The organism is Rhizobium sp. P1_C7, assembly GCF_056406295.1.
The window spans coordinates 56,444-155,031 of sequence record NZ_JBFUAL010000017.1 but is presented as its reverse complement, the minus strand read 5'-3'; the positions used below and the strand labels follow the sequence as shown (position 1 = coordinate 155,031).

The window sequence follows — 98,588 nt, the reverse complement described above, 5'->3', positions numbered from 1 at the left end:
GGAGCGCTTCTTGACCGATGGCCACATCGAAATCGACTCCAACATTGTCGAACGCGCGATCCGGCCCCAAACAATTACAAGAAAAAATAGTCTCTTCGCTGGTAGCGAGGGAGGCGGCGAAACCTGGGCGACGATCGCCACGCTGCTGCAGACGGCAAAAATGAACGGTGTCGATCCGCTCGCCTGGCTATCCCAGACCCTGACCCGCATCGCAAATCGCTGGCCAGCCTCAGACATTGAGTCGCTCATGCCGTGGAACTTCACTGCTGACGCTATCGGCTAACCGCTTACTAAGCATTCGCCGAGTAAGCATTCGCCGAGGACCGCAGGTTCAGACTTTCTTGCGTGCTTTGCGTTTCCACTTGGCGGCTAGCGCATCCACGTTTTTGCGAAGGTTGACGACATCGACTGTGGTCGGATCGTAGTCCGCGCTGCCCCACCATTCGAGAAGCTCATCGTGGCGCTCGTGAGTTTTGTCGGCAAGCGCTTCGCGGAACTCCTCATATCCCCAAGGGCCGCCGACGTCCTCTGGAGGACACCGCCCGACAACATCCAGCAAGATAGGATCRTCGAGGCCAGCGATAACCGGAAAGGTCTTTTCGATCTTGACGGTGTGCGTCCAGCCATCGCCGAAGTCWTAGAGGTACTTGAACGATCTCGCGCCGATATCTTCGATGGCAGAAAGAAGTGTCGCTTTGCGAGCGTCGATGGGTTCGTCAAAACCACCGTCGGGAAGGCCGAAGCCGACGTCACGGATGCGGAATTCGTAGAGATGGCTGCTGGTCCACCCGAAAGCCGCCTGAAGAACCTCATGAAGCCGGTTAAAMCGAATGCGGAACGGTACGACGACGCGCCGCATCACCAGAGGTTCAACGTCATCGAGCGTGACTTTCAAACGGACGAGAGAGGCAGCCATCAGGCCGCCTGCGGTAAGGGTGTCGTCACGGTATTTGTCCAATTCCAAGGAAGCAGTTCATCGATTCGGTTTGCCGGATGATCGGCGATCCGGGCAAGGACGTCGGCAAGCCAGGCCTGCGGATCAATACGGTTCATTTTCGCGGTRACGATCAAGCTGTACATGGCTGCCGCCCGTTGACCGCCGCGGTCGGAGCCGGCGAACAGCCAGGCTTTTCTTCCCAAAGCAACACCACGCAGTGAACGCTCCGCACAATTATTCGACAGGCAGATGCGGCCATCGTCGAGGAACCGGGTAAAGGATTCCCAGCGGTTCAGCATATAGTCGAACGCTTTAGCCAGATCGTGGTCGCGAGACAGCTTGGCACGTTGATCGCGTATCCAGATCTCCATTTCGTCGATCAGCGGCTTGCTACGCTGCCCACGGGTTGCCTTCCGCTCATCCGCAGTCTGGCCGTTGATTTGGCGTTCGATCGCAAACAGCGCATCGATCCGCTGGACCATCTTGAGAGCGACCGGCGAGATGACCGCAGGGCGTTTGCCTTGCGCTTTTCGACGTGCATTCGTCTCCAGATCGGCCAGCGCGAAGAACGGCCGCCTTGCATGTGCCCAGCACGCTGCCTCATAAATCGGACCCGGACTTCGATCAGGAAGATAGAGCTGGGTATAGCCGGTATAGGCATCGGCCTGAAGGATGCCGCTATAATTGGCCAGGTGGGCTTGAGGGTGTTCGCCGGCTCGGTCCCGGGAATAATAGAACATGGCTGATGGCGGCGCAGATCCGCCGAACGGAGCATCGTCTCGCACATACGACCAAACGCGGCCCGTGGCAGTCTTGCCGGCGGCCAGAACCGGCACCGTCGTATCGTCGCCATGAACCCGTTCGGCCGCAAAGGTATGAGCTTCGATCCGCCTCAGCAGTGGCTCAAGAACATGGCAGCAGGAACCGATCGCGTCAGCCACGGTCGACAGGCTGATTGGCACACCTTCCAACGCAAAGCGTTCGACCTGACGATTGAGGGGAATGTGCTGGCCGAATTTGTCGCAAAGGATCATCGCCAACAGGCTCGGACCCGCCCACCCCCTCGGGATAACATGGAAAGGTGCAGGCGCCTGACTGATCGTCTCGCAGTCGCGGCACGAGAACTTTTCCCGCACCGTCTGGATAACCTTCCAGGAGCGCGGAACGCTCTCCATCGTCTCGGTGATGTCTTCGCCGAGCTTGCGCAACCGATCACTGCCACAGCAGTGACAGGCAACCGGACCAGGCACAACAACACGTTCACGCGGCAAGTGAGCGGGAAACGGCTTCTTGACGGGCCGTTTGCGGGTGAAGCCGACGACAGCGATTGGAGCCGCCGCGGCGACGGCCATTTCGGCAGCAAGCTCATCCTCAGTGGCGGCAGCCTCGGCGTCCTCCAGCATCAGCTCCATCTGCGCAATCAGCCGTGAGGTTCGTTCCGACTTCCGGCCACGCAACTGCCTTTGAAGCTTTTCGATATGGACTTTCTGCCGAAGAATGATGGCCTGATCATCGGCTTCCTTGGCCTTGGCGACGGCAAGTTCGGCCACCGCAGCGGCTCGTTCCGCCCGTGCGACGATCAGCTCTGCCTCAAGGGCAGCGGCGTAATCGGGGTGCTGTTCCGAGCCGGTTTCCATGCTCGAAGTGGACCACAAAACCCCTGATTTGCATAGCTTTTCTTCGGATTCTGAGCCGCAAATCCCGGCAAAATATGCGCTATCCGGCGCTCGTCGGACGCCAGGTCTGCAGCGGGTTTCGCCAGTCGATCCCCTCAAGCAGATAGGACATCTGACCGGCGGAAAGAGCGATCGCGCCACCCTCGGTCGCGGGCCAAACGAAACGGCCCCGCTCCAGGCGCTTTGCATAAAGCGATAGCCCGATCCCATCGTGCCACAGGGCCTTTATCAGTCGTCCATTTCTCCCGCGGAAGACAAAAACGTCACCTTGGAAGGGGTCACGACCGAGACCTTCCTGCACCAGAAGTGCGAGCCCCTGCATCCCCTTGCGCATGTCGCAGTGACCGCTCGCGATCCACACCCGCACCCCGGAGCYGATCGGGATCATTTGAGTGCTCGCATGACCGCAGCCGCCAGTTCGGCAGGTGCGGTACAGTCAATTCTCACCTTCGCGCCATTCGGGAAGTCCACGAACATAGCCGTTTCGACCCCGCCGTTRCCYGSAAGGCCAACGACCCGCGCTGGCACGAAGGCAGGGCCGACTTCTGCAGCCAAAGCCTGCCGCCGCCAAGTATAAATCAAACCGGTCGAAACATCGAAGCGACGCGCAACTTCGGAAACAATCCCATCCGGCGCAAACGCCGCCGCCAGTATCTCTGCACGCTCATCTCGGGACCATCGCCGACGTCGCTCACGCCCGGTCAATAAAATTGCCTGTGCCATCAGTCCTCAATGCGCTCTTAAGCCCACTCTTAAGAGCGCAAACTCACAACATCACAACAATTCCGCAAGGTGGCCCCCGCCGAAGGCATACGGAAAACCCTCGCTTCCACTAACAGCCGGTTATGTTCCGACGCTGCAAACTAGACAGAGGACGCTCCGCGACGCATCAGGTCCGGTGGTAACCAACCCGCGTATCAGAGCATGATCAACCGTCGTTTTTTGACCGTGCCTCCTGCTTTCCGCAGGATGCATCGACACGAAACGCCCTGACAACAGTGCGACGATTTTTCTATTCCTGCATCTTGTAAGGGCGAACATGAGAGTGGACTAGGGCCAGCCCATCAATATTTGCGATCCTCGATCGGCACGCGGTGATATCAGCGGCAGATGCCGTCAGCCGGCTCTCCACCTGCAGCGGGCCGAAATGTAGCCAAAATCGCAGAGCAGCAAACGAGGCGCGCGATCGAAGTCCAATCGGTGCGCCTAAGTTTTTCTATTGCAGAAATGAAAAGAGGGTCGCGCTAGTGGCGCAACCCTCTCGAATTTGGCTCCCCGGGCCGGATTCGAACCGGCGACCTGTCGATTAACAGTCGAATGCTCTACCGCTGAGCTACCAGGGATCACCGCTCGCCGCGGTGTGAGTGGGCTAATACAAATGCTTGCTCGATTTGCCAAGCGGTTTTTTCAAAAAAATGACATCCGCTTGCATTCAGCCTGTTTATCCCCATCTCCTGTGGATGACTGACACGCATGATACCACCGGGAAACCAGGCGCCAAGCGTTTTGGCATCGATCATTCGACTGGCCACATCGTCATGGGGTCGACGCGCATCCCGTTGCCGCGATCGCGCGTGGCCCGCCTGTCGATTGGCGGGCTGCTTGTGTTCGGCGGCTTGTTGGGTTTTTTGCCGATTCTGGGATTCTGGATGGTTCCGCTCGGCATATTGGTCCTGTCGCACGACCTGCACATCGCGCGCCGCATAAGACGACGATTTTCCGTGTGGTGGCAGAGGAGGCGGAAGCCCGCCTCCTGATCAGGCGAAAAAGCCTGCGACCCAATAGACCGTCGCGGCAATCAGCGCTGCCGCCGGCAGGGTGACCACCCAGGCGACGACGATGTTGCCTGCTAGTCCCCATCGCACCGCCGACACCCGCCGTGCGGCCCCGACGCCAATGATCGCGCCGGTGATGGTGTGAGTGGTCGAGACCGGGATGCCAAGCCAGGTCGCGCCGAAGAGCGTCAGCGCGCCTCCCGTTTCCGCACAAAAGCCCTGCATCGGATTGAGTCGGGTGATCTTCGATCCCATTGTATGGACGATACGCCAGCCGCCGAACAGCGTACCAAGCGCCATCGCCGACTGGCAGGACAAAACGACCCACAGCGGAACATGGAAACTGCCGCCAAGATAGCCCTGCGAATAGAGTAGAATGGCGATGATCCCCATCGTCTTCTGCGCGTCGTTGCCGCCGTGACCGAGCGAATAGAGCGATGCGGACACGAACTGCAGGATGCGGAACGTGCGGTCCACCGCAAACGGCGTCTGCCGAAAGAAGATCCAGGAAACGATGAGCACGAGAAAGAGCGCCAGCAGGAAGCCGATCATCGGTGACATGACGATTGCACCGGCCGTCTTCAACAGGCCGCTCCAGACGATTGAGCTGAAGCCGACCTTTGCAAGTCCCGCGCCGACAAGACCGCCCACAAGCGCATGCGAGGAACTGGACGGAATGCCGAAGAGCCAAGTGACGATATTCCAGACGATTGCGCCCATCAGCGCAGCGAAAATGACAAGGGGCGAAACGATGTCGGGATCGATGATACCCGTGCCGAGTGTCTCGGCCACATGCAGGCCGAAAAACAGAAAGGCAATGAAGTTGAAAAAAGCCGCCCACACGACCGCATATTGCGGGCGAAGGACGCGGGTCGAAACAATCGTCGCGATTGAGTTCGCCGCATCGTGAAGACCGTTCAGGAAGTCGAAGAACAACGCGATCGCGATCAGTCCAGCGAGCAGAGGGAAGGCGAGGGTGGCGTCCATCAAACGTTCTCGATCACGATGCCGCTGATCTCGTTGGCGACGTCCTCGAAGCGGTCGACGACCTTCTCCAGTTCGCCGTAGATTTCGCTGCCAATGAGATAGGCCATCGCATTCGACGCGCCATGGCGAAGGAAGAGCTCCTTCAAACCGCGGTCGTGCAGCTCATCCGAACGCCCTTCGACGCGCGTGACCTCTTCGGCGATCGCCGTAAGCCTGGGAGCGTTGGTGTTGATGCGCTCGAGTAGCGGGATCGCTTCCGCGACCAGATTTGCTGCATGAACGATGGCCACGCCCATTTCCTGCATCAGGGGATCGAATTCCCTCTGCTCGAACAGGCGGATCGTCTTGACCGTCTTGTGCATCATGTCGATGGCGTCATCCATCGACTGGATCAGGTCCTTGATGTCGACGCGGTCGAACGGCGTGATGAAGCTGCGCCGAACGGCCAGCAGGACCTCGCGGGTTATATCGTCCGCCTCGTGCTCAAGTGCGACGATGCGCTCGCAATGACGCTCCGCATCCTTGCCCGCAAGCAGCTCGTTCAGAGCTTCGGCGGCACCGACGATGGTCCTTGAATGCTGCGCGAAGAGGTCGAAGAACCGGTCTTCCCTTGGCAGAAGTTTGCGAAACCAGCTGAGCATGCCATCCATCCATTTAATAATCTTTAATTGCCCCTCATAAAATAGCGGCCCGTGCAATAAAAGTGTCACAATCGGACTTGGCCGATTCTTTTTCTGTTTATTGTCCGTGGTGGTCCCCAATTGGATGGAACATGCGCGTTTGCGCTGCGTTAGATTTATATGTCTATGCGTAACAGATTGGGCTTGCCTCGAAAGGTACGACAATGAAAAGACTGGCAACCATCGTTTTGGCTTGTGCAACTGTTCTCTCGAGTTTCTCGACGTCTTTTGCTGAAAACTCAAGTGATCCGCATTCAGCTCAGGGCCGTGGAAGCTTTGGCGACTCGGGTGCGAACAACAACCGGTACAGCGGATGCAATATCTATCGCTGCGGTGGCGGTCGCTACCGCTACGGTGAGCACAGATACCACAACAACAATCGATACTACCGCGATGGCTACGATGATGGTGGATATTACCGGCACGATGACAACGGAGCAGGTGCTGCAATCGGTGGCCTCGCGATCGGTGCGATCATTGGGGGCATCATCGCCTCGCAGCCACGTGCTCGATCCTACGGCAGCTCTCACGTCGATTGGTGCTACAGCCGTTATCGCTCATACCGCGCATCCGACAACACCTTTCAGCCAAACTACGGCTCGCGCCGCCAGTGCGTTTCTCCGTAATGGAGACGCGGAGTTGATGAGGCGATAGAAGACCGGGTCAAATGATCGATCAATTGATCAATTGCCTCCACCCGCTGTAACGGGTGGTTGATTTTTTCTGCGATATCGCAGACGCTATGGGGACGGGGCGGTAGCCTGGACGGCTGTATCGGCGCGTTTCGGGTTCAGTAGCGGGGTTGCCTTTTCCCTGCGCCATTCTTCGAGTCTTGGATTTCTACATCGACGCGAAAGCAGCCCGCAGGGCATTCGTCGATGCTGCTCACGCCGCAGGGATGCATGTGCTGCCCGATGGTAGGGAAGAATTGTAGACGGCAGGCTAACTGCACCCATGACTCAGGTCCAAGCACGCAAACCACGCGACCCAGCGCAGCCGCATCTCCCATTTGATCGTGAGCGCGACGAACAGCCCACCTTTTCTTTTGTGATTGAGGCCGCGAGATACGCTCCCTCATCGATAGGAGCGAAACGGAATGGTTGGAGAGTTGGAGATCGCGCTTCTCAGGTTCTTTGAACAACTCTACCGGATCGAAAGGCACTTTACGTTGCCGTCGTATTTTTCGTCATTGCGTGAAGCTGGCCGCCTCATCCGTGGTGAGCTAAGGCTTTCCTGCCACAGGGGAATCCCTGTTTCGATAGAAACGATCGGGTCTGAAGTGAAGATTGGACTGCCCGCCGCGACCAATCGCTCTAAAATCATTCGGTCCATCTGAACGTGCAGCCGGGCCAATCCTGAGCTGTTATAAACATGTCCAGATGAATTCGGATTGATGCCGGTGATGATGACCGCTGGGGCGCCGTGAAAAAGGGCGAAAAGAACCGCATTCACTCCATTCGAACACTTCGCCTCGGCGTCCAACTCCAATGAACACAACCCTACCACCTTATCGAGCAGCGCCATTCGTTCGTAGCGATCCACGATATAGAGGTGCTCATACTCATAGTTAAAGGACTTTAACCCTCGCTCCAATCGCGAGAGGTCGTCCTTCCTCCAAAGGAGTACGTACAGCGCCTTGGTGCGTTGTCCGGACAAGACCCTTCTTACTTCCTCTGCGTTTTGCGTTGTGCCTTCAATCTGATTGAACATCATCAGCGTGACGTCAGGAGAGTTGCGTCCCCATTTCGACGTGACTGATTGCGAACCGTTTATGGTGATGAGAGAAAATTGATCATTGAACCCCGCCGGTCGGTGGGACAATGGCGCCGAGCCGACGACAACGACGGGACCACTGAAGTCAAAAGGCACAGGAGGAGGCATTGGCCGAGAAGTTTTATATTTTATCCACCTGTACAGACAAGTTCTAAAGTCTGTAAATGATTTTACCATAAGGTCGCCTTTGGTGAGCTTCGTTGCAGTTGCTCTCTAGACTTCTGGTATTACTTTTGCCGTACGCTACGCCATATATCCGATGTCAGAGCAGACCTCATCAATTCTGTGTGCATCCGCAACCGTGGAGTTGATACGAAGACTCAATAAGCGGCAAGGGAATCGTCAACTTAACCCCAATTGCCACTTTAGCTTTTCCTCATGTGTTGCATAGTTGCAACGTCCGGGCATGCGCGCGCAAACCGATTCCGGCTCTGACGTAATCATTGCCTAGACAAAATTCTGAAAGGGGGCCGCAATTGCGGGTTGCCCTTCGTATGGGCCTTCAAACAAAAGTCGAATGGGCTTTGTGAAATCGCGAGCCTTGTAGCATACTGATAGTTAGTCGATCGTTGATTCACTCGACGGTAAAGGGCAACCGGGCGACCGCGGGCGTATGGGTGGAGGGAAATGGACGAACTGAGCACTAAAACACCATTCTCTCAGAAAAGACGCATCGGCGGGCTTTGGATCGCAACGACGTCGTTTTTTGTACTCGTATTCCTTGCTTGTCCGCTGTATTCAGGAACAGCGTTGCACGAGCTATTTGAGAACATTGGCGTAATTTTCGTCATCGCGGGTGTTTTAGGCCGCCTTTGGTCAACGCTATATATCGGCCAACGCAAGAACCGACACCTGATAACCACTGGCCCGTATTCGATAACCAGAAATCCGCTCTACGTGTCGTCGATGCTGGCGATCCTGGGCGTGAGTTTGATGATCGGTTCCGCATTGATCACAGCCATTTTCGTGCCAATTTTCTTTTTTCTGTTCGCCTACGCAGCACGGCGCGAAAGCGAATATCTGAGGTCCAAATTCGGCTCTGCCTATGACGATTATGCGGCACGAACTCCATTCTTCGTGCCGAATCCGGCATTGATGAAGATCGACACAGAGGTCACCTTCCGCACTTCGACTTTGGCCACCGCGTTCCGTGACTGTCTCTTCTTAGTAGCACTGATCCCGTTGTGTGAGCTGCTGGAGTTCCTGCACAACGAGGGATACCTACTTTTCTATATTCCATGAGGCAGAGCAGCGATTGACAGTTTTCGGCTATCCCGTTTGATCGTTTTCGGAGCCAATAGGCCAAGCCTGTGGAGGAACCTTCGCGCAACGCTTATTCAGAATGGAAAAAGGACATTATTCAGAATGACCCCTCTTGCGATTTTTCTAGGATAGTTCTAAACGACCGCCACGGTTCGATTTTTCGACCGCGTGAGGCCTCGTGGCGGAGTGGTGACGCAGAGGACTGCAAATCCTTGCACCCCGGTTCAATTCCGGGCGAGGCCTCCAATCCTTCTTTTCCTACACTTTAAGTATTTGGTTTTGCTGAACATTATCTCAGGTGTGGCAGTTTGGACTTGATCCGTTCCGCCACCCCAAAAGCTAGGTGTGGCAATGCGTTCCCGTTTTAGCCCTCGGCTCCGTCCTTCAGCGGCAGCAGCTTTGAACCGATTCCATCCCAGTTGATCTTCTCAACTGTCTGTCGAGCGAGGCGCGCTTTCTCCGCGTTGCGCGTGTAGATTTTCGATGTTTTCGAATCCTTCCAGCCAAACATGGCCTCGAGCATGCTGTCGGTCGCCTCGTTGTGAGCGACGTCAGTTGCCAGGCCCTTGCGCACGGAATGAGAGGTGAGGTGGGGCATGCCGGCCTGCTTCCACCAATCCGAAATCCGGTTCCCTAATCCCTTCACGCTGAATGGCTTCCCGAACTCGGTCACCAGGTAGGTCATAGCTGTGACAGTGTGTGTGGCGAGCACCGCCTCGAGGATCGGGTGAATGGTGATGTCTATATCGACCGGTGTCCGGTTTCGGTTCTTGAAGAGGCGGAGCTTGAAGGCGTCCTTGCGGCGATGCTGGGGACCGAGGACTGCAAGGTCGGACACGCGAAATCCGGTATACATCTGGATAGCGACGTAGAGGACCGCCTTGGATCCGGTCCCATGATGCTCGATGAACTTGGCTATGTCGTCGGGTGTTGCCGTCTCATGCCCGTCGGAATGCTCGTTGAAGGGCTGGACCAGCCGAGCGATGTTAGCGGTAATCGGCTTCGCGTCCTTCTTGGTGTCGAACACCTGGCGCAGAACCTTAAGCCGCTCGTCGGCGGCGAATGGCGCTTCCCTCTTGCGGTCGCGAAGAACCTCCAGATGAGATACAGTCAGTTTTGGCAGCGGGATATCTGAAAAGGTTCGCTCGTCCTTTTCGCTCAATGGCTCCGCCCACATGCTCTCCATGATGTTGCGCCGGCGCGTCTGCGTTGACTGGTCGAGCCCGGTGAAGGCATTGCTGCGCATATACTCCATACAGAGCCACCTGAAGCTGTTGGGCTTCACAACGACAGATATCGTCTTTGCCTCGCCAAGGCGCTCCACGGCCGGCCTCGCGGCCTTGCGGGCCTTCCAATAAGCCGATGCGAACTCTTCGCTGTTGATGTCATCAGGCAGCCGGCAGACGCGGGCGCCATCGATGCGCAAGTAATAGCGCGTCGTGCCATGGCGGCTCTTGTTCTTTTCCACATAAGGCAGATCGATATTGGCCACGTCTGTCATGCAGACGCCCGCCAGTCATCACCGTCGTCAGCGTCTTCCCTCTGCTTCCGACTGCCGTCCTCTGGCCACTCTGACATAGCGGCAGCGACCTCAGCGACAAGCCACACCTTTCGGCTATGCCACTTCCGCGGCTTCGGAAGGAAACCCTCCTCCACCATGAGATCGACCGTGTTCACGCTCACGCCAATGGCAAGAGCGACCTCGGACCGGTTCAGTCCAAGGCGGGGCACATTGCGGGTGAGATCAACGGTGGTGCCCATGTTATCCCCGCTTTCCACTGGAATAATACACAGAGGCGGCAACCACCGTCCGTGCAGGGGATGGAACATTTAGGCCAGCCGACGGTTGATCATCGGGCTTGTTGTTCCTGTACTGGCCTAAAGGCTCATCGCCAACCCTGCGATGGGCCTTTGTTGCGTCGGCGGTGGGGCTGGGCGAATTACCAACTTCGGTCTGCCTTTGTCCGCCGATGGTCGGGTCCGTTCGAGTATCTACTACATGTTGGTCGGTCGTTTCGATTGAGTTCTCTGTCCGTTCATAGACTATGTGAGCTATTTCAACGCCGCTTTCGCGAGTGTTGCTCGATTGTTCCGAGCCGGCCGAAGTCGGGGCGAGGGCTGCGCGGCAAAGGTTGGTGATATGTGTCGGACCGCCGCACAACTTGTTGCCATCGAAGGTAGTGTTCATCGGCTCACGATCTCCCCAGTGCGAGTGTCGATTACATCGCCGTTGAGCTTCTTTTTGAAGCGAGATTGGAAACTGCCCGCCTTGGACTTGCCGAGGCCGAAGTGCTTCTTCTTCACCTTGGCAATCTTCGATTTCACAGCCATCTCGACGGCGGTCTTGAGCTTGTGAGGCGCGGCGAGGGCGGGCGCGAGGTTTGTTTCCCGGTTCTGACCGCCCAGGATCAGCGAGACCACATGCTCGATCTCCCATTTGTCGCCCGGGCGGATCTCGCGGCCGGTGAGGTAGCACTTGTTGCCGTAGCGCTCGAGGACGCGGATGCGGACCCGATCCGGCACTCGGGAATCGTCGGACTTGCCTATCCACTCAGCAACGGCTCGGGTCATGCTGCCCTCCCGATCTCGTCTTGATCGCAGCCGACGACACCGGCGACCAGCGCCAAGCCGTCGGCCTTGGTCATGTCCTTGAGAACGACCTGCTTGCAGTAGCCGTAGACCCCGTTTGCCTTGGCGGTGTAGCCCTCGGCTGTGGGTATCTCAAACGATGCCATCGCCGCGATCTTCTGAGCCTTTAGGACATCCAGGTCGCCACCATAGTTCGTGGCAGCCCAGAGCATCTTGGCGACGGCAATCAGCCAGCCGTGCGGGGTAAGGGGAGAGGCTGACGGCGAGGGCGCATCGCCAGCCTCTGTTGCAGACGGCGCGGGGGACTGCTGCTCGTCTGCTTCCGGCTCCGAGGACAGAGAGCCGGATTCGTGATCTTTCGGGTTGTGAAGGACAATTCCGCGGTCGGCGGCTTCCTTGAGGATGAACTCGATGAAATCGGTCATCTCCTGCTTTGACAGATCGGACGACGACATCTCGATCGGCAGGAAGGTCTTACCGTCCAGGCTGGGGAGAAAGCTGATTTCGCGCCCGAAGGCGTGAAGGAAAATAGCCTTCCACTGCGCCGGTTCATACTTCTTCCCGCCGTGTTCGAACTGCTGGGCAAAGTCCGTCAAGAGCGCCCACATCAGATCATTCTGCGGTAGGCTGCGCTTGGACGCCTTGAACTCAACCCGCGTCCCTACGGGTGCCTTGCCGATCCAGTGGCTTGCCTTCTGCCGATCGGCGGGTGTGTCGAGGACGAGGAGAGCGCGACCCATTACGCCGCCTCCTTTTGCCCATACCGGCGCAAGCGCTCCACCCGTGCGGCCAACTCGTCGTTAAAACGGTCGACCTCATCGGACATAGCCTTAATGTACTCCTCGTCACGATAAACCCGGACGGTGAACATCGGCATTTTCGGCCAGTAGGAGACAAAATCCCAGAACTCGCGTTCGGAGATCCAGAGGTTCCCTTGCACCTGAGCTTTGTACTCAGGCGGCAGGCGATCACGCTCGAGTCGGTCGATCTGGATGTGAGGCAGAGCGGTCTTGATCTCCAAGCCGCCATTGGTCCCGATCAGGCTGTCAGGGCTGGCGCCCTTATTGCCGTTCCGAATGAAGCCGACCTGCAATGGTTCGTTGCCGGTGATGAAGGCATATTCCGCGCGAGCGATGCCTTCCATGTCGTGCCCGCGCTCGGTGTGTGCATTAGTGAAGGATTCCGCCGGCTCTTCGGTGAAGATCTCACCTGCGAGCCTGCGCATGTACTCGTCACGCGTCTTACCTTCGCCCTTCGCCATCACTGTGGCGAACCTGCTGGCCGTAGGGATACCAAGGCGAGCAGTGAACCATTCCGGGGAGTTCTGGTCGCAGTCGATGATTTGGAGCGTCATGCTGCGCTCCCTTGGCTACGCTGGTTGGCGATGTAGGCAACGCGCTGGCGAAGGGAGCCAACGACTTCGTTGAACTGCTTCAGGGGGATGTCAGTGACGGCCTCGACCTGCCAGCGCTCGCAGAACACCTTCGTGTCAACTTCGCCCTTCTCGATAAGCTCGCGGATGACAGACGCCTGCGCTTCGGTGATCTTCTTCGCATCGTCGTTCGTCTCGTCAGCCTTGCCGCCGTCATCATCTGCGGCCGCCGCCAGACCGAGAGCAGCCTTGAGCGTGTAGCGCTGCAGATAGGTGACTGTGGAGCCGATCGCCTGAATGCTGTTCTTGTTTCCGCTGTCGTCGCGCCCAGCCATGAGGGTGTTTTCCTCGCTGTGGCCCATACGGTGCGAAATGATGCAGGTGACGGAAATTGGCTGGTTCATCTCGGCCTGCGTGCGGTAGCGTACTGAGAGGCCATTGGCGGAGAGGACAGGGCCGATCTGGTTCATGATCGAGGCGAGGTCCTCGTACTGGTAGTTGGTCCGTCCCTTCGCCGTGGTGAAGTCTACCTTCCGGCTTTTGACGATCGACGGCATATTGGCCTTCGCGGCCGCCATCGCCTCGTCGAACGCCTTACGTGCCTGGTTGGCTTCCCAACGCTCCTGCAGATTCATTAGCTGCGTGAGCGTCTCGACGTTGGCGTTGCTCGAAAGCGCGCGGTCGATCATCTCCATCGGCGTCAGAACGGCGCGGGGCTGGTGCTCGATGATTTCGCCTTGGCGAACCGGAGCCTGTTCAAGTGCATTTGCCATTTTGTTCTCCTGTCGTTTTTCCGCGACCTGCGCGAGGATTCCTGAGGCGAGACCGCCGATTGATTGTTCGTTACCGGGGATGTCGTGAAGCTCGGCCATCAGCGCCTCCTGTCGGTCTGATATTGATGTTCGCCGCTCTGCAGCGCCTGCAACGTCCCGCCAGCGATCAGAGCCATGACCACCCAGAAGGCGACCACCTCGAGCGTGAAGCGCTTGGAAGGCTGGAAGAGCGGGACCGGAGCGGGCTGTACTCGGCATGAGCCGGGGAGGCAGGCGCATTCTCGGGCGTCGCGGAAGCCGCAGGTCATGCCAGATCCTCCCTCGCCATCTCTCGACGGTGGTCAGCGGCATCATCACGGGCGATTTCGTTCTGGCTTTCGGCTTCGGACATCAGCCAAGACGTGAAGTCTTCTGAGCTGGTGAAGCGGTCCTCGATCGACCACGGAAGCTTGATCTTGTCGAGGCCGTCCAAGAACCGAACATCGTCAACCTCGATGCTGGGTTCCTCGCCGGGCTCGGTCAGCGTCTGCTTGCAGCCGGGATGGACGGTGAAATTGACGTGCATCGTCAGGGGAATCTCGGTGCCGCAGTCCGACCCGGTGAAGTAGATGCGCTGGCTTGCGTAAAATTTCTTGCTCATCGCCATCACTCCGCAGCAGTCGAGAAGTGATGCTCAAGACGAGCTGCAGGGGTATGGCCGACGAACCGCAGGCTGGTCTCGATGCTGGCGTTGTACCCTTGGCTTTCGAGGTATTCGTAGTCTGCAGAACACTCGTCGAGGTCGTCGTACTCGAGCGCGTCGTCGCGGTTGTCGGACAGGACGCCGGTGCCGCAGAGGTAGGAGACGGTTCCCCCTTCCAGAATTTCGATGTGCCAAAAGCGCTTCATGTCTGCCGCTCCTCGGTTCCGCTTCTTCGTCCGTAAGGAGATCGGCGGGGTGTTGTTCGATGAGGAGAACATAATCGGGAAAAATCCCAAATGCAAGGGATAAATCCCGAAATTATGTTGAGTATTCGGGAAACGTCCCGTATGAATTGGGGAATGAAGCCAGAAGCCCTCCCGCCAAATCTTTCAGGAAAGCGCAAGCAAATCGCGCCGGTAGAGGCGATTCGATATCTTGATCCATGGCGTGGGAGTCTGCCCGAGAGGGTGAAGCAGTTCAGGGATTGGCGCTATGTCGCAATGCAGGTTTTGCATCCGAACGGAGGCCCGTTCCGGCTCATCAGCATCTTCGACGCGCTGTTGATTTGGGACACTGGCGAGATAGAGGCTACGGACGAGGAATTCTCGATCGAGGCCGGTCATTGCGGAACGAAGACGGTTTCGCGAGAGCTCGCGGCCTTGGAGCGGCTCGGGCTCATCATCCGAGACATCAAGTGGATTACCAAAGGCGAGAAGAAGGTTCGCGGGCGGCGCATACGCCTGGCAGTGCCTTCAGACCTTAATGCCCACATACGGGATTTTTGATAGTCTCAAAAGCAAAATCATCTGGTTGGAACGGTGGCGGATCCAGCATCTGCGACCGCAAAGCGTTCGCGATGGGTCAAGGGACGAAGTTCCTTGCCGGGTTTGGGGTGGAACCCCATGAGATATACGCTGCGCGCGCACGCGTAAGGACGGACCACGGGTGTCCATATGAATCGGTCAAATCATACGGACCACGGGTGTCCATATGATTTTCACCAAATTTCGCGCCGGTAGCTCCCGGTGACGACGCCGCGAATAACAATTTCGCTGCCGGCATCACCTTCGAACTTCATGGGCTTGTGTCGAGGGTTGGAGCTTCGAGGAACAAGCATCAGCAAGCCATCAACAAACTCCATCGCCTTCAAAGTGACTTCGATCAGCGAACCATTGTGACGTTCAACATGAAGGATACGACCTGGCTTGAGCGTTGCACCGCTGTCGATGTAGTCGACGCACGTCACAAACGTACCCTCTGGATAGACCAGATCCATCGAATCCCCAACAACCTCGAGGGCGTATTGCCGGACGCCTGTGAACCTTGGATCAAGCGCCACAGGGATCATTTCGTATTCACCACTATCGTCGATGATGCTGCGATCCACCCAATTGCCCGCCTGGATCTTCCCAAGGACTGGCAATCCGGTGACAGGGACAATGGACGGCTGCGGGGCAGGCAGGCTCTCCCCAGCGGCCATGAACCAATCGGGCGTCGTCTCAAGCGCGGCAGCCAGCTTTCCAAGGTTCTCAGCGTTCGGGCTCCGCGTTTTGCCCCTCAGGATATCTCGCACGAAGCTGTCGCCCAGACCGGCTCTCTTAGCCGTCTGTAGAGCGTTAAGGCCGAGCAAATCCATGCGGATCCGCACGCGTTTCTGAAGGGACGTTTCCATGCCCGATGATCGCATTTCGGGAAATATCACGTCCATCGGGAAATGTCCCTTGACAATTCGGGATGTTTCCCGAATATGGACGACATGACCCAGCACGTAGAAATCACCGAAGACGATATCCGAGCGAGTCTTATCACTCGTGCCCGTGCATATCGCGACACCACAAAAACCAGCTTTTCGGCAATGGGCATTGCAGCCGTTGGCGACAGCAAATTTCTGAGCCGCGTCGAGAACCGAGATATCGGGTTCAACATCAAGACGTACCAGAAGATGGTTGAGTGGTTGGATTCAGCGGAGCGCGAGCTGTCGGCTAAGCGGCAGACCGCCGCATGAGCTGGAACCTCAATCTCTCGGAAGCGCCGCTGGACCGCCGCCTCTGGCTGGCAACCAAATGCGAAACGGTCTCTGTCACCCGCTGGAATGAAAAGCGCGGCGCTTGGGACGGTCTCGCGTCCAGCGAGCATCCGATCGCCTGGCAGGTCTATGTCGTGCCGGTCCATCCAAATTTCCAATCGGACGCCGGCGAAGTCGCTGCAGTGAAGGGCAAGGCCCGACTGGCGAACGCTACTAGCGTTGAACCGTCGGCGTCCGGCCTTGTCTTTCTCGACGACGCTGGATCGGGCGCATGACGAAGCTCTCCAACGGCGAAGACGCCCTCGCACAGAACGCAATCGAGCACCGGACCCGCGACACGCGACCGATGGTGCAGAGACCGGAGAAGACACAATGACGCTTTTTTTCACCGGCTTGTTCTCCGCAATCGTGTCCGGCTGCTTTGTGGCTTGTGTGATGGGAGCGCTGGTCGCGACCTTTCGATCGAGCCGGCAGGAAGAGGAGCAGGGCGCCCCCGAAGGGGCTCTCAATTTTCATTTTCAGCACCCAGACGCTTCCGGTTCCACGCTTGGCGTTCGGGTTCATTCGAAGACTTCGCCAATCGGGCGGGGCTAACTGCATACGTGTCTCCCGCCGCCCTGACGAGATCAATCTAACAGGGCTGGGAAACATGGATCGTCAAACTTCAAACCACTCAGTGACAAATAGAAAAATCAAAAACAGGGCAAAAGTGATGAGTACCTTAGATGCTTTTTCGCCTGCGATAACCGCGACTTACGCGCGGAAAATGGTCGAGCTGGAGAGCCGTGGAAACGGCGATCAGATGAATGCACTGGAGCGAGTTGGACGGCGTTGCGGCCTTACGTCCCGCTCTCTCCGCCGTCTCATTAACGGCGAGACCAAGGACCCAGGGTTGACCGTCTTCGGGAAAGTTCGGGCAGCGTATCTCGACATCTGCGAGCGCCACATTGCGCGTCTCAAGGCGGATATCGAGACAGACAAGAGGATGCACGGGGATGCTGCTTTTGCAGATCTGGATCGCGAAGTTGAAGCACTGGCTGAGAAGGTCAGGCAAGCAAAAGGAAGGTGAGACCAATGGCAGCATTAGTCGGCGATAACACCAAGGCTGAGCGCGAGCGACGCGTTCAGTTCAGCTACTACCACCAGAAGGACAGGGACATCGCGGCGAAGATCCGCGCCCTGAACGAGCAGAAGAAGGAGAACCGGCAGAACGCCAAGGCGGCGGGTTTCACCTCCGCAAAGCTCGACCACTACCTCAAGGCCTTCCTGGCCGAAGACCAGCAGAAGCCGGTCGACAAGCTCAAGACGGAGCGAGAAAACCTGATCTGGCTTGGGCTCATACCCGACACGCTGCAGGGCGACCTGCTCACCTCCGACCGTGTCGACCAAGAGCAGATGATTGCCGCCAAGGGCTTCCACGCCGGTCTGAATGCGCTTGATCGGGTCTCAGGTTTCGACGGCGGCAGCTCCGAGGACAAGCACTGGCTGGAGTCCTACGACCTCGGCCGCAAAGAATACGAGACGACCATTCCCGACATCATGGCTCGCATCCAGGCCGAGGCGGACAAGGAAGCTCCGCCGGCTGACGATGACGACGAGATCCCATTCGACGCTGCCGCCGAATGATGTGCCCGGTGGCTCGCCTTCCTCCCAAGGCCTGAGCCGCCCAACTCGCCGCGCGAATGCGGTTTCTTCTTTCATGAGGTTCCCATGAACGTTGTCGCCAGAGTTCAACAGTTTTCCTGCCCCTGCTGCGGCAGCTTCATCGGAGAGGCATCGACCATCGAGCAGGTGAGGGAATCGCTCACCGCTCCAGCCCAGCGACTGATCTTTGACGCTCTCGCGCGATCGGTCGGCAAGCCAGTCCACCGCGAAACCCTCTTTGACCGTATCTACGGCAACCGAGCCGACGGCGGTCCCGAGCGAGGCGAACAGGTGCTCACGGTTCACGTCAGTCAGTTGCGCCGCAAGATTGAGCCCTTCGGCTGGACGATCACCGCGTCCCGAGGCGGTTCCGGAAACCTGGCGCAGTGGCGCCTTATCCCCACGGAGGTATCGGCATGAGCTTCGTATGGACAGACAAGAACATCTTTATCCTCCGGCAAATGCTGGCCGATGGGCACTCGGCACGCAAGATCGGATCGACGATAGGCACCTCTCGCAACTCGGTCATCGGCAAGGCCACGAGGCTGAAGATCGCTCTGGCCGGCAGCCGGGGCAAACCATCCAGGCAGACTGCGCAGACGAGATCGGCGAAGCGTGTATCGCATCTGGCGCGGGCGACGGGCCATCTGCAGGACATCGATGCTCCGGCTATTTCTGCCGCGCCGGAGGTTCCGCAAGTAGTCGTGCCGGTCGAGTTCGCCCTTCTGGAGGCGCACCACTGCAAGTTCCCGATCGACGACAACATCGGCCCACACATGCTCTGCTGCGGCGGCCGTCGGATTCAAGGTTCGTATTGCGCCGAACACGCTGATCTAGCTCGTGGGCGCGGCACTGAGAGCGAGCGCAAGGCCGCCAGCTTGGGGAGTGCGCGCTGGTGATCATCATGGGCCTCGATCTCGCCACTCGCTCCGGTTGGGCTGTCCGCGACAGCGGTAAACACCGGTCCTCCATCCAGTGCGGTACGTTCTCGGTCAAGGATTATGACTGGGAAGAGAAGTACGCCATCGCGGCGAACCTCTTCTACCGCCTCATTAAAGGCTACAAGCCCGACTTCGTCGCGATCGAGCGACCAGAGCATGGCGTTCGCCAGTTCAAGAAGAAGAACAAGGCGGACCTGGCCGGCAAGGAGGAGATCGTCTCCACGATCAACCCCGCCGCCCTGCAGCTCACGGGTATCGCCGGCGCCATCATTGCAATCTGCCAGATCCGCGGTGTCCCATACGGAACTATCGCTGCCACCTCCTGGCGCCCGGTCTACTTCGGCAAGGGCATCAAGCCGGCCCAGGGCAAGGACTGGAAGGATCTCGCCATCCAGTACGCCGAGCATGAGCACATCAATCTTCCGCCCACGAAAGCCGAGCAACGAGATGCTGCCGAGGCAATCGGCGTCTGCTCTTGCTGGCACAACTGCGCGATCCCCGAGATCAAATGGATGCAGCAGCGGTTCATCGACCTGCGCACGGGTGCCTATGAGCAGAAGAGGAGCGCAGCATGAACCAGCTCGCAGGCGGCATGATCAAGTTTCCCACTACGAACGAAGAGACGTTAAGTTTGCAGGATGCCGGCCTCCTTTGCCGCAGCCTCAAACGCAGCTCGCGCTTCTGCATCCGTAGCAACGCCATTCGCCGCGTCCAGACATATTTTCCGCGCTTTCGCATAGCTCGCGTTTTTGTCTTCGGGCCAGTTGTTCTTCAAAAATGCGACCGCCTCTCTGGCATTCCTAATGACGTGATAACGCTCATCGATCTTCAATTCGACGTTCGCATCCCAGATGGTGATCATGGCGTCCTCCGTGGGGCAGGCTTCCCAAAAACGTACATTAGGAAAATCTGTTCCAAGCGAATGATCCTGCCGAATATTTGGGGGATCGCATGATCGAAACGCACTCCATTCTCGGCGGTCGTTGCACCATCCACGTCGGTGATTGCATCGAGACGATGCGCCAGATGCCTACGGGCTCCGTCGACTGCGTGGGGACATCTCCTCCTTGCCGGGGTCTCGGAGACCTTCAAAGCATCACGATCGAGCTTAATCCCGACTACGCCGACATCGCGCAGCGCCGGATCGAAGGCGCGACGATCCCTCCCAAACAGACAGAACCAGATGAGGAGGCAGCATGAACGCCCATCCGCGCGACATGAGACCGGAAGACAGATTCACAGCCGACGAGTTGGCCGATCATTTCGGCCACGGCGGAGAACAGCAGGAGGTTCCCTGCAATGTTGAGGCAGAACAGGCGTTGTTGGGCGCCATCCTCGTCAACAACGATGCGCTTGACGCTCTCCGCGTGCCGATCGAGGCCAGCCACTTCTACGAGCGGCTGCACCGCGACATCTTCGAAGCAATCAGCGCGCTGCGCAAGGCGGGCCGGGTAGCGAACACTGTCACGGTCAAGAGTTACGTCGACGACGTCCAGGTCGGTGACATGACGATCTCGCAGTATCTGGCCCGCCTCACACGAGAGGCTGTCAACGTCCTGAACGCTCCGGACTACGCACGGGCCATCATCGAAACTGCAGCCCGGCGTGCCTGCATCGCTCTGAGCCAGAAGATGGAGCGAACTGCCTACTCCAAAGAACTCGACATCATGGACGAGTTCGAGGCGCTTAAGGCAAAGTTCGAGGACGTCACCCGCGCGCTTCACGGCGAGGAGAAGACGAAGACACTGGCCGAGGCAGCGCGATCAGCGCTCGACAGCACGGCCAACGCTTACCAGGGCAGGGCGGCCACTGGCATCGACTACGGCGTGAAACCGCTGATGGATATGGTCGGGCCGTTCATGCCGGGGCAGTTGATTGTCATCGGGGGCGCCACAAAGCAGGGCAAGTCCAGCCTGATCGAGCAGATCGTCGCCGGCGCTGCCATCAACGGACACCCTGTCTGGATCAACTCCGGTGAGATGAAAGCTGACGAGCTCGCCCACCGCGCTCTGTCCCGCCTTACGGACATCCAGGCATGGCGCCAGATCCGCGGAAAGGTCTCGGATGCCGAATACGAGCAGCTGGAAAACGCCCGTCGAAATGCCGAGACCTGGCAGGAACGCGTCTTCATCCGCGACGACAGCATGACGCTTCGCCAGTTTGACCGGGACTACGCCGATTTCGCCAAGCGTCATCCGGGCTGCATGGGCGTCGTAGACCACGTCGGCCTCGTCGAGCGCGACAGCAGCTCAAGCCGCATGAGTGACGCCGAGTTCGCGCCGCTCGTCACCCGCCGCCTCAAGCTCAAGGCGGGGGATACCAAGACACCGATCGTAGCTGCCTCCCAGCTCAAGAAAAACACCTTCGAAAACACCGACAAGAACATCTCGAAGAAGACGTACATGTCCGCGATCAGCCGACGGCCGAAATACGGCGATCTCTTCGGCGCATGCGAGAAGGACGCCAACCACGTCATCATTCCATTCCGCGCCGAGCCGATCCTGCAGGAGCTCGAGCCTGCCGATGCCTCCGACCTCCACCCGATCTGGGAAGACGTAATGTCGACGGTGAAGGACAAGGCCGAGCTCGTCCTGGCTCTCTCCCGTCACACCCGCTGGCCGCAGCGCCGGGAAGTCGGCTGGAACGGCGGCAAAACCATGTTCACCGACCTGGCCGAGACCTCGCAGCAGAGGATGTTCTAATGCAGACATCCTTTGCCTTCCCGATCAAGACGCGTAGCTCGACACGATCGCTCCGGGTGCTTGTCGCCTGCGAGTTTACCGGCACGGTTCGCAATGCTTTCCTCAATCGCGGCCACAACGCATGGTCCTGTGACATTCTTCCGGCCGAGAACGGCAGCAATAGGCACATCCGCGGCGACGTGCGTGACTATCTCTCCGATGGCTGGGATCTGCTCATCGTCGCTCACCCGCCATGCACTCGCCTGTGCAGATCCGGGCGGAGGTGGTTGTCGGGCCCGGGGAACATGACTCCACCCAAGAAGCTACCCAAAGGACGCACTTGGGACAGCATGAAGGCTGAGTTCGAAGTCGGTGTTGACCTGTTCGTTTCCTGCTGGCGGGCGCCGATCGATCGAGTGGCGATCGAGAACCCTGAAATGCATGACCTTGCCACCGCTCGGATGCCGAACGACCTCCCTCGGCCCCAGATCGTTCAGCCATTCTGGTTTGGACATCCCGAATACAAGGGCACCGGCTGGTACTTGCGGAACCTTCCGGGACTTCAGGAGACGGAGCGCCTTCAGGAGCCATCAAAGGATACGGCCGAGTGGAAGACGTGGAATCGGGTCTGGCGGATGCCGCCTGGAGAACAGCGCGGGAAGGAGCGCAGCCGGTTCTTTCCCGGCATGGCTGAAGCGATGGCCGATCAATGGGGCGATTACGCAATTCAACAGTTTTATCAGGAGGCAGCATGAACGAGTTCGCAGCATACCCACAAGCTGTTCCCGGTGGCTACCGGGTCATGATGCGCTTTGCCAAGGACGGAAAGCCTAAGCCGCTTCTGACTGGCGGAGAGCGTTCGCACATCTTTTCCACCCGAGAGGACGCGCTCGAAGCCTGCACCAAGCACCTGTTGGCATACATGAACGGCAACTATCGCCGAGATGGTGAGCGAATGGAACGCTATGCCTCGGCCGACGCATTGTTCAAGCCAGTCTTTCGCAAGGGCAGGAAGATCGAGGTAGAGCGCAGGAGGGCAGCTGTGTGAGCAAAGGCAAGCTCGACGCACTGCTCGACGGTCTCGGCATCAAACTGGTGCCGGTCTATCGACGTCGTGCGGCCGCGCAAAGCCATGCCCGAGGCACGATGCACGAGATCCGGAACGAGTACGGGGACGGCCATCTCGTTTTTGTTCTCCGCTGCATCAAGCAGACCAAGAACAACCGCGACGAGCTGTGGTCGGAGACGATAGGGGCAATTTCCGACATCCTTGCACAGCGTCAGGACTGGGCACTGGATAGACCCTCAGAGGTTTTAGATGCCTTCGACACCATTCCACTGGGCATATTGCGTGGAAAGGCCGTAGCTCGCCGCCCTTGGCCGGTGCGGGCAACACTCAGATCCTACATCTACGATCGATTGGAGAGCATCCTTGATGAACCAGAACATCGCCTTGCGATTTGACGACCTATCCGAAGAAGCGGCGGTGGTCGCCGACGCCAGCCTGATCGTAAGAGCAAGGTTCGTAGAGGCTGCCGACACCATGCTTCACCTCGACGTCCGGTCTCTTCGGCCGGCGGCTGTCCGAAGCTTTTGGCCCGACATCCAGCCCGAGCCGATGGACCGTGTAGACATCGTCATCCGGTACCGCCCGAGCGCGGCCGCCATATCCAGGGCTGAGGAGGTCATGTACGGTTGGCTCCTGGACTATGTGAAGGACGAGGAGCGTAGGATCATCCTCGGCAAGTGGGCGATCTGCCTTGCAGCACCTCACGTGGCGGGATCATTCCGCGATTTCTGCCAGAAAACTGGCCGGGTTCGTAGGACGGCAGAGCGCAGGCTTCAAAATGAATTTCAAAGCATTTCTGGCGCGCTGATCAAATTTCATCAATCGTTACAAGAGCCTGACTGGAGTAGGGTGTCGCCAATGATGCCGAATTCAGCTACTGATTTGGATAAGGTTAGAACACCTGCAGCCAAGCACGACATGCACTGGCTTTCGGGTGACGCCAAGCCCTTCCATGACCCCGATAGCCCGGAGCTCGCGGCGCTGATCAAGCGTCTTGAAAAGGGTAGTCGCCGGCGCGATCGTAAAGCAGGAAGTCGAGCGAATCTTCAGATGGAAACAGACTAGGGAAGAGGTTGGCGGGAGCGACCAAAGGGTCAAGCAGAGGTGAAACCCTCCCGCCAATTCCTAATCCCCAAGGGTATTGCAGACTTCTCCGCCGAGGACGGCTACAAGATCAGTTGCCAGCCCAATTGCTTGGAAGTTTTTCAAGCCCAGCACAATACGCAGCGGTTAAGCTAACCGCTTTAAAAGCTTCTTCAATGTTCTGGTTCTTGGACAAGGCATCCTGAAAAGCCTGTGCTTTCGCGCCTGTAGTCAGGTCCGAAGTCCAGACGGGATGCGCAAAGAATTTTTCAACTGCCCCAGACAGTTTTTCTGTCAACGTTTCGTCCAAGGCTTTTTCGACTAACACAAGATTTTTATCGACCATCAACTGACTCGCCACAATCTGAAGCATTATCTCGCACATTTGCTTCAGCGATGCTTGGTAGACGAGTTTTTTTATACGCCGTTGTTCTGCCGCTGCGTCTCTGTCAGGCAGTACAAGAAACCCTTTTGTGTAGCAGAGATTGAGAATTTTAAGAACGTTTCGGCGCTCTCGCTCCCGGGCGTCTTTCATCCCATCCCCTTTAAAGCTTGCCGAAAGGGGTTTCGTGTGCAGCAACGTCTTCAACACATTCGATTGGAAGGCTGCTTCCTTTATCGAAAAATCATTGAGGGTGTTTGCCGTGCCCTTGCTCTCAATTAGTTTTATGAATGCAAGTTCCTCATCTCCAATTACACCATCAATAACAGCGGCCTCGATGCCGCTTTTGGCTCTGCTTCGATCGGCAGTGTCGAGCCATTGTATAAAGCCTTCCTCAGAGACTTCAGTCGAACCAACTTGATCCTCGTAGGCCTCGAGTTTCCTTCTGACTTCATCAGACATTTTAGATGCTAGCTCGAATGGCGTCAGCGGAAGTTTTTTTATTCTTGCCTGGATCGAGTTTACAAGCTGAACAGCTTCATCTTTCGCAATATTGATATAAATCTTAAAGGTACACCTTGTCTTGCCATTCAACATTTGGGCAACTGTTTTGTGTTGCCCGTCAAACATCAGTAAATCTTTCTTTTCGGTCTGGCCGACAAGTCGAACAGCTGGTTGCTCATGAAGAGGATTTTTCTTCAAGTCGGCCGAAATCGCCAGAAGGTGGTTCAGTTTGATTTCGCGTGGCTGGATGTCATCGTCATTTTTTATGCAGGAGATTGGAAGGTCGGCAAAGCAGAACAACTGATCCTTTTGCGAGACTTTCTCGGCAAAGACGGGAACGGTTATGGCTTCGGATTCTGATTCTATAGTGGCTGATTTGCCGTCATGCGCGAGTTTGAAGTAAACGTCGGACGACTCCATCTCAAAGAAGTCACGGGCCCCTCCAAAGCGGACTTGCCCCATCTTACTATCATAGTAACGCTTGAATTTTAGGTGTGGCCGAACGTCAAAACTGGAGTGGTTTCGCTTGTACCGATTGCATTCAATATGAACGAGGTTCAGATTATTGAATTCATCGCTGCCGCCTTCGCTGACAGGGATGTTGTGATCGATCTCAATGTCATCCGATGCCCTATTCAAAAGGGTCCCGCACAGAAAGCATTCGTGCGGTTTGTGATTCCAGACATAGTCTTCAACATCAGCCTTGGAGATGCTTTTTTCATCCTGAATGGACTTCTTCAACCCGGTCGATATTTTCAAAGGCATTTTTCTATCCTGCAGACGAGGGGACGCTTCCGTCTGTGCAATTCTTAGCTGGTGATTGGTGAATACTGCTTCGCCCCTCCCGAACTCGCACCGCCGAGGCCTGCGCCTTGCTGGACGAGAAGAATGGAACGTATTTACATCGCGAGACTAAAGCGTAAACGCCCAAGTTAAGTCAAGCTTGCTACGCTTGGCCAATGCGCTCGCTTCTCGCTCTGGAGGGCATATATGCAATACTGAAAATGTAGTAGCGGCCGCTTCATTTGGAGCCAAAACCTTGGTCAGCCGAGCGCGACATACGGTTGGCTTTGTAGAGGGCTCTGCGGCGGGCGTTGCGAAGCTCGGCTCGTATGACGTTGCCAAAACTCTCGAGGATGCTCTCTCTAAGGCGGTATTGCCGGAATGCTAGCGCGCGCCAATGAGATCTGCCGTCGCCAATCTGGACGCCAATGTAGCATTCAATGCGATGGCCACCATCAGGGCGAAAGAAGATCCGAATAGCTTGGTCTCCGGTGCTATTTCCATCCGAGATGAATACCGAGGTCTTTTTCAATGTTCGCCAAGTCCACATAGGATGAATGTCGTTGTGTATGAGTGGCCGACCGTTCGAGCGCAATGCTAAATCGTTGTGAATCGTACCGATTGGATAATGCTTTGGTCCATCCGATAGCGAGAAAATGAAGAGCGGTACGATAGTGTTCTTTGTGGCCTTCGTGACGCCCTGAGGACTTTCAAATCGAACTTGCAGTTCGAAATTCCACATCACCAATTGCCCGCTACCTGGCGATGGTTGAGGTATTTCCGTGCCCATGAGCCGGTTATAAGGTTTTGGCGAGAAGGTTATCATGGATGCGAGGTTGAGCCATGAGCAAGGCGTGGGTTCTGACGACGCAAACGAAGTGGTCGTCGCATAAGCTGGGCGAGCTCGTCGTGAAGCTGTGGGAAGAGGACAACCGTCCGTCACTGGAAGAAATCCAAGACCAGTTGATCAACTCTGCGGGGTTCATCACCGCGGCCGAGTTTCGCAAGCTCCTCGAAGTAAACGGCGGGGAAGCGGACTTCGACGACGAATTCGGCCATATCACGTTTCGCCTTCGTGATTTTGGCTAGTGTCAGGCGATCCCTGCGGGTGGCCAAGTGCTTTCAATCGCCATCACATGCATCGCAAAGGGGAAAATCTCGGGTGGTGCTGGCTGCGCTCACTGGATGGCCGCAATGCATGCAGGGTACCGTAGATGGGGCATCCTCCCATGTGTCGCCGGACTTGCGTCTAGCCAATTCAGCGTCGATTTCCTTCTGAGTAAAACCGCTCATCTCATCCTCCAAAGGTTGTCATGCCAGTCCTGAAAAACGCCCGGCACGAGAAGTTCGCTCAGTCCATCGCCAAAGGCAAGACGGCGGACGAGGGTTATGTAGAGGCAGGCTTCAATCGACGAGGTGCACGACAGATGGCGATCCCTACGATTACGATCGAGCAGAGCGACGACATCCTGCGGAACTTCGGAAATCAGTTAGGGGCGCTCGGAAAGGGCGACGCGCACAAGGCGCTCGCCCAAGCAGTGAACAGGGTAACGACAACCGTTCAAGGTCGCGTCATCCGCACCATTGCGAAACAGTCCTCGATCAAGTCGGCAACTGTCCGCAGATCAATCCAGCGCGAACTGGTCAAGCCTGGCAGCGGGAAAGCCCTCGAAGGCAAGATCATTGCAACGGGCAGGCCGATCCCGCTCGACGAGTTCAACGCCCGGCAATTGTCATGGGGCGTTCGCGCTAAAGTGTGGGGCAGGGTTCAACGCTTCCCCGGAACCTTCATATTCGCGGGAACATACCGATCCGGCAAAGCTGTCGGGAACGGGCATGTCTTCCATCGCGCCACTCGCGACAGCAACCCTATCGAAGTCCTTTACGGTCCCTCTGTGCCAGAGGAGATGGTCAAGGACGAGAGTGCAAAGGTCTTCCAGTCCACCGTTGCGATGATGCTTCCTGTCCGCGTTGCCCATGAGGTCGGCCGTCTCCTCCCCGGCTGACCCGACGCCGACCCTGCGCTCATCCTTTCCTCCTAGGCGCAGGGTCGGCCCTCCCATCCACGACCGAGTATATCGCATACGTAACACCTCGACCCACACCCCCCCCTGAGTAGGGACCGACTTAGGTGGGGGTAGGGGTGCGGGACCGCCGCCCCCCGGCTTTTGAGCGATTTTTGTTTTTTGAAAACATTGGTTGCGGTTGCGAGCGGGGCGACCCTTGGCGACCCGCCCTTACCCTTTGGATGATCGAAATGGCGCAGGCGAGAACCGCACCGAAGACCGCCCAAAAGGCAGCCCCGAAAGAAGAAGCTCAGACGCTCGGCAGCGACCAGACGGCCCGGCTTTTGGACATTTCCGGCGCCTTCCTGCGCCGGCTGACGCAGGACGGGAAAATCCCGAAGCAGGCGAAGGGCCGGTATGTCCTCGACGACGCGGTCAGGGCTTACATCCGGTTCCTGCGGGACGAGAACGCCAGGACGACGAAGTCGGCGCATCAAAACCGGATGCACGAAGCGAAGGCCGCCGAAATCGAAATGCGCCTAGCCGAACGGCGCCGGGAATTGATCCCGACAGAGGACGTTTATGCGGCGATCGACATCATGATCGCGAAGTTCCGCAACGAGCTTGCAGGGCTGCCGGCCCGCTTTACTCGCGACATGGACCTTCGTCGCAAGTTGGAAGCCGAAACCCATGAAAGTCAAAACCGCATCGCGGAAGCACTCGCCGCAACTGCCAAGTTTATTCGAGAGGGCGGCGAGCTTTCTGCGGGTGGCGAAGGCGACGACGCCTGACGAATGGGGAGCCGCCAACCGAATTTACCCGCCGACGACAGGCGTCCCCGGTCCCCGCAACCCGAGACTGACCCCTTACATGATCCCGATCGGTCGCGCTGTGACCTCGGGCCGGTATGTCAAGGTCGTAGGCGTGACCGCCGCGCAGTCTGGCAAGACCGAAACGATCCTCGATGTCATCGGCGAGCGTCTTGATACGCGGCCGAAACCGATCATCTACGTCGGCCCGTCAAAAGAATTTAATACCGACCAGTTCGAACCGCGCCTTATGGGCTTGTTCGACGAAGCGGCCGGGTTCGCCGCGAAGGTCGTCCGCGGTCGGCGAATGAAGAAGACAAAGAAGATCGTCAACGGCGTTTCGATCCGCCTCGCGCATGCGGGATCGTCGACAGCGATCAAATCCGATCCCGCCGCCCTCGGCATCGTCGACGAGTATGAAGAAATGATCGCCAACATTAAGGGGCAGGGCGATCCGCTCGGGCTGCTCGAAGCGCGCGGCGATACACACGCCGATTTCGTTACCTTCCTTGTTTCGACGGCGTCGCTAGGCTTTGTCGAAACTGAAATCGATCCGGTTTCAGGGATCGAAATGTTCAAGGTCGGGACCGAAGAGGAAATTCCGTCGCCAACCTGGCGGCAATTTCAGCTTGGAACGCGGCACCATTTCGCCTGGCAATGCCCGCATTGCGACGAATACTTCGTCCCGATGCTGAAGCATCTGGTTTACAACCGGAAGGGAACGCCCGCCCAGGCGAGGCGCGAAGCTTATGTTCAATGCCCCTACGGCTGCGTCGAGCCGATCGTCGACAAGCACAAGGAGCGAATGAACGAGACTGGGCTCGCGATCGCGCCCGGCCAGACCATCGAGGACGCGCGGGCGGATCGGAACCTTCCCGACACGAACGTCTATTCGCAATGGACTTCGGGACTTTGCTCTCCTTTTCAGACGTTCGGGCAGCGCGCCGAGCGCATGCTGACGGCAATCCAGTCAGGCGAAATGGACAAGCTGCAGACAGCGACAAACGCTGCAGGCGGGGAACTGTTCACACCGATCGGCGGCGATGTTCCCGAATGGGATGCGATCCAAAAACTCGCGCTGCCTTACAAGGAATTTGATGTTCCGGCCGGCGCGTTGATCCTGACTTGCGGCGTCGACGTTCAGAAGAACCGCCTCGTCTATGTCGTCCGCGCATGGGGCGCCCGCTCTGAAAGCTGGCTGATCACGCGCGGCGAGATTTGGGGGCCGACCGAAGAAGAGGACGTTTGGACCTCGCTTGCTGAACTGATCGGCTCGCGCTTCGGCGCGATGCATGTCGTTCGGACCTTCGTCGACGCCGGCTTCCGCCCGGGCAAGAAGGACGCGGTTCCCGAGCATAAGGTCTATGAATTCGCCCGGCGTCATAGCCGGACGGTTTACGCGACGAAGGGCTTCGAAACTCGCCCGACGCCGCTGTCGGTCAATCGGATCGATGTCAACGCAAAGGGCGGCCGGGCCAAATACGGCTTGGACCTCGTCCGACTGTCGACTGACTTCTTCAAGTCATGGGTTCATGAGCGAGTTCGATGGCCGGAAGATCAGCCGGGCGGCTGGCATTTGTTCGAACGGATCGACGAGAACTTTTGCAAGCAGATCGTTTCGGAAGCCCGAACGAAGAAGGCCGGCGGGGCCGGTTTTACTTGGGTCGTCAAATCCAAGCAGAACCACTTTCTCGACTGCGAGGCCTTGGCATACGCCGCGGCCTACATGATCGGCATTCAACGCCTTCGCGACGATCCCGGCGCGCAGGCAAGGCCCGCGCTCGAGCCGAAGCGGGGCGATCTGAAACCCGAGCCCGAACTCGAAACCGCAGGGGCAGCCACGGCGCCGACGGCACCTGCCAAACGCGACGGGGGCTTCCTCGGCGGCAAGCGCCGCGGCGGCTATCTTTAAGGAAAACAGATGTCAAACATCGACGAACAGATCGCCGGGCTTGAAGAGGCGATCGCGACAGGCGTTCGCAAAGTCGTCACGCAGACGAACGGCGTTCGAAAGGAAGTCGAATATCCGTCTTTCGCCGACATGAAGGCCCGCCTTAACTGGCTTTACAGGAAGAAGAACGGCGGCCGGCCGGGCGTGACGCTGGCAACGTTCGGAAGGGTTCGCCCATGAAGATGAACCTTCTTGACCGGGCGATCGGCTATATCGATCCCGCCAGGGCTGCGAAACGCGTCCGCAGCCGCGCAGCAATCGAAATCATGGCGCGATCATATGACGGCGCGTCCCGCGGTCGCCTCAATGGCGATTGGCATCGAACATCGAACTCGGCCGATAGCGAAATCGAGCGGGCCGCCGCCACGCTGCGCGATGGGATGCGCGAACTCGTTCGCAACAATCCGCACGCCGCGAACGCTGTCGACGTTCTTGTTTCGCACGTCATCGGGACGGGGATCATCCCCAGGGCAAACACCGGCAACGCCGTGAAGGACAAGAAAATCAATGCGCTCTTCGACAAGTTTGCGAAGAAGTGCGACGCCGACGGTCAGCTTGATTTTTACGGCGTTTCGGCCCTTGCCTTTCGCGGCATGATCGAAAGCGGCGACGGGTTTGTCCGCCGCCGCCGTCGTCGACTTGAGGATAAGCTTCCGGTTCCGCTGCAATATCAGGTTGTCGAAACTGACCTGCTCGATAGCACAAAGCAGGGCGTTCTTTCCGACGGTCGCGTCTCGATACAGGGCATCGAGTTCGACGCCCTCGGATCGAGAACGGCGTATTGGATGTTTTCCGAACATCCGGGGAATTCGTATCTCGGCCTTTCCCTTGACCGGTCGTCGAAGGCGATCCCGGCTTCGGAAATCGCCCACGTTTACCCGAAGCATCGGACGCAGGTCCGGGGCGTTCCTTGGGGCTCGGCGGTCATGTCGACCCTGTTTGACCTGGGGACGTATGAGAACGCGGAAATCATTCGCAAGAAACTCGAAGCCTGCATGGTCGGCGTCATTCTCGGCGGCGACGATCAAGACTTCGCGCTCGGCGCAGCCTTGAACCCGGATCAACAGCGATCCTTCGGGGTAAAGGATAGCGACGGGGTTGTCGTCGAGAAGTTTGAACCCGGTCTGTTCGTCCACGCCGAAGGCGGGAAGGATGTCAAGTTCAATCAGCCGGCGGCGACGGGGTCATATGAGGGATACAAGAAGGCGACGCTTCACACGATCGCGGCCGGCTTTCATATCCCTTACATGCTGCTTTCGCATGACCTGTCCGGCGCGAACTATGCGTCCTCGAAGATGGGTTTCGGCCCCTTCATCCGCATGATCGAAACCGTTCAATGGTTGTTCGTCATTCCGATGTTGCTGCAACCGATGTGGGAATGGTTTTGCGAAGCGGCCTTCCTCGCCGGCTTGATCCCGTCGACCGACATCCCGGTTCGTTGGATGACGCCGCGCATGTATTCGGCCGATCCTGAGAAGGACGCCAGGGCGACGGTTCTCGAAGTTCGGAACGGCCTGAAGCCGCTGTCGGCAGCGATCGGGGAACGCGGCTATGACGCCGACGAAGTCCTCGACGAGTACCAGCAAACGAACAAGAAACTCGACGACCGGAAGCTGATTTTCGACAGCGATCCCCGGAAGCAGTCGGCGAACGGGCAAAAACAGGCGCTCGACGACGGCGGCGGTTCAACGCCGCCCGAATAGCGGCTTCATCAAAGACAGGAGTTTCCCAATGAAGGGGAAGATTATCGAACTGCCGCCCGAGCGGCGGAACATACAAGTGCGCGCCGCTTCATTCGAAGAGGCGACGAACTCGATCGAATGCGTTTGGACAACGGGCGCAAAGGTCCGTCGCTACTCTTGGCGGGATGACGGCTATTATGACGAAGAACTTGTCGTCAGTGCTTCGAACATTCGCCTCGATCGACTGAACTCCGGAGCGCCTTTCCTCGATACGCATGACGACTGGCAGTTGTCATCGGTCATAGGGGCTGTCGTCTCGGGCTCGGCGAAGATCGTCGGCGGGGAAGGCATTGCTCGCGTCGCCCTGTCGGTCGCCCCGGAACATGCCGGGATCGTCGCCAACATCAAGGCGAACATCATCCGCAACATCAGCGTCGGCTATCGCATTCATCGGGTCGAAAAGACCGAAAGCGACGACGGTTCGGTTCCCATTTGGCGCGTCGTCGATTGGGAGCCGCTTGAAATTTCCGCCGTTCCTGTTCCGGCCGATGCGGGTTCGATGATCCGGTCGGAAATGGCGAAGCGGGAAGAGGACGAGAAGCGCCTTGCCCCTTGCGAATTCATCGGATTGCGCGACGACAGCGCCGCCGCCTTGGCGCGGATGCGGATGCGGTCGCTGTCGGCCCGTTGATCTGAAACCCCTACCGCCTGCGCCCGCCGGGGCCGTAGGAATTCGGTTGATTGCCCCGGCACAACAACCCTGAAAAGGTATGTAAGATGAAGAAGAGTTCTTCGTTCATGGCGGTAGCCTTCACGCTTGCCGCTGCACTGATCGTTTGCGTCGGTCTGCCGGCGGAAGCCTTCGCCGCAGTTCCTCACGCCGCGACCCATGCGATCGGCAGCCTCGGCGACGTTGTTGTCCACTATGCCCCGCATATGGCGGGCGTTCTCGCCGTCCTTCGCGCCGACCTTTCCGCCCTTGAAAAACGCGCAGCCGACAAGCTCGCCGAAGTCAAAGACGGCATGGAAGCGACCGCGATCCGCAAGATCGAGAACGATCACGCCGCAATCGCTGCGGACATCAAGTCGAAGAAAGACGAGATCGCCGCCGAGGAACGCCGCCTGGCAGACGAAGACGCTACTTCCCGTCGCAATCAGGGCGACAACGAAGCCGCTGTCCGCGCTGCAACGACCGCAGCCGTCGCCGACGCCCTTCGCGCCGAGCGCACCCGCACGGCGACGATCCGCTCGCTCGCCGCATCTGTCGGCGCTGTCGAACTCGGCGAAGAGCATGCCGGCAAGGACACGTCTGTCGACGCGTTCCGCGGTCATCTGCTCGATCACCTTGCCAAGCAGGGCGGCGCACCGACGAACAGCAACGTTCGCGTTGATGCCGGGCCGGGCAACGCCGAGCAGCGCGCAGCCGCGATCACGAACGCCCTGCAGCATCGCGCAAACCCGGCAGGCGTCGAACTGACGACCGACGGCCGCAACTTCCGCGGCCTGACCCTGATTGAAATCGGTCGCGATATTCTCGAAGCGAACGGCGTCAACACTCGCGGTATGCCCCGCAACGAAATCGCACAGCAGGCGCTTGCGGTTCGCTCGGGCGGCATGCTTACGACAAGCGACTTCGGCGGCATCCTCGCCAATGTTGCGAATACCACTCTGCGCGCCGGCTATCAGGCCGCCCCGCAGACCTTCCGCCCGCTCGTTCGCGAAACTACCGTTTCCGACTTCAAGGCGATCACCCGCGCGGCGCTCGGCGAAGCCCCGGCGCTGAATAAGGTCAACGAACACGGCGAGTTCAAGCGCGGTTCGCTCGGCGAAGGGAAGGAAAGCTATAAGATCGCGACCTACGGTAAAATCGTAGCGATCACCCGTCAGGTGATTGTCAACGACGATCTTGACGCTTTCACCCGCATCCCGCAGGCGTTCGGCGTTCAGGCTGCGCAGCTTGAAAGTGATCTTGTCTGGGCGCAAATCCTGGCAAACCCGGTTATGGGCGACGGTAAAACGCTGTTCCATGCCGATCACGGCAACATCATCACGGCCGGCGCGATTGCGGTCGCATCGTTGTCCAATGCCCGGACTGGCTTCGCGAAGCAGACCGGCCTTGATGGCAAGACCGTCCTCGGCCTGATGCCGAGCTATCTGATCGTTCCTGTCGGCCTGCAGACCATAGCCGAGCAGCTTATCGGTCAGATCGTCGCGACGAAAGCGTCGGACGTTGTTCCTGATAGCCTGAAGCTGAAGGTCATCGCCGAAGGCCGCCTCGATGTTGGCATCACCCGACCGGAAGACGACATCGTCGTCGCGGGCAACGCAAACGCCTGGTACGCGGCCGGCAACTTGGCGCAGGCCGACATCGTCGAACTTGCCTATCTCGAAGGCAACCGCGGCGTTTACACCGAAACCCGGACGGGCTTCGACATCGACGGCATCGAGATCAAGGCCCGCCTTGATGTCGGCGCGAAGACGATGGATTGGCGCAACATCGCGAAGAACGTCGGTCAATAATCGGCTGACTGAACACCATCGACGAAGGGGCCGGCTAAACACCGGCCCTTTTGTTTTTCATCCGTTCAACATGCGAGGAAACGCATATGAAAAACTTTGTTCAGCCGGGGCAGGTCGTCACGCTAACCGCCCCTTACGACGTTGCTTCGGGCGGCGGCTTGAAGGTCGGCGGCATCGTCGGCGTTGCAACCTTCACGGCCAAGGCCGGCGAGAAGGTCGAAACCAAACTCGACGGCGTCTTCGACGTTGCGAAGACTTCCGCCCAGGCATGGACGGCCGGCGTCGCGATCTATTGGGATGACACCGCGAAGCTGTTTACGTCGACCGTCGGAACTAACACGAAGGTCGGCGTCGCCTTGCTTGATGCGGCGAACCCGTCCGACATCGGCCGCGTCCGTCTTAACGGGAGCTTCTAAGTCATGGGGTCGATCTGGCAGCGATTGGATGCGCTCGCGGGGCGGGCAGCGAACGCGGTCTTTTCGGAGGCCGTCCGCATCATGCCGCGCCTTGCGAACGAATACATCGCATCGCAGCCGGACGCCTCCCGACAAGAAGCGACGGTTCGGGGGATATTTTCCCTCGAACCTTCAACCGACGATTTGCGCGGTCAGCGCATTTCGGGCGAAAGCCGCGGCGCCCTGCGCATGGTCTTCGCCGAAGCAGTTGTTCAAATCACCGCGGCCGAGGCCGCTTTAATCGGCTTCATGCCGGTCAAGTCTGACCTGGTCAAACTGATCGACCGGCCGGGCTGCCCGACTTACGCCGTCGAGCATGTCGAACCTTTTGATAGCGACGACATCGCGCTTTATCTGACGAAGGAAACAGTCGAATGATCGTCCCGCTCGCCCTGCGCTTGAGCGCAAAGAATGCGCTTGTCAGGGCGACATCAGCCGGCGACCGCGTCTTCGACAGTGCAATTTCATCGATCGAAGACATGATCAAAGAGGGGCCGCAGCCCTTCGTTGTCGTTTCGACCGACGATCAGACGTTCAACATAACCGGTTTCGACATTACCGGGGGAGGTTCCCGGCAGGTCGACATCGTCATCGATGTCGCTGTCGGATCGGCCGTCAAGATGGACGACGGCGACGACCTGGCGGTCATGATCCCGCACACCGACGCGGGAACGGAACTGTCCGTCAATATCATTACGCGGCAGGCGTTGCGGGCGTTATTCGAACCGAACAGCGGCGGCGCTTGGGGCAAGATGTTCCGCAGGATCGCGCAGCAGGCGAGCCGGGTTCTAATCCGGCGCGGGGCCGGCGCGCAGAAGGGCGTCAAGTTCGCTGCGGCGCAGATCGTCATTTCCGTTCAGCCGCTTTTCGAGCCGGCCTTCGGCTTTGCGCCGCAGGGCGTTTGGGATGAATTCATCGCCCAGGTCAAGGCCGACCCTGTCGTCGCGCCGCTTGCCCCGGCGATCGAAGCAGCCATCACCGGTGACGCCGTTCCCGATTGGAAAGTTCTATCCTCGATCATCGGGCTGAACGACGAGGCCGCGACGGCGATCGGCGTCTTGCCGCTCGGCGGCGAGGGCAGCGTTTGGGTTTCCGAACAGGTTGTTTCGCCCGACGGATGGGTCGACAACGCTGCAACGGTCAACGAGAACCTGCCGGGGGCGCCTTAATGTCGAACCCGCTTCTCGATCTGTTCATTCGCGTCGCATCCCTTGAAAAGCGGCTAGCCGGCATGGTTCGGCATGGCCCAGTTGAAGAGGTCAACGCAAAAGAAGGTTGGGTCCGGCTGAACCTTGGCGAAGGCGACGACGGGAAGTTCATTTCCGCAAAGGTTCCCTACGCCCAAATTGCCGGCGACCTGAAAATTCATTCTGCCCCGAGCAAAGGGCAGAACATGACGATCGTCGCGCCCGGCGGCGATGCCCGCCAGGCGGTAGCCCTGCCGATGACTTGGAGCGACAAGAACGCCGCCCCAAACGACAAGGCTGACGAACACACGCTGACTTTGGGCGGCGTTCGGATCGACCTGAAAGGGGACGAAATCAAATTCGCGATCGGCGGCTTCTCGCTGACGATCACGGAAAGCGCCGCCGTCTTCAATGTCGGCGGGGTCGAACACAGGATATCGGGCGGCGGGGTTGAAACGACCGGCGGAACTGTCCGCCACGATGGCAAGAACATCGGCAGCGATCACGAGCATACCGATGTCTTGAAGGGCGGCGACCTGACCGGCCCGCCTGCATAACAGCGGCCCCAAACTTGAAAGGACGAACATGCAAACGCTGCAAGAACTCTTGCGGGCGCGCATCGCTGCGGACGCCCGCGCTCATGTCGGCGCGATCACAGAAAGAAGCGGGGAGGTCCGAATTACTTTCGGCGCCCTCGGCCCTCTCCCCCGGATCGTCATCGCGATCGTCGGCAGTCATGTCCGCGTCGTCGAGCCGGCTGTCGGCGACGGCGCCGAGCTTGTGCTTGACGCGAACCCGACGACCTTCCCCGAGCGGATCGTTCCCCACGATCACCCGCGCGAAGAACTGATTTGGATGGCGCAGGACAAGGTCGTCGAAGTCAAAACCAACGCAACAAAGGCCGAGATTGCCGCCGCCCTGAATAGGGCCGCCGGCTTCTTGGACTAAAGCAGAAGGACATGCGGCATGGCTGTCGATCCCTCAATCGATATAGACGCCGAAACCGGCGGGGATATTTCCGGCTGGCCGCATGTCCTGCAGTCAATTCAGGACTTCTTTATTACGTCGTTCGCCGAACGTGTCATGCGGGAATGGTACGGCAGCGCCGTCCCCCGCTTCCTCGGCGAGAACCTGACCGCTTCGACCGTCGTTCCGTTCTTCGCCGCAATGGCGAGCGCAATCGAGCAATGGGAACCGCGCTATCGGCTGACGAGGGTCGTCCCCGAAAGCGTCGGCCGCGACGGGAAGCTGCGGGTTTACATGGAAGGCGAGTTTCGCCCCCGGGCGCTGCTCGGTGATTTCACGCCGGAAGGCGCCCGTCGAATAACTGTCCTCGGCGGCAGCGGCGGCAGTGTAGAGGTTTCATAAATGGCCGATCCATTTCTTGCGGGTCTGCCCGACCCGACTGTCGTCGACGAGATTTCCTTCGAGGCGATCGTTGCTTCGATGAAGACTGACCTGGTCGCCCGCTTCCCTTCGATCGAGCCGATCCTTGCGCTAGAAAGCAGCGCGGCGGTCAAGGTTATGCAGGTCGCGGGCTATCGCGAAATGCTGCTTCGCTCCCGCATCAATTTCGCGGCTCGGGCGAACCTTCTGGCATACGCGACGGGGAGTGATCTTGATCACGTTGGGGCGAACGCCTCGCCGCCGCTCGTTCGCATGTATCAGGAAAGCGACGAACGCTTCCGAACCCGAATTCTCGACGCGGTCAGCGCCCGCAATACCGGATCGCTTGCCCGCTATCGCTATGTTTCGATGTCCGCAGACATCAGGGTCGCCAACGCGATTGCATATCGCGTCGACCGATCGCCGATCGTTTACGTCGCCATTGTCTCGACGAACAGCGACGGGGCAGCAGATGCGGCCCTGATTGCAACCGTTCAAGCCGCTTTCGACCTGCCCGAAAATCGGATGGTCAACGGCGCCGTTGTTGTCCGATCGGCCGTCACGACGGTCGCCAACATCGCGGCTTCGTTGACGATTGTTCCGGGTTTGCCGACCAATCTTGCAGCGACCGCCGAAAAGGCGCTGCGCGATGCCTGGGCGGCCGAAGGCGGGCTCGGCCGCGATCTTACACGCGATTGGATCAAGGCGCGGCTGCAAATCCCCGGCGTCTATTCGGTCGCCGTATCGCAGCCGGTCGCCGACATAATCAAACCGCCCTATGAAGCCGCAAGCTTCGGGACGGTAACGCTGACCATCGCCGGGGAGAACACCTAACATGGCCGTCCAATCGCTTCACCCGCCGCATTCAAGCTCGACTTTTATGCGCGCGTTCGAACAGGCGATTGCATACGAACCCCGGGTCGGATCGGCCGTCACGGCGATCCGCGATGTCAAGGGTCATCGGCTGCCGACTTGGCTGCAGTTCCTTCTTTATGAATACGGCCTGATTGAACTGACGCCGTATGTCACGAACGCCTACACGCTGCTCGATGAGGGCCGCGTCTGGCAGATCGAGCGCGACACCTTCGCCGCAGTCGTCCGCGGGCTCGGATGGGTTTCGGCCCCGGGGTCGATCGTCGAGGCTTCGCCCCGCCGCAATTGGTGGAACAGCTTTCAGGTCTATCTTGAAAGCCTTCCGCCGGCCGACGTTCCGAACCTTGAGCGGATCGAGAAGATCGTCGATCTTTCGGCGCCTTTTCGGTCGGACTTCCGGCGTGGCGTCAACGGCTATGACGTTCCGGCGCTCGAAGGCGACTATACGAAGCTTGACGCCTCGATCCTCGATCGGGAAAGCGGCGTCCGCCTGAATGGGCGCGGCCCGCTGTGGTCATTCGGGAAGGTCACAGAACTTTCGCACGAACTCGCCGAGGCCGAGGGCCTGGCGCTCGACAACTGGCAGCCGCCGGTCGCCGATTTCGACTATTCGGTCAACTTCTCGACGATGACCGCAATCATCGACGAAAGCCCGATCGACTTCGACGATGCGATCGACTTTTTGCGGCCATCGAAGAAATGGCATTTCGACCTCGCCGGCAATTGGTTTGAATTCGATGTCGACGAAATCGCCGCGACCGATGCCGGCGCGATCATCGAAGAGGCTGGCGATCGCCTTTGCGAGTTCAAGCCGCAGGTCAACCGGCTCGAAGACGCCGACGCCGCAACCGTTACGCTCGTCGGGGTCGATGATCCCTTCGGCGGGGACGAGGCGATCAGGGTCTTATTCGAAGGCAACGCCGGCCGGGTTTTCCTCGTTGCGGCCGAAGGGCTCGAAGAAGGGACGACTTATTCGGTTTCCTTCTTCGCGCGCCTTGTCAGTTCGTCAGGATTGACGGCGGGCGGCGGCGATGCCGGGCTGCAAGACTTCTTCGAGCAGATGGCCGCCGGCCAATGGGTTCGGATCAAGGGGCAGCCGTTCACGGCGGGCGAGGTTGCCGGGCAATGGCTCGACCTGACCCTGACGACGCCAGGCGCGACGCTCGTCGTCGACTTGTTCGGATTTCAGATCGAGGTCGGAACGAAAGTGACCTCACCGATAGGCGGCGATGAACTGACGGGGCATCGAGCCGCGGATGCTCTATCGCTGATCTTGCCGGAAGGTCAGAACAACATCGTTGCGACCTTCGATGACGGTACAAGTCAATCGTATCTTCGCGTTGTCGGTCCCTTCCCGATCATCCCCGAGCAGCTTAATCGCCCGCTACTGACGCAGGTCAGCAATGCGTCGTCGACGACTTGGCAAAGCATGTCCTTCCCTTGGAGCGACGCAACTTTCCCTTGGGCGTCGGACGCCCGGGCGCAGCGGCAGATCGCCCTTGCAAGTTGGTTCGAAGGCCGGGTCGGTTACGTCGCTTTGCGGAACGGCTCCGGCGCGGTCATCGGCTATCGCCGGACGCGCGCCGTCAGGCAGATCGATCCCGACTTTTACGGGCAATACGCTTTCGGCGGTTCGAAATATGTCGCGTCGCCGACCGGGCGATCGATCTTCATCGAGGCGATGACCGACGCCGGTAACGGCAGCGGGATCGAAGCAAAGACGGTCGAGATCGTCTTCGGCGGGCAGTTGGCCCCGGGCGTCAAGCCTGGGCGTCTTTGGCTTGCCCCGGACGAACTGACCGGCGGCGTTCGCATCGCAACGCAAGCAATCAACATCCCGCTTCGCGCGACAGTGCGCGAGCGGCTGAAACTCCTTCTGAGGTTCTAAATGGCTTACGAGCATAAGAGCGGCATTCCTAACGCCTATGACCGGGCCGAGGGACACCCGGAATGGCAAAGCCTCGTCTTCTCGGACAAGTTCATTCAATCGGCTGAACTGACCGAAGTTCAGACGGTCATCCGTGGACGGCATAACCGCCTCGGTCGCCTGATCGCGAAGGATGGCGACCGCGTCGAAGGCGCTGCCGCCGTCGTTACGCCGGAAGAAGCGGAAGAGCCGACGGTCGCGCAGGTCATTTTGACGGCCGGCCGCATCTATGTCGGCGGCGATGTCCTTCCGGTCGCGGCCCTCGTCCTCGATAACGTTCCCTTGACGGGGCTTGTCGAAATCGGCGTCAGGACTGTCACGACCTACATCGACAGCGAAGACGACCCGACACTGCTCGGCCTCGTCGACGGCGAGGTTTCGCAGGGCGAGCCCGGCGCCGCCCGCGAAGTTGTTTCGATATCCTGGGCGCTGCGGACGGACGACGGCGAAGGCGACTTCATTCCGGTCTATGTCATGCAGGACGGGACGATCATCGATCAGACGCCGCCCCCGTCGCTTGACGGGATCAATTCGGTCGTCGCGGCCTATGACCGCGGCGCCCACGGCAGCTACATCGTCAGCGGCTGCAGGGTCACGGCCCTTGGCAAGCTCGACGACAGCCAGGTCTTTTCGATCGAGGAAGGCGAAGCGAATATCAACGGGTTCAAACGGACCCGCCTGAATTCCCTTCGCATCGCCCACGAAGAGGACTTCGATGTTGAGGAAGTCGCCGGCGAGCCTCGTACATGGCCGGGTGGAACGACGGTAACATTCGCCGTTAACCGCAAGCCGATCGCCGCGATTAACTCGGTCCTGGTCACAAAGGAAGTGACGGCGACCGTAACGCGTGGGTCGGTCGCTGGCGGCGCCGATGCGCTGCCGAACAACAGCGTTAGTTCGATCATCGAGGTCAAGCAGGGGGCGACGGTTTACGTTGCGGGGACAAGCTACATTCGGACGGGCGACACTGTCGATTGGTCGCCTGCCGGCGCCGAGCCGGCGACGAGTTCGAGCTATACGGTCAAGTATCAATATTTGGCGCTCGTCACGCCGGATAGTTCGACCGATACCTCGATTACGGTTTCCGGCGGCGTAACCGGGGCGCTTGTCGTCCTGGGCTATGATTTCAAACTGCCGCGGATCGATCAGCTTTGCCTTAACCAAACCGGCTTTGCTGAATACATCCGGGGCATTTCGGCCCGCGACAATCCGCTTCCCCCGATTGTTCCGGCGAACCTTCTGGCTCTCGCCGAAATCAATAATAATTGGATGGATAAGCCGGGCGTTACGAATAGCGGCATCCGGTCAGTCCCCTATGCGGAAATGTGGCGCATCTTCAATCGCGTCTTCGATCATGAGCGGCTTTTGCAGCTTGAGCGGCTGAAAAGCGGGATCGATCAGCGCGAGCCGACCGCAAAGAAGGGGCTGTTCGTCGACCCGTTCACTTCCGATTATTATCGGGATATCGGCGAGGTTCAGACGGCGGCGATCGGCGAGGGCATTATGCAACTTGCCATTACGCCGACGTTCTACACGACGACCCTGACGGCCCCGGTCATGCTTGATTGGGTCGAAGAGGTCATCGTCGGGCAGGAACTTTCGACGGGTTGCATGAAGATCAACCCCTATCAGAACTTTGTTCCGATGCCGGCAGCGATGACGCTGACGCCGTCGGTCGATTTTTGGGTTGAGCAGCAAACGGTTTGGGCTTCGCCGCAGACGCTCGAATTTAACCGCGGGGTTCGATCTGACAACGGCCCGCTCGTCGTGTCATCGACCTCGACCGCCGTCGTCGACAACCGGGAACAGCAAGCGGAATTCCTGCGGCAGATCGCCGTCGCCTTCAAGATCGACGGCCTCGGCGCCGGGGAAATCCTGAAAACGCTGACCTTCGACGGCGTCAACGTAAAGCCTGCCGGAGCGCAGACGGCGAACGCTCAAGGCATTATCACCGGGTCGTTCAACATCCCGGCGAACATTACCGCGGGGACGAAGAAGATCGTCGCCGAGGGGATGGGCGGAACGATGGCTTATGCGGCCTTTACCGGCGCAGGGGTCATCGAGATTTCGGTAGTGCGTCAGTCGACAACAATCGAACGTTGGACGCGTCCGGCGGTCACACAGTCGGTTCGCAACACGTCGAGCGGGAACTCGGGCAACAACAGTAACAACGGCGCGGGCGGGGCATCGAAAAGCGATCCCCTCGCGCAGACGTTCACGCCGCCTGAACCCCGCCAGGTCGTCGGCGTGGACATTCGGCTTTGCGCAGTAGGGTCGGGAGGGAACAGCCTTCTTGTTCATCAGGTGACGGTTGAAACCGGCTTCCCGACTGAGGAAGTCTATGCCGAAGCCTTCGTCCCGATGGCAGGGGCAACGGTCGGATGGAAGTCCGCCCGCTATAGCCTGCCGGTCCTGACCTTGGATGACCGCGCAAGCGCGATCGTTGTCAAGACGGATGATGCAAATCATTCGTTGTCGATAGCCTCGCTCGGCGCCTTCGACGCGGCTCGTCAAAGCTACGTCGGGCAGCAGCCCTACACGACGGGCGTTCTACTCTCGTCGTCCAATGCTCAGACATGGACGCCGCACCAAAACGACGACCTGACTTTCCGCATCATTGCGGCGAAGTTCACTTCGTTGACGAAGATCGTCCCCCTCGGGTCGTTCAACATAGTCAACGCAAGCGATCTGCAGGTCCGGGCGGATGTCGAAATCCCGTCGTCTGACTGCAGCGTCGTCTTTGAAGTCGTCCGGGCAAACGGAAGTGTCATTCAAATGCTTCCCTACCAGGTCGTTCAGCTTGCCGAGTTCGTCACGGAAACTGTTCAGCTTCGGGCGATCCTGAAAGGAACTGAAAAGCTGTCGCCGATCCTCTATGCCCCGGTTCTCTTCCTGACCGGAACGATCGCGACTGCGGGAACATACATTTGCCGGGCTTTCAACCTCGGGACAGCCGTCAAACTGACGAGCTATTTCAAGGCGAAGCTGCCGACCGGTTCGACCGTCAATATGCAATACGACAAGGCCGATGATAGCTGGCAGGCGATGCCCCTTATCACGACTTCGCCATTGTCTGATGCCGCGTGGGTCGAGCAGAAGCGTGAAGCAACGGCGATCACCGCAACGCAAGGCCGCATCAAGATCACGATAACCGGCGGGCCTGCAGCCCGGCCGATGATCGGCGACCTTGGCGCGGCGGTTATGTAAGGGGCCTTGAATGGCGGACACCATCAACCGGGGCTATCCCAAGCCGGTCCCCTCGCACAATGTCAGCGACGACGTTCTGCTCTTGATGCAGGCGCTCGACGCTGTTGACGGCGACATAGGGACGATACTGAACGCGCTAAACGGAAAGGCGCCGACCGTTCATTCGCATGCCATGTCGGACATTTCCGGCCTAATCAATGCGCTCGAAGGGAAGGTTTCCGTCGGGTTCGTCTATCCTTTCGACAGCATCGAGGGCGTCAGCGGAACGGCTGCCGCCCCCGATGGTTATGTTCTTGCAAAGGTCGCGGGAAGTTGGGTTCCTCAAAGCCCGGCGGGTCTTCTCGGCTCGCACTCGCATTCGATAGCGGACATCACCAACCTTGCGGCAGCGTTGAACAGTAAACTCGACGCCGGCAACCTGGGAACGACTGGCCTGAAATCGACGCCTGTCGATGCCGATACTTTTGTCGGCCTCGACAGCGCGGCGCAGAACGCAGTCAAGCGGTTTTCGTGGGCGTCCCTCAAGAATGCCCTGAAAACCTACTTCGACCCGATCTATGCGGCCGCGACCCACGGTCACAGCATGTTAGCGATTTCGGGCCTCGCCGATGCCCTGGCGGCGAAGGCGAACCTTTCGGCGCTGCCGCTGACGAAGTTCGTCGAAAGCGGTCAGCAGACTATCACGTCGGGCGGCTCGCTTGCGATCCCGCACGGCCTGACCGTGAAGCCGAAGTCGGTTCAGCTTGCTCTTGTCTGCGCCACGGCCGAGGCGGGATATTCGGTCGGCGACGAAGTTTCGATCCCGCCCGGCCCGCTAATGGCTTCGGATCGAGGGGCAGCGATCACCCCCGACGAAACGAACATCAATGTCCGCTTCGGATCGAACGCAAGTGCGATGTATGCCCTGCATAAAAGCACCGGGCAGGGGGCGGCGCTGACGAACGCTAACTGGCGGCTCGTCGTCCGCGCCTTCGCCTAAGAACTGACGCCCGGCCTCGATGTCGGTCGTTTGAAAGCCGCCGCCGGAAGGCGGCATTTTTGTTTCTACAACATAGGAGATAGTCGATGTCCGATCCTACATTCGGCATTGCAATCACGCGGCTCGATAACGAGCCGCGCCCGGCGGTCGCATCCGATTTGTCGGTCGTCGGTCTTGTCGGCACGGCCCCGGCGGCAAACGAAACGTTCTTCCCGCTGAACGACCCCATCATGATCTATTCGGACAGCGCCGTCGCAATTCAGGCGCTCGGCGCAACCGGATCGCTCGCGAAACAGATCGAGCTTATCAACGCGCAGCTAGGGGAACTGCAGGCTGCCGCGCAGATCGTCATCGTTCGCGTTGAAGAAGGCGTAAACGAAGACGACACGATCGAGAACCTCGTCGGCAATGCCGCCCTGCAGACTGGCGTTCATGCGCTTCGCATCGCCGGCCCGAAGCTCGGCGTCGTCCCGCGTCTGATCGGCGTTCCTGGCTTCACGCATCAGCGCAAGACCGGCGTCAGTTCGGCGATCGTCAACAACCCGGGCTCTGCCTACACGAGCCCGCCGGTTGTCGCCTTCACTGGCGGGGGCGGCCTTGGCGCTATGGGGACGGCGGTCCTCGGAACCGGCACGGATGCCGGCAAGGTCGTCGGCATCACGATCACAAACCCGGGTTCGGGTTACACGTCGGCCCCGACGATAGGCTTGACGGGCGGCGGCGGTTCCGGCGCCGCAGCGACTACGACTATCGCCGACCTCGCGAACGCGGTCTGCGCTGCCCTGCCGGCAGTCCTGAACGCGACGCTCGCGCACGCCGTTGTTTCCGGCCCGGGGACGACGCTGCTCGACTTTACCGATTGGCGTGAGACGCTGAATTCGGAACGCCTGATCCCGCAGGAAACTTGGGTCAAGGTGGGGACGAACGGCGATGTCGTCGACGGCGTCGGCGCGGTCCTCGGCATTGCCGTCCGCCGCGATCACGAAAAGAACGGCCTGCCGTTCTGGTCCTGGGCAAACCAACCCGTTTACGGGATCGTCGGCCCGAGCCGCTACATCGACTTTTCGCTCACTGACGGGGCAACCGAAGGTCAGCAAATTCTTGCGCAAAACGGGGGCGTCATCCTTCGCGGCGAGGCAGGGGTCGAAACGTCGATCGCTTCGGGCGGCTTCATGTACGTCGGGACGGACAACGCGGGCGATGATGAGAACTGGCGTTTCTACAACGTCACGCGCGGCCGGGATTACATCCACCTGATGTTCCTGAAAACGCTTCGCTCGTTCCTCGGCCGGTTCAACATCACCGCGCAGACGATCGAAAGCATTGTCCAGACGATGAAGACCGGGCTTCGCGACTTGCAGGCTGACGACGCGATCCTCGGCTACACGGCCGGCTTCGAGCGCGATCAGAACAACGCCGAACAGCTTCGGCTCGGCAAGTTCGTCGTCACCTTCAAGGCCGAAGAAGCGCCGGTCCTTCGGCAGCTTGGCATCCGGTCGGCCAAATACCGCCCGGCCCTCGACGCGCTTCTGAACGATCTTCTCGTTCAGCTTGACGCAAACGTCTGACCGTCAGTTAGGAAAGGTCTAAGAGAATGAGCAGCACCTTCTTTCTGATGGAGGCCGTCAACCTGTTTTGCGGGACGGCGGACGCGACGAAGGGCAAGCATTTGACGCTTGCCGAACTGAAGCTTCCCGACCTGCAGGCGATCTATGCGGATCACCATGCCGGCGGCGCTTTGGTAGCGACCGAATTCGAAGTCGGCATCGAGAAGCTTGAACCGACGTTCAAGCTGAACGGCTTTGACCCCGATCTTCTGAGCGAGTTCGGGCTCGGGACGCGCTATCGCAACATCTTCACCGCCTACGGCGTCGTCCGCGATCAGCGATCGGGCAAGGCGATCGAGGCGAAAGCGATCCTCGAAGCGCGCCTCGGCCGCATCGCGCCGGATGCTTTCCAGCGCGGCGAAATGCACGGTCACGAATACGCGATGAATTCGGTCATCCATTATGAACTTTGGTTCGATGGTTCCGAAAAGATCGCCTGGGATCACTTCACTTCGGTTTGGCGCGTCAACGGCGTCGATCAGAATGCCGACGAAAATCGCATCCTGCGAATTTCCGGCTGATCCAGTAACGCCGCCGGTCGCCGAAACTGATCTGATCACATCAGCCCGCCGGGTTCGTCCCCGGCGGACTTTTTTGTCGTGAACAAGGAAACACGAAAATGACTGCCGAAAACAATCCCGTCCCTGTCTGGAAGGAAATCACGTATCCGCTGATTTTCCCGATCGGCGACCTGAAAACCCTGACCTTCCGCGAGCCGAACGGGGAAGTCCTCGAAATCATCGACGAACTCGGTATCGAGGAAGGCAAGGCGCCGAGCGTCCGCCAGACGATCGCGATCATCAGCGCCCTTTCTGGCGAGCCGATCGAAGCGATCCGCAAGCTCAATCAGCGCGACATCGAGGGGGCTGCGAACGCGAGTGTCCCTTTGCTTGGGGGCGAAACCGGGACGAGCGGTTCGGCCTGATCCTCGCCTTCGCCGGCATCTGGCGCAGGGAAGGGGACGAGATCGTCGCGATAACCGCGGCGGTCCTGAACACGTCGTTCATCGAATGCCGCCGGACCCCGTTCGGGCTGCTTTTGCGGATGTATCGCCACGCGGCCCTCATTGCCAAACTTAGGAAGGGCTGAAGATGGCCGCTCTTACATCGCAGTTGGTCGTTCGCCTGATCGACCAAGTCACCGGCCCGGCCCGGACTGCCGGCCGCTCGCTACTCGGGCTGAACCGGGCGGCGGCGGGTGCATCAGGTACGTTCGGCGCTTGCCTGGGCGCTGCGATCGAGCGCAACAATCGCGCGCTTGATCAGACGCGCGGCCGAATGATCGACGCCGTCGCCGGGTTCTATTCGCTCAAAGCTGCGATCGGCGGGCCGGTCAAAGCGGCGATGGAATTCGAAAGCGCCATGTCGGACGTTCGGAAAGTCGTCGACTTCCCGACCCCGCAGGCTTTCAAGGATTTTCAGCAGGCCCTTGTTGACCTGTCGAAGCGCGTCCCGCTGTCGGTCAACGGTCTTGCGCAGATCGCGGCAGCCGCCGGTCAGGCGGGCATTGCCGGCGATGACCTTATCAAGTTCACCGAAGCGGCCGCGAAGGTCGGCGTCGCCTTTGACATCAGCGCAGACGATGCCGGCGATGCGATGGCGAAACTTATGACCGGCCTCGGCTTATCGATCGATCAGGCGGTTTCGCTGACCGATGCGATGAACCATCTGTCGAACGCGCAGGCGTCGTCGGCGGCTGAAGTTCTTGACGTTGTGCGTCGCGTCGGCGCCCAGGCGAAACAGTTCGGCTTTACCGCCGAGCAGGTTGCGGCGTTCGGCTCGGCGATGGTCGCGGCCGGTTCGGAAACCGATGTCGCGGCGACATCCTTCCGCAACATGGGCCTTGCTCTAACGAAGGGCGACAGCGCGACGAAGCGGCAGCGCGAAGCCTATGAACGGCTTGGACTGAGTTCGAAAAGAGTCGCGAAGTCGATGCAGAAGGATGCCGTCGGAACGACGCTGTCCGTCATGGAAGCGATCGCGAAACTGCCGAAGGAAGAGCAAGCGTCGGTTTCGTCCGATTTGTTCGGAAACGAAGCCCGCGCTCTGCCGATCCTTCTGACTAACCTCGGGCTGCTTCGGGAAAGCCTCGGCCTCGTTTCGGATCAGACGAATTATTCCGGCTCTTCGTTCAGGGAATTCGAAACCCGGTCGAAGACGTTCGCGAACGCGGTTCAGATTTTCGACAACCGGATCACGTCCTTGAAGATCGCGATCGGCGCGGCGTTGATCCCGGCATTGAACGATCTGATCAATCGGATGACGCCGCTTATCGAAGCCTGTACCGACTTCACAAACCGGAACCCCGAACTGACCCGGAACGTCCTGGCAGCGGCCGGGGCGCTCGTCGCATTCAAGATCGCAATGACTGGGCTCCGGTTCGTCGGCCTTCTCGGTCGCGGCGGCGCCCTATCGATGATTTCGATCGGGTTCAACACGATCGGACGGTCGGCGATTGGCGCAATGTCGGCCGCCCGGTCGGCGGTCGCATTGCAAAGGGCGCTTGGCGGCATGTCCGGGCAGCAGCTAACGGGGCTTCAGGCGATCGGGACTGCTCTGCGCGGAATGATCTTTGCGGTCCCTGGCGTGTCGATGATTTCCGGCGCGCTTTCCGCCATTGGCGGGGCGCTAGCAGCAATCTCGGCCCCGGCATGGCTTGCCATCGGGGCAGGGGTCGCCGTCGTGGCGGGGGCGGGCGCCTTGCTCTGGAAATATTGGGATCGCGTTTCGTCGATCTTCAGCGGCGTGGCCAGAAGGATCGGTGAGGAACTGCAACCCGCCTTCGACAAGATGAAGCCGCTACTCGATCGGATCACGCCGGCAATCACCGCGATCGGCGATGCGTTCAACGTCGTCAAGACGAAGCTGTCCGAATTTACGTCTTGGATCGGGTCGTTCTTTTCGCAGGAAATCCTTTCGGACGAACAGAAGGCCGGCTTCGACAAGGCCGGTTACGATGTCGCCGACAGGATGATCAATTCGATCAAGTCTGCGTTTCAGGGCTTGCTCGATTGGTTCAAGGGCTTGCCCGGACGGATCGTCGAGGCGATCGGCAACATCGATATTTCGGGGCTGATCAAATGGCCGAGCCTGCCTTCGTGGATGGGAGGAGGCAGCCCGGCGCCCTCGGGTCCGCCGGCCGCTGCCAACACCAACAGCGCAGGGCCGGGGATATCCGGGCATCGCGCGGCAGGCGGCAACGTCTGGTCGGGCGGGTCCTTCCTTGTCGGCGAGAATGAAGCTGAAATCTTCACGCCAAAAGGCGCGGGGACGATCACGCCCGTTAGTAAAGCCGGCGGGGGCGGGGACATCCGTTTCGGCGACATCCACATTCACGGCATGACGAACCCGGAACAAGCCGCGGACGTAGTCGTCAAGCGCATCGAGGACAAACTTGCCGGCCTGCTTCGGGGGTCGCATTCAGACAGCGGGGCTTATGGCTGATGCTTTTTTCATTGGGATCGCTGTCGATCGAAGTCGCGCCCTTCAACGTCCATGAGGTCTACGAAGACGGTTCAACAGAATATGCGTTGAAGCCGGTCGTCGGCGCAGAACCCCTCCTTGAATTCGTCGGCGAGGGACCAAACGAAATCTCGCTATCGGGGAAGCTCTTCCCGATGGCGATAGGCGGGCTCGACGAGCTTGAACTTCTCAAGCAGATGCGCGTCAGCGGGAAGCCTCAATATTTGATGCGCGGCGACGGGACGCCGCAGGGCTGGTTTGCGATCACGCATGTCAGCTCCCGTTCCTCATTTCTCGGGCGGCAAGGCGTGGGCAGGCAGATTGATGTTTCGATCAGCCTGACCCGGTCTCAAAAGCCGTCAGCACAATCGTTCTTCTCGCTTGTCGCGGGGCTCATCTAAACATCGAAAAGGGATCGAAATGCAAAAGTCAGTTGAAGTTCGCAACGCGTATCTTGACGCGCAGGAAGTCGCCTGCGGGGTTTCCCCTGTCATGCGGCTGTTGACCGGCGCCATGCCGACAAACACCGCAGCAGCGCAGACGGGAACCGTCCTTGCAACCTTGGCCCTGCCGTCCGATTGGATGGGCGCGGCTTCCGGCGGCGTTAAGTCGAAGTCGGGAACTTGGGAAGACGTTGCCGCTGATGCGGGCGGGCTCGCCGGTTACTACCGCATCATGTCGAATGATCTTAGCAAGTGCCATTTTCAGGGCCTTGTCAGTCAGCCTTGGGTAGCGTCGGCGGCGTTCGCTGTCGGCCAGCAAGTCAATGCCGACAGCGGCAAGGTTTACAAATGCACGACGGCGGGAACCTCGGCATCGAGCGGCGGGCCTACGGGAACCGGCGCCTCGATCACCGACGGCGGCTGCGTCTGGCAATACATCGGCGTCGCCGAGCTTATCCTCGACAACACCAACTTTGCACTAGGCCAAGCTTTCGCCGTGTCGGCCTACAGTTGGACAGCCGGCAACGCCTAGTGGCGCTCTAAGGACTGGTTGAATGACCGGCGGCGCAAATGACCATCAATGTTCTGACGGCTGGTACTAGCTGAGTAGGGGGACAACCTGAATGACCAGTTACGTTGGATGGGCCGCCGGTAATAACACGGTCACCATGCCGACGCATCAGGCGGGTGACTTGCTCATCGCTTTTGCTTCAAATGAGGTTGTTTCAACCGTTCCGACATTGCCGGCCGGTTGGACTTCTATAACCACGTCAAACGCCAATTCGTTTGGGACAGTCGTCGCCTATCAAGTCGCGACTTCGTCAGGTACGGCGTCGGGAACCTGGACAAGCGCCACCGGGTTGCTAGTCATGGTCTACCGGCCTACCGCTGGTTATAAACTCGCCATTGGTGGCTACGGTTTCCTTGCTAACGCGTCAGGCATTAGCATGGCTTACCCGGCGATCAGCCCGCTACTAACTCCGGTGACAGGGTCTAGTTGGGTCGTGCGCATGGCAGCGCACAAAGACACCACGACGGCGCTTGAAACGCCGCCGACCGGATACACGAACCGCGCAAGTGCTATTGTGTCGGCGCAAGAAATCGCCGGTCATGATAGCAACGGCGTCGTATCCAGTGCCGCGCAATCCAACTTCATTACACTCGGCGGCGTAAATACAGCTTACATTGTCGTATCGCTTGAAGTGATGGAGCTTCCAATTGTCCTGGTCGCGTCGTCATCTAGCACGACATACGCCAGCCGCACCAACACAACTGTTACCGCGCCAACGGGCATTGCGAACGACGATATCCTACTTGCTGCGATTTTCACCGGTCGCACTGACAGCAACGGCGGCTTGCTTACACCCACGCCGCCGTCAGGCTTCACGTTGATTGATAGCACGGCGGTTTCTGACTTAAGCGGCGATAAATTTAACGGCGGGTTTTTCCTCTACTGGAAGCGTGCCGCGTCCGAAAGTGGCAGCTACACTTTCACGCATGCGGCGGCATCCACCCAAGCCGTAATACAACGGATTACCGGCTGCCTTGCGTCCGGTTCGCCTGTCGATGTCTATTCAAAGGCGTCGGCAGGCGCGACCGGCACGAACCCGACAACCGCGACCAGCATCACGACAACCGCCGCCAATGATTTGCTTGTTTGGCTGTCGCACGATTGGGAAGGCAAGGGAACGCTATCTCCGCCAACCGGCTTTACCGAACGGTTTGACAGTCTCATTTATGCGGCGGACGTAATGCAGGCGACCGCAGGCGCGAGCGGTAGCAAAACGCAAACCAACGGTAACGGCACCTCAAATCCGTGGGCGGTGTTTCTCATTGGTTTGAAAGCGGCCGTTAGCGGCGCCGGTCCTTCAGCAATTTCTGGCAGCGCCTCGGTCGTCGATGCGAGCGACGCCGTCGGCGGGTCGGGATTGCTTTCGCTCAAAGCCTCCGCGGCGATCACGGATGCGAACGATACCGTCAGTGCTGCCGGATCGATAAAAATCGGGGGCGTCGGATCGGTCGTCGATGCGAACGACACGGTCACGGGTTCGGGACTGCTCGGGCTTATAGGCTCGGGCGCAATAACGGACGCGGGCGACACGGTCAGCGCGACCGGCTCGGTCAAGTTGATCGGCTCGGCTTCGGTCGTCGATGCGAACGACACGGCGGGCGGGTCGGCGACAATGACGCCATTGCCTTCGATTGTCGGCATCGGGTCGGCCGTCGACATCAACGATACGGTTTCCGGCTCGGGATCATTGAAGACATCCGGCGCCGCCGCTGTCGTCGATGTGAGCGACGAGGCTGTTTCCTCGGGCGGCTTGTCGATCCGGGGAACGGCCGCAGCTTCCGACGCTAACGACATCGCGTCGGGATCGGGATCGCTCCAGACATGGGGAGCCGCATCTGTCGTCGATGCAGGCGACACAGCAACCGGATCAGGCCAGGCGTCAATCGCGGGCGCAGGGTCAGCGACAGATGCTGACGACATCGTCTCGGGATCGTCGGTGCGGTACGGACGATCGGATGGTTCGGCGGACCTGAAAGACATCGATGACCCCGCATCGGGGTCGGGATCGGTCAAAATCACGGCGACCGGCGCGGTCAGCGATGTCGACGACATTGCTGCGGGGGCAGGCGCCGTCAAGGTTGGGGGGCAGGCTGCGATCGTCCTGTCGGACGATATATCGATCGGCTCGGGGTCCGTTCGCTTGCTGGCGACCGGCTTTGTCGGTTTCGACGACGACACGGCTTCGGGGGTGGCGACGCTCAAGAACTCGGGCAGTCATTCGTCGGTCGATGCTGATGACCGGGCGTCGGGCATTGGCTTCGTAATCAAGCCGATAATCGGGATCGCAGCAATCGTCGACGACGACGATAGGGCTTCCGGCTTCGGCAAATCAAGGCAGCCGGTTCGGCACAAGTTCTTAGCGTTTCTTGCCGGGCCGCATCCGATCGAGGCAATCGCGCGAAGCCCGGTCGCAATGATCGGGCGCATCAAACCGCCGACCATCCTGGTCGGCTTCCTGGGCGAAGAAAAACGAAGGGGCTTTGACTTGCAAAAGATTACGCATCTTCAGGGCGATAGCTTCCTCGGGGAAGTGACCGTCAGGGATAAGGATGGGATCGTTTCCCTGTCCGGCGCCATCATCAGTTGGCGGATAGCGGAGAAGGCGACCGACCCGGCCCCGCTGATCGAGAAGACGACCGGCGACGGCGGGGTCGAAATCGTCGATGCGGTCAACGGGCGGATTAACCTTCGCCTGTCCGCCACTGAAGCGACGGCGCTGCAGGCTCGCGACTATTACCATCAAGTGCGGGTCACGTTCCCGAGCGGCGAGGTTGCGACCGTCATTCGGGAATACTTAACGATTGTGGAGACGCTTTAGCAATGGCCGGCGAAACGACTGAAAGCGTAACGATCGGACGGGAGGGGGTCACCGCATCCCTTCTCGTCTGGCAGCGTTTCCGCCGCCCCATGCCGGGGACGGTCGAACGCCTCTATGAATTGAACCCGGGCATCGCCGAGAGCGACGCCTTCCTTCCCGTCGGCACCGTCGTCCTAATCCCGATCCCTGCGGTCGCGAAGAACAACGACGTTACGCCCGTTCGTCTTTGGGGCTGATGATGCAGGCCATCTTTTCTGTGGTCATCGGCGCCCAGGACATCACGGCGGCGCTTGATCCGATCCTGCTCAGTCTGTCCGTATCGGATAAAGCCGGAACGTCGTCCGACAGCGCGACGATCGACATCGACGACACGGGCGGCCGGATCGTCATGCCGAAGGTCGGCGCCTCGATCGCGATTTCGCTCGGATGGAAAGATCAGGGCGTCGGGAAGGTCTTCGTCGGCAAGGTCGACGAGGTCAGCGCAAAGGGCGACCGCGGCGGCCGGACGCTTTCGATCAAGGCAAAAGGGATGGACACCCGGAGCAAGGCGAAGCAGCCGCAGCGGCGCCATTTCGACGACAAGACGGTCAAGGACGCCCTCGACGGGGCGGGGGAGACTGCCGGCATCGAAGTGACTGTCGATCCTGCCTTCGCGTCGATCAATCGGCCTTACATCGCACTCGACGATGAAAGCTTCGTCGCATTCGGCGAGCGGATCGCGCGCGAGCTTGGCGGGACGTTCAAGATTGTCGGCGACAAGGCGATCCTCGCAAAGCGCAACGGCGGGACGAACCCGGCGGGGCAAAGCCTTTCGACGGTAACGGCCCTTTGGGGTTCCAACCTTCACAGTTACGACATCACGCCGCTGCTCGGGCGGCCCGTCGAAAAGGAAACGCTCTCGCGCTACTACGACAGCGACGAGGCCGAATGGAAATCCGAAACGGCCGAAACCGGAACGGAAGGCGGGCAGACAACGAAGGCCGCCAGGTTCAGCGAACCCGATCAGGATCGGGCAAGCGAACAAGCCGGCTCGGACGCAGCTGAAAGCGACCGACGCAGCGGCAACGGGTCAGTGACGATCGAGGGCAACCTTGCGGCACAACCCGAAGGGATTTGCATCGTCGCCGGCTGCCGGGCCGGCGTCGACGGCATGTATCGGATCGACAGCGTCGATCACTCCTATTCGCGCAGCGGATGGACGACGACGCTGCAGTTAAAGCAGCCGAAGGGCGATGCCGGCAAAGACGCCCGGTAATTCTTAGAAAGGTCAAACGATGACGATCGGGTTCGGCGTTGGAGTTCAACGCCTGGGCAGCTTCGGCGTGTCTACGCTCGCGGCTCTTAATGCAATTCCTGCGCCCAAAGCTGGCGTTCTGCCTACGGGTTTCGTCTACTCGGACCCGACGCCGGCAAACAACGGCGTTTACACATGGACGGGCTCGGCCTGGCAGCGCAAGCGAGGGCTCGGCGAGCAGATCGCGACGCTGACAATTACCGGCGGCACGGCGAACGCGATCAACGCGACACCGCAGTCGGGCCTTGATTTGGCCGAGGTCATCGGCGCGATCATCATCCCGAGCGCCCCCAATACAGGCGCCGTTACGATCAATGGAAAGCCCGTCACCGACAGCGAGGGCGTCGCACTTCCTGCCGACGCTTTCGCCGCCGGGAAGGCATATTTCCTTTGGAACCGGGCGACTGAATACCGCGCGGTAATGAACGAATACGGGTCGATAGGCGACATCGTAGGACTGCAGGCGGCTCTTGACGCAAAGGTCGACGACAGTCAGATCGACACCGACACGACCTTAGCTGCGAACAGTGACACGAAGATCGCAAGCCAGAAGGCAACGAAATCCTTCATTGATGCGGCTGTTACGAACAAGCTCGATGCCGATCCGGCGTTGACCGCAAACAGCGACGGGAAGATCGCGACGCAGAAGGCGGTTCGATCCTTCGTCACTTCGGCGCTCAACGCCCTCAAGGGCGGCGTTGACGCTGCTTTTGATACGCTTGTGGAGATCGCCGCGGGGATAGCAACGAAACTGAACAAATCCGGCGACACCATGACCGGCCAGCTGATGATTTCGTACGCTAATCCGCAGTTCAAATTGGACAATCCCGGTCAGCGTCAATGGGGGCTGGATGTCAACGGCACAACCCTTCGCGCCATAGATTGGTCCGCAGGCGCTGCCCGGTTCCAAATCGGCGCAGACGGCTCGCTGTGGAGTTCTCAGCTTGGCGATCTGAACAACCGCATCAACGGTCAGGCGCTCGCTTACGCAAACGACCGCGTTGCGAACTTCCAATACCGACATGTCACACTTGGAACCATCCCCGGCACATCCAACAATTTTACATATGCGCCAGGGGGCGCGCTCATAGTTGGCGGGTATATGACCTCAGCAGGCCAAATCTCAACATTGCGATACGTCTACCCGCAAATCTATGACCCGGTTCGCGGATGGGTCGGGTTCAGTCAGGCATACTAAGGGGGGCGATCATGGAAATCGTAAACTTCGGACATTTTACGCCTTACTCGCAGGGCGACGGCATCCTGTATTTCCAGAACGAAGTCGGTCAAGACTGGTATGGCCTTCGCTTCAGCCTGACGACCTGGGCGGAAAACGGCGCCTTTGTCGACGCGATCTATGGGGCGTGGGCGATGGTCGATCCTTCGACGATGCGCGTCACCAATGTCGAATATGATCCTTCCCGGCTCATGCCGGGGGATCGCATCGTCCTCGGTGTCGACGCCGATCATACGACAATCAAGCTGGGCCTTTTCTATACGGGCGCTGCCCTGATTGATCAGGCGATCCCGCCGACAGAGGCGGACGTTGACGCCGAGCGCGATCGGCGGATCACGGCCGGGTTCAGCTTCGGCGGGTTCAACTACCAGTCTCGGCCCGAGGATCGTGAAAACATCATGGGCGCATCGACGGCGGCCCTTGCTGCCCTCATGAACGGGGCGACCCAGGGCGATTATCGCTGGCACGGCGAAGACAGCGATTTCGAATGGATCGACGCCGAAAACGACAAACATCCAATGGATGCTCCGACGATGTTCGCTTTTGGCAAAACAGCGATGACGCATAAGCAGGCGCATATCTTCGCGGCGCGCGCCATCAAGGACATGGCTCCGATCCCTTCCGACTACGCCAATCCCGGTTACTGGCCGGTTGTTTGAGAATTAGCATGAGCGATCCGACACCGTTCGTCCCGGACTATTCCTACACTGGCTTCGCCGCCGGGATCGCAAGTCAGCCGAAGGCGGTTCAGATTGCCTACGAGTACAGCGGTCCTTTCGTTAAGTCGGAGCCAATGATGCAGGCCGGGTTCACGGCGCTCGGCTTTACCGAAGAACAGCTCGACAACTTCTTGGCGGCTGCTTCCCAAATCTGAGGTTCTTATGTTCTGGAAAGTCTTCAGGCTCGCGCCGTTCTCGGTCGCTCGATAGGCGTGGGCGACCATTAAAAAAAGACCCGGCAACAGTCCTCGTATGGTCCGCCTGCCGGGTCTTCTAGCCGCAGGGGTTCGGCATCCCCTTTGACCGCCTTGCGGTGAGTCGTTCCAACGCAATCAGTCGGTAAGGCCAAGGGGTGGTAAACATCCTCGGTGGCTTTCCCGCTTCAGCACATATCACCCGAAAATTGAGGTCATTTCATGCCGGTCTGACTGCCGGCATCCGAAGGGCCGATCCCGTAAATATGGAGACGTCAATGGCGCGAAACATCAACGCCACCAGCGAAGCTGCGCTCAAGCAGTGGGAGGCCTTCATACCGTTTGTCTACGACGACGCGGACGGCAAGCCTGGCCTGAAGAAGACGCGGTTGCGTCCGGGGATGAGGGTGCGCGGTACGGCAACGCAGGGATACGGTCACACAGGCCCCGACGTCTATCCCGGCGCACCTGACATCTCCGAGGAGAAGGCCGCCGTGTGGCTGCGCAGAGACCTCGATCCTTGCGAGCAGGCAGTTGACACCTCTGTGAAGGTCGATCTGACCGATAACCAGTTCGGCGCCCTCGTCATGTTCGCTTTCAATGCGGGTGTTGGTGCCTTCAAAGGTTCGACGCTGCTGAAGAAGCTGAACCAAGGCAACTATGCCGCGGTTCCGTCCGAGCTGGCGAAGTGGAACAAAACCACGATCGACGGCAAGAAAGTCGTGAGCAACGGCCTGGTGAATCGCCGCGCAGCAGAGGCCGGACTTTGGGCGAGGGGCGGCTTCATCCAGTCGAGCGGCACCCCGGCTCTCAAGCAGAGTGCTCCTTTGATCTCCAAGGACGCCCTTGCTGTCGGCACTGCCGCCTTGTCTGGAGGCAGCCTGCAGTTCGTTCCGACCACGGGCCCGATTGCCTATGCCCTCGGCGCCATCCTCGTCGCCGCTGCGTGCGTCCTCCTGTGGAACTACATTCAGAAGCGGCGGGAAGCCTGAGATGCTGGCAATCCTTTGGGCAAGGATTCCCTTGTGGCTGAAAATCGCCGCGGCGATCATCCTGGCTGTCCCCGCGGTCTATCAGTTCGGCCGGTGGATGGGTGCGAAAGACGCTCGTGTCGCCGCCCAGATGGAAGCCATCAAAGAAGCGTCGTCCCGAATTTCCAACATGGAGAAGAACAATGCGGACTTCCGTAGCAAGTCGGCTCGTGATCGTTGTCTTGTCCTCATGCGCGATAGCGGGCTGCCAGACAGCGGCTGCGACTAACGGCAGTGGGTATCAGCTAACCCGCTTCAGTGACCCTGTTGCGGCACGAGCGGCTGCAGAGGACCCTACAGCGGGACCGGCGATAGCTTCAAACAACAAGCAGTGTCGCGAAGATCGGGCCTGTCGGAAATAGCAAAAAGGGCCCGACCTCCTCGTTAAGGCCGGACCCTCTTGTTGCCACCGCCTCATTAACGAGGACGGCGGCGGGCCGAATAGTCGATCGGGTCGCTCCGGTCAAGCACGGCATATGCATTGAAAGGGCAGAGGGTTGGCAGGGGATATTGATATGAGCAGCGGTAACCAGTTCGACCCAATGGCATCATGGGCTCGATTATCCGAGCGGGTAGAGAATCAAGGGAAAGACATCGTCGACTTGCGTTCCAACATGAACACTGGGTTTCAGACGATCAACTCCGCTATCGGAACCCTATCGAACGAGCTGCGCAACAACAGCAAAACCCAATGGCCGGTCATCTGGTCGGCGGCCGGCGTGTGCTTCGTTGTCCTGTCGGGCCTCGGGGCTTTCTTCTATGGCACTCTTAGCAAGACGCAGGACCGGCTGGACAATGCCATCGCGAGGGTGACGGAATCGGTCGTGACGCAGAAGGAAATGGAATGGCGGACGGCGCGCGGCGCGGAAGACCGTCAGCGTACCGATGCCGCGGTCAAGGATTTGCGCGAGGGAATGGTGTCGCGCGAAGAGCTTGAGCGCATCTTCGCCAGCCAGGAACAATGGCGGCTGGATCTACGCGAAAGGCTCGATCGCCTAGAGCAAAGCCGAACGCAATAGGCCCAGTGGAACTCGATAACCCGGTATCCGTTCTTCCCTTGGAAGGAGGAACGGCGATGCCCTCTCAGCCCGAATCTGAAAAGACGCCAGCAAGCGTCCCACAAGCGCGACAAGCGGCACCCATAGGTCTCCCGGCGTTAACAAACGAGCAGAGAAATCTACTCGAAGCCTACAAACGCGGCCAACTCGACGACGAAAAGTTTCAAAAGTGTCTGGCTGACGACCCTGTCCTGTCAGACTACGTTCGAAAGGTGTATCGCCCGACCGACCCCAGCCGATGGCCGGATTAACGTGGTCGATGAAGCGCTCCTACTGGGCATTGCCGCTCAACGACCCCGATCTAACGGAGTTGTATTCTCCTAAACCTTCGCCCCTGAGGGGTGGATCACGTCGGCACAATGGAGGGTGTATCAAGGTGGTGTTGAGAGACCGCGCGACGCGATCCGTGTTGGAAGGACGATGAGCCGGTTGATGGATTGTGGTGGGGGACCCGGTTCGACCTTAAGACTGGCCCGACTGCCAAAGCCCATCATCTTTTGAATAAGCTCGATCTCCAGCGTTCAACCGAACAGTCGCCCCTTGGTGTTCCGCGCAAACTCGGAAAACCGTAGGTATTTCGAGGTTTTCAGTTGGGTCACTTCGGGCCGGCATATGTGCAATACCAACGCGATCCCAAAGTGGTTGCAATAGTGATATCCACAACAGGGCCTGTGGCATGGGGCTTACTTGCTGCCGCCTCGCACTCATCTAGGTTTTTAAATTTTCCAACAATTTGAGAAGTTACACCGATAGGAATAGCGCCTGAACTGCTAGGTGAGAGTATCCCGATTACTATGATGAGCACGTACATTACTAATCCTCCTATTGTCAGCAGCTAACAAACAATAGGATGGCGAATATACTGGCCCGGATCAATGGGCAAACGAGGACGATCGCGGCGATGAATGGATTGTCGCGCCGACGATGTGCCTTGAGGATGGAAGGTGTCCGCGATCCTGATCAGGCAAGAGCGGCCTTGGTCGCTGCGGCTCAGCCAGCCGGCATGCTCATGGTCAGGGAAGAGTACATCCAGGAGCGGTCGAAGCCAAAGCCACGGGCATTCACCAACGGCGCACTAGTGAACAACAACGGTGGCTTCGAGTGAAGAACTTGAAGAAGGGCTGGCGCCAAGAGCATCACCATTTTTAAGATTCCCGAAAGCGCGCCCCAGCAACAAGCCGCGCCGGCCGCGATCTATCTCCCCGCGTTAACTGAAGAGCAGAGAGTTCTCCTCGAGGCCTACCGACTCGGCCGACTGGACGCGAAGAGGTTTCAGGACTACCTCGCTGACGATCCCATCTTGTTGGACTACGTTCGAAAGATATGTCGCCCGACCGATCCTGCGGCAAAAAACCCACTAAGTGGTGATGACAAAAAGAGCCCCGCGGTTTGCAGCGGGAGCGCGGTCTGGTGTCGACGTGAGTAAACCGATAAGCTTCAAAATAGGACATCGACTTAGCAGGAACTATTCCAGTTTTCACGAGCTCTCACGTCTTCGGGCGCGAGGGCTGGCGTTTTAAAAAAACCGCCGGGGCGTTACCCGGCGGGTTCAGTAAAACGCTTATTTTCTACAAGGTTAAGATTTCCAACTTGATGACGTCCTGCCGGGCGTTTTATTTCAACAGCTCTTGGCTTGGGAATTGATCGTCTCGCAAGCATCCTCGAACGGATCGTGTATTGGGACGAAAGGCGAGGCGCTGAGCAAAAGAAGAGCTTTCAGATGCTGCCAGCCGCCTTCCTCGCCAAGGACCGTCGCATAAGATGTCATCGGCTCGCGTGCCTCACCAGCATATAGGCGTTCGTATTCCGCGAAGTTCGAGAAATTTTCGCGATTGCTTTGCGAGGGATGAAATGTCTCTGCCGCAGCGCCTTCAGCAAAGATTACTTCATGTGTTGCAAGCAGCACGGCGTAATACTCAATTCTCATATCGTCATGCGGTGCGATCGGCGCGATGGTTGTGCCATTTACAAGATCCTTCACTCGGATAAGAACGCCATTCAGGAACAGGGCATGGCCGGGTGATAGGTAGAGATCAGAATGTGGGGAGTGATCGCCCAGCGCGTTGCGAGCCACTCGGATCGGTACGACGCCCTCATACCAGCGCGCGCCGCCTTTCTTGAACACCTGCCGACCGACCCACTTTACCGGGCGAGTTTCTCCACCAGGAAGAACTACTCGATCGCCAACCAAAAGTTCCTCGACAGGCTTTTCACCGCCAAACGTGAGGATCGACGTCCCGCGCAGAAAGCACTGCGGACCGCCGCTGCTCCCGCCGCCGGCGTTGCTATGCCCGCCGGAGTTGCCGTTCCCGCCGTGCCGGTTCCCTTTCCACCATCCCAAATGAAGGCCAGCTGCTTTAGCTGGCGACGATGAAGCCGCCATTGCAATTGCCGCCACGCTCGCTAAACGAACACCGGCCGCCGCCGCCACCCCAAAAAAACGCCGGCGCGCAGTGTTGCGTGGCAGCTGGGGGTCTTTCAAGAAAGTCATCCTGACGCTCCTTTGTAACAGAACGGGAAGCCGGAGTTGTTTTTTTGTATAAATATTCGTATTGCGTGACTTACCGTCGTATTGACCGGATAGACGGTGTACATTGTAGAATTGTAGTTGAAATGTATAGGGACCTAAGTCTTATGCTTACTATCTGTTAACCCTGAAAGTGGTCGCCAAAAAGGCGGAGTTCGCAATATGTTCGCATCACAATGGGTGCTTTCAGAGCTCTTATTAATGAAGGGTAGGTTTGCGCCCCGGGACGGCATCCGAATGCGTCGCAGCCGTGATGAGGAAGTGAACTGCCGTCGTCAGCAAAGCCTTCGCTGCTGGAGCATCGGTTTCGATCAGTTTTGGTAATACGTCGCGCATTTGTGGAACATATCCTCAAGAGCGTCACGAAAGTTGTCGTCGCCATCCAGGAACGCCTGACGGTGCATTGTCCGACGTACGGCGATCAAACGCTCGTAGACCTTCCGTTCCTCACAAAGAGAACGTCCGTGGTATTGTCCTTCGGACGGAAGCGAGCAAGAGCGATCACAGCACCACGCCAGATTCTCCTTCCACCGGAAAACGCAAGCGTTTCGCATCTCGCACGCCCAGTTGGTAGATCTCGATTATGATCGCTCTGATACGGGGCGCCTCGCTCGACCACAATGGGACGTTATGTCGGCGACAATATCCCTCCAGGACCACATGACATCTCGTCAGATCTTCAGACGTCAGAGGCTCGTCATGTCGGTTTGATCGCTGTGTCATCGGTTCAAGCTCCTGCTGGGCATCCCGGTGAGCGAACTCGGTCCAACGAAGTATTCGCAAAGCACCTTGTCCCCTAAGAGGTGGATCGCGTCGGCTCCGGGGGAGGTGCATCGCGGTGGTGTTGGAGAGACCGCGCGACGCGATCCGTGATGGAAACCTTCTTCGAGCGACTTGGTTCCTCGCCTCACGAAGACAAATCTTGAAAATTAGCAAATTCTTAATAGCACCTCTTGACTGACGGTCACCAATCCTCATCTGATTCGTCCTTTGGAGGATTCCAGATGTCCGTGAACTTCAGTATCCGGGAAGTGATCGTCGCCGTGGAGCGACGAAAAGGCATTACCCTGCGTAGGCATGCCACGCTTGAAGACCTGGCGACAAGCCTGCTTTACCGCTGGCCAGAAGATAACCGCGGCAAGGAATGGCTGGTCGCGCAAAAGATGTGTCTCGAGGCCATGGAAGGCGTTCGCGATCCAGAGCAGGCGAGGGAGGCCTTTGTCGCTGCAGCACAGGCCGCAGAAATGCTCATTGGCAGGGAAGAGTACATCCAGGAGCGGTCGAAGCCCGGGCCACGGAAGGCCAAGCGCGGACATTCACCGACGGCGCACTAACTGGCGCCAAGCCTCACCATTTTGATGAATTGCAATTTACGAATATATATTTAGATATTGAACAACCATCTGAGCGGTCGGAAGGCCCATCCGTCTTAATACCCACCCCACGGCTGTTCAGGTGGCCCGGTGCAGAGATGTTTGATAAATAAGATGTCCAAAAAAAGCCCCGCGGTGTTGGCGGGGCAGTGGGACAATGGAAACTCGCGTCGCATGCTGTACAACGCGTCTACCGGTAAAACGGAAAAGTGGCTTTCTAGTTCCGTGCCACCGCGTTCCAGCCGGAAAATCGGACAAAAAATGCCCCGCCAAGAGTGGCGAGGCAAGTGTTCTGGACATCGCGCTAGAGCGCTTCGATGGGCATAAGATAAGGCCCTGTTCTTCTCTTTCATCCTCTGAGGAAGACGTACCTGCGGTGACGCGCGAGCGTCAATAATGACAGCTGGACGGGGCGCGCGGCTTAAACCCGTGGCCACAGATTGGATTCATCGGACGCTTGCGATCCATCATTCGGGGAGTAAGCATTCCATTGGTTGTCGGGGTCGTCGACGCTGTGTGTTCCTTACTTACTGCCGTTCGGCTGGATTGCTGTGTCGATGAAACTGAGGCCGCCTTGACTGGCTCAAAGTTCGAAAGATTGATAAGCGCAGCGACTGCTGAAACTAAGTAGAGTGTACGGTTCACTGGCGTTGTCCTTCAGATGGCGGTGGCAGCAAGAGCGATCACCGCATGCAACACATTTAAACCTCCCTGGGACGTGATAATGCCAGTATATGAACCGTTGATGTCAGTGCCGGAGCGGAGGTCAGAAGCCGCATTCCTCTTCAGTCCTCGGGGGTTTCTAACGATGTCGAAGCGAGGGCCTTCTTCTTCAGCTTGCGGAGCACCGGACTTTTTTCCGTTGGGTCTTCATCATCGTCCGGATCGGACTCTGCGCCGACTTCGTCCATTCGATGCGCAATCGCTAGTGCGTAAATAGTATGGAGGACGTTCCTATCGGTCACGTGCGGGTCGGTCAGTGCAAGCAGGGATGCACGTACGATCTTCTTGCTGGTCGCCTTTGGGCAGCGTTCCATGACGAAATCGTAAAGGGCCTTATCGGAATGACCCTCTGTCGCTCCGTCTAGCAGGGCTTCATAAACCCGCTTCCGTTTCTCGCCCATTGCCGCCTCCATTCGTCGATTTGCGACACCATCTGTCATAAAACCGTCACATGCAACACTTCTCAAAAACAGTGACAAGGGATGAAGCCGGACAAGAAAATGCCCGCGAAATGCGGGCGAGTGGGAGAAACAAGCAACGGCCGGGAGACAACGAGCAAGGGATAAACGCTATCGTGCTCGCCCACAGCGCCCACAGTCGTTTTTTCTGACCTGTTTTGCCAAGGGATAAAAATGCCCGCGAGGGGCGACCTTCTAAAGCCAACTGTGAGTCGTTTAGGCCTCCGCAGAACGGTGTTCTTCCCGAGCCGCTTCCCAGACTTCTTTCGCCGCATCCGCGTTCATCGCAGCAATCGCGAGGCCGACGAGAAGGTCGGGCCACGCTGTTTGCGATAGAAACGCGGTCACCAGACCGGCCGCGATAATGGCAATATTGGCGATGACATCATTGCGGGCGGAGAGGAAGGCGGCCCGTGTCAGGCTGCCGCCGTGGTGACGGTAGCGCACCAACATCGAGGCGCAGGCAAAGTTGACGGCCGCCGCTCCGAGGCCTGTCATCGACAGAGCGAAAGGCTCCGGCGCCACTGGAAGCAAGAACTTCTCATACGCGGTCCAAAGCGTGGCGATCGCGGGAACCATTAGAATGCCCGCGAGCAAGATACCAAGCCGCGCGCGGTTGCGGACGCTCCATCCCAACGCAATGGCAATCAACAAATTAATCGACGCGTCCTCTAAGAAATCAACGCTATCGGCAAACAGTGAAACGGACCCGATACGGAGCGCGACGGCGAATTCAATGCCGAAATAACTCAAATTCAATATCGCGACCCAGAGGACAACACGCCGCAGACCCTCGTTCCTACTCTCCATGTGTCAATCCCTCTGTTCCAACGAGCTTGACCCGCTCCGGGTTTCTTCGTGGGCCTCAAAGACACTTTTGGCGAAAGTGTCGAAAAGATCCTCGCACGCCTTCAGCCGTTCGGCGGCTTCGCCGGCCAAGGGGCAACGGTGATCTCCGGTACGAAGACAACCTCGATACCACACCGGTCAGAAGCGGAGTACGCCGTTGCCTTGGTGCCGCTGTTGCCAACGCCTTACAAGAAGGCACAAACCGAGATGCAGGTGGTAATTTGCTCTTCGGAAAGATTGATTGCAGTCTGAAATACATCAACCACATGCAGCATAGACGGGGACCCATCGACCGTCCCATCATCCTGATTCTCCAGCCGTTCCGTCATCCGGTTATACTGTTTCTGCCAAAAACGTATAACTCGACAGGGGACCCATCAGGACGGGTTCTTGCCAGTTTGGGGCCATCGATTTGCAGGCTGGAAGCTTTCCCACCAAAAATGGCGGCTGAGAACAAAAGATTGGCATTGCGAATCAAACAACGCTTCAGCTCTCATCCTATGTGTGAGGTGGCAGGGAATTGTCCGTGCTGAACAGGGAAGAGAAGACAACATGAAGAAGATGATTTTGGCAGCGGGTCTCTCGTTGCTCGCAACGGCAGCATTCGCTGGCGCAACGCTTGATCCCAGCAAGGGCACGAACTCGCAGGGCTCGGATGTCGGCCAGTCCTCATCGTCCTACAAGGGCAACGGCGACGTTATCGGCGGCAACGGCACGTACGCAGCCAGCCATCCGGGTTCCGACCAGACCACCGGCCCGCACTCGCGTCCCGACGCTGTTGAAGGCAACTTCGCAGGCAGCAACAACGCTGGCGGCAAAGGCAAGTAACGCCTGAACAGCGGTAGTCATAGCTAACTAGCAACGGTGGCGGTTCTGACTGTGAGCCGCCACCTATGCCTTGCCCATACCGAGAGCGCGACACTCATCGATGGCAAGCTGAAGTCGCGCCAACGAGGTCTATACGTTCCCGATAATCTTGCCGCCTTCGAGCTGGGGCTTCGCGCTTTCAGGCTCCTCTACCGCCTTCTTGTCGCCTTCTGGCTGCTGCTCGGCGAGGCGCTTGCGCTCTGCCTCTTGGTCCGCAGCCTTGCGGGTGTCGTTTTCGTCGGTTCTCGGCATAGCGATGTCCTCCTCTTCCGAGTGCGTGGATCGTTTCACTAATCGCTCAGGCTGTCGATTCAGTTTGGTTGATGAGTGGTCTACGGGCGGCTCCAGGTCGTAGACGACGTGTGCCACTTTAGCGGAAGCCAGAAAAGCAACCGTCGCGTCATCGGGGTTTGCCGACCCTTCGGCCACCTCTGCGCAGACCTCCAATGCCGAATAGAAAGCTACACCTCCGACAAGCTGCCAAGCCGGTGTCAGTAGATCAAGCGCGTCCTTTGTGGATGAAATGGCATCCACTCGACCGCTCCGAGGCCAAACAATCACAACTACTGTTTTCCAAGGACGATAGACCAACGCACCCTCCCCGATGCCGTCTAAACCCTAGAGTAAAAAGGGAGAGCAGCGGTCAAGGTGGGTGGCCCTCCACCCCGAATACTGAGACCAAAAAAAGCCCCGCGGTGTTGGCGGGGCAGGTGGCATCCGGCATGCGCTCAAAAAACGCTCATGCCACAACCTTGGTTCCTTGTTTTTGAATGACGTCACGCGCGGCATCCACCAGTATGCGCAGCTGCTTCTCATCTCTGACGCCTCGTTGATAGGCGACGATAATGATCCGCCCGACACCGTTGGCTTCCTCAGACGCCAAGCCAACGTGATTTTTCCGACAATAGGCTTCAAGGACCAACTGACATTTCGCCAAGTCTTCTGATGTCAGCGGCTCGTCGTGCCGATGAAATCGCCCAGTCATTTCTTCTCAAGCTCCTCTAGCGGGTGTGAACACTAGTTTGCGTTTTTTTACAGTGGGAGAACGGGCAGCAGAGCTCTGGGCTGCCAAACGTTCGTTTCGCAGGCGCTCGCTTTTCTCCTTTTTGGCTTTGGCAGCCGCTTCGATCAATTCTTTGGCGACTTTGGTGGTTTCCTCAAATCGTGCCTCACGTAGAGCTCTTGTCATCATTTTCTCTTCATTCCGAAAAGGCCCGGGATCTTCTTGTGCCGGGACAAGTTGGGGACTTTTGGTAGGTTTCGCCGTATGGCCGACGACGTCTGCCTCAAGAACGCAAAAGTGAATTTTTGGGTCCGCGCTATCAAACCCGCTTCCTTCTTCATCCAGCGGAAAACGCAAGCGTTTCGCGTGTTGGTAAATCTCGATTATGATCGCTCTAATGAGAGGTCCCTCGCTCGACCACAATTGGACGTCATTTCGGCGACAATAGCCCTCCCAGATTAACTGACATTTTGTCAGATCTTCCGAAGTCAGATGGCTCGTCATGTCGGTTTGATCGCTGAGTCATTCGGTTCACGCTTCTGCTTGGCATCCCCGCTCAGCGAACCGGTCTTGGTACAGGTGAGGGGTCGTCTTGCGTGGCATCCTCCGCAGACTAGACTCAACGGGATTGCAGGGGATTCGTTCCGATCCGGGAAACCCCTCAAGGCCTCCTTGGGGGAACCGGTGGACTTAGCCGGGAGGCGGGATAGGCTGTCACCTGACCTCCCAGCTAAGCCGTCCAGGAGTAATTTGCGCTACCGTGGACAGAACCAGAATTACCAGTTCAAGGGTCATCGCGCGATGGACGAAAGTCTGATCGTCTCGTACCCCGTAAGTCGGTGCTACCTACTACTCGAGGCTGCTCTTAAGAATGTCTCTCGTATCCAGCGGGGACCCTAGGCTCCCGATAGCGGGTCGGTTAATGCGCCTAGAGGCCTCCTGCCGTACTGCCCGGAGGTGCTGTAGGTGGGGTTCCCCTCTCCGGGCAGTAAGCTTGCGTATAAGTGCCGCTTTGGATTCGTTGGTAGTGGCTCGCTACGAGTGAGTGACACAGGCAGATAGATAATCCTGCAACTCGTCCTCAATTTCCCGACAAATGTGCTCGTATTCGGCTAATTCGTTCTCATGGCCACCCTCGCTGCGGAGCTTGTCGCGGTACCTGACGGCCTCGCCGTATTCTTCGACAAGGTCGGCCCACCAGCGGGCAGCGGGCGCATATGCACGAAGGTGTGGGCGGCGCACCAAAAGCGTCGCTAGTCCGTAGCGATACATGTCGAATTCGACCTGCTGCATTTGGCGAACTCCCTCACCCCCAAAATAAAACTTCTTCGGAAATTTTGGAAGAGATTTTGCGTTGGGAACCGCTCGCGCGATCAGCCAAGTGCACCACACTGACAAGGCGAATGGGAAAACCCAGGTCCAAGCTGGCATGCCAATCACAAACAGGACGAAACAAGCAAACGTTCCGCTGACCGCTCCAATCGCCGCCAAGATGTCTTTAATCAATGGAATCCCACACGCTGCAATCACTCCAAGAAAAAGGCCGGGACGAATCCTCGTACCGACCTTCCTCGACCCGTTTCGACAACGGCTGCCAGTACATCCGTGGTCAGCAGTCAGAGACGAATTCAATAAGGAAAAATGTAACGCAAGTAGCGGAGTGGTCAAGAAGGAGTGGTGCGACGCGAGATTGCCGGTTATCTGCGCGGCATCTCCTTACGGGGGTAATGCTCCCAGCACCACCAGCGCGTTTCGACGGAGGCTGCTGATGAGAAGCCAAAACCTCCCCATTTCAAGCAGCCGGCCACGGAGCATAGATGCTCAACGTGGATATTGGCGCCCGGTGCGTTCGAGTGACCTTCATTCGACATCCTGGCTGCCCTTCATTCCATTGTGGTTCGTCAGTCGATCATAGTAGTCCTCAGCCATACGCGAGGCTTCCCGAGCTGTAGCGCAGTAGCCTTGGTTCGGTGTGAGCCTTTTCTTGATCCCGCGATAGGGACCATGACCGCTCCATTGCCACTTGCCTTTCATCGGCCCGGCATCCTCAAGCCGTATGCGTCCGACCGGCACTTCCCCATCCCATCCTTGGAAAACCTGCAGCAGCTTTGCGTCCGTGCCGGCCTCGCCCGGCCACGAATCTCGCCATTTATATTTAGGTTGATAGTCAATCATGTTCCTTCTTTGTTCCGATCATTTCCAAGAGTCAATCTGGACGAAAACGAATCACTCGCCATCTACTGATCTGCGGTATGTCAAGAAGGTAAAGCGTTATGGATGGCACACGTATTCCCATTGCCCCGCTCCACGTTGAGATCGAAGGAATTGCTAGGTACCGGCAAGCAGAGACAGTAGAGGATTTGGCGGCTATGCTACTGAGTGGTTGGACAGGCACCAAAGGTCCGCCGTTTCATCATGCGCTTGTGAGCTCCTTAGAGGCGCTCGAGTTCTACACCGACGCCAAAACAGCCCGAGCAGCATTCGTCGAGGCGGCACACGCGGCAGGAATGCATGTGCTCCCCGATGACATGGAAGAGATGAAAATGGCAGGCTAGCCCGCACTCATGGCGCCGCGTTCAAAGCCTCTTGTTACTTCTGACAAGCCACTGCGCTCGCGCGCTCGAAAGCCGCGCGATCCAGCGCAACCGCACCTACCTTTTGATCCTATGCCAGAGCGCATCGAACCATGCCTGGCGTTGCTCAAGTCGAAGCCGCCCATTGGTAGGGAATGGACCTACGAAATCAAATGGGACGGCTACCGCGTAGCAGTCCACATCGAGCCGCAGCGCGTCCGCGTGATCACCCGCGGCGGCCACGACTGGACGCATCGCTTTCCCGGTATCGTCGAGGCTGCCAAGCGGCTCGGCGTCGCGACGGCCATCCTCGACGGCGAGGCGGTCGTTCTCGACGAGCAGGGGAGGCCCGACTTCGGCAGACTGCAGAACTTGCTCGGCGGGCGAGGCGGCAAGCTACCGGCCGGCAACGCGATGCTCTACGCCTTTGACCTTCTCTACTTCGACGGCCACGACATCAGGAGCATGGAGTTGTCTGCCCGGCGGTTCTTTTTGGAATCACTCCTGCGTGGGGAGGAGGGCGCCATCCGGATCTCTGAGGAGATCGAGGGGGACGGCGGTGAAATCTTCAGCGCCGCTTGCGCGCACGGCCTCGAAGGGATCATCGCCAAGGATCGGGACAGCTCCTATCGCTCCGGCAGATTTGGCGACTGGGTGAAGGTAAAGTGCATCCAAAGCGACAGCTTCATGATCGTCGGCTACGAGCACTCAATGTCGGCGCGAGGCGGAATCGGCAGTCTCATGCTGGCTGCCCGAAAGGGAAACGACCTGGTGTATGTCGGATCGGTCGGGACGGGCTTCAAAGAGCGCGATGCACTGCAGCTCCGGAAGTTACTCGATCGCCTAAAGCGGAAAACGCCGCCGGTCGCTTATGCCGGCCAGCGTAAGAACCTCGTATGGGCGCAGCCGACCCTGATTGCCGAGATCGAGTACCGCGCCTGGACGCATGACGGCAAGCTGAGGCATGCATCTTACAAGGGGCTACGCGAGGTGCAGGACAATGCCGCGGTTTATGTGGTGGATTGAGCCCTGTGAGGTCGCTTTGACGACCTCACATCAGCGGGAACTACGACATCAGTTGTTATTGTCTGCGCAGGTGTCTTCTGCATTCTCAGTGCCACTGTTGCCGCCTTGGGTCTGCAGAGAACCCTTGCCGGTCACGCTCTTGCACTTTTCTTTGTTAACGTTCTGCGTGCTGTTGGTCACGGTCTTATCAACCTTTTTCATGTTCATTGTGCCGGTGGCAGCCTTCGGGTGGGTCTTGTCCATTGTCGAACCGTCAGGTGTTGGGTTCGATTGGGCAAACGCCGATCCGGCCATGCCAATAGCAAGCAGCGAGGCTGCTAGAACTTTGAAGCGCATCTTATCCTCCTTGGATGCTGCACGAGCAACAAGGAGGTAACATCGCTGACTGGGCATTGTTCCGCTAACAACGTCGCACTGGAAGCGAGTTTACGGCTGCTCACGTCGGATCTAGCGACTGATAGTCGACGCGGTTCATCCCGCTATCAGCCAACGTTGACTGGGCCCATAGAATGCCGACAACAGTCGGCGAGCGCGTGATTCAGCAAGCGCCCTCAAGCTCCCTTCGGCGGTCGACCACTTAGAGCCGACATTGGCCGCTTCGCGCCAATAAGAGACGTTCGCGTCCAATCGAATCAGCGACCGCTTTGAGGCCGTTGTCGGCCACAGTAACGTGTGTTCTGAAGACTAAAAAAGGTCACAGAAGGGGCCTTCCTCATGGATTTTCCGCCGCGGTTAAATTCCCGTCTCAGGTCCGAGCGGTCTGTCCATGAATATGATGTATGGCATGAGGTCGTCCGGGTAGTCGTTGTAGGCAGGACAGTCGCGGAAGCCGACGGACCTGTACAAAGCGATCGCCTCAGTGAGCAAGTTAGCTGTGTCTAGCCGCATGAGCGCGTAGCCGTCACTTCGCGCAGTATCGATCAATGCCGCACAAAGACGCCGTCCTGTGCCGTGCCCCTGACCGCTCTTCCGAACGAAAAGCCGCTTCATTTCGCAGATCGTGTCAGACAGGCCCCGGTAGGCGATGCACCCAACGACCTCGTCCCCCGATAGCGCCAGAAACGCTCGGCCGCTCGGGGGGCCGTACGAGGACGACAACTCTTGCAACTCCTCATCAAGCGACTGATGGCTGAACGCGGCGTCAACGAACCAGCTGTCTCCCTCATACCGTTCACGGCACCATTCGACATACTCGCGGACCATGGTCGCAAACTCGTGATAGTGCTGGCTCGTCGTGGCAGAGATGATTGTGTCGATCGACATTTGCTTAGCTTTGCTCCGATAAACCAACCCATTGCCGCCTACGTCAGCTGACTTCTCCTGTACAGGGAAACAAGGGCGCTTGCCAGCGAGCCAGGCATTCCCGACGCCAAACGCACCGTGTTAGCGGAGCGTTTGGAAGGCCAGGAATAAACGAATGGCCGCTCCGGGGCGCGCGAAGCGGCTGAGGCTTCCGTCGCCCCCCGTGGCCGTTATTGGCCCGTTCCAGCCGAGGCGTTGTCGCCTGTCGGCCGGGAGCGGTCACTGGTAACGGAAGCGTGGAAACTCGCCTAATTGATATGCTCCGAACTTCGCGGCGGCAACCAACCCGCGCGCCTCGACCTCCGCAAGGATGTCTTCCCAAGTAGACCTCGGAATGCCGTCGAACTACTCGCGAGCTTTCGAGCAGAATATCACCGCGGCGATGCACATCGCTCGCAGTACATCGCCATCTGATCGTATCTTGGCGGTGTCCGCATTGCGGTTCTCCCTTCGGAGGGAGGTCAAAGCGCTATGCAATGCCCGGCGATACTCGCAAATGTGCGAGTGCCTGGGCCAAAATAGTGGACAGACGCGCCGAAAAACACCGCAGATCGATAAGGACCTGAATTGCCTCACGCTCGCGCAATCGTTTGATTTTGGTCCCTTGCTGTAGTCCGGCATGGGGCACCATACTCACACAGGAGTGGCAACCAGGTGTGAGTAAAGTTCTGAATAATCGGCTCCCGAATATTCTTCCACCAAAGCCAACGCGGCGGCGCCATCTTGGATGCAACATTCCTTAGCTTTTTTCTTCAGCGAAGGTACTCGTTCATAGTAGCTCGATTGCAGTGCCTTTGCACCCCACGCCCCCCAGATGCCAGCCTGTTGCACGGCAGCTAAAACGCGAAGTGCCTCGTCGTCCGTCAGTATAGACGCCAGCTCGGCCTCGTAGTCTGGAAGGCCCCGAGCAAAACGGTTGGCCGTATCGTATTGCGACGAGCCAGCTTTTGAGAGAAGTGTCTCTAGGATTTTTGCCCGTACGGGAGTTGATTTCTCCATCGACTTCACAATGTCAGGGTTGTGCCAGTAGGTTTCTACGGACGCTTCGGCAAACTCCCAAAACGTCATGAGCTCTGGCTCTCCGAGTTTGGCAGTCATTTGGCGCAACAGATAGAGAGGGTGTCTTAGTGTCGTGACCGGTAAGCTATCCTCCGTGGAGGTAACGGTGTGCACCAAGAGCTTTCCAAGCCTCAGCTTCGTAGCCGCGTCGTTGTTCGCGAGCAATTGCGGGTCAGCTGCGAGCGTGGCGGTCAAAGTCTGCCACAAACTGAGATCGTGCGCTTCCTTGACGATAAAATGTTTATCCAGAACGGTTCGTATATCGGCCTTGCGCTGCGATGCCATGCCCACGATGAAATTCTCGGCGTTTCGCTTCACGTCCGGAACGGCGCTCTTGCATAGAGCTACGACTTTCAGCAGCAAATACGGATAAGCAAGCGAGTGAATCTGCTCTAGTTCATCTGCAACGACCGTTTTAATATTTATCAAAGAGCGATCGGGGAAATAATTCGCACCGACCAATCGTTGCAACAGCAAATCAACCTGCATGTTGGCGGATAGGATAGGCGCGCTCAGGAATTTATCTATCGCTTCAAAAAATACAAACCTCGCCTCTTCAGCTGAGGCATGCAGGCCGGACGGATGTGCGGCCTTGTTTCTGTGATCAATGAGCTGCTTAAGACGTTGCGCCTGCAGTGTGGAAATAATTGACTTAGAGTTGAGCCGGTCTACCAGCGTGCTCTCAAACGGCTTCTGATCGGCTGCTAGGATCTCAATATCGTCTGAGATCTTTTTGGCGTCGGAACTAACGCCCGAAAGAATTCGCACTTTTTGCCGTAGATCTTCGAAAAGCGCATTGCAGGTCAGGACGATGCACGCGCGAAACGCGCCGACGCTGTAGCAAGTGAGAGCCTCTCTAACATAATCTGCAATTCCGGGATCTGCTACCGTCCCCGATAGCTCTTCCATATCAGTAAGGCCTGCCATTCTTCTCCCCAGCTTGTATCGCGGTTGAATACTCCGTCCGGTTGAATCGCGCAATGGCCATTTCGCGCTGGTGGTGCTGCCGAGTGGGGTTGAACCACCGACCCACCCTTACCCGAGGGTGTGCTCTCGCGTTTGGTTTGAGCGATTGTGCAATCATTAGCTCTGGCGACATTGAGGCGCCGCGCCCTATTAGACCGGGGGGATGCCTCAGCAATCTCCAACAGAAATTGCGCAGTTTTCCTTTTAAGTGCTTGATAAAGGCCGATTAAGCCGAGCTTCCCAAGCTTCTGCCAGGGCAAGTTTTATGGCTTTCGCCACAACGTCCTAGCCTCCAAAAGGTCGTTAGGTTCTCCAGCCGCCCAAGGTTCTCCTTGTGGATTTCCAAACTTATCGAAATTCAAAGCAACCCGGACGCACTCCCTGAGCCCCTCTGTCAGCTTTAAAATGGTTTCAGGCCTTACGGTTCCCGGCGCCCTGCTCACCAGATATCTCGTCCGTACATACTCGTTGTCTTTCGCCGCGGCTGCCAAGCCGACTTGTGTTTGATGCGGGAGCTGAAGTCCCCTCGCTTTCGCTTCCTCCATCATGGCGGAAAGGTCATGCTGGAGCCGCCGCAAGCCCTTAATCGAGCTCCCGTGTGATCTCAGGAACGTCTTCAGATAAAGCTCGCATGCGTGGAAGGCGAGCATTCGCGCGGGCCCGTGGGTAGATGCTCGCTGGTTTGAATGGGTTTTCCGCGCAGCGTCAAGGAATTCATCGGCAAGAAGAAATATCCCAAACGGGGTGGCTCCGACGCTTTCAGGTATCACAGGTTCACTCCTTGGAAAGAACCGTTTCACCGTAGCAGGGATGAGTATAGGAATCGTAGCCTCGCTCGAGGGGGCCGAGTATTAAGCCGCGGGATATTATTTTTAATCGTTCAAGCTCGGGGTAACATTCGTACCTTAAGTACGGCGACGAGGGGCGGATTTGATGACTTACGAAGTTATAGACGACAGTGGCGTCGCCATGGACGCCCACTTCGAGTTGGACGGCCCGGACATTGTCTTCCACAGTCGGGGGGGCAGCAAAGCAAATGGGGATGCACTGAACTCCGACTACAATCGTGCTCTGCGCATCCTGCTAAGTCGAATTGCGGCATCACAGCTACAAATTGAGGGAGCTTGGTTGGATAGCAGCAGAGTTCAGAATATCCCACTTGACCAGCGCGTGCTTCTCACTCCTTCCGACCCGAGAACCGGTGCAGAAGAACTAGCCGCACTTCTCGCGAACCGTATGAAAAACATTGGCCGCGATAATGATGCTCGAGGTCCAGGTAATGCAACCAGACGAATCCGAATCCAAGTCACAGACAGCCCGTCTCAGGAGGACTTTCTTAGGATATTGGGTGGACGGCTTGCAAGAAGAGACGTCCGTAGCCGGGACCGCTTACCTGCCGACGAATTGAGGAAGGTGACGCCCGAGCACCTTTGGAAAGCGATTGAAAAGCTTCGGGAGGGCTTCCTGGATCATAAGTTCCATCTCTCGAGAGAGTATGACTTGATTGCAGACGGTGAGAGATTTGATCCAAAGACGGTATTTGGCATTGCCGCCTCGGAAGCGCTTGGCTTTGAAGTGCTGCCGCGACACTTTAGTGGGGGAGTGGGAACAGTTTGCTTTACCATTTTGGAAACCGGTGGCTATGAAATTGTGCCGAAGGATCAGCTTCCGCAGGCTGAGGTAATTCCGCCACTTCCGGAGGACCGCGAATGGGTCGAAGGAAGCCTTAGGCTTTCAAACCATCTCAAGCGGGAGCGGGCCAGTGGTCTTGCGCGAGCAAAAAGAGCTGCGTTTGTTCGAGAACATGGAAGACTGTTCTGCGAACGATGCAAAATGGATCCATCGGACGTCTATGGCGAGTTATACGGAGATGCATGTATCGAAGTTCATCACCGAGCGGTACACGTCGCTGAAATGATTACGTCCCACACGACCCGCCTCGACGATCTACAATGTCTGTGCGCGAATTGTCATCGCGTGGTGCACCGAGAGCTCAAAGGCTGAGAGCCTTAGAGCCTATGGCCGGCGGGCCTATGGCCAGCGAGGGTGTCGTTCCTGGCATTGTCTCGCACCTGCCGCATATGCTGAAAAGGTGTGGCAGGGTGTGGCAGTCGCCATTGAAATTCAATGGAAAATATCTCAGCCCCAGTGTGGCAATCTTGGCCGCAACCGCTTGAAATCGCTTAATTTCGATATTCCGGGCGAGGCCTCCAATACTTCTTCTCTATATATTATAAACATATGATTTTTCTGCATGTTTTTGCAGATCAGTCTGGAAGTGAACCGCTTCGCCACACCAATAGCTAGGTGTGGCAATGCGTTGCCGTTTCAGACCTCGGTTCTGTCCTCCGCGCGGGGCGCATCAAGGACCAATGCATTGGCGCCGTGGGCCGTAGTATGGCTGAAACGTATTGTCGTAAGCCCTATAGGACCGATATCGCGAATAGCACCAGTCGGCGTGCGAGTTGCCGTAATATCGAGGCTGATCATAGTACCTTGGCTGATCATAGTAATACCTTGGCTGGGCGAGCGCACCGCCAATAATCGCTCCAGTCGCCAATCCGCCGAATAGCAGTCCTAAGTCGTTGTAATCGCCGCCATAATAGCCGCCGCCGTAGTAGCCGCCGCCATTGTAGCCGCCATAGTGTCCATAGCGTCCGTAGCGGTAGCCACCATAAGGCCGATAGCCGCCGTAATAGCTGCGACCATAGTTTCTATAGCGGCCCCACGAGCCACCGTAGTTTCCGCCGTAGTGTCCGCGATATTGGATCAGTTGGCCGTCGGTACTTTGTCGCGTCGGCCGGTTGAAGTATGGGAATGCCTCAGCTGGCATCACGCTCGAAAATGCTGCCACCAGAGACAGGCAAAAGACTGCGACCTTCATCATTTTAGTCACCATGTGCTTTCAACAGGCAAACGGCTGAGAGAGGGTTTTGTGCCACATTAAACTACAGTCACGCCAATGTGAATGCGGCGGGCCCGACATCAGCTCCAAAGCGCGTATCTCTCAACGCGCGCAAGGCGGATGACCCATTGCGAACTAGCGACGCGGCTGACTAAGCGATGGCTTGTATGTTTGCAGGTCAGTCTGGAGTGCGCCGTTCCGCCACCCCAAAATGAAGGTTCGGCAATACATTCGCGCCTTCGGTTCCGTCCTTGAGGGGCCGCAGTTTGGCACCGATTCAATCGTAGCTCGAAACTATCAAGGACCAACGCCACGTTGCAGGTTCACCGGGTAGGCCGTTGTCCGCGCAGCCCGCTAAATCTGGACAGCGCGACACCAGCTTTGGTTGCTTTTGGTTGCGCTGACGATCGCCATTCTCTGATCCTTGCGCGACCCGAACACGGGAGGACTCGATGCAGCTTTCTTACGGGAACTCTTTCAAGTGGGTGGCCTTGCCCTGGTTCTTGGTCTGGTGGCCTTGCGTTCTCTCAATCGGAAGGCGCGGGGTTGGCGGCGACACCGGACTCCGTAGAAAGGGCTAACTCCGAATTCGTCGCTCCCGCCAGAAAATACGACGCCAGCCATGACCATGGGCCGCCACGCGCTGATGGCGGTGGTCGATATACTGCTGCAAACCGGCGTTGCTCAAAACGAGCTGATAGAGCTCTGGAAATGTCGCCGCGGTCGTGGAGGGCAGTGTGAATAGCGCAAGGGACCTTCTCCGAAACGCCGATTGGGCGACGGTCCGCGGAATTATCCTCAGGGGGCGGCGCGCGCAGATTTGATCGCTTGAGGATAGGGTACCGGCTATACGGCTCGATGGGAGCAGTAATTGAGCGGCGATTGGCGGCGGGGTTACTTCGATGCCAGCTTTTGCAGCGGTGCCAGCTTCATGACGGGTAATCAAAACGACAGCGAACGGACAGCGTCGCCACAAACGCCCCGATACTTTGCAGGTTTTGCTGTTCGGGCTTGAATGGATAGCCTGCGCCCCACGAAGCGAGGCGCCCACCGAAATCTGCTGTGCTGGGCAGTCAATTGATCCGCTGCAGGGAAGGTATCGGTGAAATGCCGTTTGTGGTGACATTGGGTGCGCCACGGTGAATGAGTGGTATCACGAGCACCAACGTCACCAGAGTACAGACGAAGACCCCGCCGAAAACGATAGATCTGTTCACTATTCCACTCGCCGAGTCTTCAAGGCGTGAATATCAAGTACGAACCTGACAGCAACCTGAACGCTCTCGCGGCGGTTGTCGCCCGGCGAGAAATGGAAGCTTCAGCTTGTTTTGCCGTCGAACAAGCCGCAGCAGAAAATTCCAAGCAGCGCGGCAACAATGAAGAAGTCGAACAGCGAAAAATACTCAACGATCATGGACATGATGCGCCTCCTCCTCAAATTCGTCCGGTTGCAATAATATCACAGGGGTGTCCCCTAATTGTATGGGGGATTGCGTCGGGGGCTGCCATGAGGTCGCTGCCCCTTTAATTCTTGCCTGAGGTCGCGGGGAAGCCTTGAAAGGCTGTTGCCTGAAGACTAAGACACGAGCAGACAGAACCGCTTTTCACTAGGCGAGAGGACAAGATGAATTTCGAAACAGCACGCGCCAATATGGTCGACAACCAGATCCGCACGACGGACGTCACCTCGCATTCCGTGCTGACGGCGTTCCTTGCGGTACCGCGCGAGGCATTCGTCCCGGAAAAGTCGAAGGCGCTCGCCTATCTCGACAACGATGTGGAAATCTGTCCGGCAGGAGCCGGCAACCCGGTTCGTTACCTAATGCAGCCGTCCCCGCTTGCCAAGCTTCTCCAGCTCGCGGAGATCGAGAAGGACGACGTCGTTCTCGAAATCGGTTGCGGCACGGGCTACGTGTCGGCGCTGCTCTCGATCCTGGCGGGCTCGGTGGTCGCGGTGGAAGAGGATGAGGACCTGGCTGCAGCCGCCAAGGCCAATTTGGCGGGTTATCCCAACGTCTCCGTCGTGACGGGACCTCTCGGCATGGGCAGCGCCGCCGGCGCGCCTTATGACCTGATCTTCGTCAACGGTGCCGTCGAGGAGGTTCCGCAGGCGCTTCTTTCCCAGCTTCGCGATGGCGGCCGCCTCGTGACGGTTCAGGGATACGGCGGCTCGGCGCGCGCAAAGGTCTTCGTCTGCGAGCGCGGCGCTGTGTCGGAAAACGTCTTCTTCAATGCCTCCGTGAAGCCGCTTCCGGGCTTTGCCAAGGCCCGAGAATTCGTATTCTGAACCCTTTTTATTGCCGGGTCGTTTTTCGCAGCGGGCGCCTTTGGCGCCCGTTTCTGTTCCGTCGCTTTTGCGCCATGCCGCAGCGTCGGAGAAAACTGTGCATGGCAGCATTCATTTGATTCGCGATGATTTTTTTCCCCATTCGGCTATCCTACAGTCTGGGTGATTCGGATGCCCACTCCACGCAATCCGGTCGTTGTTTCTGAATAACGGGGATAGATATGGCTCAGCCAAGCGTAGCGCGTGAACCGTCCATGGAAGAAATTCTGGCGTCGATCCGCCAGATCATCGAGAGCAATGAACCGGGCGCGGGCAAGGCACTATCCGCATCGCTGCCGCCGGTCTACGGTGCCGATGAGGACGACCGCGACTCTGACATTCATTTGACCGTCGACCAGGCATATGCCGGCGTCGAGTTCCCAGAGACGATCCCTCAGCCTGATCCGCGTTTTGTCGCAGCCAATTCCGCAGGATCCGCGCCAGCACTGGAAGCGCCTGCTCGCGCGATGTCGCTTGCAGATGTTGCCGCTCGCGTTCGTGCTGCCTCCGAGCGAAACACCGTTCAGCTGCAGCGAGAAGTGCCGCCTGGTTTCCGACAGCAGGAAATGCGCCCCGACGCTCCGGCACATATGTTCGAGGCACCGCAGCAGCCGATCGAAATGCCCCGTATCGTTGAAGATTCAGTTGCGCCGGTTGCAACGCCGGCCCCGCAGGCAGCCATCGCGGCAGAGAAGCTGGTAGCACCGCAGTACGACGTGCCGACCCTGCCTGCGGTGCAACCGCAGGCAGGTGTTGTCCCGACCGCGGATGGGCCGGCGGAGGTCGCTTTTGCTGCTCCGTTTTCGGAGCGCATGCTCCCCAGCATCGTGGAAGACACACAGCCGGCGCTCCTTTCGCAGGATGCAGGTTTGCAGATCGCCCGGTCGTTCGAAGAGCTTGCAGCCGCGATCGATGGTGCCGAGCGGCGCTCTCTGGACGAGATCGCCGAGGATATGCTGCGCCCAATGCTGCGCGATTGGCTCGATGACAACCTGCCGACCTTGGTCGAACGGCTAGTACGTGAGGAAATCGAGCGCGTGGCGCGCGGTCCGCGCCGCTGATCGGAACAGCTTTGTCTTCAGAGCCGCTCCGGTCTCCGGGGCGGCTTTTTTATTGACTTGCCAGCAGCCATCCTATTTACCAACCGCATCATAGAACCTCCAGATCTGGTCCCCAAATGCTCGATAAGACCTACGATTCCGCTGCCGTTGAACCGAAAATCGCCGCGAGATGGGATGAGGCGGATGCTTTCCGCGCGGGCGCCAATGCCAAACCGGGCGCCGAGACATTCACGATCGTCATCCCGCCGCCTAACGTGACCGGTTCGCTCCACATGGGCCATGCTCTCAACAATACGCTGCAGGACGTCTTGGTCCGCTTCGAGCGCATGCGCGGCAAGGACGTGTTATGGCAGCCGGGCATGGACCACGCGGGCATCGCCACGCAGATGGTCGTCGAGCGCAAGCTGATGGAGCACCAGCTGCCTGGCCGTCGCGAGATGGGTCGCGAGGCCTTCGTCGAGAAGATTTGGGAATGGAAGGCGGAATCCGGCGGCCTGATCTTCAATCAGCTGAAGCGGCTCGGCGCTTCCTGTGACTGGTCGCGCGAACGCTTCACGATGGACGAGGGGCTTTCGGCCGCGGTTCTCGAAGTCTTCGTAACGCTTTATAAGGAAGGCCTGATCTACAAGGACAAGCGGCTCGTCAATTGGGACCCGAAGCTGCTGACGGCGATCTCGGACATGGAAGTCGAGCAGATCGAGGTCAAGGGCAATCTTTGGCACCTGCGTTATCCGCTGGAAGAGGGCGTTACCTACCGGCACCCTGTCGCCTTTGACGAGGACGGGAACCCGACCGAGTTTGAGACGCGGGACTATTTGACGGTTGCCACGACCCGGCCGGAAACCATGCTCGGCGATACCGGCGTTGCGGTCAATCCGGACGATGATCGCTACAAGGCTATCATCGGCAAACACGTCATCCTGCCGATCGTCGGCCGGAGGATCCCCATTGTTGCCGACGACTATGCCGATCCGACCGCGGGTACCGGCGCCGTCAAGCTGACACCTGCACATGATTTCAACGATTTCGAAGTCGGTAAGCGTAGGGGTCTGCGCGCAATCAACATTATGAATGTCGATGCGACGATTACCATCAAGGAGAACGAGGACTTCCTGGAGGGCCTAGATCACCCTGCTGCCCTCCACGGGGCCTGGGATCGGATTGAAGGCCAAGATCGTATCACGGCGCGCAATATCATCGTTGAGATATTCGAAGAAGCAGGACTTCTCGCCCGGATCGAGCCACACAAGCATATGGTTCCGCACGGCGATCGCGGTGGCGTGCCGATCGAACCGCGCCTGACCGAGCAATGGTGGGTGGATAACAAAACGCTGGCCCAGCCGGCGATTGCTTCGGTTCGCGAAGGCCGCACAAAGTTCGTCCCGAAGAACTGGGAAAACACCTACTTCCAATGGATGGAGAACATTCAGCCCTGGTGCATTTCTCGCCAGCTCTGGTGGGGACATCAGATTCCGGCCTGGTACGGTCCGGATGGCCAGGTTTTCGTTGAGAAGACCGAAGAGGAAGCGCTGCAGGCCGCCATCCAGCACTACCTCTCGCACGAGGGGCCGATGAAGGCCTATGTCGAGGACTTGCTTGAGAACTTCAAGCCGGGCGAAATTCTCACCCGCGACGAAGACGTCCTCGACACTTGGTTCTCGTCCGCCCTCTGGCCGTTCTCGACACTCGGCTGGCCCGAGCAGACGGCGGAACTTGCGCGGTATTATCCGACCAATGTCCTTGTCACCGGTTTCGACATTATCCCGTTCTGGGTCGTCCGCATGATGCAGATGGGCATGCATTTTATGAAGGATGAAGACGGAAATCCCCTCGAACCCTTCCACACGGTCTATATTCATGCGCTGGTTCGCGACAAGAACGGCCAGAAGATGTCGAAGTCGAAGGGCAACGTCATCGACCCGCTCGAGCTTATCGACGAATACGGCGCCGACGCGCTGCGCTTCACGCTGGCGATCATGGCTGCTCAGGGTCGCGACGTGAAGCTCGACCCGGCCCGCATCGCCGGCTACCGCAATTTCGGCACCAAGCTCTGGAACGCAACTCGCTTTGCCGAGATGAACGGCGCCATTAGCGATCCGCACTTCATTCCCGAAGCCGCGGAACTGACGATCAACCGCTGGATCCTGACGGAACTTGCCCGTGCCGAGCGCGATGTCACGGAAGCGATCGAGGCCTATCGCTTCAACGACGCCGCCGGCGCGCTCTATCGCTTCGTTTGGAATCAGGTCTGCGACTGGTATCTCGAACTGCTCAAGCCGGTCTTCGGCGGTGCGGATGAAGGCGCCAAGAAGGAAGCCCAGGCCTGCAGCGCATATATTCTCGAAGAGATCTACAAGCTGCTGCACCCGTTCATGCCCTTCATGACCGAAGAGCTGTGGGCGCATACTGCCGGTGATGGTGTCGAGCGTGACAGCCTGGTCTGCCATGCAGAGTGGCCCGCGCCATCCTACGCCGACGACGCTGCAGCAGACGAGATAAACTGGCTGATCGACGTCGTTTCCGGCATTCGCTCGGTCCGCGCCGAGATGAACGTGCCACCCTCGGCAATTGCGCCGCTCGTCGTTGTCAACGCGAACAGTCTGACCCGCGAACGTCTTGCCCGACACGACGCTGCAATCAAGCGGTTGGCCCGCGTCGATGGAGTTTCGCTGACCTCTGAGGCACCGAAGGGGGCCGCGCAGATCGTCGTGGGCGAAGCGACAGCCTGCCTGCCGCTCGGTGCCCTTATCGATCTCGGCGCTGAGAAGGCACGCCTCGAAAAAGCGATTGCCAAGACGGAAGGCGAGATGGCGCGGATCAACGGCAAGCTGTCGAACGAGAAGTTCGTGGCCAATGCCAACCCGGAAGTCGTGACCGCCGAGCGCGACCGCCTGGAAGAGCTTACGGGACAGATAGCCAGCCTGCGCGTTGCACTCTCGCGTGTAGCCGAAGCGGCGTGAGATCAACGGAAGGTAGTATTTAATTCCCAGGGCGCCCGACAGAGAATCGGGCGCCTTTTTCGTCGTGGACTAGGGATTTTGTGATTTCATTGTGGTGGTTTGAAGCCCAAAGCGCTTTTCACGCCTGATTTCACAGCTTTTCCACATTCTCACGGCGAAAAATAAGAGTGTTGTTTGGGGGTTACATACTGTCGCCTGAGGGGCACGATCACCCTCTTTTTGGGGATAATTACGGAATTGTTGGAATTTTTTTCCATTTAGGCAAAATATTGACGTGCCCGTCAATTTTTTACGTAAATGATCCATTAGCTCACTTTCCAATCGATCCCTTCGCAAAGTTGCCATTTCTCGGGATCGCCTGCACAGTCCCCCTCAATTCTAATTGCCGGAGTGGGGGAGACACATTGGCATCTCGTAAGGCATTGGCAGGCGGCTTATCGCTTGCTCTACTTTCAACGCTGGCGCAGCCTTCCTTCGCGGGCGGGCTAGATCGTGGCGGCTATAACATCGACCAGCTGTTCGATGCATCGCAGTTTTCTATTCAGTCGGGCGTGATTTATGTCATGCCGCAGCGCAAGCTAGATAACGTTCGGGATACGAACACGACTGCATACCCCGGTGGCGGGAACCTGAACAACCGACCAAACACTGCGGATGATACGGAGAACTACGCGGTTCCGTACATTGGCTTCAAGGCTGGTGTGGGCGATGCGGTCGATTGCTTGTTCGATTATTCCGAGCCATTTGGGGCCCATACGAACCCGGGCGCGAATTGGGCCGGCGCCAATAACAACATCGAAACAAAGATTTCGACGCACAACTACGGCGCGACATGTTCTTACAAATTTGACGTGGGGCCAGGACAGCTTCGCCTAATCGGGGGTACTTTCTATCAAGAGGTGGATGGCTTCAAGGAGCGCCTCGTCAGCACGATTCCTGCGGCACTTGGCACAGGGACCGGCATTGGTCGTCTGGATCTTGAGGATAGCGGTTGGGGTTGGCGCGCCGGCTTTGCCTATGAAATTCCTGAATATGCGATGCGTGCAAGCCTAGTTTACAATAGCCGAGTTAAGTATGACAGCCTGAGCGGTACGGTTGACTTAACGCAAGTCTCGGCACCGCTTGTGCCTCTGAATGCAGCACCGTTCGGTGCGATTACCAATGTCTATGGTGAGACCGAAGCCCCAGACTCGCTTGAAATGAGGCTGCAGACGGGTTTTGCCCCGGATTGGTTAGCATTCGGCTCGGTTAAGTGGACAAACTGGAGTGTATTGCAATCGATCGCCCTGTGCCCCACGTCAACACGGGGCACGAGCTGCACGTACAAAAACCAGTTGACGTCCCTCGACCTGCTTTATCAAGACGGTTGGACGGTCACAGGAGGGGTGGGGCATAAGTTCAACGATCAATGGAGCGGCGCTTTAAGCGTTACTTGGGATCGTGGAACCAGTCATGGTTATGGTGCGCAGACCGATAGCTGGACGCTTGGCCTCGGCGCCGCCTATAGCCCGACTGAAAATATTGAATGGCGCCTCGCGGGTGCGGTTGGCGTCCTTACCAGTGGATCATCGGGTGCTTTGATGCAGGATGGCGTCACATATGGCAACGACGTAAGCTATTCCTTCGGCAATGATCTCGTCGCCGCCATATCGACCAGCATCAAGGTCAAGTTCTGACTTCTGAAGATCAGTGCAAATCAAAGCCCGGCAAATTGTCGGGCTTTTCTTTGTCTACAGACCGTTAAGCATGCTCTTCCGCCGTATCATTTTGTGACGATTCAGCAACAGCTTTTTACCAGCATTCACGTAAGATCGGCTTCAGGGCAAAATGTCCATTTCCCGCCACAAACTAGGCGCAGCGCTAAGCTCGGGCGAGGGAATGACAGGCATGGGACGCGCGTAAAGAGTAAGATGGGTCGGTTTTCACCAAGTGCAGTTGAGGCAAGTGATCGGTGCGGCAATGTTGATGCCGTTTCTTTCGTTTCGCTTTGGCTGCAGGACGTTTCAGCCGAAACGCTTGGCTCGGGTCCAGCGCCTTCCAGCCTTCCTTCCCTTCTCTTTTCAGGACGGTGTGGTTGCCGGAATCGGTGTCCGGTAACAACCGCTCAGGTTTTGTCACAATTGTTGACTACCTATGTTCCGGAAGCGAAATGCCGCACCGCGGTTTCGCAAAAACGAAGTTGCTGGCATCGCAGGCGAGCCGCGCCGGGAAGCGGGCGGACAACGTCGATGCGCAGGGAATGGAGCCTCTTGGAGGAGGGCGTAAGGCTGGATGCGACGCGGGCAAAGGGGCCTTTGAGCTCACCGTGGGATCGCTCGCCGAAAGGACTGGGTCGGCAGGTCGTAGAGATGGAACGTCCGCGATGGCTGGCATGGGTGGAAACGAAAGAAATCGAGTGAAATGCTGACGTCCGAGTTCAGACCTTTCAGATTGATGCTTATGGGGCTTTCCGTCGCGTGTTTCGCGGCGCTTGCCTGTCCGGCCGGCGCGTTCGACATAAAGTCGGGCGTCACCAAGGAATCCGGTCCTTTCGATCTCTTCAAGTTCGGCTTCAAGGCCTATAAAAACGGGCAGAAGGAAGAGGCCGTCGAAGCCTACAAGTATGCAGCGGAAAAGGGGCATACCGGTTCGCGCTGGGCCCTGGCCAACATGTATGCCGATGGCGATGGCGTCACGCAGAATGATTTCGAAGCCTTCAAGATCTATAGCGAGATCGCGCAACAGGGCGTCGAGCCGGGCTCCGAGGATACCGGCTTTTTCGTCAATGCACTGCTTTCGCTCGCCAATTACTACAAGCATGGCATCCCGGGCAGCCCGGTGAAGACCGATCTCAGCCAGGCACGCCAGCTCTATTTCCAGGTTGCTTCGACATTCGGCGTGCCCGAAGCGCAGTTCCAGCTCGCTCAGATGATGCTTGCGGGCGAGGGCGGCGGCACCAGCGCCCAGCAGGCCAAGAAATGGCTCAATCAGGCCCGCAAAAGCGGCCATCCGGGTGCCATGGCCGTTTTCGGCAATATTCTCTTCCAGGAAGGCCAGGCCGCGAACGGTCTGGCACTGATGACCGCGGCGCTCGATCGCTGCAAGCCCAAAGATTGCAGCTGGATGGAGTCCTTGCAGGAGCAGGCATTTTCGGTGGCAACCGAAAGCGACCGCCGTACCGCGATCTCGATGTCGCACAAGATCGCGACAAGCAACACGGATTAGATTGCCGCAAACTTAGGGGGCGGATGCCTTCGTCACCTGTGGCTCTGACTAGGCCGCGAAGTCGAAATATGCGACGACAGGTACGTGGTCGGAGGGCTTTTCCCAGGCGCGAACATGCTTCTCGATTGCCGTCGATGTCATGCGGTCGGCCGCCTCCGGCGAGAGCATCAGGTGGTCGATGCGGATGCCGTTGTTCTTCGGCCAGGCACCGGCCTGATAATCCCAGAACGTATAGGCCGGAACTGCATCTGTGGTCGCCCGGACGGCATCGGTGAGCCCGAGGCTCTCCAGCCTGCGGAAAGCCTCTCGGGTTTGCGGCAGGAAGAGCGCATCGTTCTCCCAGACTTTCGGATCGAAGCAATCATGCGGCTCGGGGATGACGTTGTAGTCGCCGGCGAGGATGAGGATCTCTTCGTAGGCCAGTCGCTCCGCGGCGAATTTGCGCAGCCGCTCCATCCAGGCGAGTTTGTAGGTATATTTATCCGTCTCTATTGGATTGCCGTTCGGCAGGTAGAGGCAGCAGACACGGGCGACCCGATTGCCCGGCAGTGAGAACACCGCCTCGAGGAACCGCGACTGTTCGTCCAGCGGATCGCCCGGAAGTCCTCGGCTGACCTCGTCCGGTTTGGACTTGGAAAGGATCGCCACGCCATTGAAACCCTTCTGGCCATGGGCCTCCACATGATAGCCGAGCGCCTCGATCTCGAGCCTGGGAAACCCCTCGTCGATCGTCTTGATCTCCTGCAGGCAGGCGATGTCCGGGTCGGAATCTTTCAGCCATTGCGTGAGATTGTCGATGCGCGCCTTGACGCCGTTTATGTTCCATGTCGCTATCTTCAACTATTTATCCTAACTAATTGTAGATAATACGTTTTCTGCGATGCATGAGCTTGAAAACGGCTGGCAGGGAAAGCCGGCAAGGAGGAGATCATGGGAAGGGATATCCTGCGCCGCGACTTGTGTAATATCGCCAGCAATCTCGTGGTCTGATCCGAAGTTCGCCCGGTAGGTTTCCTGCGAATACTTGTTCATTTCGCACGTAAAAACGCCTCCCCCGTTCGCCTCGAAACCCAGCCGAAGTCCACCAATGCTGCGAAAAGATCAATGAAACGAAAGCCCGTGAAGTCACTCATGCAAACCCCGTCTCATCAACCTCGTGCCGCCAGTTTGGAACCATACGAATGACGATTTTTTCCTGCTTGCCCCTGTGAATCAGGAACTTTCTTGGCATTATTTAACATGTGCTTGTTGCTACCCAATAGGAAAATCGAAGTTCTCCCCAAGGGCATCCCGAGAAAATTGTTTCGCGCAGGGCATATCCTCGTCGTGCCGACGGCTCAAAAGGTGCACCCTGTGACCCACCCCGATACTGTGATTTCCTTACTGGCTCAAAGGTGTTGCTCAAATTTGAGCTATGGCCTATATTATGAGCCATAGGTTTTGAGCTAGTTCTCCGGGGGATTTATGGCTGTCATTGGTTATATAAGGGCAAGGACGGGTGAGCAAAGCGTTGAGGCGCAGCGCCACAGTATCGAGCAAAGTCACAGGATTGAAGTTTGGTTTGCGGATGAGGGAATATCGGGAGCAGTCAAAGCCTTGGAGCGACCCGGGTTCTCTGCGCTAGTCAAGTACGTGCGTAAGGGTGACACGCTCATTGTTCCAGCTGTTGACCGTCTCGGGCGCGATACCATCGATGTGCTGGGCACTGTCGAGGCGCTCCTGGGCAAAGACGTCTCAATCATCAGCCTGCGAGAGGGATTTGACCTGTCCACGTCGATAGGCAAGGCAATGTTCACTATGCTGGCGGCGGTGGCCGAACTGGAGCGATCCAACATCAAAGCCCGCCAGATGACAGGGATTGCCCGCGCAAAGTCAGCAGGTAAGGCGCTGGGGCGTGAGAAGACAATCAATGATGTCGAGGTTGCCGTATGGCGGAAAGATAACAGTGCCAGCATATCGGCTACCGCTCAGCAATTCGGCATATCGGTCGCCAGCGTGAAGCGCGCTTGCCGCGCCGAGTAGCAAGCGCGCAGTTTAAAACCATTCGGCTGGCTTGGAGGCCTATCGCTCAGTCATATCCCAAGACCTTGAGGGTGGCCGTTTTTGCGTTATTGAGGATCTGGTACTGGACGGTAACACCGGTGAGGCGCCCTTTGCGCCCGGGAGCGTTCTTCGCAGCCGTTTGACCTCCCGATTTCAGGACGCCGAGGTCGTTGACAGTGTCATCAGGGCGATTGTCCCAGTGGAGCACAACTTTATCGAGCTTCACATCCGCGCCATCGGCAGCGAGCTTCACCCATTTGACGTCCTTTTTCCATCGATCCCCTTCACTGTTAATGTTGACGCTTGGATTTACGGACTTGATGGTCTGCTGGCCGAGCACGAACCATTCTTCAGCAGCTCTGGAGATCCCTGCTGGACCTAGGAGAGCGACGGACGCGGCCAGGAAAGGACCCATCACAGCGAGGATCTTGATCTTCATTTCTTTTTCCCTTTTGATTGTCAGAAGAAACGCCCCCGCACCCAAGTCAGAGGTATGGCGAAAGGTTCAACTGTCAAGGGTAAGCAATCGTCCAGATCAGGTCGCGATCTTCATGGGAGGTCCTGTTTCCGCTAGTCGCCTTCTTCTACCGCGCTCCTTCAGCACGACGATAAACCGGCCCGAAGGCATTCTTCGGCCGGTTCGATGTGGATAGATCCAAATGGAATTAGATCGAGAAGCTGGTTCCGCAGCCGCAGCTCGCGACGGCGTTGGGATTCTTGATCTGGAAGGATTGGCCAAGGAGGTTGTCGACGAAGTCAATCTCCGATCCCGCCATGTAGACGAGGGAGAGGCTGTCGATCAACACCTTGGCATTGTTCTTCTCGACGATGGTGTCGTCTGCCTGTACGCCATCGGTGAGATCGAATTTATAGGAAAAGCCCGAACAGCCGCCGCCTTCGACAGACACGCGCAATGCGCTTTTGCCGGGCTCGGTACCGACGATTACAGCTATTCGTTTTGCCGCAGCGTCGGAAAGGGTTACACTCGTATCGGTCATATCTGCTCCTGCCGGGGTCAAGATCCGGAGAGAATAGTATTTTAGCCGCCGGTTACAAACGACTGATTTCAAAGGCACTTGCGCCTTATATCACGAAACTGCAATTTGCGGGAAAGTAGCCTAGAAAGGGCCTCTTTGCCGTTTACCGTCTCTATAGGTATGAAGAGCGGAAAGCGGCGTCAATGGGCAGCCGCTGCGAGATGGCAAGTAACGGTGAAGAATGACGATCGACAGGCGTGCATTAGGTTTCGGCAACAGTGACAGGGCGGTCTATGCGGCGGACCCGTGGACGACGCGCGGACGGCTCTATCAGGAGGGCTCAAGCCCCACCCGATCCGACTTTCAGCGCGACCGCGACCGCATCGTGCACACCACGGCCTTCCGCCGCCTGAAGCACAAGACGCAGGTATTCATTGCTCAGGATGGTGATCACTACCGCACGCGCCTGACCCACACAATCGAAGTGGCGCAGATCGCACGCGCGCTCGCAAGGGCGCTGAAGCTGGACGAGGACCTGGCGGAGGGCGTGGCTCTCGTCCACGACTTCGGCCACACGCCCTTTGGGCACACCGGCGAGGACGCTCTGCACGAGGTATTGCTGCCCTATGGCGGTTTCGACCACAACGCCCAATCACTGCGCATCGTCACCAAGCTCGAACGCCGCTACGCCGACTTCGACGGCATCAACCTGACCTGGGAGAGCCTTGAAGGACTCGTAAAGCACAATGGCCCACTTCTGACCCAGGACGGCGTTGGAACGCGGGGTCCGGTGCCGCAGCCGATCCTCGATTACTGCGAGGTTCATGACCTCGAACTCAATACCTTTGCCAGCCTCGAGGCGCAGGCTGCCGCGATAGCCGACGATATAGCCTACAACACGCATGACATCGACGACGGTCTGCGCTCCGGCTACCTGACATTCGACATGCTGGAGGAGATACCCTTTCTTGCTGACCTCATGGCTGAGGTGAGGGAGCGCTATCCGACCCTCGAGCCGAGCCGTTTCACCCACGAGATCATGCGCCGTCAGATCACGCGCATGGTCGAAGACGTTATTTCGGTCGCGCAGGAGCGCCTTGCCGAGGTGAAGCCGCAGAGCGCTGATGACGTCCGCCATGCCAATCGCGTGATTGCAACCTTTTCCCCGGCGATGGCGGAGACGGACAGCCAGATCAAGGCGATGTTGTTCAAGCGCATCTACCGTCATCCCGAGATCATGCGCATTCGCGCTGGCGCCGCACGGATCGTTACGGATTTGTTCGGGGCTTACATGGACAATCCGAAGGAGATGCAGAGCCACTATTGGGTCGATCACATCGCCGGCCTGGCAACTGCGCCGAAGGCGCGGCACGTCGGCGATTATCTTGCCGGCATGACCGACACCTATGCAATCAGTGCCCATAGGCGATTGTTTGACCATACTCCGGATTTGCGATAGGCAGCGGTCGCCCGGCAAAAGTCGGGTAATGCCTTGTGGCTAGCCTATGCGTGGAACAGTGCGATGAACCTTTTTACCGATTTCGAAGCCAGGATTAAAACCGCCCTCGAACAGATTGATCTGGTCAAGGAAAAGCGATCCGAGCTCGATTTCGGCCGCATCACCATCGAGCCGCCGCGCGATCCAAGCCACGGCGATGTGGCAACCAATGCTGCGATGGTGCTGGCGAAGCCGCTGGGGACAAACCCTCGCGCCCTGGCGGAGATCATCACCACCAAGCTGAAGGAGGATGCCGACGTCGCCGACGTCTCGGTTGCCGGTCCCGGGTTTATCAACATCAGGCTCGCGGTCGGCTATTGGCAGCGCCTCCTGGCGTCGATGATCGAGGCAGGCACCGGCTACGGTCGCTCGACGCTTGGCGTCGGCAAGAGCGTCAACGTCGAATACGTCTCCGCCAATCCGACCGGCCCTATGCACGTCGGCCATTGCCGTGGCGCCGTTGTCGGCGACGCGCTAGCCAATCTGCTGTCCTTTGCCGGCTTCGACGTGGTGAAGGAATATTACATCAACGATGCCGGCTCGCAGATCGACGTGCTGGCTCGCTCGGTCTTCCTGCGCTACCGCGAGGCGCTCGGCGAAAGGATCGGCGAGATTCCGTCTGGTCTCTATCCGGGCGATTATCTCGTGCCCGTCGGCGAGTCACTGGCGCGTGACTATGGCGTCCGGTTGCACAGCATGGCGGAAGATCAGTGGATGCCGCTTGTGAAGGATCGCACGATAGACGCAATGATGGTTATGATCCGCGAGGATCTCGCCGCGTTGAACGTGCACCACGACGTCTTCTTTTCCGAGCGCACGCTGCATGCCCACGGCGCGTCCGCAATCCGCACGGCGATCAACGATTTGACTTTCAAGGGCCATGTCTACAAGGGCACGCTGCCGCCACCGAAGGGGCAGTTGCCGGAAGACTGGGAAGATCGCGAACAGACGCTATTCCGCTCGACCGAAGTCGGCGACGACATGGATCGGCCGCTGATCAAGTCGGACGGTGCGTACACCTATTTTGCCGCCGACGTTGCCTATTTCAAGAACAAGTTCGACCGAGGTTTCGACGAGATGATCTATGTGCTCGGCGCCGACCATGGCGGCTACGTCAAGCGCCTGGAAGCGGTTGCGCGCGCCGTCTCCGAGGGCAAGGCAAAGCTCACCGTTCTCCTGTGCCAGTTGGTCAAGCTGTTCCGTGATGGCGAGCCCGTGAAGATGTCGAAGCGCTCGGGTGACTTCGTCACGCTCCGCGATGTGGTCGAGGAAGTCGGCCGCGATTCGGTGCGCTTCATGATGCTTTACCGCAAGAGTTCCGAGCCGCTGGACTTCGATTTCGCCAAAGTAACGGAGCAATCGAAAGACAATCCGGTCTTTTACGTGCAGTATGCCCATGCTCGTTGCATGTCCGTTTTTCGGCAGGCGAAAGAGGCATTTTCTGACCTCGACGTCTCGCCTGCGAACCTTGCCGCAGCGGTGGCCGGAATATCTGATCCTGCGGAATTACAACTGGTTGCGAAGGTTGCGGAGTTCCCGAGGCTTGTCGAGTCGGCAGCCCAGTCACAGGAGCCGCATCGAGTCGTGTTTTACCTCTACGATCTGGCAAGTTCTTTCCATGCGCATTGGAATAAAGGCAAGGATCAGGTAGACTTACGATTTATTAACGATAAGAGCCGAGAATCGAGTATAGCCAGACTAGGGCTGGTGTACGCCGTTGCGTCGGTTTTGAAGTCGGGACTTGCGATTGCAGGGACCGCTGCGCCGGAAGAGATGCGGTAGCGTCACCATTTACCCACAATGCGCTGGCACGAAACCTTTGCATTTGCGAGTGGATGAGTATGGCAGACAAACAGCGGGCGTATGACACGCGTAAGAATACGGACCTCTTTGCCGACGATGATCCTTTGGCGGAACTTGCGCGCATCGTCGGCTTCGAGCCTCGCGTGGCGGCCAATACAGTCGCCGACGCTCCGCGGCAGGAGCCGGCCTTCAATCTCGAAGACGAGTTGCTGCGCGAATTCGAACGCTATGACGCCCCGCATGCGCCGGCGGTTGTCGATCAGCCGGCTGAGCCAGTGTTCGTCGAGCCGGTTGCCTATGTCGAGCCGGAGCCTGCATATGATGACGCGAAGTCTGCCGCGTATGAGGCCTCGCTTGGTTCGGAGCCGGTCCGCGAGGACGAATTTCCTGTTGTCGAGCAGCAACCTGACATGCGTTCCGTTCTTTCGTCCGTCGATTGGGCGGGGTCGGGCGTGTCTCGGCCCGTTGAGCCGGTATCCGGCGGTGCCCGTGACCTGATCGAGGAGCTGGAGCTCTCGATCGGTGCTGCTCCAACACCTGTGCAACCGGCAAAGGCGCCGCAATGGTCGGCCGCCAGCATTCGGTTGCCGATCGCCAACTTCCATCCCGCGCGTCGCGTAGAGCCGATTGCTCCAGCGGACGTGCCGGTTCCTGCGCCCGTTGAGGCTTACGCGCCGGTTGCTGCTTTGCCTGTGACCGAATTCGAAATGCCAACAGCGGCCGGGTTCCCCGCGGAAATCGACCGACACGAGCCGTTGGGAGCAGCGATCGAGGCGCCGGCCCCTGAACAATTCATCGATCACGAGGCATTCGATCTGGCGGCCGCCGCAAAGGACGGTACTGTCCAGGCCGATGCAGGCCTGACTGAAGCAGCGCCTGCTGAAGTCGACGAAGTCGCCTTCGACATAGACGATCTTCTTGCTGATGTTTCACACTATCCGGTGCCTGAGCGGCAGGTCGCGGCGGTTTCCGCGGTGGACGTTACGCCGGTTTTGCCGGCGGTGCCTGCCCCGGTTTATACTCCCCAGCCGGCCGTTGCAGCAGCGCCGGAGCGCAAGCCAGAGCCGCTGCCCGTTGTCGCCAAGGCGCAGCCGGAAGCAGAAGACCCGTTCGCCGGGCATGACTTCGAGCTCGACCTGGAAGGCATTGAGCTCGAGCTGGCCGATCTCGATTTCGTAGAGCCGATCGTCGCCCGCGAGGTGGAGCAGGAGAAGCTTCAGCCGGTCGCACCTGTGGCCAGCTATCAGCCTGATCCAACGCCGCGTCCCGCGCCCATCATTCCGTCCTCGCCGATGTATCATGCACCAGCGGCTGTCTTTGAACAGGCACCCTTCGTGCCTGTTGCCGCTGCCCCAATGGCGGCAGTGCCAGCCGAGTTTGCTGCCGATGCCAGAGACGAATTGCCGTTTGACCCGTCGATGATCTCGGACGCGGAGTATCATCCGGAAGCCGTCGAAGAAATGCATGTTCCGACGCTTCCACCGGTCGAGAAGCCGCAGCCGGTCGTAGCAACCTCCGACTTCGACTTCGATGTCGATGCCGAGATCGCCAATCTGCTCGCGCCTGCCAAGCCAGTCGAAACGGCAGCCAGATCGTCCGCCGAGGATTGGCGGACGCGCGCCCCGATTTCCGCCGCTCCGATTGCACCGGCAGCAGCCGGGCAGACAGCCCAGTCGCAGGGATTCGACGAGTTCGAGCGGGCTCTCGAAGAGGATTTCCGCCGCAGCGTCAACGAGCCCGTGCAGCAGCGTAGGGAGAACATTTCGGAAGTTCAGATCCAGTCGGCGAGCGATGCCGAGGATATGAGCCGCGCCCGTTCGATGAAGCGCATGTTGGCGGCTGCCGCCATCATCGTCGTCTTCGGCGGCGTGGTCTATGCCGGCTATTCGTTCCTGACGCGTGACGGCGGTATCGGTATTGCCTCCGGTGAGCCGCGTGTCATCACCGCCGACAAAGAACCGGTGAAGGTCGTGCCCGAAAATCCGGGCGGCAAGACGGTGCCAAACCAGGACAAGGCCGTATACGACAGCGTCGGCGGCGCCGCAGCAGAAGCGCCGAAACAGAAGGCTCTGGTTTCAAGCGACGAGCAACCGGTCGATGTTGTCCAACGTACGCTGACACCTGAAACGCTGCCGGAGGATAATGACAGCGATACGACAACGCCGGCGATTGCAACGCCGGTCGACGATACCCAGGATCCGCGTCTGCTGCCGACACACGATGCCACGCAGGCTGCGGCTGATGATGCGAGCGATCCCGACAGGGTGCCGTCTGTGTCTGCCCGCAAGGTTCGTACTATGATTGTCAAGCCGGACGGCACGCTGGTGGCTCGTGACGAGCCTGCACCTGAGCCGGAGGCTGCCCAGGCGGCACTTCCAAAGCCGACGACGGTGCAGACGCAAAAGATTACGGCGGGAACCAAGTCCGCCCTCGCACCAGCTACCACAACGCCGGCTGCGGGCCAGATGGCCTCCGCCGACATCCGCTCGACGCCGGTCGAAGCCGCCACGCCCTCGTCTGCGCAGGCTTCCGAGAATGTCCTTGCCAAGGCTGCAGCAGCAACGCCGGAGAATGTCGATCCGCCGGTCCGTTCTGTAACGAGCACGAAGACCGACACCGCGCCTGTTCCGGCGACGCGCCCGGTTGCCGCCGCCGCACCTGCACCCGCCGCAGCACCGGCACCACCAGCACCACCAGCACCGAAGGAAGAGGCGGTCGTATCGCCGGCTGCTGTAACGCAGGCTCATCCGACCGCGGTCGCGCCATCGGGCAGCTACGGTGTGCAGATTGCGTCGCTGCCCTCGGAAGCAGAGGCCAAGAAAACCTATGCCAGCCTATCGAAGAAATTCGCAGGCGTGCTCAGCGGCCGCAACTACGAGATCCGCAAGGCGGAAATCGCAGGCAAGGGGACATTCTACCGCGTGCGCATTCCGGCATCCTCCAAGGATGAAGCAGCGGCAATCTGCGAAAAGTATCGCGCCGCAGGCGGCTCCTGCCTGATCTCGAAGTAACGTTCGACACAATCAGTTGAAAAGCGGCGGGCAATGTCCGCCGTTTTTTTGTGAATGGCGGTTGCCGCCGCTCGTAATTCGGCCGGGCGACACTATGATTCGAGTATGACCGAATCAAAAGCAATGATCCTGGGCTGCGGTGGCCTTTCCCTCACGCCCGAAGAAAAGGTCTTCTACAAGGCCGAACGCCCCTGGGGCTTCATTCTCTTCGGACGCAATATCTCGGAACCGCAACAGATCAGCGATCTCGTCGCTGAAATGCGCGAAAGCGTCGGCTGGCACGCACCGGTTCTGATCGACCAGGAGGGCGGTCGCGTGCAGCGAATCCGTCCGCCGATCTTCCAACACTACCCTTCGGGACAGCAGCTGGGCGACCTCTATCGTCAGGATAAGGAGCGGGGCAAGCGCGCCGCCTGGTTGATGTCACGCCTGCATGCATTCGACCTGTCGAAGCTCGGCATCAATATCGACTGCCTTCCGGTGCTCGACGTCCCGGTCGAAGGCAGCAGCAACGTCATCGGCAACCGCGCATACGGCGGGGATCCCACCACCGTCGCCGACATGGGCATGGCGGCGGCCGAGGGGCTTAAGGCCGGTGGGCTGTTGCCGGTCATGAAGCACATGCCCGGCCATGGCCGCGGGTTCGCCGATTCCCACCACGAATTGCCGGTCGTAGATGTCTCGCGCGAGGAGCTGGAAGCGCATGATTTCCCGCCGTTCATTGCCATGAAGGATGAACTCCTCGCAATGACCTGCCATGTCGTATTCACCGCGATCGATCCGGACAATCCGGCGACGACATCGCGAAAGGTGATCGACGGGCTCGTTCGCGAGCTTATCGGTTTCAATGGCCTGTTGCTCTCCGATGATGCGTCGATGAACGCACTGGCCGGATCGATCGGCGAGCGCGCTGCGAATATCATTGCCGGAGGATGCGATATCGTGCTGCATTGCAACGGGCATATGGATGAGATGCAGCAAGTCGTGGTCAACGTGCCGGTCCTCGATGGCAGGCCACTTGCGCGGGCGAAGGCAGTAGAAAGTGGCTTTCCGACGCCTGACGCGGCGCGAGAGGCTGCAATCCGGGCCGAGTTCGATGGATTGTTCGCGACGGTTTGATCGCAGAAGGAGCAGGGCGGGTGAACACCACAAAGGCCTCGGAACGGCCACGGGCGGGTGCGGCGCCGATGGACAAGCTTTGGCAGGACAACGGCGCCGAACGCGCGTCTAACGATCCCGCGCTGCTGATCGATGTCGCGGGCTTCGAAGGCCCTCTTGACCTGCTACTTTATCTTGCCCGCAACCAGAAAGTTGATTTGTCTCGGATTTCGGTACTGGCCCTTGCCGAACAATACTTGCAGTTCGTCGACAGCGCGCGGCGCATCCGGATTGAGCTTGCGGCCGATTACCTCGTCATGGCGGCGTGGCTTGCCTATTTGAAGTCACGGCTGCTCATACCGCAGCAGGCAAAGGACGACGGCCCATCGGGCGAGGAGATGGCGGCAACGCTTGCCTTCCGCCTGAAGCGCCTGGAGGCGATGCGAGAGGCGGCTGGCGGCCTGATCAACCGAAATCGCCTCGGTCGCGATGTGTTCGCACGTGGTGCTCCCGAGCATATCCCGGATCCGACGCGGTCTGCCTACGATGCCAGCCTCTACGATCTCCTGACGGCTTATGCCTCGCTGCGCCAGCGTCAGGCCGTAAGCCAGGTCACTATTGCCCGTCGCACCGTCTGGTCGCTGACAGACGCCCGCGAGCTGCTGACGCGTTTGATCGGTGAAGTCGTCGACTGGACGGCGCTCGAGCAGCACCTGCATCGCTACGTGGCGTCCCCCGAAGATCGGGTGACGGCCATCGCCAGCGCCTTTGCCGCATCGCTGGAGCTGGTGCGTGAGGGCAAGCTGGAAATCCGCCAGGACGGCGCTTTCCAGCCGATATACCTGCGGCGTGGACCAAGACATGCGACATTGCAGATCGTCGAACAGGAGCAACCGGCTTGACTGATCTCGAAGATGCAGTGGACCGTGAGGACGACGGGGAGGCGACTGAGGACCTCCATGCGGTGGCAGAGGCCGAACGCATCGCCGAAGCCCTGGTTTTCGCGTCCGCGCAGCCCGTGTCGGAAGGCTTCATAGCCGACCGCCTGCCGAGGGCATTCAACGTCCGTGCCATCATGCTGCGGCTGAAGGATCAATATGCGCACCGCGGCGTCAACCTTGTGCAGGTCGACGACGCGTGGGCTTTTCGCACCGCCGCCGACCTGTCCTTCGTCATCCGCGGCGATGAGGACGAAGTAAAGAAGCTCTCGCGCGCGGCCCTGGAGGTCCTTGCGATCATAGCCTATCACCAGCCGGTGACGCGTGCCGAGATCGAGGATATCCGCGGCGTTCAAACCTCTCGCGGCACGCTCGATGTCCTGATGGAAGCAGGTTGGGTTCGCTTTCGTGGCCGGCGCCGCACGCCTGGCAGGCCGGTGACACTCGGGACCACACGCGACTTTCTCGACCATTTCGGTCTGGAGGAGCTGCGCGATCTTCCCGGAATCGAAGAGCTGAAGGGTGCGGGCCTGCTCTCCGGTCGAATCCCGGCAAATTTCAACATCCCATCGCCGCTCATGAGTGACGAACTGACCGAGGACGAAGATCCGATTACTCAGCTGGATCTCGAAGAGCTTGGCCTGCTGGCCCCCGGTGGCGCGGCCGAAGAATAGTCCAAATTGTCTTTGTTTCGCCACTGATGGCGAAAACAATGCGCATCAGAACTTTTCGAAGGCTGGACGACTTGTCACCATGGGCGATCCCGTGACATGAAGCATCAATACGAGACGAATTTAGATGTTGGAATTGATGCTGGAAATTCTTACATCAAGAGACATCGAAACAGGGAGTTAGCGTAATGGGTTCTTTTAGCATGTGGCACTGGCTGATCGTTCTGGTCATCGTGCTGTTGTTGTTCGGTCGCGGCAAGATTCCGGAACTGATGGGTGACGTCGCAAAGGGCATCAAGAGCTTCAAGAAAGGCATCACGGAAGAGGACGCC

General features: G+C 58.5%; 109 protein-coding genes, 2 tRNA genes and 1 pseudogene (1 of these 112 cut by a window edge). 73 read left to right on the top strand and 39 right to left on the bottom strand.

All coding sequences use genetic code 11. The features are described from left to right. The coding region (locus tag AC1D2R_RS23265) for a transposase domain-containing protein (RefSeq protein ID WP_477970913.1) at nucleotides 1-283 on the top strand (283 nt) is incomplete at its 5' end. Nucleotides 284-331: 48 nt separating this feature from the next. Here AC1D2R_RS23265 and AC1D2R_RS23260 read toward each other — a convergent pair. From AC1D2R_RS23260 to AC1D2R_RS23240, 5 genes are all read right to left on the bottom strand, one after another. Continuing rightward, entirely contained in the window at nucleotides 332-916 is a 585-nt protein-coding gene (locus tag AC1D2R_RS23260) for a plasmid pRiA4b ORF-3 family protein (RefSeq protein WP_477970911.1), read from the bottom strand. Beyond that, a complete protein-coding gene (tnpC, locus tag AC1D2R_RS23255; protein WP_477970909.1) occupies nucleotides 916-2,574 on the bottom strand; it encodes an IS66 family transposase in 1,659 nt (552 codons plus the stop codon). The genes AC1D2R_RS23260 and tnpC overlap by 1 nt, the downstream gene beginning before the upstream one ends. Before the next feature lie 79 nt (nucleotides 2,575-2,653). After that, nucleotides 2,654-3,001 carry an IS66 family insertion sequence element accessory protein TnpB gene (gene tnpB, locus AC1D2R_RS23250; protein WP_477970907.1) on the bottom strand — a complete coding sequence of 116 codons (348 nt, stop codon included), beginning with the start codon at nucleotides 2,999-3,001 and terminating at the stop codon, nucleotides 2,654-2,656. Beyond that, nucleotides 2,998-3,336, bottom strand: coding sequence for an IS66-like element accessory protein TnpA (tnpA, locus tag AC1D2R_RS23245; RefSeq protein WP_477970905.1), 339 nt, complete (start codon nucleotides 3,334-3,336; stop codon nucleotides 2,998-3,000). Before tnpA ends, tnpB begins: the two co-directional genes overlap by 4 nt. Before the next feature lie 545 nt (nucleotides 3,337-3,881). Further along, nucleotides 3,882-3,956: transfer RNA gene (locus AC1D2R_RS23240), tRNA-Asn, on the bottom strand. A gap of 117 nt (nucleotides 3,957-4,073) precedes the next feature. Between AC1D2R_RS23240 and AC1D2R_RS23235 the strand changes: the two genes are divergently transcribed. Beyond that, complete coding sequence (locus tag AC1D2R_RS23235; protein WP_477970924.1) at nucleotides 4,074-4,370, top strand: hypothetical protein; 297 nt, start codon at nucleotides 4,074-4,076, stop codon at nucleotides 4,368-4,370. On the opposite strand, the gene AC1D2R_RS23230 is transcribed toward AC1D2R_RS23235, so the two are convergent. Continuing rightward, nucleotides 4,371-5,375 carry an inorganic phosphate transporter gene (locus tag AC1D2R_RS23230; RefSeq protein ID WP_477970903.1) on the bottom strand — a complete coding sequence of 335 codons (1,005 nt, stop codon included), beginning with the start codon at nucleotides 5,373-5,375 and terminating at the stop codon, nucleotides 4,371-4,373. It lies immediately after the preceding gene. After that, the gene (locus AC1D2R_RS23225; RefSeq protein ID WP_477970901.1) at nucleotides 5,375-6,016 is read right to left on the bottom strand and encodes a DUF47 family protein; all 642 of its coding nucleotides are present in this window, start codon (nucleotides 6,014-6,016) and stop codon (nucleotides 5,375-5,377) included. Before AC1D2R_RS23225 ends, AC1D2R_RS23230 begins: the two co-directional genes overlap by 1 nt. 203 nt (nucleotides 6,017-6,219) lie before the next feature. On the opposite strand from AC1D2R_RS23225, the gene AC1D2R_RS23220 reads away from it, so the two are divergent. Beyond that, nucleotides 6,220-6,681, top strand: coding sequence for a BA14K family protein (locus tag AC1D2R_RS23220; protein WP_477970899.1), 462 nt, complete (start codon nucleotides 6,220-6,222; stop codon nucleotides 6,679-6,681). A gap of 517 nt (nucleotides 6,682-7,198) precedes the next feature. Here the strand turns inward: AC1D2R_RS23220 and AC1D2R_RS23215 are convergent. Continuing rightward, a complete protein-coding gene (locus AC1D2R_RS23215) occupies nucleotides 7,199-8,005 on the bottom strand; it encodes a membrane-anchored protein (protein WP_477970897.1) in 807 nt (268 codons plus the stop codon). Between the two features lie 450 nt (nucleotides 8,006-8,455). Between AC1D2R_RS23215 and AC1D2R_RS23210 the strand changes: the two genes are divergently transcribed. Both AC1D2R_RS23210 and AC1D2R_RS23205 read left to right on the top strand, forming a co-directional pair. Then, nucleotides 8,456-9,070, top strand: coding sequence for a methyltransferase family protein (locus tag AC1D2R_RS23210; RefSeq protein WP_477970895.1), 615 nt, complete (start codon nucleotides 8,456-8,458; stop codon nucleotides 9,068-9,070). A gap of 193 nt (nucleotides 9,071-9,263) precedes the next feature. Beyond that, a tRNA-Cys gene (locus tag AC1D2R_RS23205) sits at nucleotides 9,264-9,337 on the top strand. 118 nt (nucleotides 9,338-9,455) lie between these two features. Here AC1D2R_RS23205 and AC1D2R_RS23200 read toward each other — a convergent pair. From AC1D2R_RS23200 to AC1D2R_RS23160, 9 genes are all read right to left on the bottom strand, one after another. Then, on the bottom strand, nucleotides 9,456-10,592 hold the full coding sequence (locus AC1D2R_RS23200; protein WP_477970894.1) for a tyrosine-type recombinase/integrase: 1,137 nt from the start codon (nucleotides 10,590-10,592) through the stop codon (nucleotides 9,456-9,458). Continuing rightward, complete coding sequence (locus AC1D2R_RS23195; protein WP_477970892.1) at nucleotides 10,589-10,852, bottom strand: hypothetical protein; 264 nt, start codon at nucleotides 10,850-10,852, stop codon at nucleotides 10,589-10,591. Before AC1D2R_RS23195 ends, AC1D2R_RS23200 begins: the two co-directional genes overlap by 4 nt. A 423-nt stretch (nucleotides 10,853-11,275) precedes the next feature. Beyond that, a complete protein-coding gene (locus tag AC1D2R_RS23190) occupies nucleotides 11,276-11,662 on the bottom strand; it encodes an HNH endonuclease (protein WP_477970890.1) in 387 nt (128 codons plus the stop codon). Beyond that, complete coding sequence (locus AC1D2R_RS23185; RefSeq protein ID WP_477970888.1) at nucleotides 11,659-12,420, bottom strand: recombination protein NinB; 762 nt, start codon at nucleotides 12,418-12,420, stop codon at nucleotides 11,659-11,661. The genes AC1D2R_RS23190 and AC1D2R_RS23185 overlap by 4 nt, the downstream gene beginning before the upstream one ends. Beyond that, the gene (locus AC1D2R_RS23180; protein WP_477970886.1) at nucleotides 12,420-13,034 is read right to left on the bottom strand and encodes a lambda exonuclease family protein; all 615 of its coding nucleotides are present in this window, start codon (nucleotides 13,032-13,034) and stop codon (nucleotides 12,420-12,422) included. The genes AC1D2R_RS23185 and AC1D2R_RS23180 overlap by 1 nt, the downstream gene beginning before the upstream one ends. After that, nucleotides 13,031-13,924 (bottom strand): ERF family protein, encoded by an 894-nt coding sequence (locus AC1D2R_RS23175; protein WP_477970884.1) that lies wholly within the window; start codon nucleotides 13,922-13,924, stop codon nucleotides 13,031-13,033. The genes AC1D2R_RS23180 and AC1D2R_RS23175 overlap by 4 nt, the downstream gene beginning before the upstream one ends. Next, entirely contained in the window at nucleotides 13,924-14,133 is a 210-nt protein-coding gene (locus AC1D2R_RS23170) for a hypothetical protein (RefSeq protein WP_477970882.1), read from the bottom strand. Before AC1D2R_RS23170 ends, AC1D2R_RS23175 begins: the two co-directional genes overlap by 1 nt. Continuing rightward, nucleotides 14,130-14,465, bottom strand: a complete 336-nt coding sequence (locus AC1D2R_RS23165; RefSeq protein WP_477970880.1) for a hypothetical protein — start codon at nucleotides 14,463-14,465, stop codon at nucleotides 14,130-14,132. The genes AC1D2R_RS23170 and AC1D2R_RS23165 overlap by 4 nt, the downstream gene beginning before the upstream one ends. Before the next feature lie 5 nt (nucleotides 14,466-14,470). Then, complete coding sequence (locus AC1D2R_RS23160) at nucleotides 14,471-14,713, bottom strand: hypothetical protein (RefSeq protein ID WP_477970878.1); 243 nt, start codon at nucleotides 14,711-14,713, stop codon at nucleotides 14,471-14,473. Between the two features lie 261 nt (nucleotides 14,714-14,974). Here AC1D2R_RS23160 and AC1D2R_RS23155 point away from each other — a divergent pair, with 261 nt between their 5' ends. Continuing rightward, nucleotides 14,975-15,292 carry a hypothetical protein gene (locus AC1D2R_RS23155; RefSeq protein ID WP_477970876.1) on the top strand — a complete coding sequence of 106 codons (318 nt, stop codon included), beginning with the start codon at nucleotides 14,975-14,977 and terminating at the stop codon, nucleotides 15,290-15,292. A gap of 212 nt (nucleotides 15,293-15,504) precedes the next feature. On the opposite strand, the gene AC1D2R_RS23150 is transcribed toward AC1D2R_RS23155, so the two are convergent. Together AC1D2R_RS23150 and AC1D2R_RS23145 are read right to left on the bottom strand one after the other, a co-directional pair. Next, nucleotides 15,505-15,987 (bottom strand): LexA family protein, encoded by a 483-nt coding sequence (locus AC1D2R_RS23150; RefSeq protein ID WP_477970922.1) that lies wholly within the window; start codon nucleotides 15,985-15,987, stop codon nucleotides 15,505-15,507. 12 nt (nucleotides 15,988-15,999) lie between these two features. After that, nucleotides 16,000-16,143: pseudogene (locus tag AC1D2R_RS23145) on the bottom strand (helix-turn-helix domain-containing protein); the annotation flags it as partial. Nucleotides 16,144-16,254: 111 nt separating this feature from the next. Here AC1D2R_RS23145 and AC1D2R_RS23140 point away from each other — a divergent pair. The 8 genes from AC1D2R_RS23140 to AC1D2R_RS23105 all read left to right on the top strand — a co-directional run bounded on the left by AC1D2R_RS23140 (nucleotide 16,255) and on the right by AC1D2R_RS23105 (nucleotide 19,693). Continuing rightward, nucleotides 16,255-16,512: a hypothetical protein gene (locus AC1D2R_RS23140; protein WP_477970874.1), complete on the top strand. Its 258-nt coding sequence runs from the start codon at nucleotides 16,255-16,257 to the stop codon at nucleotides 16,510-16,512. Beyond that, nucleotides 16,509-16,808 carry a hypothetical protein gene (locus AC1D2R_RS23135; protein WP_477970873.1) on the top strand — a complete coding sequence of 100 codons (300 nt, stop codon included), beginning with the start codon at nucleotides 16,509-16,511 and terminating at the stop codon, nucleotides 16,806-16,808. The genes AC1D2R_RS23140 and AC1D2R_RS23135 overlap by 4 nt, the downstream gene beginning before the upstream one ends. Nucleotides 16,809-16,905: 97 nt before the next feature. Continuing rightward, a complete protein-coding gene (locus AC1D2R_RS23130) occupies nucleotides 16,906-17,127 on the top strand; it encodes a hypothetical protein (RefSeq protein WP_477970871.1) in 222 nt (73 codons plus the stop codon). Nucleotides 17,128-17,182: 55 nt separating this feature from the next. Further along, on the top strand, nucleotides 17,183-17,602 hold the full coding sequence (locus tag AC1D2R_RS23125; RefSeq protein WP_477970869.1) for a hypothetical protein: 420 nt from the start codon (nucleotides 17,183-17,185) through the stop codon (nucleotides 17,600-17,602). Nucleotides 17,603-17,607: 5 nt separating this feature from the next. Continuing rightward, nucleotides 17,608-18,159, top strand: a complete 552-nt coding sequence (locus AC1D2R_RS23120) for a hypothetical protein (RefSeq protein WP_477970867.1) — start codon at nucleotides 17,608-17,610, stop codon at nucleotides 18,157-18,159. Nucleotides 18,160-18,243: 84 nt separating this feature from the next. Further along, nucleotides 18,244-18,597, top strand: coding sequence for a helix-turn-helix domain-containing protein (locus AC1D2R_RS23115; protein WP_477970865.1), 354 nt, complete (start codon nucleotides 18,244-18,246; stop codon nucleotides 18,595-18,597). Then, the gene (locus AC1D2R_RS23110; protein WP_477970863.1) at nucleotides 18,594-19,076 is read left to right on the top strand and encodes a GcrA family cell cycle regulator; all 483 of its coding nucleotides are present in this window, start codon (nucleotides 18,594-18,596) and stop codon (nucleotides 19,074-19,076) included. Before AC1D2R_RS23115 ends, AC1D2R_RS23110 begins: the two co-directional genes overlap by 4 nt. A gap of 5 nt (nucleotides 19,077-19,081) precedes the next feature. Continuing rightward, nucleotides 19,082-19,693, top strand: coding sequence for a hypothetical protein (locus AC1D2R_RS23105; RefSeq protein ID WP_477970920.1), 612 nt, complete (start codon nucleotides 19,082-19,084; stop codon nucleotides 19,691-19,693). Between the two features lie 50 nt (nucleotides 19,694-19,743). Here the strand turns inward: AC1D2R_RS23105 and AC1D2R_RS23100 are convergent, their stop codons facing one another. Then, nucleotides 19,744-19,980, bottom strand: coding sequence for a DUF982 domain-containing protein (locus tag AC1D2R_RS23100; RefSeq protein WP_477970862.1), 237 nt, complete (start codon nucleotides 19,978-19,980; stop codon nucleotides 19,744-19,746). 89 nt (nucleotides 19,981-20,069) lie between these two features. Between AC1D2R_RS23100 and AC1D2R_RS23095 the strand changes: the two genes are divergently transcribed. From AC1D2R_RS23095 to AC1D2R_RS23070, 6 genes are read left to right on the top strand one after another with little or no spacing between them, the layout of a single operon-like run. Then, nucleotides 20,070-20,318: a hypothetical protein gene (locus tag AC1D2R_RS23095; RefSeq protein ID WP_477970861.1), complete on the top strand. Its 249-nt coding sequence runs from the start codon at nucleotides 20,070-20,072 to the stop codon at nucleotides 20,316-20,318. Next, nucleotides 20,315-21,820, top strand: coding sequence for a DnaB-like helicase C-terminal domain-containing protein (locus tag AC1D2R_RS23090; protein WP_477970860.1), 1,506 nt, complete (start codon nucleotides 20,315-20,317; stop codon nucleotides 21,818-21,820). Before AC1D2R_RS23095 ends, AC1D2R_RS23090 begins: the two co-directional genes overlap by 4 nt. Beyond that, nucleotides 21,820-22,554: a hypothetical protein gene (locus AC1D2R_RS23085; RefSeq protein WP_477970859.1), complete on the top strand. Its 735-nt coding sequence runs from the start codon at nucleotides 21,820-21,822 to the stop codon at nucleotides 22,552-22,554. Before AC1D2R_RS23090 ends, AC1D2R_RS23085 begins: the two co-directional genes overlap by 1 nt. After that, nucleotides 22,551-22,847, top strand: a complete 297-nt coding sequence (locus AC1D2R_RS23080; RefSeq protein WP_477970858.1) for a hypothetical protein — start codon at nucleotides 22,551-22,553, stop codon at nucleotides 22,845-22,847. Before AC1D2R_RS23085 ends, AC1D2R_RS23080 begins: the two co-directional genes overlap by 4 nt. Beyond that, nucleotides 22,844-23,263, top strand: coding sequence for a hypothetical protein (locus tag AC1D2R_RS23075; protein WP_477970856.1), 420 nt, complete (start codon nucleotides 22,844-22,846; stop codon nucleotides 23,261-23,263). Before AC1D2R_RS23080 ends, AC1D2R_RS23075 begins: the two co-directional genes overlap by 4 nt. Then, a complete protein-coding gene (locus AC1D2R_RS23070) occupies nucleotides 23,235-23,933 on the top strand; it encodes a DUF6362 family protein (RefSeq protein WP_477970854.1) in 699 nt (232 codons plus the stop codon). The genes AC1D2R_RS23075 and AC1D2R_RS23070 overlap by 29 nt, the downstream gene beginning before the upstream one ends. 109 nt (nucleotides 23,934-24,042) lie before the next feature. Here AC1D2R_RS23070 and AC1D2R_RS23065 read toward each other — a convergent pair whose 3' ends face one another. Continuing rightward, a complete protein-coding gene (locus AC1D2R_RS23065; protein WP_477970852.1) occupies nucleotides 24,043-25,602 on the bottom strand; it encodes an HNH endonuclease in 1,560 nt (519 codons plus the stop codon). A 256-nt stretch (nucleotides 25,603-25,858) separates the two neighbouring features. Continuing rightward, a complete protein-coding gene (locus tag AC1D2R_RS23060; RefSeq protein ID WP_477970850.1) occupies nucleotides 25,859-26,446 on the bottom strand; it encodes a hypothetical protein in 588 nt (195 codons plus the stop codon). Nucleotides 26,447-26,463: 17 nt separating this feature from the next. Between AC1D2R_RS23060 and AC1D2R_RS23055 the strand changes: the two genes are divergently transcribed. The 33 genes from AC1D2R_RS23055 (at nucleotide 26,464) to AC1D2R_RS22895 (ending at nucleotide 58,996) form a co-directional block, all read left to right on the top strand. Continuing rightward, on the top strand, nucleotides 26,464-26,709 hold the full coding sequence (locus AC1D2R_RS23055; RefSeq protein ID WP_477970848.1) for a hypothetical protein: 246 nt from the start codon (nucleotides 26,464-26,466) through the stop codon (nucleotides 26,707-26,709). Between the two features lie 224 nt (nucleotides 26,710-26,933). Beyond that, nucleotides 26,934-27,626: a phage tail protein gene (locus AC1D2R_RS23050; protein ID WP_477970847.1), complete on the top strand. Its 693-nt coding sequence runs from the start codon at nucleotides 26,934-26,936 to the stop codon at nucleotides 27,624-27,626. Between the two features lie 251 nt (nucleotides 27,627-27,877). Continuing rightward, nucleotides 27,878-28,417, top strand: a complete 540-nt coding sequence (locus tag AC1D2R_RS23045) for a hypothetical protein (RefSeq protein WP_477970845.1) — start codon at nucleotides 27,878-27,880, stop codon at nucleotides 28,415-28,417. After that, nucleotides 28,317-30,347 (top strand): terminase gpA endonuclease subunit, encoded by a 2,031-nt coding sequence (locus AC1D2R_RS23040; protein ID WP_477970843.1) that lies wholly within the window; start codon nucleotides 28,317-28,319, stop codon nucleotides 30,345-30,347. Before AC1D2R_RS23045 ends, AC1D2R_RS23040 begins: the two co-directional genes overlap by 101 nt. A 9-nt stretch (nucleotides 30,348-30,356) precedes the next feature. Then, complete coding sequence (locus tag AC1D2R_RS23035; RefSeq protein WP_477970841.1) at nucleotides 30,357-30,566, top strand: phage head-tail joining protein; 210 nt, start codon at nucleotides 30,357-30,359, stop codon at nucleotides 30,564-30,566. Then, nucleotides 30,563-32,089: a phage portal protein gene (locus AC1D2R_RS23030; protein WP_477970839.1), complete on the top strand. Its 1,527-nt coding sequence runs from the start codon at nucleotides 30,563-30,565 to the stop codon at nucleotides 32,087-32,089. Before AC1D2R_RS23035 ends, AC1D2R_RS23030 begins: the two co-directional genes overlap by 4 nt. Before the next feature lie 28 nt (nucleotides 32,090-32,117). Next, the gene (locus tag AC1D2R_RS23025) at nucleotides 32,118-32,759 is read left to right on the top strand and encodes an HK97 family phage prohead protease (protein WP_477970837.1); all 642 of its coding nucleotides are present in this window, start codon (nucleotides 32,118-32,120) and stop codon (nucleotides 32,757-32,759) included. Between the two features lie 86 nt (nucleotides 32,760-32,845). Beyond that, on the top strand, nucleotides 32,846-34,588 hold the full coding sequence (locus tag AC1D2R_RS23020; protein WP_477970835.1) for a phage major capsid protein: 1,743 nt from the start codon (nucleotides 32,846-32,848) through the stop codon (nucleotides 34,586-34,588). An 86-nt stretch (nucleotides 34,589-34,674) separates the two neighbouring features. Next, the gene (locus AC1D2R_RS23015; protein ID WP_477970833.1) at nucleotides 34,675-35,004 is read left to right on the top strand and encodes a DUF2190 family protein; all 330 of its coding nucleotides are present in this window, start codon (nucleotides 34,675-34,677) and stop codon (nucleotides 35,002-35,004) included. A 3-nt stretch (nucleotides 35,005-35,007) separates the two neighbouring features. Beyond that, on the top strand, nucleotides 35,008-35,421 hold the full coding sequence (locus tag AC1D2R_RS23010) for a hypothetical protein (protein WP_477970832.1): 414 nt from the start codon (nucleotides 35,008-35,010) through the stop codon (nucleotides 35,419-35,421). Further along, nucleotides 35,418-36,212 carry a hypothetical protein gene (locus AC1D2R_RS23005; RefSeq protein WP_477970830.1) on the top strand — a complete coding sequence of 265 codons (795 nt, stop codon included), beginning with the start codon at nucleotides 35,418-35,420 and terminating at the stop codon, nucleotides 36,210-36,212. Before AC1D2R_RS23010 ends, AC1D2R_RS23005 begins: the two co-directional genes overlap by 4 nt. After that, nucleotides 36,212-36,787 (top strand): phage baseplate assembly protein V, encoded by a 576-nt coding sequence (locus AC1D2R_RS23000; protein ID WP_477970828.1) that lies wholly within the window; start codon nucleotides 36,212-36,214, stop codon nucleotides 36,785-36,787. The genes AC1D2R_RS23005 and AC1D2R_RS23000 overlap by 1 nt, the downstream gene beginning before the upstream one ends. A gap of 28 nt (nucleotides 36,788-36,815) precedes the next feature. Further along, nucleotides 36,816-37,178, top strand: a complete 363-nt coding sequence (locus AC1D2R_RS22995) for a hypothetical protein (RefSeq protein ID WP_477970827.1) — start codon at nucleotides 36,816-36,818, stop codon at nucleotides 37,176-37,178. 18 nt (nucleotides 37,179-37,196) lie between these two features. Next, complete coding sequence (locus AC1D2R_RS22990; RefSeq protein ID WP_477970826.1) at nucleotides 37,197-37,598, top strand: GPW/gp25 family protein; 402 nt, start codon at nucleotides 37,197-37,199, stop codon at nucleotides 37,596-37,598. After that, a complete protein-coding gene (locus AC1D2R_RS22985) occupies nucleotides 37,599-38,450 on the top strand; it encodes a baseplate assembly protein (protein WP_477970824.1) in 852 nt (283 codons plus the stop codon). Between the two features lie 46 nt (nucleotides 38,451-38,496). After that, entirely contained in the window at nucleotides 38,497-40,377 is a 1,881-nt protein-coding gene (locus AC1D2R_RS22980) for a hypothetical protein (protein ID WP_477970822.1), read from the top strand. Then, on the top strand, nucleotides 40,378-43,623 hold the full coding sequence (locus AC1D2R_RS22975; RefSeq protein WP_477970820.1) for a DUF4815 domain-containing protein: 3,246 nt from the start codon (nucleotides 40,378-40,380) through the stop codon (nucleotides 43,621-43,623). It abuts the gene before it with no gap. 10 nt (nucleotides 43,624-43,633) lie between these two features. Then, nucleotides 43,634-44,602, top strand: coding sequence for a phage tail fiber repeat family protein (locus AC1D2R_RS22970; RefSeq protein ID WP_477970818.1), 969 nt, complete (start codon nucleotides 43,634-43,636; stop codon nucleotides 44,600-44,602). 86 nt (nucleotides 44,603-44,688) lie between these two features. Further along, nucleotides 44,689-46,170: a phage tail sheath C-terminal domain-containing protein gene (locus tag AC1D2R_RS22965; protein WP_477970816.1), complete on the top strand. Its 1,482-nt coding sequence runs from the start codon at nucleotides 44,689-44,691 to the stop codon at nucleotides 46,168-46,170. Nucleotides 46,171-46,196: 26 nt separating this feature from the next. Next, on the top strand, nucleotides 46,197-46,730 hold the full coding sequence (locus AC1D2R_RS22960) for a phage major tail tube protein (protein WP_477970814.1): 534 nt from the start codon (nucleotides 46,197-46,199) through the stop codon (nucleotides 46,728-46,730). Nucleotides 46,731-46,828: 98 nt separating this feature from the next. Then, nucleotides 46,829-47,134: a phage tail assembly protein gene (locus AC1D2R_RS22955; RefSeq protein WP_477970812.1), complete on the top strand. Its 306-nt coding sequence runs from the start codon at nucleotides 46,829-46,831 to the stop codon at nucleotides 47,132-47,134. A 166-nt stretch (nucleotides 47,135-47,300) separates the two neighbouring features. Next, a complete protein-coding gene (locus AC1D2R_RS22950; protein ID WP_477970810.1) occupies nucleotides 47,301-49,652 on the top strand; it encodes a phage tail tape measure protein in 2,352 nt (783 codons plus the stop codon). Continuing rightward, on the top strand, nucleotides 49,652-50,071 hold the full coding sequence (locus AC1D2R_RS22945; RefSeq protein WP_477970808.1) for a phage tail protein: 420 nt from the start codon (nucleotides 49,652-49,654) through the stop codon (nucleotides 50,069-50,071). The genes AC1D2R_RS22950 and AC1D2R_RS22945 overlap by 1 nt, the downstream gene beginning before the upstream one ends. 19 nt (nucleotides 50,072-50,090) lie before the next feature. Next, nucleotides 50,091-50,645: a hypothetical protein gene (locus AC1D2R_RS22940; protein WP_477970806.1), complete on the top strand. Its 555-nt coding sequence runs from the start codon at nucleotides 50,091-50,093 to the stop codon at nucleotides 50,643-50,645. Between the two features lie 478 nt (nucleotides 50,646-51,123). Then, entirely contained in the window at nucleotides 51,124-53,502 is a 2,379-nt protein-coding gene (locus AC1D2R_RS22935; RefSeq protein ID WP_477970804.1) for a hypothetical protein, read from the top strand. Nucleotides 53,503-53,504: 2 nt separating this feature from the next. Beyond that, entirely contained in the window at nucleotides 53,505-53,738 is a 234-nt protein-coding gene (locus AC1D2R_RS22930; RefSeq protein ID WP_477970802.1) for a tail protein X, read from the top strand. Between the two features lie 2 nt (nucleotides 53,739-53,740). Continuing rightward, nucleotides 53,741-54,757 carry a phage late control D family protein gene (locus AC1D2R_RS22925; RefSeq protein WP_477970800.1) on the top strand — a complete coding sequence of 339 codons (1,017 nt, stop codon included), beginning with the start codon at nucleotides 53,741-53,743 and terminating at the stop codon, nucleotides 54,755-54,757. Between the two features lie 19 nt (nucleotides 54,758-54,776). Beyond that, nucleotides 54,777-55,994 carry a hypothetical protein gene (locus AC1D2R_RS22920; protein ID WP_477970798.1) on the top strand — a complete coding sequence of 406 codons (1,218 nt, stop codon included), beginning with the start codon at nucleotides 54,777-54,779 and terminating at the stop codon, nucleotides 55,992-55,994. 11 nt (nucleotides 55,995-56,005) lie between these two features. Continuing rightward, nucleotides 56,006-56,692 carry a DUF4376 domain-containing protein gene (locus AC1D2R_RS22915; protein WP_477970796.1) on the top strand — a complete coding sequence of 229 codons (687 nt, stop codon included), beginning with the start codon at nucleotides 56,006-56,008 and terminating at the stop codon, nucleotides 56,690-56,692. Nucleotides 56,693-56,700: 8 nt separating this feature from the next. Next, the gene (locus AC1D2R_RS22910) at nucleotides 56,701-56,907 is read left to right on the top strand and encodes a hypothetical protein (protein WP_477970794.1); all 207 of its coding nucleotides are present in this window, start codon (nucleotides 56,701-56,703) and stop codon (nucleotides 56,905-56,907) included. Nucleotides 56,908-57,224: 317 nt separating this feature from the next. Next, on the top strand, nucleotides 57,225-57,938 hold the full coding sequence (locus AC1D2R_RS22905) for a lysozyme (RefSeq protein WP_477970792.1): 714 nt from the start codon (nucleotides 57,225-57,227) through the stop codon (nucleotides 57,936-57,938). Nucleotide 57,939: 1 nt separating this feature from the next. Continuing rightward, the gene (locus tag AC1D2R_RS22900; protein ID WP_477970790.1) at nucleotides 57,940-58,206 is read left to right on the top strand and encodes a hypothetical protein; all 267 of its coding nucleotides are present in this window, start codon (nucleotides 57,940-57,942) and stop codon (nucleotides 58,204-58,206) included. 268 nt (nucleotides 58,207-58,474) lie between these two features. After that, complete coding sequence (locus AC1D2R_RS22895; RefSeq protein WP_477970788.1) at nucleotides 58,475-58,996, top strand: hypothetical protein; 522 nt, start codon at nucleotides 58,475-58,477, stop codon at nucleotides 58,994-58,996. 634 nt (nucleotides 58,997-59,630) lie between these two features. Here the strand turns inward: AC1D2R_RS22895 and AC1D2R_RS22890 are convergent. Further along, nucleotides 59,631-59,846 carry a hypothetical protein gene (locus AC1D2R_RS22890; RefSeq protein ID WP_477970786.1) on the bottom strand — a complete coding sequence of 72 codons (216 nt, stop codon included), beginning with the start codon at nucleotides 59,844-59,846 and terminating at the stop codon, nucleotides 59,631-59,633. Between the two features lie 126 nt (nucleotides 59,847-59,972). Between AC1D2R_RS22890 and AC1D2R_RS22885 the strand changes: the two genes are divergently transcribed. Next, entirely contained in the window at nucleotides 59,973-60,140 is a 168-nt protein-coding gene (locus AC1D2R_RS22885) for a hypothetical protein (protein WP_477970784.1), read from the top strand. A 513-nt stretch (nucleotides 60,141-60,653) separates the two neighbouring features. On the opposite strand, the gene AC1D2R_RS22880 is transcribed toward AC1D2R_RS22885, so the two are convergent. Then, the gene (locus AC1D2R_RS22880) at nucleotides 60,654-61,526 is read right to left on the bottom strand and encodes a Hint domain-containing protein (protein ID WP_477970782.1); all 873 of its coding nucleotides are present in this window, start codon (nucleotides 61,524-61,526) and stop codon (nucleotides 60,654-60,656) included. Between the two features lie 1,040 nt (nucleotides 61,527-62,566). On the opposite strand from AC1D2R_RS22880, the gene AC1D2R_RS22875 reads away from it, so the two are divergent. After that, complete coding sequence (locus tag AC1D2R_RS22875; RefSeq protein ID WP_477970780.1) at nucleotides 62,567-62,896, top strand: DUF982 domain-containing protein; 330 nt, start codon at nucleotides 62,567-62,569, stop codon at nucleotides 62,894-62,896. Nucleotides 62,897-63,720: 824 nt separating this feature from the next. On the opposite strand, the gene AC1D2R_RS22870 is transcribed toward AC1D2R_RS22875, so the two are convergent. Both AC1D2R_RS22870 and AC1D2R_RS22865 read right to left on the bottom strand, forming a co-directional pair. Beyond that, on the bottom strand, nucleotides 63,721-64,059 hold the full coding sequence (locus AC1D2R_RS22870; protein ID WP_477970778.1) for a hypothetical protein: 339 nt from the start codon (nucleotides 64,057-64,059) through the stop codon (nucleotides 63,721-63,723). A 273-nt stretch (nucleotides 64,060-64,332) separates the two neighbouring features. Further along, nucleotides 64,333-64,926, bottom strand: coding sequence for a cation efflux transmembrane domain-containing protein (locus tag AC1D2R_RS22865; protein ID WP_477970776.1), 594 nt, complete (start codon nucleotides 64,924-64,926; stop codon nucleotides 64,333-64,335). 48 nt (nucleotides 64,927-64,974) lie between these two features. Here AC1D2R_RS22865 and AC1D2R_RS22860 point away from each other — a divergent pair, with 48 nt between their 5' ends. Together AC1D2R_RS22860 and AC1D2R_RS22855 are read left to right on the top strand one after the other, a co-directional pair. Further along, the gene (locus tag AC1D2R_RS22860) at nucleotides 64,975-65,217 is read left to right on the top strand and encodes a hypothetical protein (protein WP_477970774.1); all 243 of its coding nucleotides are present in this window, start codon (nucleotides 64,975-64,977) and stop codon (nucleotides 65,215-65,217) included. A 300-nt stretch (nucleotides 65,218-65,517) separates the two neighbouring features. Beyond that, nucleotides 65,518-65,793 (top strand): hypothetical protein, encoded by a 276-nt coding sequence (locus AC1D2R_RS22855; protein ID WP_477970772.1) that lies wholly within the window; start codon nucleotides 65,518-65,520, stop codon nucleotides 65,791-65,793. Nucleotides 65,794-65,922: 129 nt separating this feature from the next. Here AC1D2R_RS22855 and AC1D2R_RS22850 read toward each other — a convergent pair whose 3' ends face one another. From AC1D2R_RS22850 to AC1D2R_RS22830, 5 genes are all read right to left on the bottom strand, one after another. Continuing rightward, nucleotides 65,923-66,393 carry a DUF982 domain-containing protein gene (locus tag AC1D2R_RS22850; protein WP_477970918.1) on the bottom strand — a complete coding sequence of 157 codons (471 nt, stop codon included), beginning with the start codon at nucleotides 66,391-66,393 and terminating at the stop codon, nucleotides 65,923-65,925. 178 nt (nucleotides 66,394-66,571) lie between these two features. Then, nucleotides 66,572-66,817 (bottom strand): hypothetical protein, encoded by a 246-nt coding sequence (locus AC1D2R_RS22845; RefSeq protein ID WP_477970770.1) that lies wholly within the window; start codon nucleotides 66,815-66,817, stop codon nucleotides 66,572-66,574. 6 nt (nucleotides 66,818-66,823) lie between these two features. Continuing rightward, nucleotides 66,824-67,192 carry a hypothetical protein gene (locus AC1D2R_RS22840; protein ID WP_477970768.1) on the bottom strand — a complete coding sequence of 123 codons (369 nt, stop codon included), beginning with the start codon at nucleotides 67,190-67,192 and terminating at the stop codon, nucleotides 66,824-66,826. A 678-nt stretch (nucleotides 67,193-67,870) separates the two neighbouring features. Further along, nucleotides 67,871-68,341: a hypothetical protein gene (locus tag AC1D2R_RS22835; protein ID WP_477970766.1), complete on the bottom strand. Its 471-nt coding sequence runs from the start codon at nucleotides 68,339-68,341 to the stop codon at nucleotides 67,871-67,873. Nucleotides 68,342-68,695: 354 nt separating this feature from the next. Beyond that, entirely contained in the window at nucleotides 68,696-69,010 is a 315-nt protein-coding gene (locus AC1D2R_RS22830) for a hypothetical protein (protein WP_477970764.1), read from the bottom strand. A gap of 98 nt (nucleotides 69,011-69,108) precedes the next feature. Between AC1D2R_RS22830 and AC1D2R_RS22825 the strand changes: the two genes are divergently transcribed. Then, complete coding sequence (locus AC1D2R_RS22825; protein ID WP_477970762.1) at nucleotides 69,109-69,390, top strand: DUF982 domain-containing protein; 282 nt, start codon at nucleotides 69,109-69,111, stop codon at nucleotides 69,388-69,390. 9 nt (nucleotides 69,391-69,399) lie between these two features. Further along, nucleotides 69,400-70,434 (top strand): non-homologous end-joining DNA ligase, encoded by a 1,035-nt coding sequence (gene ligD, locus AC1D2R_RS22820; RefSeq protein ID WP_477970760.1) that lies wholly within the window; start codon nucleotides 69,400-69,402, stop codon nucleotides 70,432-70,434. Between the two features lie 48 nt (nucleotides 70,435-70,482). Here ligD and AC1D2R_RS22815 read toward each other — a convergent pair whose 3' ends face one another. From AC1D2R_RS22815 to AC1D2R_RS22805, 3 genes are all read right to left on the bottom strand, one after another. Further along, complete coding sequence (locus AC1D2R_RS22815) at nucleotides 70,483-70,770, bottom strand: hypothetical protein (RefSeq protein WP_477970758.1); 288 nt, start codon at nucleotides 70,768-70,770, stop codon at nucleotides 70,483-70,485. Nucleotides 70,771-71,166: 396 nt separating this feature from the next. After that, the gene (locus tag AC1D2R_RS22810; protein WP_477970756.1) at nucleotides 71,167-71,697 is read right to left on the bottom strand and encodes a GNAT family N-acetyltransferase; all 531 of its coding nucleotides are present in this window, start codon (nucleotides 71,695-71,697) and stop codon (nucleotides 71,167-71,169) included. A 672-nt stretch (nucleotides 71,698-72,369) separates the two neighbouring features. Continuing rightward, nucleotides 72,370-73,722 carry a hypothetical protein gene (locus AC1D2R_RS22805; RefSeq protein WP_477970754.1) on the bottom strand — a complete coding sequence of 451 codons (1,353 nt, stop codon included), beginning with the start codon at nucleotides 73,720-73,722 and terminating at the stop codon, nucleotides 72,370-72,372. 972 nt (nucleotides 73,723-74,694) lie between these two features. Between AC1D2R_RS22805 and AC1D2R_RS22800 the strand changes: the two genes are divergently transcribed. Next, the gene (locus tag AC1D2R_RS22800; protein WP_477970752.1) at nucleotides 74,695-75,765 is read left to right on the top strand and encodes an HNH endonuclease; all 1,071 of its coding nucleotides are present in this window, start codon (nucleotides 74,695-74,697) and stop codon (nucleotides 75,763-75,765) included. Between the two features lie 358 nt (nucleotides 75,766-76,123). Here the strand turns inward: AC1D2R_RS22800 and AC1D2R_RS22795 are convergent, their stop codons facing one another. Further along, nucleotides 76,124-76,648: a BA14K family protein gene (locus AC1D2R_RS22795; RefSeq protein ID WP_477970750.1), complete on the bottom strand. Its 525-nt coding sequence runs from the start codon at nucleotides 76,646-76,648 to the stop codon at nucleotides 76,124-76,126. 1,642 nt (nucleotides 76,649-78,290) lie between these two features. Here AC1D2R_RS22795 and AC1D2R_RS22790 point away from each other — a divergent pair. The 5 genes from AC1D2R_RS22790 to exoR all read left to right on the top strand — a co-directional run bounded on the left by AC1D2R_RS22790 (nucleotide 78,291) and on the right by exoR (nucleotide 86,217). Beyond that, complete coding sequence (locus tag AC1D2R_RS22790; protein ID WP_477970748.1) at nucleotides 78,291-78,953, top strand: protein-L-isoaspartate O-methyltransferase family protein; 663 nt, start codon at nucleotides 78,291-78,293, stop codon at nucleotides 78,951-78,953. Nucleotides 78,954-79,174: 221 nt separating this feature from the next. After that, nucleotides 79,175-80,053: a PopZ family protein gene (locus tag AC1D2R_RS22785; RefSeq protein WP_477970746.1), complete on the top strand. Its 879-nt coding sequence runs from the start codon at nucleotides 79,175-79,177 to the stop codon at nucleotides 80,051-80,053. Between the two features lie 116 nt (nucleotides 80,054-80,169). Beyond that, nucleotides 80,170-83,013, top strand: a complete 2,844-nt coding sequence (locus tag AC1D2R_RS22780) for a valine--tRNA ligase (protein WP_477970744.1) — start codon at nucleotides 80,170-80,172, stop codon at nucleotides 83,011-83,013. 404 nt (nucleotides 83,014-83,417) lie between these two features. Then, nucleotides 83,418-84,689, top strand: a complete 1,272-nt coding sequence (locus tag AC1D2R_RS22775) for an OmpP1/FadL family transporter (RefSeq protein ID WP_477970742.1) — start codon at nucleotides 83,418-83,420, stop codon at nucleotides 84,687-84,689. Nucleotides 84,690-85,413: 724 nt separating this feature from the next. Then, nucleotides 85,414-86,217, top strand: coding sequence for an exopolysaccharide production regulator ExoR (exoR, locus tag AC1D2R_RS22770; protein WP_477970740.1), 804 nt, complete (start codon nucleotides 85,414-85,416; stop codon nucleotides 86,215-86,217). A 48-nt stretch (nucleotides 86,218-86,265) separates the two neighbouring features. On the opposite strand, the gene xth is transcribed toward exoR, so the two are convergent. Both xth and AC1D2R_RS22760 read right to left on the bottom strand, forming a co-directional pair. Next, the gene (gene xth, locus AC1D2R_RS22765; protein WP_477970738.1) at nucleotides 86,266-87,057 is read right to left on the bottom strand and encodes an exodeoxyribonuclease III; all 792 of its coding nucleotides are present in this window, start codon (nucleotides 87,055-87,057) and stop codon (nucleotides 86,266-86,268) included. A 9-nt stretch (nucleotides 87,058-87,066) separates the two neighbouring features. After that, nucleotides 87,067-87,291, bottom strand: coding sequence for a DNA cytosine methyltransferase (locus tag AC1D2R_RS22760; RefSeq protein WP_477970916.1), 225 nt, complete (start codon nucleotides 87,289-87,291; stop codon nucleotides 87,067-87,069). Between the two features lie 390 nt (nucleotides 87,292-87,681). On the opposite strand from AC1D2R_RS22760, the gene AC1D2R_RS22755 reads away from it, so the two are divergent. Next, nucleotides 87,682-88,239 (top strand): recombinase family protein, encoded by a 558-nt coding sequence (locus tag AC1D2R_RS22755; protein ID WP_477970736.1) that lies wholly within the window; start codon nucleotides 87,682-87,684, stop codon nucleotides 88,237-88,239. Between the two features lie 46 nt (nucleotides 88,240-88,285). Here AC1D2R_RS22755 and AC1D2R_RS22750 read toward each other — a convergent pair whose 3' ends face one another. Both AC1D2R_RS22750 and erpA read right to left on the bottom strand, forming a co-directional pair. Then, nucleotides 88,286-88,699, bottom strand: a complete 414-nt coding sequence (locus AC1D2R_RS22750; RefSeq protein WP_477970734.1) for a hypothetical protein — start codon at nucleotides 88,697-88,699, stop codon at nucleotides 88,286-88,288. 226 nt (nucleotides 88,700-88,925) lie between these two features. Then, the gene (gene erpA / locus AC1D2R_RS22745) at nucleotides 88,926-89,258 is read right to left on the bottom strand and encodes an iron-sulfur cluster insertion protein ErpA (protein WP_477970732.1); all 333 of its coding nucleotides are present in this window, start codon (nucleotides 89,256-89,258) and stop codon (nucleotides 88,926-88,928) included. A 220-nt stretch (nucleotides 89,259-89,478) separates the two neighbouring features. On the opposite strand from erpA, the gene AC1D2R_RS22740 reads away from it, so the two are divergent. The 7 genes from AC1D2R_RS22740 to AC1D2R_RS22710 form a co-directional block, all read left to right on the top strand. Further along, nucleotides 89,479-90,696, top strand: coding sequence for a deoxyguanosinetriphosphate triphosphohydrolase (locus AC1D2R_RS22740; RefSeq protein WP_477970730.1), 1,218 nt, complete (start codon nucleotides 89,479-89,481; stop codon nucleotides 90,694-90,696). Between the two features lie 63 nt (nucleotides 90,697-90,759). After that, nucleotides 90,760-92,517, top strand: a complete 1,758-nt coding sequence (argS, locus tag AC1D2R_RS22735) for an arginine--tRNA ligase (RefSeq protein WP_477970728.1) — start codon at nucleotides 90,760-90,762, stop codon at nucleotides 92,515-92,517. Between the two features lie 59 nt (nucleotides 92,518-92,576). After that, nucleotides 92,577-95,549 (top strand): SPOR domain-containing protein, encoded by a 2,973-nt coding sequence (locus tag AC1D2R_RS22730; protein ID WP_477970726.1) that lies wholly within the window; start codon nucleotides 92,577-92,579, stop codon nucleotides 95,547-95,549. A 105-nt stretch (nucleotides 95,550-95,654) separates the two neighbouring features. After that, nucleotides 95,655-96,668, top strand: a complete 1,014-nt coding sequence (nagZ, locus tag AC1D2R_RS22725) for a beta-N-acetylhexosaminidase (protein WP_477970724.1) — start codon at nucleotides 95,655-95,657, stop codon at nucleotides 96,666-96,668. A 20-nt stretch (nucleotides 96,669-96,688) separates the two neighbouring features. Next, entirely contained in the window at nucleotides 96,689-97,549 is an 861-nt protein-coding gene (locus tag AC1D2R_RS22720; RefSeq protein WP_477970722.1) for a segregation and condensation protein A, read from the top strand. Beyond that, nucleotides 97,546-98,259, top strand: a complete 714-nt coding sequence (gene scpB / locus AC1D2R_RS22715) for an SMC-Scp complex subunit ScpB (protein WP_477970720.1) — start codon at nucleotides 97,546-97,548, stop codon at nucleotides 98,257-98,259. Before AC1D2R_RS22720 ends, scpB begins: the two co-directional genes overlap by 4 nt. Nucleotides 98,260-98,444: 185 nt before the next feature. Beyond that, a protein-coding gene (locus AC1D2R_RS22710) for a twin-arginine translocase TatA/TatE family subunit (protein ID WP_477970718.1) crosses the window boundary here: on the top strand, nucleotides 98,445-98,588 show its 5' portion. It continues 57 nt past the right edge of the window; 144 of the gene's 201 nt are visible here — the first part of the coding sequence; the start codon lies at nucleotides 98,445-98,447; its stop codon lies off the right edge, out of view.

Excerpts from the sequence above, each read along its gene's own strand:
- AC1D2R_RS23125 (WP_477970869.1), top strand. The coding sequence starts at position 17,183 with ATGGATCGTCAAACTTCAAACCACTCAGTGACAAATAGAAAAATCAAA.
- AC1D2R_RS23120 (WP_477970867.1), top strand. The coding sequence starts at position 17,608 with ATGGCAGCATTAGTCGGCGATAACACCAAGGCTGAGCGCGAGCGACGC.
- AC1D2R_RS22965 (WP_477970816.1), top strand. The coding sequence starts at position 44,689 with ATGTCCGATCCTACATTCGGCATTGCAATCACGCGGCTCGATAACGAG.
- AC1D2R_RS22875 (WP_477970780.1), top strand. The coding sequence starts at position 62,567 with ATGTCCGTGAACTTCAGTATCCGGGAAGTGATCGTCGCCGTGGAGCGA.
- AC1D2R_RS23045 (WP_477970845.1), top strand. The coding sequence starts at position 27,878 with ATGGCGCAGGCGAGAACCGCACCGAAGACCGCCCAAAAGGCAGCCCCG.
- AC1D2R_RS22945 (WP_477970808.1), top strand. The coding sequence starts at position 49,652 with ATGCTTTTTTCATTGGGATCGCTGTCGATCGAAGTCGCGCCCTTCAAC.
- AC1D2R_RS23060 (WP_477970850.1), bottom strand. The coding sequence starts at position 26,446 with ATGATAACCTTCTCGCCAAAACCTTATAACCGGCTCATGGGCACGGAA.
- AC1D2R_RS22885 (WP_477970784.1), top strand. The coding sequence starts at position 59,973 with ATGGAAGGTGTCCGCGATCCTGATCAGGCAAGAGCGGCCTTGGTCGCT.
- AC1D2R_RS22795 (WP_477970750.1), bottom strand. The coding sequence starts at position 76,648 with ATGATGAAGGTCGCAGTCTTTTGCCTGTCTCTGGTGGCAGCATTTTCG.
- AC1D2R_RS22855 (WP_477970772.1), top strand. The coding sequence starts at position 65,518 with ATGAAGAAGATGATTTTGGCAGCGGGTCTCTCGTTGCTCGCAACGGCA.
- AC1D2R_RS23065 (WP_477970852.1), bottom strand. The coding sequence starts at position 25,602 with ATGCCTTTGAAAATATCGACCGGGTTGAAGAAGTCCATTCAGGATGAA.
- AC1D2R_RS23035 (WP_477970841.1), top strand. The coding sequence starts at position 30,357 with ATGTCAAACATCGACGAACAGATCGCCGGGCTTGAAGAGGCGATCGCG.
- AC1D2R_RS23195 (WP_477970892.1), bottom strand. The coding sequence starts at position 10,852 with ATGGGCACCACCGTTGATCTCACCCGCAATGTGCCCCGCCTTGGACTG.
- AC1D2R_RS23230 (WP_477970903.1), bottom strand. The coding sequence starts at position 5,375 with ATGGACGCCACCCTCGCCTTCCCTCTGCTCGCTGGACTGATCGCGATC.
- AC1D2R_RS22975 (WP_477970820.1), top strand. The coding sequence starts at position 40,378 with ATGGCTTACGAGCATAAGAGCGGCATTCCTAACGCCTATGACCGGGCC.
- AC1D2R_RS22930 (WP_477970802.1), top strand. The coding sequence starts at position 53,505 with ATGGCCGGCGAAACGACTGAAAGCGTAACGATCGGACGGGAGGGGGTC.
- AC1D2R_RS22845 (WP_477970770.1), bottom strand. The coding sequence starts at position 66,817 with ATGACTGGGCGATTTCATCGGCACGACGAGCCGCTGACATCAGAAGAC.
- AC1D2R_RS22995 (WP_477970827.1), top strand. The coding sequence starts at position 36,816 with ATGCAAACGCTGCAAGAACTCTTGCGGGCGCGCATCGCTGCGGACGCC.
- AC1D2R_RS22865 (WP_477970776.1), bottom strand. The coding sequence starts at position 64,926 with ATGGAGAGTAGGAACGAGGGTCTGCGGCGTGTTGTCCTCTGGGTCGCG.
- AC1D2R_RS23080 (WP_477970858.1), top strand. The coding sequence starts at position 22,551 with ATGAACGAGTTCGCAGCATACCCACAAGCTGTTCCCGGTGGCTACCGG.
- AC1D2R_RS22810 (WP_477970756.1), bottom strand. The coding sequence starts at position 71,697 with ATGTCGATCGACACAATCATCTCTGCCACGACGAGCCAGCACTATCAC.
- AC1D2R_RS23040 (WP_477970843.1), top strand. The coding sequence starts at position 28,317 with ATGAAAGTCAAAACCGCATCGCGGAAGCACTCGCCGCAACTGCCAAGT.
- AC1D2R_RS23030 (WP_477970839.1), top strand. The coding sequence starts at position 30,563 with ATGAAGATGAACCTTCTTGACCGGGCGATCGGCTATATCGATCCCGCC.
- AC1D2R_RS22940 (WP_477970806.1), top strand. The coding sequence starts at position 50,091 with ATGCAAAAGTCAGTTGAAGTTCGCAACGCGTATCTTGACGCGCAGGAA.
- AC1D2R_RS22905 (WP_477970792.1), top strand. The coding sequence starts at position 57,225 with ATGGCGCGAAACATCAACGCCACCAGCGAAGCTGCGCTCAAGCAGTGG.
- AC1D2R_RS23005 (WP_477970830.1), top strand. The coding sequence starts at position 35,418 with ATGATCGTCCCGCTCGCCCTGCGCTTGAGCGCAAAGAATGCGCTTGTC.
- AC1D2R_RS22985 (WP_477970824.1), top strand. The coding sequence starts at position 37,599 with ATGGCCGATCCATTTCTTGCGGGTCTGCCCGACCCGACTGTCGTCGAC.
- AC1D2R_RS23200 (WP_477970894.1), bottom strand. The coding sequence starts at position 10,592 with ATGACAGACGTGGCCAATATCGATCTGCCTTATGTGGAAAAGAACAAG.
- AC1D2R_RS23055 (WP_477970848.1), top strand. The coding sequence starts at position 26,464 with ATGAGCAAGGCGTGGGTTCTGACGACGCAAACGAAGTGGTCGTCGCAT.
- AC1D2R_RS23215 (WP_477970897.1), bottom strand. The coding sequence starts at position 8,005 with ATGGTAAAATCATTTACAGACTTTAGAACTTGTCTGTACAGGTGGATA.
- ligD (WP_477970760.1), top strand. The coding sequence starts at position 69,400 with ATGGCGCCGCGTTCAAAGCCTCTTGTTACTTCTGACAAGCCACTGCGC.
- AC1D2R_RS22890 (WP_477970786.1), bottom strand. The coding sequence starts at position 59,846 with ATGTACGTGCTCATCATAGTAATCGGGATACTCTCACCTAGCAGTTCA.
- AC1D2R_RS23025 (WP_477970837.1), top strand. The coding sequence starts at position 32,118 with ATGAAGGGGAAGATTATCGAACTGCCGCCCGAGCGGCGGAACATACAA.
- AC1D2R_RS22980 (WP_477970822.1), top strand. The coding sequence starts at position 38,497 with ATGCGCGCGTTCGAACAGGCGATTGCATACGAACCCCGGGTCGGATCG.
- AC1D2R_RS22790 (WP_477970748.1), top strand. The coding sequence starts at position 78,291 with ATGAATTTCGAAACAGCACGCGCCAATATGGTCGACAACCAGATCCGC.
- AC1D2R_RS23115 (WP_477970865.1), top strand. The coding sequence starts at position 18,244 with ATGAACGTTGTCGCCAGAGTTCAACAGTTTTCCTGCCCCTGCTGCGGC.
- AC1D2R_RS22730 (WP_477970726.1), top strand. The coding sequence starts at position 92,577 with ATGGCAGACAAACAGCGGGCGTATGACACGCGTAAGAATACGGACCTC.
- AC1D2R_RS23225 (WP_477970901.1), bottom strand. The coding sequence starts at position 6,016 with ATGCTCAGCTGGTTTCGCAAACTTCTGCCAAGGGAAGACCGGTTCTTC.
- AC1D2R_RS23090 (WP_477970860.1), top strand. The coding sequence starts at position 20,315 with ATGAACGCCCATCCGCGCGACATGAGACCGGAAGACAGATTCACAGCC.
- AC1D2R_RS23085 (WP_477970859.1), top strand. The coding sequence starts at position 21,820 with ATGCAGACATCCTTTGCCTTCCCGATCAAGACGCGTAGCTCGACACGA.
- AC1D2R_RS23105 (WP_477970920.1), top strand. The coding sequence starts at position 19,082 with ATGGGCCTCGATCTCGCCACTCGCTCCGGTTGGGCTGTCCGCGACAGC.
- AC1D2R_RS23100 (WP_477970862.1), bottom strand. The coding sequence starts at position 19,980 with ATGATCACCATCTGGGATGCGAACGTCGAATTGAAGATCGATGAGCGT.
- AC1D2R_RS22960 (WP_477970814.1), top strand. The coding sequence starts at position 46,197 with ATGAGCAGCACCTTCTTTCTGATGGAGGCCGTCAACCTGTTTTGCGGG.
- AC1D2R_RS23190 (WP_477970890.1), bottom strand. The coding sequence starts at position 11,662 with ATGACCCGAGCCGTTGCTGAGTGGATAGGCAAGTCCGACGATTCCCGA.
- AC1D2R_RS22740 (WP_477970730.1), top strand. The coding sequence starts at position 89,479 with ATGACGATCGACAGGCGTGCATTAGGTTTCGGCAACAGTGACAGGGCG.
- exoR (WP_477970740.1), top strand. The coding sequence starts at position 85,414 with ATGCTGACGTCCGAGTTCAGACCTTTCAGATTGATGCTTATGGGGCTT.
- AC1D2R_RS23180 (WP_477970886.1), bottom strand. The coding sequence starts at position 13,034 with ATGACGCTCCAAATCATCGACTGCGACCAGAACTCCCCGGAATGGTTC.
- AC1D2R_RS22870 (WP_477970778.1), bottom strand. The coding sequence starts at position 64,059 with ATGGGCGAGAAACGGAAGCGGGTTTATGAAGCCCTGCTAGACGGAGCG.
- AC1D2R_RS22800 (WP_477970752.1), top strand. The coding sequence starts at position 74,695 with ATGACTTACGAAGTTATAGACGACAGTGGCGTCGCCATGGACGCCCAC.
- AC1D2R_RS22900 (WP_477970790.1), top strand. The coding sequence starts at position 57,940 with ATGCTGGCAATCCTTTGGGCAAGGATTCCCTTGTGGCTGAAAATCGCC.
- AC1D2R_RS23020 (WP_477970835.1), top strand. The coding sequence starts at position 32,846 with ATGAAGAAGAGTTCTTCGTTCATGGCGGTAGCCTTCACGCTTGCCGCT.
- AC1D2R_RS23135 (WP_477970873.1), top strand. The coding sequence starts at position 16,509 with ATGAGCTGGAACCTCAATCTCTCGGAAGCGCCGCTGGACCGCCGCCTC.
- AC1D2R_RS23165 (WP_477970880.1), bottom strand. The coding sequence starts at position 14,465 with ATGAGCAAGAAATTTTACGCAAGCCAGCGCATCTACTTCACCGGGTCG.
- AC1D2R_RS22990 (WP_477970826.1), top strand. The coding sequence starts at position 37,197 with ATGGCTGTCGATCCCTCAATCGATATAGACGCCGAAACCGGCGGGGAT.
- AC1D2R_RS22815 (WP_477970758.1), bottom strand. The coding sequence starts at position 70,770 with ATGCGCTTCAAAGTTCTAGCAGCCTCGCTGCTTGCTATTGGCATGGCC.
- AC1D2R_RS22785 (WP_477970746.1), top strand. The coding sequence starts at position 79,175 with ATGGCTCAGCCAAGCGTAGCGCGTGAACCGTCCATGGAAGAAATTCTG.
- AC1D2R_RS22955 (WP_477970812.1), top strand. The coding sequence starts at position 46,829 with ATGACTGCCGAAAACAATCCCGTCCCTGTCTGGAAGGAAATCACGTAT.
- AC1D2R_RS23175 (WP_477970884.1), bottom strand. The coding sequence starts at position 13,924 with ATGGCCGAGCTTCACGACATCCCCGGTAACGAACAATCAATCGGCGGT.
- AC1D2R_RS22830 (WP_477970764.1), bottom strand. The coding sequence starts at position 69,010 with ATGATTGACTATCAACCTAAATATAAATGGCGAGATTCGTGGCCGGGC.
- AC1D2R_RS23095 (WP_477970861.1), top strand. The coding sequence starts at position 20,070 with ATGATCGAAACGCACTCCATTCTCGGCGGTCGTTGCACCATCCACGTC.
- AC1D2R_RS22880 (WP_477970782.1), bottom strand. The coding sequence starts at position 61,526 with ATGACTTTCTTGAAAGACCCCCAGCTGCCACGCAACACTGCGCGCCGG.
- AC1D2R_RS23140 (WP_477970874.1), top strand. The coding sequence starts at position 16,255 with ATGGACGACATGACCCAGCACGTAGAAATCACCGAAGACGATATCCGA.
- AC1D2R_RS23160 (WP_477970878.1), bottom strand. The coding sequence starts at position 14,713 with ATGAAGCGCTTTTGGCACATCGAAATTCTGGAAGGGGGAACCGTCTCC.
- AC1D2R_RS22920 (WP_477970798.1), top strand. The coding sequence starts at position 54,777 with ATGACGATCGGGTTCGGCGTTGGAGTTCAACGCCTGGGCAGCTTCGGC.
- AC1D2R_RS23070 (WP_477970854.1), top strand. The coding sequence starts at position 23,235 with ATGAACCAGAACATCGCCTTGCGATTTGACGACCTATCCGAAGAAGCG.
- AC1D2R_RS23210 (WP_477970895.1), top strand. The coding sequence starts at position 8,456 with ATGGACGAACTGAGCACTAAAACACCATTCTCTCAGAAAAGACGCATC.
- AC1D2R_RS23015 (WP_477970833.1), top strand. The coding sequence starts at position 34,675 with ATGAAAAACTTTGTTCAGCCGGGGCAGGTCGTCACGCTAACCGCCCCT.
- AC1D2R_RS23000 (WP_477970828.1), top strand. The coding sequence starts at position 36,212 with ATGTCGAACCCGCTTCTCGATCTGTTCATTCGCGTCGCATCCCTTGAA.
- AC1D2R_RS22780 (WP_477970744.1), top strand. The coding sequence starts at position 80,170 with ATGCTCGATAAGACCTACGATTCCGCTGCCGTTGAACCGAAAATCGCC.
- AC1D2R_RS22935 (WP_477970804.1), top strand. The coding sequence starts at position 51,124 with ATGGCAGCGCACAAAGACACCACGACGGCGCTTGAAACGCCGCCGACC.
- AC1D2R_RS23185 (WP_477970888.1), bottom strand. The coding sequence starts at position 12,420 with ATGGGTCGCGCTCTCCTCGTCCTCGACACACCCGCCGATCGGCAGAAG.
- AC1D2R_RS23010 (WP_477970832.1), top strand. The coding sequence starts at position 35,008 with ATGGGGTCGATCTGGCAGCGATTGGATGCGCTCGCGGGGCGGGCAGCG.
- AC1D2R_RS23170 (WP_477970882.1), bottom strand. The coding sequence starts at position 14,133 with ATGACCTGCGGCTTCCGCGACGCCCGAGAATGCGCCTGCCTCCCCGGC.
- AC1D2R_RS23110 (WP_477970863.1), top strand. The coding sequence starts at position 18,594 with ATGAGCTTCGTATGGACAGACAAGAACATCTTTATCCTCCGGCAAATG.
- AC1D2R_RS22915 (WP_477970796.1), top strand. The coding sequence starts at position 56,006 with ATGGAAATCGTAAACTTCGGACATTTTACGCCTTACTCGCAGGGCGAC.
- AC1D2R_RS22910 (WP_477970794.1), top strand. The coding sequence starts at position 56,701 with ATGAGCGATCCGACACCGTTCGTCCCGGACTATTCCTACACTGGCTTC.
- AC1D2R_RS23050 (WP_477970847.1), top strand. The coding sequence starts at position 26,934 with ATGCCAGTCCTGAAAAACGCCCGGCACGAGAAGTTCGCTCAGTCCATC.
- nagZ (WP_477970724.1), top strand. The coding sequence starts at position 95,655 with ATGACCGAATCAAAAGCAATGATCCTGGGCTGCGGTGGCCTTTCCCTC.
- AC1D2R_RS22825 (WP_477970762.1), top strand. The coding sequence starts at position 69,109 with ATGGATGGCACACGTATTCCCATTGCCCCGCTCCACGTTGAGATCGAA.
- erpA (WP_477970732.1), bottom strand. The coding sequence starts at position 89,258 with ATGACCGATACGAGTGTAACCCTTTCCGACGCTGCGGCAAAACGAATA.
- AC1D2R_RS23235 (WP_477970924.1), top strand. The coding sequence starts at position 4,074 with ATGACTGACACGCATGATACCACCGGGAAACCAGGCGCCAAGCGTTTT.
- argS (WP_477970728.1), top strand. The coding sequence starts at position 90,760 with ATGAACCTTTTTACCGATTTCGAAGCCAGGATTAAAACCGCCCTCGAA.
- AC1D2R_RS23130 (WP_477970871.1), top strand. The coding sequence starts at position 16,906 with ATGACGCTTTTTTTCACCGGCTTGTTCTCCGCAATCGTGTCCGGCTGC.
- AC1D2R_RS22805 (WP_477970754.1), bottom strand. The coding sequence starts at position 73,722 with ATGGCAGGCCTTACTGATATGGAAGAGCTATCGGGGACGGTAGCAGAT.
- AC1D2R_RS22755 (WP_477970736.1), top strand. The coding sequence starts at position 87,682 with ATGGCTGTCATTGGTTATATAAGGGCAAGGACGGGTGAGCAAAGCGTT.
- AC1D2R_RS23150 (WP_477970922.1), bottom strand. The coding sequence starts at position 15,987 with ATGGCCGCTGGGGAGAGCCTGCCTGCCCCGCAGCCGTCCATTGTCCCT.
- AC1D2R_RS22950 (WP_477970810.1), top strand. The coding sequence starts at position 47,301 with ATGGCCGCTCTTACATCGCAGTTGGTCGTTCGCCTGATCGACCAAGTC.
- AC1D2R_RS23220 (WP_477970899.1), top strand. The coding sequence starts at position 6,220 with ATGAAAAGACTGGCAACCATCGTTTTGGCTTGTGCAACTGTTCTCTCG.
- AC1D2R_RS22970 (WP_477970818.1), top strand. The coding sequence starts at position 43,634 with ATGGCGGACACCATCAACCGGGGCTATCCCAAGCCGGTCCCCTCGCAC.
- AC1D2R_RS22750 (WP_477970734.1), bottom strand. The coding sequence starts at position 88,699 with ATGAAGATCAAGATCCTCGCTGTGATGGGTCCTTTCCTGGCCGCGTCC.
- AC1D2R_RS22925 (WP_477970800.1), top strand. The coding sequence starts at position 53,741 with ATGCAGGCCATCTTTTCTGTGGTCATCGGCGCCCAGGACATCACGGCG.